The organism is Paenibacillus sp. GM2FR (assembly GCF_002803325.1).
Classification (GTDB): domain Bacteria; phylum Bacillota; class Bacilli; order Paenibacillales; family Paenibacillaceae; genus Paenibacillus_AQ; species Paenibacillus_AQ lautus.
The window spans coordinates 4,377,786-4,492,021 of sequence record NZ_MKZM01000008.1; the positions used below are offsets into that span (position 1 = coordinate 4,377,786).

The 114,236-nt window shown below is 49.8% G+C and carries 117 protein-coding genes, 3 pseudogenes and 1 other annotated feature (2 of these 121 cut by a window edge); of the genes and pseudogenes, 30 read left to right on the forward strand and 90 right to left on the reverse strand.

Going from position 1 to position 114,236, the window contains the following annotated elements; translation table 11 throughout:
* Both PAEVO_RS19855 and PAEVO_RS19860 read right to left on the reverse strand, forming a co-directional pair.
* Window positions 1–906, reverse strand: the 5' portion of a protein-coding gene (locus PAEVO_RS19855; RefSeq protein ID WP_100539089.1) for an alpha/beta hydrolase. It extends 423 nt beyond the left edge of the window; 906 of the gene's 1,329 nt are visible here — the first part of the coding sequence; the start codon lies at window positions 904–906; its stop codon lies off the left edge, out of view.
* A 167-nt stretch (window positions 907–1,073) separates the two neighbouring features.
* Window positions 1,074–1,643: a GbsR/MarR family transcriptional regulator gene (locus PAEVO_RS19860; RefSeq protein ID WP_100539090.1), complete on the reverse strand. Its 570-nt coding sequence runs from the start codon at window positions 1,641–1,643 to the stop codon at window positions 1,074–1,076.
* Window positions 1,644–2,015: 372 nt separating this feature from the next.
* On the opposite strand from PAEVO_RS19860, the gene PAEVO_RS19865 reads away from it, so the two are divergent.
* From PAEVO_RS19865 to PAEVO_RS19875, 3 genes are read left to right on the forward strand one after another with little or no spacing between them, the layout of a single operon-like run.
* Window positions 2,016–3,218 carry a quaternary amine ABC transporter ATP-binding protein gene (locus PAEVO_RS19865; RefSeq protein ID WP_100539091.1) on the forward strand — a complete coding sequence of 401 codons (1,203 nt, stop codon included), beginning with the start codon at window positions 2,016–2,018 and terminating at the stop codon, window positions 3,216–3,218.
* Window positions 3,211–4,044 (forward strand): ABC transporter permease, encoded by an 834-nt coding sequence (locus PAEVO_RS19870; RefSeq protein WP_100539092.1) that lies wholly within the window; start codon window positions 3,211–3,213, stop codon window positions 4,042–4,044. Before PAEVO_RS19865 ends, PAEVO_RS19870 begins: the two co-directional genes overlap by 8 nt.
* A gap of 2 nt (window positions 4,045–4,046) precedes the next feature.
* On the forward strand, window positions 4,047–4,967 hold the full coding sequence (locus PAEVO_RS19875) for a glycine betaine ABC transporter substrate-binding protein (protein ID WP_100539093.1): 921 nt from the start codon (window positions 4,047–4,049) through the stop codon (window positions 4,965–4,967).
* A gap of 43 nt (window positions 4,968–5,010) precedes the next feature.
* Here PAEVO_RS19875 and PAEVO_RS19880 read toward each other — a convergent pair whose 3' ends face one another.
* The 4 genes from PAEVO_RS19880 to PAEVO_RS19895 all read right to left on the reverse strand — a co-directional run bounded on the left by PAEVO_RS19880 (window position 5,011) and on the right by PAEVO_RS19895 (window position 8,721).
* Window positions 5,011–5,190, reverse strand: coding sequence for a hypothetical protein (locus PAEVO_RS19880; RefSeq protein WP_100539094.1), 180 nt, complete (start codon window positions 5,188–5,190; stop codon window positions 5,011–5,013).
* A gap of 729 nt (window positions 5,191–5,919) precedes the next feature.
* On the reverse strand, window positions 5,920–6,651 hold the full coding sequence (locus PAEVO_RS19885; protein WP_100539095.1) for a DUF6081 family protein: 732 nt from the start codon (window positions 6,649–6,651) through the stop codon (window positions 5,920–5,922).
* A gap of 17 nt (window positions 6,652–6,668) precedes the next feature.
* Window positions 6,669–7,595, reverse strand: a complete 927-nt coding sequence (locus PAEVO_RS19890) for a prenyltransferase (protein WP_100539096.1) — start codon at window positions 7,593–7,595, stop codon at window positions 6,669–6,671.
* Window positions 7,596–7,743: 148 nt separating this feature from the next.
* The gene (locus PAEVO_RS19895; RefSeq protein WP_100539097.1) at window positions 7,744–8,721 is read right to left on the reverse strand and encodes a LacI family DNA-binding transcriptional regulator; all 978 of its coding nucleotides are present in this window, start codon (window positions 8,719–8,721) and stop codon (window positions 7,744–7,746) included.
* Window positions 8,722–8,907: 186 nt separating this feature from the next.
* Here PAEVO_RS19895 and PAEVO_RS19900 point away from each other — a divergent pair, with 186 nt between their 5' ends.
* Window positions 8,908–9,147, forward strand: coding sequence for a hypothetical protein (locus tag PAEVO_RS19900; RefSeq protein WP_243390830.1), 240 nt, complete (start codon window positions 8,908–8,910; stop codon window positions 9,145–9,147).
* 182 nt (window positions 9,148–9,329) lie between these two features.
* Window positions 9,330–9,503, forward strand: a complete 174-nt coding sequence (locus PAEVO_RS33895) for a hypothetical protein (RefSeq protein WP_165789689.1) — start codon at window positions 9,330–9,332, stop codon at window positions 9,501–9,503.
* A 175-nt stretch (window positions 9,504–9,678) separates the two neighbouring features.
* Here the strand turns inward: PAEVO_RS33895 and PAEVO_RS19905 are convergent, their stop codons facing one another.
* The 6 genes from PAEVO_RS19905 to PAEVO_RS34435 all read right to left on the reverse strand — a co-directional run bounded on the left by PAEVO_RS19905 (window position 9,679) and on the right by PAEVO_RS34435 (window position 15,169).
* Window positions 9,679–10,509, reverse strand: a complete 831-nt coding sequence (locus tag PAEVO_RS19905) for a phosphoenolpyruvate hydrolase family protein (protein ID WP_100539099.1) — start codon at window positions 10,507–10,509, stop codon at window positions 9,679–9,681.
* A gap of 49 nt (window positions 10,510–10,558) precedes the next feature.
* Window positions 10,559–11,770 carry a Tm-1-like ATP-binding domain-containing protein gene (locus PAEVO_RS19910; protein ID WP_100539100.1) on the reverse strand — a complete coding sequence of 404 codons (1,212 nt, stop codon included), beginning with the start codon at window positions 11,768–11,770 and terminating at the stop codon, window positions 10,559–10,561.
* Window positions 11,771–11,896: 126 nt separating this feature from the next.
* Entirely contained in the window at window positions 11,897–13,138 is a 1,242-nt protein-coding gene (locus PAEVO_RS19915) for a phosphoenolpyruvate hydrolase family protein (protein WP_100539101.1), read from the reverse strand.
* A 44-nt stretch (window positions 13,139–13,182) separates the two neighbouring features.
* Window positions 13,183–13,818, reverse strand: coding sequence for a pyridoxamine 5'-phosphate oxidase family protein (locus PAEVO_RS19920; protein ID WP_100539520.1), 636 nt, complete (start codon window positions 13,816–13,818; stop codon window positions 13,183–13,185).
* 121 nt (window positions 13,819–13,939) lie between these two features.
* On the reverse strand, window positions 13,940–14,752 hold the full coding sequence (locus PAEVO_RS19925) for an undecaprenyl-diphosphate phosphatase (protein WP_100539102.1): 813 nt from the start codon (window positions 14,750–14,752) through the stop codon (window positions 13,940–13,942).
* A gap of 204 nt (window positions 14,753–14,956) precedes the next feature.
* On the reverse strand, window positions 14,957–15,169 hold the full coding sequence (locus PAEVO_RS34435; protein WP_100539103.1) for a sporulation protein Cse60: 213 nt from the start codon (window positions 15,167–15,169) through the stop codon (window positions 14,957–14,959).
* Between the two features lie 446 nt (window positions 15,170–15,615).
* On the opposite strand from PAEVO_RS34435, the gene PAEVO_RS34440 reads away from it, so the two are divergent.
* Window positions 15,616–16,056 carry a hypothetical protein gene (locus PAEVO_RS34440; protein ID WP_243390832.1) on the forward strand — a complete coding sequence of 147 codons (441 nt, stop codon included), beginning with the start codon at window positions 15,616–15,618 and terminating at the stop codon, window positions 16,054–16,056.
* Here PAEVO_RS34440 and PAEVO_RS19940 read toward each other — a convergent pair.
* Window positions 16,045–17,895: a hypothetical protein gene (locus PAEVO_RS19940; protein ID WP_100539105.1), complete on the reverse strand. Its 1,851-nt coding sequence runs from the start codon at window positions 17,893–17,895 to the stop codon at window positions 16,045–16,047. The genes PAEVO_RS34440 and PAEVO_RS19940 overlap by 12 nt on opposite strands.
* A gap of 328 nt (window positions 17,896–18,223) precedes the next feature.
* Here PAEVO_RS19940 and PAEVO_RS19945 point away from each other — a divergent pair, with 328 nt between their 5' ends.
* Both PAEVO_RS19945 and PAEVO_RS19950 read left to right on the forward strand, forming a co-directional pair.
* The gene (locus tag PAEVO_RS19945) at window positions 18,224–18,463 is read left to right on the forward strand and encodes a WGxxGxxG family protein (RefSeq protein WP_100539106.1); all 240 of its coding nucleotides are present in this window, start codon (window positions 18,224–18,226) and stop codon (window positions 18,461–18,463) included.
* Between the two features lie 177 nt (window positions 18,464–18,640).
* Window positions 18,641–19,087 (forward strand): DUF6199 family natural product biosynthesis protein, encoded by a 447-nt coding sequence (locus PAEVO_RS19950; protein WP_100539107.1) that lies wholly within the window; start codon window positions 18,641–18,643, stop codon window positions 19,085–19,087.
* A gap of 892 nt (window positions 19,088–19,979) precedes the next feature.
* Here PAEVO_RS19950 and PAEVO_RS34820 read toward each other — a convergent pair.
* From PAEVO_RS34820 to PAEVO_RS19995, 7 genes are all read right to left on the reverse strand, one after another.
* Window positions 19,980–20,333 (reverse strand): helix-turn-helix domain-containing protein, encoded by a 354-nt coding sequence (locus tag PAEVO_RS34820; RefSeq protein WP_347708122.1) that lies wholly within the window; start codon window positions 20,331–20,333, stop codon window positions 19,980–19,982.
* Window positions 20,330–20,590: a hypothetical protein gene (locus PAEVO_RS19970; RefSeq protein WP_100539109.1), complete on the reverse strand. Its 261-nt coding sequence runs from the start codon at window positions 20,588–20,590 to the stop codon at window positions 20,330–20,332. The genes PAEVO_RS34820 and PAEVO_RS19970 overlap by 4 nt, the downstream gene beginning before the upstream one ends.
* A gap of 367 nt (window positions 20,591–20,957) precedes the next feature.
* Window positions 20,958–21,605 carry a hypothetical protein gene (locus PAEVO_RS19975; RefSeq protein ID WP_100539110.1) on the reverse strand — a complete coding sequence of 216 codons (648 nt, stop codon included), beginning with the start codon at window positions 21,603–21,605 and terminating at the stop codon, window positions 20,958–20,960.
* Window positions 21,606–21,881: 276 nt separating this feature from the next.
* Window positions 21,882–22,079 (reverse strand): hypothetical protein, encoded by a 198-nt coding sequence (locus PAEVO_RS19980; protein ID WP_100539111.1) that lies wholly within the window; start codon window positions 22,077–22,079, stop codon window positions 21,882–21,884.
* Window positions 22,080–22,266: 187 nt separating this feature from the next.
* On the reverse strand, window positions 22,267–23,073 hold the full coding sequence (locus PAEVO_RS19985) for a hypothetical protein (protein WP_100539112.1): 807 nt from the start codon (window positions 23,071–23,073) through the stop codon (window positions 22,267–22,269).
* A 148-nt stretch (window positions 23,074–23,221) separates the two neighbouring features.
* Window positions 23,222–23,773: a hypothetical protein gene (locus PAEVO_RS19990; RefSeq protein WP_133120336.1), complete on the reverse strand. Its 552-nt coding sequence runs from the start codon at window positions 23,771–23,773 to the stop codon at window positions 23,222–23,224.
* 291 nt (window positions 23,774–24,064) lie between these two features.
* Window positions 24,065–24,745 (reverse strand): hypothetical protein, encoded by a 681-nt coding sequence (locus tag PAEVO_RS19995; RefSeq protein ID WP_100539114.1) that lies wholly within the window; start codon window positions 24,743–24,745, stop codon window positions 24,065–24,067.
* Window positions 24,746–24,834: 89 nt separating this feature from the next.
* Here PAEVO_RS19995 and PAEVO_RS20000 point away from each other — a divergent pair.
* Window positions 24,835–25,173 (forward strand): annotated as a pseudogene (locus tag PAEVO_RS20000) (tyrosine-type recombinase/integrase); the annotation flags it as partial.
* Window positions 25,174–25,258: 85 nt separating this feature from the next.
* On the opposite strand, the gene groL reads toward PAEVO_RS20000, so the two are convergent.
* From groL to PAEVO_RS20015, 3 genes are all read right to left on the reverse strand, one after another.
* The gene (gene groL, locus PAEVO_RS20005) at window positions 25,259–26,887 is read right to left on the reverse strand and encodes a chaperonin GroEL (protein ID WP_100539115.1); all 1,629 of its coding nucleotides are present in this window, start codon (window positions 26,885–26,887) and stop codon (window positions 25,259–25,261) included.
* Window positions 26,888–26,949: 62 nt separating this feature from the next.
* Window positions 26,950–27,231, reverse strand: a complete 282-nt coding sequence (groES, locus tag PAEVO_RS20010) for a co-chaperone GroES (RefSeq protein WP_006212454.1) — start codon at window positions 27,229–27,231, stop codon at window positions 26,950–26,952.
* Between the two features lie 278 nt (window positions 27,232–27,509).
* Window positions 27,510–28,328 carry a nucleotidyltransferase domain-containing protein gene (locus PAEVO_RS20015; protein ID WP_100539116.1) on the reverse strand — a complete coding sequence of 273 codons (819 nt, stop codon included), beginning with the start codon at window positions 28,326–28,328 and terminating at the stop codon, window positions 27,510–27,512.
* A gap of 201 nt (window positions 28,329–28,529) precedes the next feature.
* Here PAEVO_RS20015 and PAEVO_RS20020 point away from each other — a divergent pair.
* Together PAEVO_RS20020 and PAEVO_RS20025 are read left to right on the forward strand one after the other, a co-directional pair.
* A pseudogene (locus tag PAEVO_RS20020) lies at window positions 28,530–29,698 on the forward strand (helix-turn-helix transcriptional regulator).
* The gene (locus PAEVO_RS20025) at window positions 29,667–30,482 is read left to right on the forward strand and encodes a WYL domain-containing protein (RefSeq protein ID WP_100539117.1); all 816 of its coding nucleotides are present in this window, start codon (window positions 29,667–29,669) and stop codon (window positions 30,480–30,482) included. Before PAEVO_RS20020 ends, PAEVO_RS20025 begins: the two are co-directional and overlap by 32 nt.
* A gap of 176 nt (window positions 30,483–30,658) precedes the next feature.
* On the opposite strand, the gene tatC is transcribed toward PAEVO_RS20025, so the two are convergent.
* From tatC to PAEVO_RS20050, 5 genes are all read right to left on the reverse strand, one after another.
* A complete protein-coding gene (tatC, locus tag PAEVO_RS20030; RefSeq protein WP_100539118.1) occupies window positions 30,659–31,432 on the reverse strand; it encodes a twin-arginine translocase subunit TatC in 774 nt (257 codons plus the stop codon).
* A gap of 72 nt (window positions 31,433–31,504) precedes the next feature.
* A complete protein-coding gene (locus PAEVO_RS20035; protein WP_076324711.1) occupies window positions 31,505–31,741 on the reverse strand; it encodes a twin-arginine translocase TatA/TatE family subunit in 237 nt (78 codons plus the stop codon).
* A gap of 218 nt (window positions 31,742–31,959) precedes the next feature.
* On the reverse strand, window positions 31,960–32,451 hold the full coding sequence (locus tag PAEVO_RS20040; protein ID WP_076324712.1) for a MogA/MoaB family molybdenum cofactor biosynthesis protein: 492 nt from the start codon (window positions 32,449–32,451) through the stop codon (window positions 31,960–31,962).
* A 49-nt stretch (window positions 32,452–32,500) separates the two neighbouring features.
* Complete coding sequence (gene moaC / locus PAEVO_RS20045; RefSeq protein WP_071222520.1) at window positions 32,501–32,977, reverse strand: cyclic pyranopterin monophosphate synthase MoaC; 477 nt, start codon at window positions 32,975–32,977, stop codon at window positions 32,501–32,503.
* 3 nt (window positions 32,978–32,980) lie between these two features.
* Window positions 32,981–33,631, reverse strand: a complete 651-nt coding sequence (locus tag PAEVO_RS20050; RefSeq protein WP_243390833.1) for a 5-formyltetrahydrofolate cyclo-ligase — start codon at window positions 33,629–33,631, stop codon at window positions 32,981–32,983.
* Between the two features lie 286 nt (window positions 33,632–33,917).
* Here PAEVO_RS20050 and PAEVO_RS20055 point away from each other — a divergent pair, with 286 nt between their 5' ends.
* Entirely contained in the window at window positions 33,918–35,870 is a 1,953-nt protein-coding gene (locus PAEVO_RS20055) for an ABC-F family ATP-binding cassette domain-containing protein (RefSeq protein WP_100539119.1), read from the forward strand.
* Window positions 35,871–36,354: 484 nt separating this feature from the next.
* Here PAEVO_RS20055 and PAEVO_RS20060 read toward each other — a convergent pair whose 3' ends face one another.
* The 5 genes from PAEVO_RS20060 to tsaE all read right to left on the reverse strand — a co-directional run bounded on the left by PAEVO_RS20060 (window position 36,355) and on the right by tsaE (window position 41,732).
* The gene (locus PAEVO_RS20060) at window positions 36,355–37,878 is read right to left on the reverse strand and encodes a 2-isopropylmalate synthase (RefSeq protein WP_100539523.1); all 1,524 of its coding nucleotides are present in this window, start codon (window positions 37,876–37,878) and stop codon (window positions 36,355–36,357) included.
* Between the two features lie 152 nt (window positions 37,879–38,030).
* Window positions 38,031–38,367, reverse strand: a binding site (T-box leader).
* 526 nt (window positions 38,368–38,893) lie between these two features.
* Window positions 38,894–39,943 carry a tRNA (adenosine(37)-N6)-threonylcarbamoyltransferase complex transferase subunit TsaD gene (gene tsaD / locus PAEVO_RS20065; protein ID WP_100539120.1) on the reverse strand — a complete coding sequence of 350 codons (1,050 nt, stop codon included), beginning with the start codon at window positions 39,941–39,943 and terminating at the stop codon, window positions 38,894–38,896.
* Window positions 39,940–40,464: a ribosomal protein S18-alanine N-acetyltransferase gene (rimI, locus tag PAEVO_RS20070; RefSeq protein ID WP_100539121.1), complete on the reverse strand. Its 525-nt coding sequence runs from the start codon at window positions 40,462–40,464 to the stop codon at window positions 39,940–39,942. Before rimI ends, tsaD begins: the two co-directional genes overlap by 4 nt.
* 19 nt (window positions 40,465–40,483) lie before the next feature.
* Window positions 40,484–41,275, reverse strand: coding sequence for a tRNA (adenosine(37)-N6)-threonylcarbamoyltransferase complex dimerization subunit type 1 TsaB (gene tsaB, locus PAEVO_RS20075; protein ID WP_100539122.1), 792 nt, complete (start codon window positions 41,273–41,275; stop codon window positions 40,484–40,486).
* Entirely contained in the window at window positions 41,262–41,732 is a 471-nt protein-coding gene (tsaE, locus tag PAEVO_RS20080; RefSeq protein WP_100539123.1) for a tRNA (adenosine(37)-N6)-threonylcarbamoyltransferase complex ATPase subunit type 1 TsaE, read from the reverse strand. The genes tsaB and tsaE overlap by 14 nt, the downstream gene beginning before the upstream one ends.
* Window positions 41,733–41,983: 251 nt before the next feature.
* Between tsaE and PAEVO_RS20085 the strand changes: the two genes are divergently transcribed.
* Window positions 41,984–43,165: an epoxide hydrolase family protein gene (locus tag PAEVO_RS20085; RefSeq protein ID WP_100539124.1), complete on the forward strand. Its 1,182-nt coding sequence runs from the start codon at window positions 41,984–41,986 to the stop codon at window positions 43,163–43,165.
* Window positions 43,166–43,286: 121 nt separating this feature from the next.
* Here the strand turns inward: PAEVO_RS20085 and PAEVO_RS20090 are convergent, their stop codons facing one another.
* Window positions 43,287–43,469 carry an H-type small acid-soluble spore protein gene (locus PAEVO_RS20090; RefSeq protein ID WP_100539125.1) on the reverse strand — a complete coding sequence of 61 codons (183 nt, stop codon included), beginning with the start codon at window positions 43,467–43,469 and terminating at the stop codon, window positions 43,287–43,289.
* Window positions 43,470–43,473: 4 nt separating this feature from the next.
* A complete protein-coding gene (locus PAEVO_RS20095; RefSeq protein WP_100539126.1) occupies window positions 43,474–43,761 on the reverse strand; it encodes a hypothetical protein in 288 nt (95 codons plus the stop codon).
* Between the two features lie 208 nt (window positions 43,762–43,969).
* On the opposite strand from PAEVO_RS20095, the gene ku reads away from it, so the two are divergent.
* From ku to ligD, 3 genes are read left to right on the forward strand one after another with little or no spacing between them, the layout of a single operon-like run.
* The gene (gene ku, locus PAEVO_RS20100; RefSeq protein WP_100539127.1) at window positions 43,970–44,899 is read left to right on the forward strand and encodes a non-homologous end joining protein Ku; all 930 of its coding nucleotides are present in this window, start codon (window positions 43,970–43,972) and stop codon (window positions 44,897–44,899) included.
* A 5-nt stretch (window positions 44,900–44,904) separates the two neighbouring features.
* Entirely contained in the window at window positions 44,905–45,810 is a 906-nt protein-coding gene (locus tag PAEVO_RS20105; RefSeq protein ID WP_100539128.1) for an ATP-dependent DNA ligase, read from the forward strand.
* 5 nt (window positions 45,811–45,815) lie between these two features.
* The gene (gene ligD / locus PAEVO_RS20110) at window positions 45,816–46,733 is read left to right on the forward strand and encodes a non-homologous end-joining DNA ligase (protein ID WP_100539129.1); all 918 of its coding nucleotides are present in this window, start codon (window positions 45,816–45,818) and stop codon (window positions 46,731–46,733) included.
* Here ligD and PAEVO_RS20115 read toward each other — a convergent pair.
* Window positions 46,716–47,804, reverse strand: coding sequence for an SPL family radical SAM protein (locus tag PAEVO_RS20115; protein WP_100539130.1), 1,089 nt, complete (start codon window positions 47,802–47,804; stop codon window positions 46,716–46,718). The two genes, ligD and PAEVO_RS20115, sit on opposite strands and share 18 nt — an antisense overlap.
* A 231-nt stretch (window positions 47,805–48,035) precedes the next feature.
* Between PAEVO_RS20115 and PAEVO_RS20120 the strand changes: the two genes are divergently transcribed.
* Together PAEVO_RS20120 and PAEVO_RS20125 are read left to right on the forward strand one after the other, a co-directional pair.
* Window positions 48,036–48,611 (forward strand): TetR/AcrR family transcriptional regulator, encoded by a 576-nt coding sequence (locus tag PAEVO_RS20120; RefSeq protein WP_100539131.1) that lies wholly within the window; start codon window positions 48,036–48,038, stop codon window positions 48,609–48,611.
* 50 nt (window positions 48,612–48,661) lie between these two features.
* Window positions 48,662–49,732, forward strand: a complete 1,071-nt coding sequence (locus PAEVO_RS20125) for a serine hydrolase domain-containing protein (protein WP_100539132.1) — start codon at window positions 48,662–48,664, stop codon at window positions 49,730–49,732.
* Window positions 49,733–49,794: 62 nt separating this feature from the next.
* Here PAEVO_RS20125 and PAEVO_RS20130 read toward each other — a convergent pair whose 3' ends face one another.
* Complete coding sequence (locus PAEVO_RS20130) at window positions 49,795–50,712, reverse strand: YitT family protein (RefSeq protein ID WP_100539133.1); 918 nt, start codon at window positions 50,710–50,712, stop codon at window positions 49,795–49,797.
* Window positions 50,713–50,879: 167 nt separating this feature from the next.
* Window positions 50,880–52,310, reverse strand: coding sequence for a cardiolipin synthase (gene cls / locus PAEVO_RS20135; protein WP_100539134.1), 1,431 nt, complete (start codon window positions 52,308–52,310; stop codon window positions 50,880–50,882).
* A gap of 238 nt (window positions 52,311–52,548) precedes the next feature.
* Between cls and PAEVO_RS20140 the strand changes: the two genes are divergently transcribed.
* Together PAEVO_RS20140 and PAEVO_RS20145 are read left to right on the forward strand one after the other, a co-directional pair.
* Complete coding sequence (locus PAEVO_RS20140) at window positions 52,549–53,520, forward strand: M23 family metallopeptidase (RefSeq protein WP_100539135.1); 972 nt, start codon at window positions 52,549–52,551, stop codon at window positions 53,518–53,520.
* A 33-nt stretch (window positions 53,521–53,553) separates the two neighbouring features.
* On the forward strand, window positions 53,554–53,973 hold the full coding sequence (locus PAEVO_RS20145) for a bactofilin family protein (protein WP_100539136.1): 420 nt from the start codon (window positions 53,554–53,556) through the stop codon (window positions 53,971–53,973).
* Window positions 53,974–54,106: 133 nt separating this feature from the next.
* On the opposite strand, the gene PAEVO_RS20150 is transcribed toward PAEVO_RS20145, so the two are convergent.
* Window positions 54,107–54,880, reverse strand: coding sequence for an ABC transporter permease (locus tag PAEVO_RS20150; protein ID WP_394054131.1), 774 nt, complete (start codon window positions 54,878–54,880; stop codon window positions 54,107–54,109).
* The gene (locus PAEVO_RS20155) at window positions 54,873–55,790 is read right to left on the reverse strand and encodes an ABC transporter ATP-binding protein (protein WP_100539138.1); all 918 of its coding nucleotides are present in this window, start codon (window positions 55,788–55,790) and stop codon (window positions 54,873–54,875) included. The genes PAEVO_RS20150 and PAEVO_RS20155 overlap by 8 nt, the downstream gene beginning before the upstream one ends.
* A gap of 586 nt (window positions 55,791–56,376) precedes the next feature.
* On the opposite strand from PAEVO_RS20155, the pseudogene PAEVO_RS20160 reads away from it, so the two are divergent.
* A pseudogene (locus PAEVO_RS20160) lies at window positions 56,377–56,568 on the forward strand (helix-turn-helix domain-containing protein); the annotation flags it as partial.
* Window positions 56,569–56,678: 110 nt separating this feature from the next.
* On the opposite strand, the gene PAEVO_RS20165 reads toward PAEVO_RS20160, so the two are convergent.
* Together PAEVO_RS20165 and PAEVO_RS20170 are read right to left on the reverse strand one after the other, a co-directional pair.
* Complete coding sequence (locus PAEVO_RS20165; RefSeq protein ID WP_100539140.1) at window positions 56,679–57,605, reverse strand: LCP family glycopolymer transferase; 927 nt, start codon at window positions 57,603–57,605, stop codon at window positions 56,679–56,681.
* A gap of 466 nt (window positions 57,606–58,071) precedes the next feature.
* On the reverse strand, window positions 58,072–58,434 hold the full coding sequence (locus tag PAEVO_RS20170) for a hypothetical protein (RefSeq protein WP_100539141.1): 363 nt from the start codon (window positions 58,432–58,434) through the stop codon (window positions 58,072–58,074).
* Window positions 58,435–58,692: 258 nt separating this feature from the next.
* Here PAEVO_RS20170 and PAEVO_RS20175 point away from each other — a divergent pair, with 258 nt between their 5' ends.
* Window positions 58,693–59,061 (forward strand): helix-turn-helix domain-containing protein, encoded by a 369-nt coding sequence (locus PAEVO_RS20175; RefSeq protein WP_076324736.1) that lies wholly within the window; start codon window positions 58,693–58,695, stop codon window positions 59,059–59,061.
* A gap of 91 nt (window positions 59,062–59,152) precedes the next feature.
* Here PAEVO_RS20175 and PAEVO_RS33900 read toward each other — a convergent pair whose 3' ends face one another.
* The 4 genes from PAEVO_RS33900 to PAEVO_RS20190 form a co-directional block, all read right to left on the reverse strand.
* Window positions 59,153–59,296 (reverse strand): hypothetical protein, encoded by a 144-nt coding sequence (locus PAEVO_RS33900; RefSeq protein ID WP_164817460.1) that lies wholly within the window; start codon window positions 59,294–59,296, stop codon window positions 59,153–59,155.
* A gap of 325 nt (window positions 59,297–59,621) precedes the next feature.
* Window positions 59,622–64,217, reverse strand: coding sequence for a glutamate synthase large subunit (gltB, locus tag PAEVO_RS20180; protein WP_100539524.1), 4,596 nt, complete (start codon window positions 64,215–64,217; stop codon window positions 59,622–59,624).
* A 446-nt stretch (window positions 64,218–64,663) separates the two neighbouring features.
* Window positions 64,664–66,931 (reverse strand): YhgE/Pip domain-containing protein, encoded by a 2,268-nt coding sequence (locus PAEVO_RS20185; RefSeq protein WP_100539142.1) that lies wholly within the window; start codon window positions 66,929–66,931, stop codon window positions 64,664–64,666.
* 197 nt (window positions 66,932–67,128) lie between these two features.
* Complete coding sequence (locus tag PAEVO_RS20190; protein ID WP_100539143.1) at window positions 67,129–67,710, reverse strand: TetR/AcrR family transcriptional regulator; 582 nt, start codon at window positions 67,708–67,710, stop codon at window positions 67,129–67,131.
* 330 nt (window positions 67,711–68,040) lie between these two features.
* Here PAEVO_RS20190 and PAEVO_RS20195 point away from each other — a divergent pair, with 330 nt between their 5' ends.
* Complete coding sequence (locus PAEVO_RS20195; protein ID WP_100539144.1) at window positions 68,041–69,216, forward strand: MGDG synthase family glycosyltransferase; 1,176 nt, start codon at window positions 68,041–68,043, stop codon at window positions 69,214–69,216.
* Between the two features lie 99 nt (window positions 69,217–69,315).
* Here PAEVO_RS20195 and PAEVO_RS20200 read toward each other — a convergent pair whose 3' ends face one another.
* The 3 genes from PAEVO_RS20200 to thpR all read right to left on the reverse strand — a co-directional run bounded on the left by PAEVO_RS20200 (window position 69,316) and on the right by thpR (window position 71,596).
* Window positions 69,316–69,999, reverse strand: coding sequence for a metal-dependent hydrolase (locus PAEVO_RS20200; protein ID WP_100539145.1), 684 nt, complete (start codon window positions 69,997–69,999; stop codon window positions 69,316–69,318).
* A gap of 42 nt (window positions 70,000–70,041) precedes the next feature.
* A complete protein-coding gene (locus tag PAEVO_RS20205; protein ID WP_100539146.1) occupies window positions 70,042–70,941 on the reverse strand; it encodes a cell wall hydrolase in 900 nt (299 codons plus the stop codon).
* A 97-nt stretch (window positions 70,942–71,038) separates the two neighbouring features.
* Window positions 71,039–71,596 carry an RNA 2',3'-cyclic phosphodiesterase gene (thpR, locus tag PAEVO_RS20210; RefSeq protein ID WP_100539525.1) on the reverse strand — a complete coding sequence of 186 codons (558 nt, stop codon included), beginning with the start codon at window positions 71,594–71,596 and terminating at the stop codon, window positions 71,039–71,041.
* Window positions 71,597–71,921: 325 nt separating this feature from the next.
* Here thpR and PAEVO_RS20215 point away from each other — a divergent pair, with 325 nt between their 5' ends.
* Window positions 71,922–72,875 carry a D-2-hydroxyacid dehydrogenase gene (locus PAEVO_RS20215; RefSeq protein ID WP_100539147.1) on the forward strand — a complete coding sequence of 318 codons (954 nt, stop codon included), beginning with the start codon at window positions 71,922–71,924 and terminating at the stop codon, window positions 72,873–72,875.
* Between the two features lie 177 nt (window positions 72,876–73,052).
* On the forward strand, window positions 73,053–73,364 hold the full coding sequence (locus tag PAEVO_RS20220; RefSeq protein ID WP_071222479.1) for an MGMT family protein: 312 nt from the start codon (window positions 73,053–73,055) through the stop codon (window positions 73,362–73,364).
* 13 nt (window positions 73,365–73,377) lie between these two features.
* Here the strand turns inward: PAEVO_RS20220 and PAEVO_RS20225 are convergent, their stop codons facing one another.
* From PAEVO_RS20225 to PAEVO_RS20235, 3 genes are read right to left on the reverse strand one after another with little or no spacing between them, the layout of a single operon-like run.
* Window positions 73,378–74,358: a TRM11 family SAM-dependent methyltransferase gene (locus PAEVO_RS20225; protein WP_100539148.1), complete on the reverse strand. Its 981-nt coding sequence runs from the start codon at window positions 74,356–74,358 to the stop codon at window positions 73,378–73,380.
* 39 nt (window positions 74,359–74,397) lie between these two features.
* The gene (locus PAEVO_RS20230; RefSeq protein ID WP_100539149.1) at window positions 74,398–75,339 is read right to left on the reverse strand and encodes an LLM class flavin-dependent oxidoreductase; all 942 of its coding nucleotides are present in this window, start codon (window positions 75,337–75,339) and stop codon (window positions 74,398–74,400) included.
* Window positions 75,340–75,362: 23 nt separating this feature from the next.
* Window positions 75,363–76,778 (reverse strand): deoxyguanosinetriphosphate triphosphohydrolase family protein, encoded by a 1,416-nt coding sequence (locus PAEVO_RS20235; protein WP_100539150.1) that lies wholly within the window; start codon window positions 76,776–76,778, stop codon window positions 75,363–75,365.
* 424 nt (window positions 76,779–77,202) lie between these two features.
* Here PAEVO_RS20235 and PAEVO_RS20240 point away from each other — a divergent pair, with 424 nt between their 5' ends.
* Entirely contained in the window at window positions 77,203–78,522 is a 1,320-nt protein-coding gene (locus tag PAEVO_RS20240) for a polysaccharide lyase family 7 protein (RefSeq protein ID WP_100539151.1), read from the forward strand.
* A 98-nt stretch (window positions 78,523–78,620) separates the two neighbouring features.
* Window positions 78,621–83,585 (forward strand): CBM96 family carbohydrate-binding protein, encoded by a 4,965-nt coding sequence (locus tag PAEVO_RS20245; RefSeq protein ID WP_100539152.1) that lies wholly within the window; start codon window positions 78,621–78,623, stop codon window positions 83,583–83,585.
* A gap of 308 nt (window positions 83,586–83,893) precedes the next feature.
* On the opposite strand, the gene PAEVO_RS20250 is transcribed toward PAEVO_RS20245, so the two are convergent.
* The 36 genes from PAEVO_RS20250 to PAEVO_RS20415 all read right to left on the reverse strand — a co-directional run bounded on the left by PAEVO_RS20250 (window position 83,894) and on the right by PAEVO_RS20415 (window position 111,491).
* Window positions 83,894–84,679, reverse strand: a complete 786-nt coding sequence (locus PAEVO_RS20250) for a glycoside hydrolase family 73 protein (protein WP_100539153.1) — start codon at window positions 84,677–84,679, stop codon at window positions 83,894–83,896.
* Window positions 84,666–85,118: a phage holin family protein gene (locus PAEVO_RS20255; RefSeq protein ID WP_100539154.1), complete on the reverse strand. Its 453-nt coding sequence runs from the start codon at window positions 85,116–85,118 to the stop codon at window positions 84,666–84,668. Before PAEVO_RS20255 ends, PAEVO_RS20250 begins: the two co-directional genes overlap by 14 nt.
* A gap of 287 nt (window positions 85,119–85,405) precedes the next feature.
* Window positions 85,406–85,576: an XkdX family protein gene (locus tag PAEVO_RS20265; protein ID WP_394054123.1), complete on the reverse strand. Its 171-nt coding sequence runs from the start codon at window positions 85,574–85,576 to the stop codon at window positions 85,406–85,408.
* Window positions 85,563–86,144 (reverse strand): hypothetical protein, encoded by a 582-nt coding sequence (locus PAEVO_RS20270; RefSeq protein ID WP_100539157.1) that lies wholly within the window; start codon window positions 86,142–86,144, stop codon window positions 85,563–85,565. Before PAEVO_RS20270 ends, PAEVO_RS20265 begins: the two co-directional genes overlap by 14 nt.
* An 11-nt stretch (window positions 86,145–86,155) precedes the next feature.
* The gene (locus PAEVO_RS20275; protein WP_100539158.1) at window positions 86,156–88,753 is read right to left on the reverse strand and encodes a hypothetical protein; all 2,598 of its coding nucleotides are present in this window, start codon (window positions 88,751–88,753) and stop codon (window positions 86,156–86,158) included.
* On the reverse strand, window positions 88,754–89,299 hold the full coding sequence (locus tag PAEVO_RS20280; RefSeq protein ID WP_100539159.1) for a YmfQ family protein: 546 nt from the start codon (window positions 89,297–89,299) through the stop codon (window positions 88,754–88,756).
* Window positions 89,296–90,354, reverse strand: a complete 1,059-nt coding sequence (locus PAEVO_RS20285; RefSeq protein WP_100539160.1) for a baseplate J/gp47 family protein — start codon at window positions 90,352–90,354, stop codon at window positions 89,296–89,298. Before PAEVO_RS20285 ends, PAEVO_RS20280 begins: the two co-directional genes overlap by 4 nt.
* Window positions 90,347–90,760, reverse strand: a complete 414-nt coding sequence (locus PAEVO_RS20290; protein WP_100539161.1) for a DUF2634 domain-containing protein — start codon at window positions 90,758–90,760, stop codon at window positions 90,347–90,349. The genes PAEVO_RS20285 and PAEVO_RS20290 overlap by 8 nt, the downstream gene beginning before the upstream one ends.
* Window positions 90,757–91,053, reverse strand: a complete 297-nt coding sequence (locus PAEVO_RS20295; protein ID WP_100539162.1) for a DUF2577 domain-containing protein — start codon at window positions 91,051–91,053, stop codon at window positions 90,757–90,759. Before PAEVO_RS20295 ends, PAEVO_RS20290 begins: the two co-directional genes overlap by 4 nt.
* A gap of 6 nt (window positions 91,054–91,059) precedes the next feature.
* Complete coding sequence (locus tag PAEVO_RS20300; RefSeq protein WP_100539163.1) at window positions 91,060–92,025, reverse strand: XkdQ/YqbQ family protein; 966 nt, start codon at window positions 92,023–92,025, stop codon at window positions 91,060–91,062.
* A gap of 12 nt (window positions 92,026–92,037) precedes the next feature.
* Window positions 92,038–92,757 (reverse strand): LysM peptidoglycan-binding domain-containing protein, encoded by a 720-nt coding sequence (locus tag PAEVO_RS20305; protein ID WP_100539164.1) that lies wholly within the window; start codon window positions 92,755–92,757, stop codon window positions 92,038–92,040.
* A 1-nt stretch (window position 92,758) separates the two neighbouring features.
* Complete coding sequence (locus PAEVO_RS20310; protein WP_100539165.1) at window positions 92,759–94,678, reverse strand: phage tail tape measure protein; 1,920 nt, start codon at window positions 94,676–94,678, stop codon at window positions 92,759–92,761.
* A gap of 194 nt (window positions 94,679–94,872) precedes the next feature.
* Window positions 94,873–95,295, reverse strand: coding sequence for a phage tail assembly chaperone (locus tag PAEVO_RS20315; protein ID WP_015737358.1), 423 nt, complete (start codon window positions 95,293–95,295; stop codon window positions 94,873–94,875).
* Between the two features lie 28 nt (window positions 95,296–95,323).
* Complete coding sequence (locus tag PAEVO_RS20320) at window positions 95,324–95,782, reverse strand: phage tail tube protein (RefSeq protein ID WP_100539166.1); 459 nt, start codon at window positions 95,780–95,782, stop codon at window positions 95,324–95,326.
* A gap of 1 nt (window position 95,783) precedes the next feature.
* Window positions 95,784–97,103 (reverse strand): phage tail sheath family protein, encoded by a 1,320-nt coding sequence (locus PAEVO_RS20325; RefSeq protein WP_100539167.1) that lies wholly within the window; start codon window positions 97,101–97,103, stop codon window positions 95,784–95,786.
* On the reverse strand, window positions 97,104–97,277 hold the full coding sequence (locus tag PAEVO_RS33905; protein ID WP_165789691.1) for a hypothetical protein: 174 nt from the start codon (window positions 97,275–97,277) through the stop codon (window positions 97,104–97,106).
* Window positions 97,274–97,711: a phage tail terminator family protein gene (locus PAEVO_RS34825; RefSeq protein ID WP_100539168.1), complete on the reverse strand. Its 438-nt coding sequence runs from the start codon at window positions 97,709–97,711 to the stop codon at window positions 97,274–97,276. The genes PAEVO_RS33905 and PAEVO_RS34825 overlap by 4 nt, the downstream gene beginning before the upstream one ends.
* Window positions 97,712–97,840: 129 nt before the next feature.
* Entirely contained in the window at window positions 97,841–98,017 is a 177-nt protein-coding gene (locus PAEVO_RS33910) for a hypothetical protein (RefSeq protein WP_165789692.1), read from the reverse strand.
* 12 nt (window positions 98,018–98,029) lie between these two features.
* Window positions 98,030–98,272 carry a hypothetical protein gene (locus PAEVO_RS20335; protein ID WP_100539169.1) on the reverse strand — a complete coding sequence of 81 codons (243 nt, stop codon included), beginning with the start codon at window positions 98,270–98,272 and terminating at the stop codon, window positions 98,030–98,032.
* A gap of 20 nt (window positions 98,273–98,292) precedes the next feature.
* Window positions 98,293–98,742, reverse strand: coding sequence for a hypothetical protein (locus tag PAEVO_RS20340; protein WP_100539170.1), 450 nt, complete (start codon window positions 98,740–98,742; stop codon window positions 98,293–98,295).
* A gap of 11 nt (window positions 98,743–98,753) precedes the next feature.
* Entirely contained in the window at window positions 98,754–99,731 is a 978-nt protein-coding gene (locus PAEVO_RS20345; RefSeq protein ID WP_100539171.1) for a Kelch repeat-containing protein, read from the reverse strand.
* Window positions 99,732–99,749: 18 nt separating this feature from the next.
* Entirely contained in the window at window positions 99,750–100,754 is a 1,005-nt protein-coding gene (locus PAEVO_RS20350; RefSeq protein WP_100539172.1) for a hypothetical protein, read from the reverse strand.
* Window positions 100,755–100,757: 3 nt separating this feature from the next.
* On the reverse strand, window positions 100,758–101,324 hold the full coding sequence (locus PAEVO_RS20355) for a YmfQ family protein (RefSeq protein ID WP_100539526.1): 567 nt from the start codon (window positions 101,322–101,324) through the stop codon (window positions 100,758–100,760).
* Window positions 101,325–101,331: 7 nt separating this feature from the next.
* Window positions 101,332–102,486, reverse strand: coding sequence for a baseplate J/gp47 family protein (locus PAEVO_RS20360; RefSeq protein ID WP_100539173.1), 1,155 nt, complete (start codon window positions 102,484–102,486; stop codon window positions 101,332–101,334).
* Complete coding sequence (locus PAEVO_RS20365; RefSeq protein WP_100539174.1) at window positions 102,486–102,944, reverse strand: DUF2634 domain-containing protein; 459 nt, start codon at window positions 102,942–102,944, stop codon at window positions 102,486–102,488. Before PAEVO_RS20365 ends, PAEVO_RS20360 begins: the two co-directional genes overlap by 1 nt.
* The gene (locus tag PAEVO_RS20370; protein ID WP_100539175.1) at window positions 102,937–103,326 is read right to left on the reverse strand and encodes a hypothetical protein; all 390 of its coding nucleotides are present in this window, start codon (window positions 103,324–103,326) and stop codon (window positions 102,937–102,939) included. The genes PAEVO_RS20365 and PAEVO_RS20370 overlap by 8 nt, the downstream gene beginning before the upstream one ends.
* Window positions 103,319–104,296 carry an XkdQ/YqbQ family protein gene (locus PAEVO_RS20375; RefSeq protein ID WP_100539176.1) on the reverse strand — a complete coding sequence of 326 codons (978 nt, stop codon included), beginning with the start codon at window positions 104,294–104,296 and terminating at the stop codon, window positions 103,319–103,321. The genes PAEVO_RS20370 and PAEVO_RS20375 overlap by 8 nt, the downstream gene beginning before the upstream one ends.
* On the reverse strand, window positions 104,293–104,937 hold the full coding sequence (locus tag PAEVO_RS20380; RefSeq protein WP_100539177.1) for a LysM peptidoglycan-binding domain-containing protein: 645 nt from the start codon (window positions 104,935–104,937) through the stop codon (window positions 104,293–104,295). The genes PAEVO_RS20375 and PAEVO_RS20380 overlap by 4 nt, the downstream gene beginning before the upstream one ends.
* 66 nt (window positions 104,938–105,003) lie before the next feature.
* A complete protein-coding gene (locus tag PAEVO_RS20385) occupies window positions 105,004–106,776 on the reverse strand; it encodes a hypothetical protein (RefSeq protein WP_100539178.1) in 1,773 nt (590 codons plus the stop codon).
* A 17-nt stretch (window positions 106,777–106,793) separates the two neighbouring features.
* Window positions 106,794–106,928 carry a hypothetical protein gene (locus PAEVO_RS34680; RefSeq protein ID WP_279300460.1) on the reverse strand — a complete coding sequence of 45 codons (135 nt, stop codon included), beginning with the start codon at window positions 106,926–106,928 and terminating at the stop codon, window positions 106,794–106,796.
* A 23-nt stretch (window positions 106,929–106,951) separates the two neighbouring features.
* A complete protein-coding gene (locus PAEVO_RS20390; protein ID WP_009594601.1) occupies window positions 106,952–107,386 on the reverse strand; it encodes a phage tail assembly chaperone in 435 nt (144 codons plus the stop codon).
* Window positions 107,387–107,516: 130 nt separating this feature from the next.
* A complete protein-coding gene (locus PAEVO_RS20395) occupies window positions 107,517–107,924 on the reverse strand; it encodes a phage tail tube protein (protein WP_009594594.1) in 408 nt (135 codons plus the stop codon).
* A 93-nt stretch (window positions 107,925–108,017) separates the two neighbouring features.
* On the reverse strand, window positions 108,018–109,484 hold the full coding sequence (locus tag PAEVO_RS20400) for a phage tail sheath family protein (RefSeq protein WP_100539179.1): 1,467 nt from the start codon (window positions 109,482–109,484) through the stop codon (window positions 108,018–108,020).
* 2 nt (window positions 109,485–109,486) lie between these two features.
* Window positions 109,487–109,696, reverse strand: a complete 210-nt coding sequence (locus PAEVO_RS20405; protein ID WP_100539180.1) for a YqzN/YkzM domain-containing protein — start codon at window positions 109,694–109,696, stop codon at window positions 109,487–109,489.
* 10 nt (window positions 109,697–109,706) lie between these two features.
* Window positions 109,707–110,546, reverse strand: a complete 840-nt coding sequence (locus tag PAEVO_RS20410) for a hypothetical protein (protein WP_100539181.1) — start codon at window positions 110,544–110,546, stop codon at window positions 109,707–109,709.
* 468 nt (window positions 110,547–111,014) lie between these two features.
* Window positions 111,015–111,491, reverse strand: a complete 477-nt coding sequence (locus PAEVO_RS20415) for an ArpU family phage packaging/lysis transcriptional regulator (RefSeq protein ID WP_100539182.1) — start codon at window positions 111,489–111,491, stop codon at window positions 111,015–111,017.
* Window positions 111,492–111,788: 297 nt separating this feature from the next.
* On the opposite strand from PAEVO_RS20415, the gene PAEVO_RS20420 reads away from it, so the two are divergent.
* Complete coding sequence (locus PAEVO_RS20420) at window positions 111,789–112,208, forward strand: helix-turn-helix domain-containing protein (protein WP_100539183.1); 420 nt, start codon at window positions 111,789–111,791, stop codon at window positions 112,206–112,208.
* Window positions 112,209–112,278: 70 nt separating this feature from the next.
* Window positions 112,279–112,704, forward strand: a complete 426-nt coding sequence (locus tag PAEVO_RS20425; protein ID WP_100539184.1) for an ImmA/IrrE family metallo-endopeptidase — start codon at window positions 112,279–112,281, stop codon at window positions 112,702–112,704.
* Window positions 112,705–112,900: 196 nt separating this feature from the next.
* Here the strand turns inward: PAEVO_RS20425 and PAEVO_RS20430 are convergent, their stop codons facing one another.
* Entirely contained in the window at window positions 112,901–113,632 is a 732-nt protein-coding gene (locus PAEVO_RS20430) for a hypothetical protein (RefSeq protein ID WP_100539185.1), read from the reverse strand.
* Between the two features lie 270 nt (window positions 113,633–113,902).
* On the opposite strand from PAEVO_RS20430, the gene PAEVO_RS34900 reads away from it, so the two are divergent.
* Window positions 113,903–113,986, forward strand: coding sequence for a putative holin-like toxin (locus PAEVO_RS34900; RefSeq protein WP_367398280.1), 84 nt, complete (start codon window positions 113,903–113,905; stop codon window positions 113,984–113,986).
* Between the two features lie 194 nt (window positions 113,987–114,180).
* Here the strand turns inward: PAEVO_RS34900 and PAEVO_RS20435 are convergent, their stop codons facing one another.
* Window positions 114,181–114,236, reverse strand: the end of a protein-coding gene (locus PAEVO_RS20435; RefSeq protein ID WP_100539186.1) for an AraC family transcriptional regulator. It continues 724 nt past the right edge of the window; 56 of the gene's 780 nt are visible here — the last part of the coding sequence; its start codon lies beyond the right edge, outside the window; it ends in the stop codon at window positions 114,181–114,183.

Genomic DNA, 114,236 nt, shown 5'->3' on the forward strand with positions numbered 1-114,236 from the left:
CGTTTGCACAAATCCGCTGTCGTATGTAATGACCGGATTCAGTTGTTTGACGGGCCCGGTTACCCCTACGACGCCATCTCCATACAGCTTAATCGAGGCCGGTTCTCCAATGTCGCCGAAAAAATACAGCAGTGGCGCCTGCGCTCTGCCTGCCCAATCGCTTTGACTGTGAGCCGCCCCCGGATCAAGGAACAGTATGAGATCTTCTCCCGGCACAAAGCCGTCTTGGATCAAGCGTTCCGCTTCCTCCCGTGCATATTTTTCCATGAAGACCCCTTCCGCACCGCCCATATCAAGCCATAACTTAAGATTTGGGTGCGTACCGTATCTTTCATAGAAGGGGTGTTCCTTAAGCTCCCCCTGAGCATCAAAATGGGCTTTGACGAAATAAGGCGACATGATCGCAATGCTTCCGAACACATCCGGCCTGCGGAAGCCGATATTGTAGGTGACGATCCCGCCCGCGGACGAACCCATCATGGCCGTATGCTCCGGGCCCCTTAACGTGCGATAAGTCTGATTGATATATGGCATGACTTCTTCAATAATAAATGATTCGTACCGTTCGCCGGCAAACGGGGGATCGAATACCTGATGCATCCTTGGATTGTCATGGAAGTACTCGTTCAGTCTTTGATGGGGAACCGTAGCGATACCAACGATGATAATCTCTTCCATCCGACCTTCGGAAACCAAGCGATCTGCGGTGACATGCATATCCCACGAGCCGCCTCGCTCATCCGCTGCAAATACATGCTGCCCGTCATGCATATAGAGTACGGCATAATGCTTCTCCGTATTCTCATGATAACTGGGTGGAAGATATACATACAAACTTCGGGTATTGCTTAGGTGAACTGATGGAAAATCTGCAATTTCTACCATTCTTGAGGACATACTGACCATTCTAACCCCTCCTGACTATTTTTGCACCACATGCACTTGCGTGCGGTTATTCATCCAGACAATGCCAGATAACAAAAAAAGGCACAACCCGATAAAATCAGGTTGTACCTCTTGGGTAAGCATTGCCTTACTCCACATTATACTGGGGAATTCCCCCATTTTCAATATCAGGATTCACCTTCCGGCGGTTCTTTCGGCACATACTTAAAGATATCGCCATCCACAAAAGTATCAATTAATCGTTCCAGCCATTTATAGTAAGCAACGGCCTCGCGCATCTTCGCCTGATCCTCTTGCAGCACCGCTGCCAGCTCTTCGTCATCTTCATGCGCTTTACGGAGCTTCTCTGTTTCGTCGAGCGCTTTGCGCAGGACCAGAATGTTGCTCTCCACCGATTTACGCCATTTAATATCGAAGAAATCCAAGAAGGTCTGGTACCAGTCATACTCCACTTCATACAAATCCTTGCGGGAACCCTTCTCCCACACCTTGTTTACCATTTTATAATCTAGCAGCGTCCGCACGCCTGTACTCATGCTGGTCTTGCTCATCTTCATTTCCTGTCCCATTTCATCCAGGTTCATCGGTTTATCCGCAAAATAAAGCAGTCCGTATAAATGTCCCGTTGAGAGTGGAATGCCGTACAAATCCATATTTCGTCCAATATTTTCAATGACACGCTTACGAATCTTATGCACGGCTGCCTGCCGTTCATCATCTAAATGGTACAAGCCCATGCTTGCAGCCTCCTCTATCTGTAGCCATCCAAGAAGTCATGTCAACATAACAAAACTAGGTGGACTCGAAGTGTAGTGTGAACGATCTCAATGAAATCTAAACAAGCAGAATCCACACACATTCTCTGATCTATTGTAGGGAAAGCTATTTTAAAAGTAAAGAAGATCGCTCTGGAGGATATCGGAGCATATGGGAGCATTTCAAAGGATAACTTTGTACAGTTTTTACTGTACGTACTTTACGTACGGATATAACGTTTGATACTTTACGTATCGGTTGTTACAATGGGTGACATGGGTTTACGAGACGACAGGAATAAGAAGACTCGGTCAAATGGACGCGTCTCTATACAATAAAAAGGAGGAGTACTTTTGGCTATTCTGCAAGTTAACAAAGTCAGCAAATTGTTCGGCGCGAACCCGGAACAAGGGCTTCAACTGCTGGAGCAAGGCTGGAGTAAAGCGCGAATTGCAAAAGAAAAGAATATAACGGTTGGCGTTAACCGTGTCAGCTTCGATATTCAGGAAGGCGAGATCTTCGTGATCATGGGGCTGTCAGGCAGCGGGAAGTCTACCTTGGTCCGTTTGCTAAATCGGTTGATTGAACCAACATCGGGCGAAATATTGATTCACGGCAAGGATTTGCGAAAAATGAACAAGGAACAGCTGCGGGAAGTTCGCCGCAAAAAAATCAGCATGGTGTTCCAGAAGTTCGCCTTGTTCCCCCATCGTACGGTTGTAGACAATGTGGAGTACGGGTTAGAAATTCAAAAGGTAGCCAAGGGCAATCGCCGTGAAGCGGCCATGAAGTCACTTGAGCTCGTAGGCTTGAAGGGCTGGGAGGATAAAATGCCCGATCAGCTCAGCGGCGGCATGCAGCAGCGAGTCGGGCTTGCCCGCGCACTCGCCAATGATCCGGAGATTCTGCTGATGGACGAAGCCTTCAGCGCACTGGATCCGCTCATCCGCAGAGACATGCAGGATGAATTGATCGAGCTTCAGGACAAAATGAAGAAAACCATCGTGTTCATCACTCACGATCTGGACGAAGCACTTCGAATCGGCGACCGCATTGCCTTGATGAAGGACGGCTCGATCGTACAGATCGGTACGCCGGAGGAAATCTTGACACAGCCTGCCAATGATTATGTTGAGCGGTTCGTGGAAGATGTCGATCTGTCCAAGGTGCTTACCGCTTCCCGGGTTATGCGCCGTCCGGAGACCATTACGATGGATCGCGGGCCTCGCGTTGCGCTGGAGCTTATGCGTGAACGGGGAATCTCGAACCTGTTCGTCATCGACCGTTCCAAGAAGCTGCTTGGCGTCATTACGGCCGAGGATGCGTCGGATGCCATGAAGAATAACCGCAAGCTTGCGGATATTCTTATTACGGACGGTCCGAGTGTCGGACCCGATACATTGCTGAATGAATTGTTTGAAATTACAAGTATGTCCAAAGTGCCATTGGCCGTTGTGGATGATACCGGCAGATTGATGGGCGTTATCGTCCGCGGTGCTGTTCTTGGTGCCTTGGCCGGAGAAAGCAAGAGCGAGGAGGTGACGCAAGATGCCTAAGATTCCTCTCGCTAGCTGGGTTGATTCCTTGGTTGAATGGATGGGAGACGTCTTTTCCGGATTCTTTGACGCCATCGCCTTCATCATTGAAAACGTCGTGCAATTGTTTACCGATTTGTTCATGCTCCCTCATCCGTATCTGTTCATCGTCATTCTGGCTGTCATTGCCTATTTATTAGGCCGTCTGCCATTGACTTTGTTCACAGCCATCGGTTTTCTGCTTATCGATAACTTGGGCTACTGGTCACAGACGATGAGTACGCTTAGCCTCGTGATCACGGCAGCATTGATCTCCGTTATCCTTGGTGTTCCACTGGGGATATGGGCGGCCTACAGCAAATCGGCATCTCGGGTGATCATACCGGTTCTCGACTTTATGCAAACCATGCCGGCGTTTGTCTATTTGCTCCCTGCCGTCACATTCTTCAGCTTGGGCGTGGTTCCAGGGGTGATCGCCTCGGTTATCTTCGCCATTCCGCCAACGATTCGCCTGACCCGTCTTGGCATTATGCAAGTATCAGGTGAACTCACAGAGGCCGCGGATGCGTTCGGTTCGACTTCTGGACAGAAATTGTTCAAGGTTCAGCTTCCACTGGCGATGCCAACCTTGATGGCCGGCATTAACCAGACTATCATGCTGTCCTTGTCGATGGTCGTCATCGCTTCGATGATCGGTGCCCAAGGTATCGGTGCCGAGGTCTACCGGGCCGTAACTCAGCTGCAAATTGGTAAAGGGTTTGAAGCCGGCTTGGCTGTCGTCATCTTGGCGATTGTCCTCGACCGCTTTACACAAAATATATTTAAATCGAAAAAAAGGGGTGCTTAATTTTGAAGAAACAGAAATTTTGGTTGTTGCTAAGCTTGGCTGCTATTCTGATCCTTTCTGCTTGCGGACAAGGCGGAAACGGCGGTACGGATGGAAAGACGGACAATGGGGCTGACGGCGGTTCCACTGCTTCCCTCGGCGAACAAGTGAAACATGAAATCATCGGTATTGATCCAGGTGCGGGTATTATGAAAGCTACGGCGGCCGCTATTGAGGAATATGGATTGACCGATTGGAAATTGATCGAAGGTTCCGGCGCAGCCATGACGGCAACTCTCGATAAGGCCATCAAGAACGAGGATCCGATCATTATTACCGGTTGGACTCCGCACTGGATGTTTGCCAAGTATGATCTGAAGTATCTGGAAGATCCGAAGAAAGTATATGGTGAAGCGGAAGAGATCCATACCGTTGCCCGTCTTGGACTGAAAGAAGATCATCCGGAAGCTTACAAGTTCCTGAGCAATTTCAAATGGACGTCCGACGATATGGGCCAAATTATGACGGCGATTCAAGAAGGCCAAGACCCTGAAGCTGCCGCTAAGGAATGGGCAGACAGCAATGCGGAGAAAGTGGATGCCTGGCTCGAAGGCGTACAGCCGGTTGACGGCAAAAGCTTCAAATTCAGTTATGTGGCCTGGGATTCCGAGATCGCCAGCACCAATCTGCTGAAAGTGATCATGGAAGACAAGCTCGGATACAAAGTTGACGCGCTTCAAGTCGAAGCAGGCCCGATGTGGACCGGCGTTGCCAATGGCGACGTGGATGCAACTGTAGCCGCTTGGCTGCCATTAACGCATGCCGACTACTGGGATAAGTTCAAGGACCAAGTCGAAGACCTTGGCGCTAACATGGAAGGCGTAAAAACCGGACTGGTGGTTCCATCCTATGTGGAAGCAAATTCGATTGAAGATCTGAAATAAATTGGTTAAAGCCATCCCATGGTATATGGGGTGGCTTTCTTTTTTAGTGATCAAGATTGTCGGCCTCCTGTTCTGAGGAGGATGTATCCGCTCCGGCCGCTGTTGAAACCAGGAAAACAGGATGATATCCTTGCGGTATTTTCCCGGTTTCAAAGGCGAACGCCAGGTCTCCTCCACCGATACATCCTCTTTTCTTGGGCTCGGCCTCCAATCTTTCCCACAAAGAGAGCCATCCCTCTTCTCAGGGATGGCTTTTTGGGGGCTGGGCGGGGAGGGGCTAAGCTGACCCGTTCGACACGGTCAGCTAGCCAGATTTATGGCCGGGCATGCTGTGAATCCCCTTTTGGTCTCACAGGCTTCCCGGCTTGGAGGGACTGCTGGTCCCCGGTGCCGTCCCGCTTAATCAAGATTGTCGGCTCTGTTCTAAGGAGGATGTATCCGCTCCGGTCGCTGTTGAAACCAGGAAAACAGGATGATATTTTTGCGGTATTTTCCCGGTTTCAAAGGCGAACGCCAGGTCTCCTCCACCGATACATCCTCTTTTCTTGGGCTCGGCCTCCAATCTTTCCACCCACTAAAAGAATGCCATCCCTTTCGTCTGGGATGGCTTTTTGGGGGCTGGGCGGGGGAGAGGCTCAGCTGACCCGTTCGACACGGTCAGCGTGCCTGGCCTATGGCCGCACAAGCTGTGAATCCCCCTTGGGACTCACAGGCTTGCCGGCTTGGCTTGAAGGACTGCCCCTGGCTCGACCTCCGAATGGCCAGACATGCTGTGAATCCCTTTTGGACTCACAGGCTTGCCGGCTTGGCTTCTTCGTTTCGGGTTGCAGCTTCTCCTATCATCTCTGACAAATAACGCGCCGCAGGCCCTCTAAAGCGCAGCCGAGCCACTTACACGAAAAAAGATCATGCCCACATCTATGAGCATGATCTTTTTTCTACTATATAAACACTACTCTTTTATCGTAACCGTCACGGGAGAGTATTCGGCAATCACGGTTTGTCCATGCACGGATACGCTGCCCTGCGGCGTAAGGTCTTTTTCGGTCATGATGCCCAAAGCGATGGTGAATTTGTTGAACTTGATCGGGATGTTCTTCTCCCGGCGGATCTCTTCACCGTTCACATAGAAGATGGCTTCGTCATCAGCACGGTTATACGTGATTTTGTACGTGTTGAATTCCCGCGGTGTGAAGTGTGTATCTTCCTCTTTAAAAATGCAGAAGTAACGAGTCTTGTCCGATTCCGGCACCTGCACGCCCGGAAACGGCAGGACGGCATACACGCTGGCGTATTTGTCATTCGAAGCAAAAAAGTCCAGTGCTGCGCCCGTACTGAAATCCAGCAGGTTCAAAGATACGTAGCCGTCATACAGATCGCCGGGAACCGTACCTTGGGTGCGTGCCCGAATTTGAAGCTCGAAGGTCACCTCGCCGGATTCCGGCACTTCCACCTCTTCGTTGGAGTAGTACATATGCTTGGCATTATCAAGAATTTGGATTTGATCATTCTGGCGGGTGAGCGGCGCGCGCACGTACAGGATGCCGTTGCGGACGATTACGACCGCATTCGGCTCGCGATATTCCCAGAATGAACCGTCCGGCAGCGGGAAACCGCCGATCTTCCAAGTCCCGCTCTCGGACAGGATCGAGTGAAAATCACCAAAAACGCGTTGTTGTTCCATCTAATTCCCCTTCTTCCTTACAAAGTCTGAATGATTCCCTGGATAATCAATGATAGGATCAGCACGCCGCCGCAGCGCATAGTGGTCATCGTTGACGCACCCATCAGCGGTAAATACGCTTCGGAACGATTGCTGTCCTTCAGTCTTCCATAGACAAGATACAACGGAATAATCGTAAGCAGTGCAATCAATGCGTAAGGCGGGAGCGCCCCGGCCAACACGCAGGCTATCAAGGATAAGCAGGCCAACAGCAGCAGGACCCGCGAGAAACTCAGCGCTCTTTTTTCACCCCATACCACAACCAAGGTCTTCTTCCCGGCCTGACGGTCTGCCTGCCAATGCAAAAAGTGATGATTGAACAAAATCAGCGTTGTCAGAAGCCCGATAGGCAGTGACAGCAGCAGCGCCCGGACATCCATATGTGAGGTTTGAACGTAGTATGCGCCCATCACCGGCAAAATACCAAAGGATAGCAAAATCGCAATCTCGCTGAAACCTTTGCCGCGATATCCGAATTGAATCGGTGGTGCGACATAGAAATAAGCGATCAACCCGCCAAGTCCGCCGAAGACGAAAGCCCACCAGCCACTGATCAAACTAAGGATAATCCCGCTCAGTGCAGCAATCCCGAACAGCGTCCAGGTAACGATCTCGAATTTACGGAGCGACCAGACGCCCTTCGTCAGAAAACCGGAGTTCGTGGAGATCGCATCCACATGCTCCTGTGCTTCCGTATCCGTTCCATTCTTATAATCCCACAAATCGTTCACCATATTGGAGAACAGATGGGCAGCGCCGCTCCCGATTAAGGTCAATAAAAAAAGGCCTATATGAAATTCACCTGTCCATACATAAGCCCCGAGTGCTCCCAAAGCAACCGGAATCAGCATAACGGGAATCACTTTGATTCGGGAAGCTTTTTTAAACTGTTCAAGGGCATCCACTTTGGTTATGCTCCTTTCTATAATACAGAATAGAACGCCTGCAGACAGCTACAGACGTTAACGTTGTGAAACATGGAACTTGTTTAAATAAGAATATCATAATTGTCGAACTTTGTAATCCATTTGTTAGAACTTGGCTATGCAGCCATTATACCGATGAGCGTTCGATCAGCTCGAAGGCAAGCTCCTTGCGAATCGGCTCTTTCTGCTCCCCTTGAATATGCGCATACAACATCTTGAAGGCCTCGGAACCCATATCAAACAGTCGGTTATCAATCGTGGTGAGACCCAGCATTTTGCCGATCGGCTGGTTATCGAAACCGATGACCGCGAGCTCTTGCGGAATGGAGAGTCCTCTCTTCTCGGCTTCATAGATCAAACCGGCGGCCACATGGTCACCCGTTACCAATAAACTGCTTGGGCGTTCCTCCATAGCAGACAGCCGATCCATAATCGCCGCACCGTCTTCCAGATCGATACAACCATCCAAAATCCATTCCTGGCGGTAAGGCTCTCCAATCTCCTTAAGCACTTCTTCATATGCCACCTGGCGTGCTCTCGTGCTCGGACTGTCCAGTCTTCCCACCGTGAAGCCGATGCGTCGATGTCCCCGCTTTATCAAATATTGCATGGCACTGCGGAATGCCTCCGCATGGTTTATATATATAGAAGAAAATAATCGTTCGCCCGCATCCTGACAGCATACAATCGGTCCATAAGCGCAATAAGCTTCGATCTGTTTCGGAGTCACGGCCGACGATAAAATAATGATGCCGTCAATCTCCCGGTTACGCAGCATCTCCAGCACTTCCACTTCCTTATCCGGCACATAACCGGTTTGGCACAGGATCAGGCGATAGCTAGCGGCAAGCGCTTCTTGGCCGGCTCCCTCCATCAGTAAGGAGAAGTAGGCATGATTAATAAACGGCAGCATGATGGCAATATTCATCGTTTTACCTGTAATCAGATGAACTGCATTCATATTCCGGGCGTATTTCAGCTGTTTCATGGTCTCCAACACGCGTGTCCGCTTATCTTCTCTGACATAAGGGTGGTTATTCAGTACCCGGGATACCGTCGATACCGACACGCCTGCAAGCTTGGCAATCTCTTTAATATTAGCCACAATCCATCAAGCCCCCTTCATCCACTGGTTCCTTCCTGATACTATCATGATTGCTTTCCCTATTCAAAGGGAGGCAACTCGGCAGCAGAAGGCTGATGTCAGCGTGTACGCAATACCTATGTCTTCCTTTTTTTGGTACGATTAATCTATCATCCCTATGGAGGTATCGGCATTGTTCACATCATAATGGAAGGCAATTGGTTAACCGGTATCACTTGGCTGATTAGCGGTGCTATCTCAGGCGCGCTGTTCTATACGGTAGGTGAAATCCATGAAATCGTGTGGGAAAATAATGCCCTGCTCCGGGAAGTACTGCACCGTCTTCCTGAGCAGCCTGGCGACAAAAAACCGCCCCTTGGAAATTCCAGGGCTAATCTCAGCGCACTGAAGAATTATAAGATGAACGCTAAAGATGAACAACGATAAAAAGAGACTTGATCTGGTATGCTTTTCATACTTTACACTGAGGTTGGGTGGAAACCTTCATTCATTGTCAGCGTGACCGTAAGGGCGTGATGGCAAGGGCAAGGCTTCTGCCTTTTTATCATGATTCGCGAAACTTGGACCTTGTCCATTACGTTATCCTTGTCAAAAGGAGCTGATGGATAATGGAGACGTTTGGCAGAGGCTGCCTGTACATTATTATTGGCATGGTTGGATTGTTACTGCTTGCCGTACTATTGGGGACGACGATTACGCTCCCTTGGTTTATCTTCATTCCGCTTATCATTATCGCCTTTGCTGTAGCTGCATCCAAGAGCAAGCACAAGGATGATGATTAAGTGAAACCGCGGGTAAGTCGCCGGATGCTAGAGAGGTTGTTAACGCGTTGTTTTCTGATCCATATGCGAGTTAGACCGATCAGCCCGATGATCTAGCCACTGTACACCAAAAAGACTCCCTTGAAGGGAGTCTTTATCATTCCAGATGATTCCGATCACTCTTTATCTTATCGATTTATTTCGAGATATTCTTAAATGCCTCTGTTTGCTGCTTAATGCCAACCTCCGTGGCAAAACGTTCGATGCTGGATGCTCCGAAGAATCCTTCCACGCCCTTGGTTCTGGACAATACATATGCCGCATCCTCAGGTTCGGCAATGGGACCGCCATGGCACAGTATCATAATGTCCGGGTTGACGGCTTTACCGGCATCACAGATTGCCTGAATCTTTTCAACGCAATCATCAAGTGTCAATGCGGTTTTCGCACCTATGGTGCCTTTCGTGGTAAGACCCATATGAGCAACCAGGACATCGGCTCCGGCTTCGGCCATCTTCTTCGCCTGATCGACGTCAAACACATACGGCGTTGTCACCAAATCCAACTCATGCGCCTTCCGGATCATCTCGACCTCAAGATCATAACCCATCCCCGTCTCTTCCAGATTCGCCCGGAATACGCCGTCAATCAAGCCCACCGTCGGAAAGTTCTGCACACCCGCAAAGCCTTGCTCCTTCAGCTGCTTCAGAAAAATATCCATGATCCGGAACGGATCCGTGCCGCAAACACCTGCCAACACCGGCGTATGCTTCACGACCGGCAATACCTCATTCCCCATATCCACCACAATCTGGTTCGCATCTCCGTACGCCATCAATCCGGCGAGCGAGCCGCGCCCAGCCATCCGGTAACGGCCCGAATTGTATATAATGATCAGATCTACGCCACCGGCTTCGGCGCTCTTGGCCGATATGCCCGTACCTGCTCCCGCGCCCAATAGTACTTTACCGGCTGCTACCTCCGATTTTAATTTCGCCAACACTTCCGCTCTTGTTGTCATTGCCATGATCTTTTCCTCCTTCAGTGTGATGCTTAATGTGTTGCCTGTGCCAAACTCACTGCTGTTTCATCAGTTCCATCAGCTTATCGGCCGCAGCCACGGCAAAGGCTTGATCATTAATGTCCGTATTCATTTCGATCAACTCAACGGTTTTACGGTCTATGCGTTGTCTTAACGTATCAAACAGCTTCTCATCCTCTTCCGGTCCATGGAATGCTTCACCTTCTACATCGAGCATCGATACGCCCTTCAATGGGAGCATAAGCACCGTAGGACCTTGCGAACCATTCAGCTTCTCTGCCATCTTCTCGCCAAGCTGCCGGTTCTCCTCCACCGTGGTCCTCATCAGCGTAACCGAGGGGTTATGCTTGTACAGATTCCGTTCCCGAAAAGCCTCCGGCACGGTATCATAAGGGCCAAAGTTGACCATATCCAGCGCTCCTGTAGATACGACCTGCGGCACCTTGCAGCGACCGGCTGCTTCCAGCCGATGCGGACCAGCTGCCAAAACGCCGCCCACCAGCTCATCGCACCATTCCGTTGTCGTCAAATCCAGCACACCGTCTATATATCCGGCCTCAATGAGGCTTTCCATCGTTTGCCCGCCGGTACCTGTTGCGTGAAATACAAGCACTTCGTACCCGTGCGACTCCAGATGCGCCCTGGCATAATCGATGCAAGGGGTCGTGACCCCAAACATCGTCGCTGCAACCAGCGGCTTCTTATCCATCGGGGGCGCCGATTCGAACTGAACCATACCGGCAATCGCATGCGCCGCGTTCGTAAATATTTTGGTTGAAAACGAGTTCAGTCCGGATACATCCACGATGGACGGGAACATGATGATATCACTTGTCCCCACATAAGGAGCCGTATTGCCGGATGCGACCGTGGACACCATCAGTTTCGGAACGCCGATCGGCAATGCCCTCATGCCGGCTGTGACGATCGAAGTACCTCCAGTACCTCCGAATGACAGCATGGCGTCGAATTTGCCCTCTGCATACAGCTTTGGTACGATTTTTTCCATTCCTTGAGCCAATACCTCAGTCCCTGCGGAACGGTCCTTCCGGGCCGCGATCTCGCGTATATCCACACCAGCTGCCGCTGCAACCTCGATGTTGGATACATCCGGCGTGAACATCGGCTCGAACACACCGCTATGAATCGTAAACGTCTTTAATCCCAAGCCCTCGATAACGGATTTAACGTATGAAAACTCGGCACCCTTCGAATCAAATGTCCCCGCAATAGCTACCGTCTTCACCGTGCAGACCTCCTCCATATCTCATCTCAGGATCGCTTGCACCCGTCCTGACGGTCCGGCATAGGATCCCTACAAGACCATAATACAGCGCTTTCAAATAAAAAGGATCGTATCGATGTACGATCTTTATGTATATTTGTCTTTCATATGCTGACGATAGGATTGGGGGGAAGTTCCCGCGTATTTTTTGAAGGTTTTGCTGAAATGAACATAGTCAGGGTAGCCTACCAGCTCCGCTATTCTGCCCAGTGACAGCTTGCTGCGCTTCATGATTTCCTGCGCTTTGTGAATCCTGTATTTGGCTATATATTCCGGAAAGCTGCATCCCACTTCCCTGTTAAAAAGCGCGCTTAGATGCGTTCGTGAAACATGAATTCGCTCTGCCAGCTCGGTCATTGAAATCGGGCCCGCGTAATTCTCGGCAACATACTCCTTTACAAAAGCAACATAATCCATCGGCTCTTCGAGCCGCGTCAGCTTCTCCATCAGCTGCCGATCCTGCTCCAGATGGCCCGTTGCCTTAAAACGAAACGTTGCATCCACAATGGCTTCTTCCGTCGGCGTTCGTTCAAAGCTCGAGCCACCCACGTAGCCCATGGCTGACGTGTTGTCATACATATACTGAACATCGATCGGCGTATGGACCGGACCGCCATACACCAGCTTGATCGGCCGCCTGCCCGAGTCGTCACATACTTCAAATATGTCTCTTGCGATTTCCGCCCCCTTCTCCAGCGACCATGCTTTCGTGGTGCCCATCAACCCACCTGCCGTGACGCCCAAATGGGCGCAGATGATATCGGCTCCCGCATCCAGCATCCACTTTGTCTGCTCCGGAGTAAAAACAAAAGCCATCGTAAACATATCTTGCTCATGAGCGGCCCGGACGGCCTCCACCTCCTGCAGATAGGTGATGCCTTCTTCCTCCAAGGCTTCACGGAACTGTCCATCAATCAGTCCCACGGTCGGATAGTTGATAATGCCGGCAAAACCGCTGCCGCGGATGATTGCCAAGTAATCGGGATGCTGAATGGTTGGATCTGTCCCGCATATGCCGAAGATTACCGGTATGTCACGGACCACCGACAGAATCTCCCGCGAGCCGAATTCCATCACCATTTCATTGCAGTTCGCATAGGGCATGAAACCCGCCAGGGAGCCGAGCCCCATCTGCCGAAATCGGCCCGAATTCAGGGCCAATATCAGATCGGCACCGCCCCTAACCGCATATTTTGCCGAGATTCCTGCCCCTGCCGCAACGCCAATCAATCGCTCCTGCGTCTGTATTCCTTTATGTAATCGGTCTAAAATTTGTTCTCTGGTCGTTATCAAAGCTATTGGTCCCCTTATCTTCAATCTGACCGTCATGTATCATCGTTTCCTTATATCGCTAAACCTATTATAAATGAATATCAATAGAGACGTTTAGTGTAACTGTCCTGCATTCCTCGGGTAACGGACTCCTCCGTCACGCTACCCTGATTCACATGATCCGCTATGATCTTGGACGGATTCGGCAGCTGTTCGCTTGGTATCCATGAATCGGGATTCCAAGCTTGCGAACGCATGAAAGCTTTTGCGCAGTGGATGTAGCATTCTTCGACCCGTACCCCGATGCCAAGCCATGGCCGTTTGCCCTGTACGCTGAGCTGATCCAAAATGTCTTCGTCCCTAACCAAGACGGCGCTGCCGTTGATACGCAAGGTCTCTTTCAAACCCGGTATGACAAACACGATGCCGACTTTCGGGTTGGACAAGATATTCCGCAGCGAATCAAACCGTCGATTGCCCGGCCGTTCCGGAATGACCAAACAGGATTCCTCCATCACATGCACAAAGCCCGCCGCATCTCCCCTGGGCGAAACATCGCAGTAACCGGATGCGTCCGAAGTAGCCATAAATAGCAACGAACTCTTGGAAATGAAGTCTTTACAGTGATGATCCAATCGATCAATCGCTTTATGTTTGACCACGTGATTGGACTCGCCGAACAGGTCGCGAAGCTCCTCCTCCGATGTAATGACGGACTGAAAAGGACTTTTTGTCATCATAATCACCCTCCTATTAGCTACCTCTTATACCTCTGTTATAACATTCTTTTCCGCTTTTCACTGTACGAAAAGAAGCTCCCCGCAAGTTTAACAAACCTACGAGAAGCTTCCTCCATTCTTATAAGAAGATAAGCAGCAATATGCCAACAATAAAGCAATAATAAGCGAAATATTTCAGATTCCCGCGCGCCATGATATTCATGAACCATTTCATCGCAAAATAGGTACAGATCAGTGTTGCGATAAATGCGATCAGATAGGGAATGAACAGCGATGAAAAATCGGGATCCGATGCGATATCCGACACGCCCAGCACCATGCCTCCGAGGCTTATCGGGATGTACAGCATAAAGGAAAACCGCAGCGCCGTCTCCTGCTTCATCCCCACAGCGATTGACGTAATGACGGTCGAACCGGATCGGCTGATACCCGGGATCAGCGCAACCGCCTGGGCCAAACCTACGATAAGCGCGTCCTTGAATGACAGGTCATTGTCCAGCTTGCGGCCGCGAAGGTTCCGAATCAGCCAAAGGGCTACCCCCGTAAACAGCAGCGCAATGCCAACCGTACGTACGGAAGCGAATATTTCTTCAATCTGATCTTTAAACAACAGACCAATAATGACGGCCGGAATAGTACCTACAATAATATACAGAATGAACATGAAGTCGGACTTATACTCCGGTTTTCGTGTGCGTAAATAACTTAGGCCGTTCACGATCAATCTCTGCAAATCCTTGCGATAGATAAACGCAATCGCAATCAATGAGGCCGCATTAGTCAGCATTTCGAACGACAGCCCATTCTGCTCCATGCCCATAAGTCTCTGGGCGACAATCAAATGACCGCTGGAGGATACCGGAATCGGCTCCGTCACCCCTTGCACAATCCCCAGCAGCAGGTACTTCAACCACAAGATGAAATCTTCCATTACTCTCCTACTCTCTTTACAACATTGGTATGGCTTATAAAAAACACTAGTCTATCATAGCCCAAAAAAATAGCAACAATCAAACCACGCGCGGCCAAAAAAGGTATGTAAACAAGAGAAGCCCCTCTAACCACGGAATTAGAGGGGCTCCTAATCTATTGTTAAGAGGTGATTCCATCATAAGATATGTAGCTTAATGAAACCTTAAAGCTTCATTAGGGGGACATAAAAAGTGGTGAGTACCCCATTGATCACTGTGGTCACACATCGGTGCGGCTTATCCTTCACATCATCAGGATGAAAATGATACAGGAATTCATTCACCTGATCCTGCAAATCGTCCAGATGGGAATCGCTAAAGAGCTCTACCTTCAATGTTTTTAAGCATGTAAACACCCCCATTTCAAACTTCGACATAAAAACGGGAGTTTCCCTGCTGGAGTTAAGTACACGGACATTTCATACCATAACATAAGCTGATCTATTATCTTCTGTTTTCCTCATACACAGCCAAGCGGAACCTGAATTATGGTATATTGTTGGAGTCGACGTTCGATTTTAAAGGAATTATCATATAAACTTTTTGGTGGTGGAACAGAGTTATGCAAGTCCAACGCAAACGAATCATCGGGATGACTGCCATACTGATGTTACTTTCAGCCGTTCTCTTCTACGCCATAATCTATGTGATGGAACGCCCAGGTGGACTATCCGATCGACGCATGTCACGAGCGCTGGAGCTTAACAGTATCCTTCATATCCCCCTCGGGAAGACCCCGGATAACGCGGTTGAACAGTTTAGAGGCCCATCGTCCATGTATATCATTCACCGAGAACCCGTGAGAGGAGGTACTCTGTTATTTATGAAACGGCCTTACCAAGCGGGAAGCCATCATTTGCAAGTCGAATATGTGCGAAAAACATGGATCGGTTGGAAATGGGTTTGGGGCGGCGGTTATGGAATCGGCGAATCTTCACAATCCGTAACGGCGTTAAATTACATGGGCCTTCCTGAATTAGACCCTATCTCTACCCCTTTTCCCATGGTGTTCGGGGATATCCTGGACCCCTCGATAAAAAAAGTAAACGTCAAGATCAGGGGCGAAGGTAGTTTTAACGCTAAACTGACTTCAGCTGAACCTGGAAGAATGATCTGGTTCGTGTTTGTGCCGTCGCCAGCCTCCATACCTTTTGATATTGAGGGTTATAATGAAGAAGGGACTCTCATCGCTCGCAAAACGATAACCGATCCGCGAGACAGCGGCTCGGTCCATTTAGAAATGGATTTGAAGTTAATCCGGTAAAATGAAGGGTGAAAGTTCTACAATTGCACCTTTTGCCGACTCGTCCGAGTCTGACTGCAAATCCTCTTTAGGCACAGATGCACGAACCACCAGCACGTTGGCCGAAATGATGCTTCCCTTATATTGTGCATAGATCTTGGTTATTCCCCTCTTATGTCCGATCAGGTTTCCTTCCTCATCCACCTCGGCTATATCCGGATGATCACTGGTGAATGTGGTTTGCCTTGTGATGTCGATTTCGTTTTGGTTGATATAGTTACGCAATATGACCCTCAAGTCAAGCATCGTGCCTTCCGCAAGCGAATACTCGTAAGAATCGAGTTTGATATAGCCAGAGACAGGATCGAATTCGTCCGTGTCTTCCGGGAACACGGTAACGTTCAATCTGGCCGCGAAACCTTCATATGTTGCTTCGACATAGGTGCTCCCCGGCTCATGCCCCGTAATCCGGCCCAAGGCGTCGATTTCCACGATGGCGCTGTCCGCCGACACATAATCCGCGGCGCTGGACAAATCGCTCTTTGTGCCGTCGGAATAAACCGCTTGAAGCACGGTGGAGACATTTGTACCTGCTTTCAATTTCTTATCCTTTTCCGTAAACGAGATGCCCGTCAGCGTACGTTCGACAGGCGGTATGTTCACTGAAGGCGACAGCTTCATCAGCTGGAACTTAGTCACGTCCCCCCGCTTAACGGTTCCCGGAAAAATAAATCCGCCGTCAGGAGTTACCGCTGCACTTCCGACGTTGTTGATGGGAGGGCCCTTAAATAATTCCCTGCTGATCAACTCGCCTTTCCCATCGACGCTCAGCACATCATATTGATTTTTGTAATCCAGACTGTTTTGAGAAATATGTTGTCCCAGCATGGCATAGCCGTCTTTGGTGCGGACAAGACGTTTGAAGTATTCGGAATTCGTCCTGTCTCGATATGTTTTTTCCCATTGTACCTGTCCGTTCAGGTCCGTCTTGGTCAGTACGTTCACATGATTACGGTTGACCCTTTTTCCACTGCCAATGACATAACCCCCATCTTCCGAAGCCGTAATGGAAAATGCAGACCATCTGCTAGCCTGCTCTTTGAATTGTTTCGACCAGACCTCTTTGCCTTGATCATCGATTTTGACCATCAGCATCGCATCCAGGTCTCCCGATTCATATTCCGCCCGCCCTACGCTGCCAACGGCCATATACCCTCCGTTATTGGCCGGAATAAGGTCGTTAAACTCTACGCTGTCTGTATAATTGTATTTGTTATACCACAACGTCTCACCCTTTATATCAATCTTTAAAATATAGGCTTTTTCATAGGCAACCCAGCCTACGGACCCACTCCCGGCTATAAAAAAATCGCCGTCCTCCGTTTCGACAATTGCAGTCGGGGTACTATGAATTGTATCATCCTGTACCTTCTCCCATAATACATTGCCCGATGAATCCAGTCTGATTATATACAGCTGACCAACAATCGGTACGTCTTCTGAATTCGTGTTACCGGCTACGAGATATCCGCCGTCCTTCGTCTCAATGACCCGGTATGCCATACTATTCGTAGTAGGATACATAGGCTTCTGTTCCCATTCAACCTGGCCCTCTGCATCAAGCTTTAAAATGTAAGCCTTTTGATACTTTCCAGCCTCGAAGATACCTCCAACGGCTATATAGCCGCCATCAGAAGTCGGGATCACTTCATTTCCTGCGGAGTTACTCCCGTAATCCCTGGACCATTCGACAGTTGACTGCACCGAATCGGTAGCCGCGTGGCTAAATCCGGGCATTAACCCAAACATCAGCAGCCCGGCAACACACGCAATCCAAAATCGTAAATATTTTCTAGACATAATTCTACCCCTTTAGTAAATAATATTTGTCAATATTTTCAATCCCTTTTAATTATTCATTCGATCCTCTGGAATTGGAATCCAACAAACTTCATAATTCTCTGATGAAATGGGGCTGTTTTCCAGATATGGATAAACAGAAGAAATCAGGACACTTTCACTATTCGGAAGGCAAAGTAAACCTTTCGGTTTACGAATTGCCCGGGTATCCGACAAGGATTAGCGGTCACTATTCTTAAGTCCTAAAAAAGGATTATTAAGGTTTATTATGGGCACCATAATGTCGGTACCTGCCCATACATTTTAATACTGAAAGGAGGTCAACAACTTGAAGAAAATCTGTATGTCTTTTCTTGCTGCGTTGAGCATTGCTTTAATGCTGGTTGTCCCTGTTTCCGCCGAAAACAATAACATGAATGCAAATGACATGGACACAAACAACGTAAACGCAAGAAGCTATAACACCAACGCAGCAAACAATGATAATGACACAGACTGGGGTTGGCTTGGATTAATAGGCCTAGCTGGTCTTGTTGGTCTAAGACGCCGTACCCCGGAGCGCCATTAATTAAAGCGAAGAACCGAGGAAACGAAGGTAAAGTCCTGCTCAATTAGAGCAGGACTTTTTTTTCTCTGTAGTTCCCTTTATCTCTTATAACATTTACTCCCCATTCTCCATGTTCACTTCTCTTTACTGAAACCTCCATTTTGTCACTGCGTATGTATCATCAAGGGGCTGATTTACATGTTTTGGATGTTTTTTGGCGTCGTTATCATTATACTTTGCCGATATAACTTCAAAAATCCGGATTCCGATTGGGTTCGATGGGGAAAAAAATTACCGGACGACTACGAACAGGATGATCATGATTTATTAAAAACCCAGGTTGGTGCATCAATAGGTGGATTTTTTGGTGGTATATTGATTCTAATGGGGCTATCGACTCTGGTGCAGGGAGGTAACGCTATGCCATGGGGCACACTTTTTCTTTTTGCTATCGTCTTGATAGGCATTGGCATTCTTGCTAGAAAGTATCCGACATTCGGATGGAGAATGAATGAGGGATGGAAAGTCAAAGGAGATTCTGAACCAAGCGATACTTATATTGATTTAGTGAAATTCGGTGGATTAATTTCCATTTGCTTGGGATCGATATTTTTTGTGCTTGGAATGATGACTTTATTGCTTTGATATTTAATGCAGCGATCTTATCCGCCTTTTTCGCTTGGAACCGAGTCATAACGGATTCAAAGTCAGATATACCCTTAAGCGTTGTTTACCCAGATAGAGGAACGCGAGATGGAGGACGTTGTCGGTAAACTGAAGGATAGCATATAGACATGTACTCGTGTTCAAATAAATTATAGTAAGTTTTACCCCCCTTTGATATACTGACATTATTACTTTAGTCATGGGTGCGTGATCAGTCAAATGTGGGATAAAGAACTGAAAATAGCCATACAGAAGAAGCAAAATGTGACGATATACCTTATTGATGGCGCAGTATTACAAGGCATACCTGATGCTTGTACAGATCGCTTAGAGATGCGGAGTGTTTATGGGCCAGTCTGGGTACCATTCGAGGAAATAAAACATGTGAGTCGATTAATACGACTAGACGTAGAAAAGAAACTACTTGGGCATAGCTAGTAGTTTCTTTTTGCTATCTATAAATGAAATGTACTTGGGTACCCCTCCAAATAGTTACCTCCCCAGCTTCCTGCTCCTCGATTGTCAGATGGATATATGACAGGACAGCAGGGATTTTCTTACCGATGCCTTCAGTTATTCTTTTTTAAGGATAGTCAAGTTGGCATATATTTGTAAATCACTTCTCTGTAATTGTCGATACAAGAAAAGAGACCCCGAGAGGTCTCTTTTTCATTGATATGACAGGCTTTTGGGGCCTTACTTACATCATGCCGCCCATGCTTTTGGGTGGTTTTCTGTTTCCCCCCATTGTTAAAAAGTCCGGTGTATCAAGGATTTCGGTCTGTTGATTCCGTCGGATATTACCGAGTAAAAATGACTATGTGGGGAAATGTGTGGGGAATGTGGTAAGCCGAGTTTACTGGATATCTTATCATCCCTTGTTATTACCCTCTAACCAATTAATAAACGCTTTTTTAGGGATAAGGATAGTTCGCCCTACTCGTACATAGTGAAACTGATTAGAATTTATTAGTTCGTACGCTTGTTGTTGACCAATCCCTAGTATTTGTTTAATATCAGTTGGCCTCATCACCTCAGGGAGATCCCTCCAAGAATCATCACATACCCCTGGTAATTTGAAATCACTCATTTGGGTCTTATGATCTTCTTCTTTTCTCTCCAGTCGCTTGATATCATCTATAATCAATTCAATTTCCCGGTTAACATATTGCTGCAGATCAACGAGCCTTCTTTTCAGAAATTCAATTTGTTGTTCAGTGTTCATTTAATTACAAACTCCTTGGGCAGGCAGTCGTCAACTGACAGTTGTTGCTTCCGTACTGCTTCTCTTCTTGCTTGATTAATAACAATTTTAGCAAGAGTTCTATAAAGGTCATCAAGCGCGCTCGTTGGTTCATCACATTTCGGTATGACGATGCCTATAAGCCCATGTTTCCCTGGAATATACTTCGTGACTCTTTCCTTGATATCTTGTACCTCTGATTGCTTTTGTTTTGGTATAGAATTTCGTGTTATTTTCATGGCGTACCTCCAATGAATTTTATAGTTACTCTCAATTAATTCATCGGACAAAAGAAACCCTCTGCGAATCCCTTCCGCTTTCTTTTTGCCTATTATCTCACCTCAACTTCCGAATTTTGATCATTTTTTTCACTTCGCTAGTTCGGCTGCTTAATTTCGAAGCAAAAATTAAAAACGCCCCCAATTCGGACAGACCGAAGCGGAAGCGGAAGTATTTTTTAAAATTAAAATCTAGCGAAAAATCGGGGTCGTCCGCACCCGCAGTGTTCCTGAGGTGCTGGAAGGACCCGAAGAACGTCTGTGCTCCTTGTCTTGCCCTTCAATTATAGTATTTGCTTATTCAAGAAGGTAATAAATCAAATATGATTCATTTATGTAGCTTTAAGACCATACCATCAAATTTTTCCACCTCAATAATATGCGAAATATCCGATATATCCCCAATGTCCAAACAGAATGAGGTATCAGTTTGAACACCAGGCAAAATTACTCGATACTCTCTTTGATAAGCAAACTCTTTACGTTTAAAAAAGAAGTATCTAGGGTCGCTGTTGCGTTGAGCTAAAATTCGCTCACGAGAAGTAACATTGAAATCTTCATATACTACACTTTTTTGAAGTACATTAAGATCGGATTCCTTCGCAGCATTAAAAATTCTCCTTTGAAACTCCCCGATATTTGCTACTATTAGAGCATATCTTCCGAAGTCTTTAATAATGTTCTCGATGTCTTTGCCACCGAAATCTAAAACACAGTCTACCGAATGTTCCTCTTCTTTTACGATACGTAATGAAGTAGAATCAATCTGCGTAAGGCAAAACAAAGGCATTTTCAAATGAGCATTCAGACTAATAGAAGTTGATATAACCCCTTCAATTTCAACCTCTTCATTAGTCTCTGGATCGGTTATAATGACACTCGCACCATTTAGAAGCTGTGTCATTTCGTATTTATCGCCTACACCTGGGTAACCAGTATTTCTTTCTAATTCTTTGAAGAATCCGCCGTTGTTCATATATAGCCGACCTTATTGAATCGACTCAAGGTGATCTAAGTTGACTTTGAATTTAATGAACAAAAAGATTTTATCCTTTGGCAACTCTACATTCACTCTTATCACCCTTCTTATTTTGTAATATCGCAATTATATCTAAGCTTATATTCTTGTACCATTCTTTATTTAATTCGATATATGACGGACAGATGTAAATAGATTGATTTCTTATCACTCGAATCACCTCCTCCCCTCAGAATTTACTTAAAAGAAAAAGCACCCACAGGGGTGCTTTACTTAAAGGATACGCTGTCCTTTTGTTTTTCTTCTATCGACCACATAATTGACATTATCCAAGTTTATAGTACATTCTTTCAATTCAATCCATCCCGTTTTTTGATGCTTAATGCGCTCAAGTACCTCTGATGCATCATCACCAACATCAATCGTCCGGATATTATTAGTTCCGTTAAAACAAAAAACTAATTTGCTCATTGGTAATTTTCACCCCCTCGACATCACAATTCGACATCCAGAAGGGCATTCCTGCATTTCCCAATCAAAGGATAAACTCCACAAACGCCGGCGAACGCAGCATACCTTTCTTAGTCCAGTTGATGACCTTCTGCCAGGGCGGGCATCTGCTGCTCTACGTAATGACCGTTGCATATCACTCAATGAATCACTTACGCTCCGCATATATCATGAGAAGCTCCGAAGAGAATGGATCAGGCTTTGAAGTGAAAAATATTCTTTTAAAATATTTGGCTAGCTTTTTCAGTAATACACTGGCCGCAACATCATCCTCATTCCAACCATAGCAATAAAACATGAAATAATCGGATAGGTTCAATTGTTGCTCAATATAATCAATGAACATTATTTCTTTCTGATTCAAAATAATCGGGTCTATATCGTCGAGGAAAGGCTCATATTGAAAGACAGCACTCCCCATGATTTCCATTTCCCCTACTTTCATTTCGTTTGTAAATGCTACAATAAATGGATTCAACAGAGATTTTTCATATAATTTTTTATATAGATCATAGATTTTTATTTTTGTATCTATATCGGATAGCATCGCAGCAATAATCATCATATTTTTTTTGTAAACCACATTCAAGGAATCAAAGACAGAAAGCAAACTAGATAATAACTCATTACTTACCTTGCTTCCCTCATTGGGATAACGAAGCTCATAAACTAATTTTTCCTTTTTATGTGCTTCTTTATTCTCAACTCCACTGTAATAGACATAAAATTGATACAATGATAATTGAATGTTTATGTTTTCAACGATAACATCTGCTATTACCTTTGGGTCGAATACTGATTCCGTGAACTCTATATCACCATCAACAATTGTTCGGGTTACTATTTTATTGTCTCTGACAGAATGCACTTCCTGTTTAATCGTATCTTGATGCATAGAAGCAACATCATATTGATCGTTAAGTGCCTGCCTATCGATTTTAGAAAAAATCTTCATTTTAATAAAACTCCCTTAAATAGGATTTATCAAACCAGGTCAACGAATGGCTGAATAAAAATGGCGTGCAGTCTTGTGCGCTGCACGCCAATAATACACTTTTGTTCACGCGTCATGATCTCATTACTTTAAGTAGTAACGAAATGGTTTATAAGTACCTTTCGTTATCGAAGAAAATATCTGCGTCAGACCATCCACCTAATAAAGAAACAGTAGCATAACCCTTCCACATTACCAAATCAGTATCATAATCTATGCGTATATCGGTTTCTTCTGTAACATACACCACCTTATTTGGTGGGAAAGGAACGTAATTAATCTCCTCTCGTTGGCCTTCTACATTTGTGGAAAAAGCCGCATAACCCCTGACCCTGTTGATTAAGGTAGCTATGTCACCACCTTCAACCCATACTTCTAAGTGTACGGAAACATGGCCGGTTACACCATTAACTTTGTAAAACCCGTATGTAGGACGTACTTTAACAACAGCAACATCAACGGCTTGAACGCTTGCTCCAGGTGTCGTACTTGGTCTAGTAACCTCAACTTCGATTACCTCAGCAGTTTCATTGAGCTTCTCGATTACTCGATTGGCTTCTTCTTCACTTAGCTCTGAAATTGGGGTGGTAGATCGCCCTTCTGTGATTGCTGTCTGTAAGTGTTTTTCCTCAGGTGAAACCTCGGCTGAAACGACTCCCATAGCCGAAAAAACTAGAGCAAATGCCAACAAGAACGTCCCTAGTTTAAGTGTGTTCTCCTTTCTTTAAGGATGGATATTCATATTAATAAACAACTCCAAACATAAAAAGGTTACGCTTTTTTAAAATATCTTTAGGAATATCAATAAAATAGGCCGGCCCAATGGCCGACCCCGATCACCAGGGCATTCATGCCCCTGTGGTGTCCTCTTCTCGATTTCCTAGTTACAAATATACACGATTATGGAGAGTGGCTAGAATCACTCGAGTTGATCCTCTTTAGCCAGCATTTTCTATGAATAATATCCTATAGCCAATTCGCTTTTTACTGCCTCTGTTAAGTTCTTTATTAGCTTCTTTTGTGGCTGAACTCTTCCCATTACTTCCTGAGTAAAAATAATATTGGCGTATATTTGGTTTAATTCGCTCATTATTTTATGGGTCTCTTCACTCAAAAAAATCCTATTAACAAGGAATGTGTTTTTAGCATTATTCACTGCATCTTTGGTTCGAATATATTCAAATTGTTCAAGGTACTTAATCAGTTCACGTATTGTATCTTCTCGATTTTTATTTTCCCAATCTTCAACAAAACGATTTGCAATATGTACAGGGATATCTGCCTTTGATAAATTATAGGCTAAATCTTGCTTATCATAAAAATCTTGAAGAGTAATATTAGGTTGAGTTAATAACCTTCTAACATATCCATCAGCACGAAGGAATAGATCATATAGTTCTGCGTAAATAGCGTGTTTCCTTGATGTATACAGTGAGAAGTCTTGTACTTTTCTTTGAAAGTCAAATTTGTTGTTTTCCAAGAGAACTTGCAGTTCAAATTTATGATCTTCAAGCCTCTTATTAAAGCGTTGATCCACTAATTTCTTAACAAGATATTGAACCCCAGCCCAAATAGCCCCAATTAATGCAATTGATGAAATTATAATTTCTTTCCACTCTACTTGAATTATCATGATTCACCCTTGATAACAGAAATTCTTTATGTATGAACATTATATACCACATCCTTTTAATTCTCACAATAAAAAGGCAATGGCAAAAGGAAATCATGATGGAGTACCGGACTACCTACCATGACGGTGATTTTGTAATAGCCAAGACCGACCCCTTAAATGCTGGTTATCCAGAATTTATCAAGACAATAGAAAATCGTATGCGCCGGTTACTTAAGCTTGCCGGTTTGAATGAAAAATTAACTCCTCACTCTCTCCGACATACCCACACTTCATTACTTGCCGAGGCTAAAGTCGGACTAACCGAGATTATGGAACGTCTTGGACATAAGGACGATGACACCACTCGTAATGTCTATACGCACGTAACAAAGACCATGAAAAAAGAAGCTTCCCACAAGTTCAGTGAACTCATGAGAAGCCTCTAATCATGTTACTTATGTGGGGAAAATGTGGGGAAATGGCCTTCCCCATATTCATAAACCCTTATAAATCAAGGGATCATACCCCCTCTTACATCATGCCGCCCATTCCACCCATGCCGCCCATGTCAGGCATAGCTGGTTTTTCTGGTTCTGGCTTGTCAGCGATAACCGCTTCAGTTGTCAGGAACATAGCCGCAACGGAAGCTGCGTTTTGAAGAGCGGAACGCGTTACTTTCGCAGGGTCAACGATACCTGCTTCGAACATGTTCACCCAAGTGTCTGTAGCGGCGTTGTAGCCGATACCGATCTCTTCTTTTTTCAGACGCTCAACGATAACAGAACCTTCTTTACCAGCGTTTGCTGCAATTGTGCGGATTGGCTCTTCCAGAGCGCGCAGAACGATGTTCACGCCTGTTTTCTCGTCGCCTTCTACTTGCACACCAGCAACAGCGTTGTATACGTTAACGAGCGCTGTACCACCACCGGATACCATACCTTCTTCAACCGCAGCGCGGGTTGCGTTCAGGGCATCTTCGATGCGCAGTTTGCGTTCTTTCAATTCCGTTTCCGTAGCCGCGCCGACTTTGATAACCGCTACGCCGCCAGCCAATTTAGCCAGACGCTCTTGCAGTTTTTCTTTGTCGAAATCGGAAGTGGTCTCTTCCAATTGGTTGCGGATTTGCTTCACGCGAGCTTCGATGTCTTCTTTGTTGCCAGCACCATCCACGATGATGGTGTTCTCTTTGGTTACGCGCACTTGACGAGCAGTACCCAATTGATCGATGGAAGCTGTTTTCAGGTCGAGACCGAGCTCTTCCGTAATCACTTGGCCGCCAGTCAATGCAGCGATATCTTGCAGCATGGCTTTACGACGGTCACCGAAGCCAGGAGCTTTAACAGCGACAGCGTTAAACGTACCGCGCAGTTTGTTCACGATCAGCATCGCTTGCGCTTCGCCTTCGATGTCTTCCGCAATCAGAACGAGCGGTTTGCCTTGCTGTACGATTTTTTCAAGGATCGGCAGGATCTCTTGCGTGTTGGTTACTTTTTTATCAGTGATCAGGATGTATGGATTCTCAAGAACAGCTTCCATCTTATCCGTATCGGTAATCATGTATGGAGAGATGTAGCCACGGTCGAATTGCATACCTTCTACAACTTCCAGCTCTGTCAAGAAGCCGCGGGATTCTTCAACGGTGATGACGCCGTCTTTGCCCACTTTATCCATAGCTTCTGCAATCAGTTGACCTACTTCTTCGTCAGCTGCGGATACGGAAGCGACTTGAGCGATTTCCTGGTGGTTTTTAACTTCTTTCGCGATGTTTTGAAGCTCAGCCACAGCTGCTTTAACCGCTTTGTCGATACCCTTACGGATGATCATTGGGTTAGCGCCAGCTGTTACGTTCTTCAGACCTTCACGGATCATAGCTTGTGCCAGAACCGTTGCTGTTGTTGTACCGTCACCGGCAACATCGTTGGTTTTGGTAGCTACTTCTTTAACAAGCTGAGCACCCATGTTCTCGAATGCATCTTCCAGCTCGATTTCTTTAGCGATGGTTACACCGTCATTCGTGATGAGCGGGCTTCCGAATTTCTTCTCAAGAACCACGTTACGGCCTTTCGGTCCGAGTGTTACTTTAACTGCATTTGCCAAAGCGTCTACACCGCGAAGCATTGCGCGACGGGCGTCTTCACTGAACTTAATGTCTTTTGCCATGGTATTACATACCTCCCTAGTGGATTATGAAATAGTGAACCAAAGATATATTCAGGCGTTCATTAGCCTAAGATCGCGTGGATGTCGCTTTCTTTCATAATCAAATATTCTTTACCTTCGTATTTGATTTCTGTTCCAGCGTATTTGGAGAAAATGACGCGGTCGCCTTCTTTAACTTCCAAAGGTACACGTGCGCCGTCTTTCAGGGAGCCACTGCCTACAGCAATAACTTTACCTTCTTGCGGCTTTTCTTTAGCAGAGTCAGGAAGTACAATCCCGAATGCCGTAGTTTCTTCTTGTTCGATCGGTTCTACCAATACGCGTTCACCTAAAGGTCTGATCATGAAAAAATAGCCTCCTTTAAATATGTTGTGATGCTTTTTTCAAAGCTTTATGTATTAGCACTCGACAACCCTCAGTGCTAACAACCAATTTTATGATACTCAAGTTGTCTTAAAATTTCAAGTCCTTTGCATGATTTTTTGATCATTTTTTTGCAATTGGGACTCTGATCGGGGTTGTCCCTAAACCCCCTTCTCCATTGTATCCATGGCCAGCCAAAATATGCCTGATTCGTAAGGTACAACTGTACGGCTGAAAACCAACTAACCCTCCCCTTTCGTCAAACCTTGAATAACTGCGGTCCGCCTGTACCCCATACTGCAACCAGTGCGTTCCGAAACAAAGCATCCAGCCTTTGATCCAGATCCATATCTTGATGCTTCTTATCCTTGACCAGCAGCTCATATCCGTTCAATTTCTCTTCGATGAATGCGTTAATAATAGGAAGCTTCGGTTCAACATCCATCTCTTCACCCGAACGTTTGCGAAGAAGCAATTGATTGATCTCCTGTTTCAGTGCACTTCCCTGATCTAATAGGCGATCCGTAAGCAGCTCGAATTCCATGGGAGGCATCTCGTTATAGGTCTGAATCCAGTCGCATGCCAGAATCGGACGCAGTACGTAGAAATACTTTTTGATCTTAACGTCTCCCCCTTGCAAATACATCCGGTAATTGCCCTTGGCCATGTTCAGGTAGTGGTGCATGCAAGATTTAGGCGAGAAGGCAAGCGGTGATATGCTGCGGATTTGCTGGGCGATGCCAAGCGTCTCCTTATACTTGATGGGGGACTCCAACCACTCGAGCAGGGGAGGATTCGACTTACGAAAAAGCCCCAGTGCTTTTTTCAAATCCCAACCGCTCATATCCAGCCTGTCGCTGATCGGCCGCTCAATCACATCTCGCTTGTCGAATATGGATAAATACCAGTCCACGGGTCTGATGTAGATAAACCTTACGTCATAATCGCTGTCCATCGACGGGAAGCCCCAGGCCCTGCTGCCTGACTCGCAGGCATACAGGATAAGAACCCCTTCCTCCCGCTCAATCAGATCAAGTTCTTGCTGAATTGTCGATTTCATTTCCTGCGTTATATTCATATCCGAAATCTCTCCTTTAGTATGTGCCGTGTGATTTCCGATATTCTTATTGTCTTCCAAGCGTTCCTATTTCAACAGGGCGAAAGTATGGCGATAACAAAAGTTGTTACAATATCCTTCCTTTATGCGGTTCCATATCCTTGCTACAATAGTTACAGACAGGATCACGTACGATCTAATATATGATTTGAGGGAGGCGCCATGGCTCGGGAAAGCTTCGATAAAGAAATCCAGTTCCTTCGCATTCTGGCGCTGGCCGGAGGAGCATACAACCGGCAACAACTGGCCGATCGCCTTGGTATTTCGGTACATACCTATGATAAAACGCTCAGAAATTTAAAAAACATGATCGAAACCCTTCAGCCGCAGCTCTCAGACGAACAAAGCGCCACCTTGTCCGAGGGACTGCGCTATTCTTACCACGAAACCGCGGATCCGCTCCTGCTGCTGCTGTTCCGCGGCAAATCGCTTAAGGCCTCGGAAAGCTTAAGGCTGTCCATGATCCTCACCCAGCTGCAGCATCAGCAGTTAACCGCGAAAGAACTGATCGACCTATGCGGCGATCACTTCCCTGACGGGGAATCCCTCCCCGATGAGAAGACCATACGCGGGGATCTCAAATACCTGGAGGAAGTCGGAGTCATCGTGAAGACAGGTGCAGAACGGCCTTACCGGTATAAGGGAGCCCGTGATCTGATCGATTCATTGTCGGATGACGAGCTCCTTGATCTGTACGATTATGTCGACGTCATGTCGAACACGCAACTCCCATCCGTGCAGGGGTATATGCTGCGAGACAACTTAAAAAGGGCCTTGCGCAATCGTGACATCACTGCACACTCGGCCCCGGCCTATATTTATAAATATCATTACCCTTCACGCATATTGGATGAGGCGCATCTGCACACCATTTTTCAGGCCATCACCAAAAGAGCAAAGGCAGGCAAGGTCTCATGAAGTTTCGCATGGAGGGATTGACTCAGATCGAAGAAGGCGAAGCGGTTGAAGAGGAAGTCTTCCAACAGCGATTGGAGGAAGTACTGGCCGAATTCGAACACAGCTGGGTTACCGATACCGGTAGTCCCACCAAGGTCGTGGCCAGATTCTATAACCCGGAGGACAGCAAAGTGAACTTCGTCCTGAATCGAGTCAAGACACAGGGACAATGGGGGACTATTACCATGGAATCCGACGTTTCATTTCTATATGAAATCGAAGTGAACGGCACTAGTGAAATTAAGCCCTGGCTCCGGAGCTTTGGCTCCAGCTGCGAGGTGCTCAAGCCCCGCTCCCTTCGCCTGGAGTTCATCAAGGAATGGAAGGAGATTGCCGCTTATTATGAGCCAGAATCCGTTCGAGAAAATTTTTAATTATCAGATTATGACGCGACTTGAGGAAACCGACTCGATTGCCATAACGGCACAAGAACGGGGATGGCTCAAGATGATGCTGGTGCACCCTGAGGCAGCTAACGCCTTTACACCTAAAACCTTGAAGCGACTCGAACAAATCCTTCACATGGAGCATAGCGGTGCCGAGATGAAGGAGATTATCCTGGAGAAGGCCAAGGGACAAGAACGAAGCGTATACCATCCCCATCTTCGAACACTGCGAAGAATGATCATGCAGGATCAAGGCTTTCGCTTAAGCTACCGCACAAAGCTTGGAGAAACGCGCAGCAATCAGTCCGGCTTCCCGTACAAATTAGAGTATTCCATGATCAAACGGGAATGGATGCTGATCTGGTACAGCAAGAACCGTAGAGGGCTTATGTACACGAAGCTCGAACATATTCTATATATCCAAGGGACTTCACTCCCGTCTTTTCGAATCGACCGCATTAAGGAACGGCTGCAGAAGCTGATAGAAAATCGGGAGAAGCAAGCCCTCATTGAAATCCATCGACGATACCATGCGGAATTGTCACGGATCCTATACGCCTTCTCCTGTTTTGACAAAACCGTGCATTATGATGAAAAGTCCGACACCTACCGCATTAAGGTCTGTTATTTGGAGGATGAGTGCGACTTTCTGCTCTCCCGTATTCGCTTTCTCGGACTGCGGGTGAAAGTCGTGGAAGGAAGCACGCTGCAGGCCCGGATGCAAGAAACCGCAGCGCTGGCTCTGGGGAGATATGTTCAAGATGAAGGTTAAGACGTTATGAAATGTTTCCCTTGAAGAACGAGAACGGATGCAATGATGAAGTTGATTTCTACCCATTCGATCCTTGAACAAAAAAACAACCCGCAAACCATACTCCGTGGAGTGAGGTTATGCGGGTTGTTCTTATTCTCATGCGATCCTATTTTGCAAAACGATTATAATCTCTGTTAATCCTCTTCGTCTACCCGTACGTACCGGTTGTCCCGTTCCATATCCGCCTCTAATTGCTTGCGGTAGATCACGGAAGACAGGAACACGCTGAATTCGTAGAGAAGCAGCAGCGGAATCGTGACCAGGAAATCGGATATGAAGTCCGGCGGCGTAATGACAACCGCAATGAATACAAGAGCGAAATAAGCCACTTTGCGCATCTTACGAAGCCGCAGCGGGTTCAGAATGCGAATTCTCGTTAAGAACATCACCACAAGCGGCAGCTCAAACAGCAAAGCCAGCGGCAATACGAGATTGAACATAAAATTCAAATAATTTGTAATTCCGTACGTTTCCTGGAGCCCCATGCCCTGCGTAATCGCCGTCGTGAACGACAGTGTCATCGGAAACACGATGTAGTATCCGAATGCAATCCCCACGATGAACAGAAGAAATGCATAAGGCACATAACGAATGGCCGCTTTCTGCTCTTCTTTGCGAAGTCCCGGCTTAACGAACGCCCACAACTGATAGAAGATCAGCGGAACGGAAATGACGAGTGAGAAAATGGCAGCGATTTTCATGTAGATCCCGATACCATCCCAGAAGGAGAAGGCATGCAGTTCAAAGTTCTTGGCTTCTTCGGCCGCCGTCAAATAGTGATAGATCGGGTCCGCAACAAACAGCCCCCCGATCAGTCCTGCTACGAATACCACGAGCACGATTATAATTCGTTTGCGAAGCTCGCCCAAATGCTCCACAAGCGCCATATCTTTCACTTGCTCCGACATGTTAACCACCACCCTATATGTGACCCTGACAAAACAAAATCCCTCCCGAAGGAAGGGACTTCAAACCTTGCATTATTCCGGAAGACGCTTGTCTTCAACCTTGGTTGGTTCAGCAGCAACGGCTTGCTGGGGAGCCTCTTCTTTCTTCTTCGCCGGCGCATCGTCAGCAATAATCTCGCGGGCACCGTCCTTAAACTCCCGGAATGTTCTTCCGACCGCGCGTCCCAGTTCAGGAAGCTTGTTCGGTCCGAACAAGAGCAGCGCCAAAATGACGAGTAAAATAATACCCGGCACTCCAATTGTACTCATATCGATTCTCCTCCTCGTCCTGCTCAATGCCTTCAAAAGGACTTCAGGATGATCTAAATCCATCATGCCTTGCACTACAACAGGTGTTAACTAATGACCATAATCCGACTACAGCAGTTGAAACAAGCTCATATATCGCCATCATACCATAATGTAAATCACATATACAGTCTAGAAACGTGACAGATTATTTACATAATTATCTAATAGGATATCACTTAGAGCTGCTCGCGATACTGGCCCGTTACCATCAGCAGTGCCTCCGGAAGCTGATCCATGACCGCAGCCAGATTCTCGTGCACGCCTTTTGGCGAGCCCGGGAGATTGACAATCAAGGTGCGGCCGCGGACGCCGCATACGCCCCGAAACAGCATCGCGCTCCGATTCTTCTGCATGACGGTAGCGCGCATCGCTTCCACAATGCCGGGCACTTCGCGTTCGATGACCCGCTTGGTTGCCTCCGGGGTAACATCCCGGACCGCCAGCTCCGTTCCGCCTGTCGTGAGGACGAGATCCACTTGATAATAATCCGTCAGCTCGATCAATGCCGCGATAATTTCATCCGGCTCGTCCGGTACGATCCGGTATTCAATAATTTCTCCGCTCAGCTCTTCCTCCACCAATTCCCGGATCACTTGAGCGCTCGTATCCTCGCGTTCCCCCCGCGAACCTTTATCGCTCGCCGTCAGGATCGCCGTTTTCCACACCATCTGCCCTCTCTCCTTCCCACTCGTCCGATTCTCCTGTCTCTATTCAATGCTATGTTGTTTCTTGTATGTAATCCCCGCTCTTCCCACCGGTTTTGCTTACCAGGTAGGTAGGGCCGATGACCATGTCTTTTTGCAAGGCTTTGCACATGTCATAGACCGTCAGCGCAGCGGCGGAAGCTGCGGTCAAGGCTTCCATTTCAACGCCGGTTTTGCCTGTGGTCTTCACAGTCGTTTCTATATATAACTCATCTCTAGCATTATCGCTGAACTCCACATTCACGCCGGTCAACGGCAGCGGATGACACATCGGAATCCAGTTCGACGTATTCTTGGCAGCCATAATGGCCGCAACCTGTGCTACGGCGAGCACATCTCCTTTGCCGATCTTCCCCTCCTGGATGCGAATCAGCGTATCCGGATGCATACGGACCGTGGTCTTCGCTACCGCTGTCCGGGCCGTTACATCTTTATCACTAACATCCACCATGCGTGCTCTGCCTTGGCCATTAAAATGACTCAATTCCATCTCTTATCCCTCCGCTGCAGTTCCGGCCTTCACGGTATGTCCCAGTTCCGTAACCAAACCGTCCAGTACCCTATCATGTTCTTCCATGGGAACATGCTCCAAGACCTGAACCTCGTAACCGATTCCCACCCACAAGGGCTTCACGATCTGACGAGAGTTGTCTTGTGCTCCCTGGTTAAGCCTGTCCGACAGCCGGTCATAATAACCGCCTCCGTACCCAAGCCTTCCGCCCTTTCTGTCAAACGCAAGCCCGGGTACCCAGATGATATCAGGTCCAGGGTGATTCCATTTCTCCGACCGCAACGGATCTGGTTCCGGAATGCCGTAGGCTCCGGGGATCAGTTCGTTCCATGCCTGAAGCTTATACAACTCCATCGAACGGTCTTGGGGCAAACTCCGCGGGACGATAACCTGAATCCCCTGCTTCCATGCCCATTCAACAAGCGGCCGGGAATCCAGTTCGGAGCGAAAGGGGACATAGATCATCATGCTCTGAAGTTGAAACCGATTCATGACCTCCGAAGCAAACTCGCAGGCTTGCTGCGACCGCTTTGCCCGCTCTTCCTCAGATAATTCATCCCTTCGCAATGCCATCGCTTTGCGCAGGGCAGCTTTTGCGGATACCCGCTTCAAATCTTCCTCAGGGTTCAACACGTGATCTTTCCTCTCACGCTTATAATTAAGTTTAGTTTACCACTGTTCCTTCCTTTAGCCAAGAATGCCGGAAGTCGCCAATCATGGTCGATTGTTCGGTCATTTTCATGTACACTTAATTTAAGATATCAGATCGTATAGACTTCAAAGCATGACCATCCTGATATCGCAAAAAAAACAGCTTCCAAAAACGGTCTGTCTTCTGAGAGTGTACGTCGGTAGACGTTTTTCTTATAATGAAGAATTAATGGTACAAACATATAGAATGATGGAGGTTTCACATAACATGCTGCTGCAAGCCAATGGCATTACGAAATTATACGGAGTTACGCCCGTGCTTGACGGGATCAATCTGCAGGTGCTTGAACGCGAAAGAATCGGCCTTGTCGGAGTCAATGGAGCCGGGAAATCGACGCTGCTCAAAATATTGGCCAGCGAGATGTCTTATGATGGCGGACAAATCTTCAAGGCTAAGGAAACTACCGTTGGTTATCTTGCCCAGAACAGCGGGCTTCAGTCCGATTCGTCGATATGGAACGAGATGCTGGATGTCTTCACTCCCCTTCTGGAGATGGAGCGCGAGCTGCGTCAGATGGAGGAACAAATTGCCGACCCGAAGTCGAGCGAGGATCCAAAGAAATACCAGGAGCTTCTGGATCGTTATGCGATCCGTTCGGACTGGTTCAAGGATCAAGGCGGTTATGAGATCGAAACACGCATCCGCAGCGTGCTGCACGGCATGGGATTCGGCAGTTTCTCGCCGGATACGTCCATTGCCACATTAAGCGGCGGGCAGAAGACAAGGCTGGCCCTTGCAAAAATATTGCTGCAGGCACCCGATCTGCTCATGCTGGACGAACCGACGAACCATCTGGATATCGCCACCCTCACCTGGCTGGAGGATTATTTGCGCGGATATTCCGGCTCGTTGCTTGTCGTATCCCATGACCGCTATTTCCTGGATCGTCTGGTAACGACCATTGTGGAGATCGAACGCCGCCATTCCAAAAAATATACGGGCAACTACAGTCGGTATATTGAACTGAAGGCAGCGGAATATGAATCCCAGCTGAAGCAATACGAGAAGCAGCAGGATGAGATCTCCCGCATGGAGACCTTCATTCAGCGAAATCTGGTCCGGGCCTCTACGACCAAGCGCGCACAGAGCCGCCGCAAAGCGCTGGATAAAATGGAACGGCTCGACAGACCGCTGGGCGATTTGAAAAAAGCTCATTTTTCTTTTGAAGCCGAGTATATGTCGGGTAAGGATGTCCTTCATGTGCGGGATCTTGCGCTTGCGTTCGAACAGGACAAGCCGCTGTTCCGACAGGTTTCCTTTGATCTCAGCCGCGGGGAAACCGTAGCTTTGATCGGTCCCAACGGGGTTGGCAAATCGACGCTCCTGAAATGCCTGATCGGTACCTTGAAACCAACGGGGGGATCGCTTCAATGGGGGACAAAAGTGAAGATCGGCTACTACGATCAAGAGCAATCCGAGCTGAATCCGAGCAATACCGTTCTGGAAGAGCTATGGGGCACCTATCCGCATATGGAAGAAGCCCGTATCCGCACCGTTCTGGGCAACTTCCTCTTCAGCGGTGAAGATGTGCTCAAGAAGATCAGTTCCTTAAGCGGCGGGGAAAAGGCACGAGTCTCGCTTGCCAAGCTGATGCTCCTGGAAGCCAACATGCTCATCTTGGACGAGCCTACGAACCATTTGGACTTATTTGCAAAAGAGGTTTTGGAATCGGCACTGATGGATTACGAAGGCACTTTATTGTTCATATCCCATGACCGTTACTTCCTTAACAAAATGGCCGAGCGCATCATCGAGCTTCATCCGGACGGCATTCAACATTTCCTGGGTAATTATGACGACTATACCGAGAAAAAGCAGGAAATTCTCGATATGAATGACGAACCTTCCGAGCCGTTTGCTCGTCACACCCTGAAACAGGAAGGGAAAGCTGAAGCTGCCGTCGAGAAACAGGGAGCCGTTTCCTTTGAAGCCGAGAAGCAAGCAAAGCGGGAGGAGCGAAACCGTCAGCGCAGACTTGCAAGCCTGGAGGAGCAAATTCACGCCCTGGAATCGGACATTACTCAATTGGAAACCGAGATGACATTGCCGGAGATCTATCAGGATTATATGGCACTCCAAGAGCGGCAGCAGTCGTTAGAGGAGAAAAAGAGTCAGCTTGAGCAAATTTTTGCCGAATGGGAGTCATTGCTGGAAGATTAAAAAAAATTCACAAAAGTGTTTCAAATGGAGTTTTGCACTTATACACAAACTTATCCCCAGTAATGGTGCATAAGTTTACCATGAAAATGGCCGAAACGGCCATTTTTTTGTTATTATACGCGCATCCTTGGTCCTATATCCAGCTTTATCCACTAAGTTATTCACATTATCCACAGTTTCCACCGGTAAATTTGAAAATCCTGTCCCCTCTTTTCAGCATCTTGCAAAAGACCGATTTATCGACATTTTTCTTGCTTATGCACATTTTTCGGCGAATATGTGGATAACGTTGTTCACAACTTGACAGAATTATATGTCTTATATAATAGGCCTCTATATAGACTTACCTCTTGTTATTTGCAAGTTATGTTGAGCTTAATTTTGAAAAAAGCGACCCTCCTCAATCCGGTTCGGAAGGTCGCTTATGCCAATGCTAAGTAAATACCAGGGGAGACTCTAAGGTTCCCCTTATCAACCTCCCTGTCTATACCGACATCAACGCCGAGTTGCATGCAGCAACATAAGCCAGACCTGCCGCCATGACGATGTCCTGGTGCACCGCTGTGCCGCGGAAGATCTTGCCGGCCTTCTCCACCGTGACCGCTGCTTCGGCATGCGCATCTTCGCCGCTGCTTAATGAGTGAAGCTCCAGATCACCAAAGCGGATGTCGCTGCTGATGCCTTGGCTGATCGCCGAAATAACGGCTTGCACAGGACCGTCCGCCACGCTGGAGTAGGTGGCTTCCGTTTGCTCGCTCAGATGGCGCAGCGTGACGGCCGCAACCCGGCTGCTTCCCGTGCCGGAAATGACCTGCGCCTCGGCCAGCTCATATACCTGTGCCGGCTTGCCCAATGTACTGCTCACCATCTGCAGCAGCTGATCATCGCTGACCACCTTCTGACGGTCAGCCGTCTCCTTGAAGGTGTCGTACAAGGACTCCATCTCGGCTCCTTTGAGCTGAACACCGTACCTGGCAAGACGGTCCTTCAGTGCATGACGACCGGAATGCTTACCCAGCACGATCATGCTCCGTGGGATGCCCAGCTTTTCCGGGTCCATAATCTCGTAGGTGCTTCGATCCTTCAGCAGTCCGTCCTGGTGGATGCCGGATTCATGCTGGAAGGCGTTCCGGCCAACCACAGGCTTATTGTAGGCAATTGGAAAATGCATCGCACCGCTAACGAGACGGGATACTTCATAGAGCTTCTCGGCCGTAATGCCCGTCTCCGCCCGCAGCATGTCACCCCGGGTAGATAGAGCCATGACCAGCTCCTCCAGTGCGCAGTTGCCTGTACGTTCGCCCACTCCATTCACGGTAACCTCGATTTGGCTGGCGCCGTTCTCAATAGCGGCCAGGCTGTTGGCCACAGCCAGACCGAGATCATTGTGGCAGTGGGCGCTGTAGGCGACCGTCTTTCCGCCACGGGCACCTTCCCGCACGCGTCGGAACATCTCGCCGTATTCATTCGGAAGTGCATATCCAACCGTATCGGGCAGATTGATCATCGTTGCACCCTCTTCAATGACGGCCTCCACCATCTCAATTAAGTCGTCAATACCGGTACGCGAGGCATCCATCGCCGTAAATTCCACCACGTCGCTGAACTGCTTCGCATAAGCAGTCATCTCACGTGCCCTTGCCACCACATCCGGACGGCTCATGCGCAGCTGGTGGCGAAGATGAATGTCGGAAGACGAAATAAACAGATGGATTCGCCTTCTGGCCGCGTCCTGGGTGGCCTTAACGGCAGCATCAATATCCCCTTTTACAGCACGCGCGAATCCGCATATTTCCACCTGCTGCAGCTGTCTTGAGATAGCCTGCACTGCGGCAAACTCCCCGGGACTGGACACCGGAAATCCGGGCTCCATGACGTCAACGCCCAGCTCCGCCAGCTTTCCGGCCAGCGCAATCTTCTGTTCAGGCTGCAGGCTTGCTCCTGGCGCCTGTTCCCCGTCCCGCAATGTGGTATCGAATATTTGAATGGTTCTCATGGATTCAATCATCTTCGTATAATCCTCCTTGGTTATGGTAGCCCGATTTCCTACAAGCTTGTTGTCCCATCTGCTCGATATGTTCGCTTTACGTCCGCACGTCGACTTGCGTCCGATCCCACCCTGCTGCTGCCGGCAGCAAAAAAAGCCCGCCATCTCTTCATACAAGAGACGACGGGCTTAGAACCCTCCGTGGTACCACTCTAATTGACGCGCCTCGCTCGCAGCTGTTCTACCGCGACACATACGCATCCACTCAAGTCCATGATCTCTTCATACCGGCCGGACATGAAGAGATGGACATCCTGATGACGGAGGAAACGCCGTAAGAGGATAAAGCCTGCATTCTTGGCAGCCGATCCATGGACCAAACCAGCCGATGCAAGATGTTCCCCTCTTCCGCTCCCGGGCGAGATTCGAAGGTTGCTGCCGCTGCGTCACACCATACCCGCAGCTCTCTGTAGACAGCTCCCTTTTACTGCTCCCGTTCATCGCGTTTACACGATATGCTGTTAGGAAAAACCTCATGATATCCGGCTCCCTTCACCGGGTATCATGCCTCTTTCACACCGTTTCGTTGTCATATGCCTAATTCTGCTTGATCAAATCATTAGCTGCCTAATAAGAATGCAAAAAAGCCTGCCGTCTCTTATTCAAGAGACGACAGGCTATCCTATCGCGGTACCACTCTTGTTGACTCTAAGCTCCCGGGTTCATACCGCTGTCTCCCGGACCTTAAAGCCCCCTCCATCGCCAAATCACAAATGATTTGTGCGCAGCCATTCTCACGGAGGCCATCCCGTAACAAGGTCAAACTCCGCAATTTCAATCCATGCCGGATCGGCATTTTATTGCGCAAGGTTCCCCTGCTCCGCTCCCAGGTGAGTTCAGGTCCCTCTCGTCTGCGTTGCACCGTCCCGCAGCTCTCTTCATCCAAGGTTCACCTTACTGGTCCTGTTCTTTGCGTTTCAATATTCTGGAATTTGATCATGATTATACGTCCTATATAGAGACGTGTCAAGACGCTTTAGCTTAATGGTTCCGCCCAAAGTTCCAGCGACATTTGCGGGTCCGCCTTCATATCGAGCGGCGTAAAGCTCCCCTGCTTCCATTTCAAATGGGCCGCGGCGGCAATCATCGCCCCGTTATCGGTGCAATACTGAAATGGCGGAATCGTTAGCGGAATCCCTTCCTGCTCGCATCGTTCAGCCAAAACTTTACGGAGCCCGCGATTGGCGGCAACGCCACCGCACAGCAGCAGCTGTTTGGCATCGTATGCTTTGACCGCGCGAACCGCCTTCTCCACGAGCACCTCCACAACGGATTCCTGAAAGCCCCGGGCTATCGCTTCCGTCCGAACGTCCTCTCCACGCATTTTGCTCTGATTGACGACATTTAATACAGCCGACTTCAAACCGCTGAAGCTAAAGTCATAAGAATCGGGCTCCAGCCATACGCGGGGAAGATCCACGACCTCCTCGGCTTCCAAGGCCATACGGTCGACATGCGGGCCTCCGGGATACGGGAAGCCAAGCGCCCTGGCCACCTTGTCGTACGCTTCGCCAACCGCATCATCCCGCGTCCTGCCGATTAATTCAAAGCTGCCCTCGTCCTTCATGTAGACCAGCTCGGTATGGCCGCCGGAAACAACCAGCGCCATGCAAGGATAGGCGATATCGCCCACAAAGCGGTTTGCGTAAATATGGCCCGCAATATGATGCGTGCCGATCAGCGGCTTGCCCAGCGCAAAAGCCAGGCTTTTGGCAGCCATGACGCCCACGAGAAGCGCTCCGACCAAACCGGGACCCTGCGTGACGGCGATCGCCGACAAATCCTTCATTTCGATCCCGGCCTCGGCTACGGCCTGCTCAATAATTAACGTAATGCTCTCCACATGCTTGCGGGAGGCCACCTCGGGCACCACCCCGCCAAATGCCTTATGCGTTTCAATCTGGCTGGCAATGACGCTGGACAATACTTCGCAGCCATCCTTTACGACGGCAACCGAGGTTTCATCACAGCTCGTTTCTATCGCCAATATGCAGCTGTGCTGCCGGTCTATTTTTTCATCCTTCATGATAGCCTTTGACTTCCTTCCTCGCCATCGTCCTCCCGATAAGGGGGCAGATCTGCCCACATGATGAGTGCGTCTTCCTGGTTATCGGAATAATACCCCTTCCGGACACCGGCTGGTTTAAACCCTTTTTTGATATATAAACGCTGGGCAACGTCATTGGACACCCGAACCTCGAGCGTCATTTTCTCCATCCCCATATAAGCAGCGGTCTTCATCAGTTCCGTCAGCAGCCGATCGCCCCATTTGCGTCCGCGATACTGCTCCAGCAGGGCAATATTCGTGACGTGCGCTTCATCCACGATCGTCCACATGCCGGCATACCCTACGGTTCGGCCTTCGTACTCCATAATCATATAACGTGCAAAATGATTCAGTTTCAGTTCATTGTGAAAAGCTTCCTCGGTCCAGGGCACGGTAAACGCTTCGCGCTCCACCTCGAGAACCTCCGGAATATCCTCCAAGGTCATCAACCGAAAGGACAAACCGTCTTCACCATCTACCGGCTTCTTCTGCTGATCCATGACGAATCCTACGCTCCCTTCACCGCTTACGCAGCAGGTTCGCTTCCGCTTCGGAAAGCTGTGTATAGTTGGGTATTAGTGTATGCACATCATCCGCTTCCCCCGCGAGCAATCTGGCCGCTCCCAAGTACCCCATCCAGCGGCCTTCAAGCGAATACGGATGAATATGCAGCCGGTCTCCAAACCACGGCTCAAGCCCTCGGGCGGTTTCGGCATGAAGCTCCACTTCCCCAATAAACCAAATGCAAACCGGGCGCTCCTCTTCAGGCAGCTTGCTGATACGTTCCTTTATGGTTTCCACCCAGGTTTGCATCAGTCGAATACCATCTGCTTCCATACGTAGCGGCGCATCCCCTTGGCTCTCTGAATCGGCAGCGAATAATGCCGTGTACACTTGTCCCCGTCTTGCATCCAGCAGCGGAATGACCCAGTGGACTCCCTTCTTTGGCTCGGCTTGATGCCATCCAGACTTCAAGCCCCCCCATGCCAAGGCATGCAGGCTGGATACCCCGACAACCGGGATGTGATTAGCCCATGCCAATGTTTTGGCAGCCGTTACCGCAATCCGAATTCCGGTATAAGAACCCGGACCTACACCTACGGCAATGCCGTCCATCTGGTCCATGCCTAGGCCTGCTTCCTCAAGCGCCTGTGCCATCACCGGGTGCAGATGCACCGAGTGGTTGCGGTCCGCATTCGTGTTAACTTCCGACAGCAGCTTGTCCTGCTCCATCACGGATACCGCCAGCGATGCCGTAGACGTATCCAGCGCCAAAAACCGCTGCTGCGGCTTCGTGTCATTGTTGTTCATTCCAGCTACCCCATTTTTCATTCAAATCCCGGCACCACTCGCCATAGGGCTCGCCCTGGCTTGAAAGTGTGATAATCCGGTGCGTTTCGCCTGTCGTTTCTAGCTGGATATGCAGATACCGCTCAGGCAAGAGCTCGGTGATCAGGCTGCTCCACTCTACGAGACAAACCCCCTCACCAAAAAAATACTCATCCAGCCCGAGCTCATCCGCTTCATCAATCGACAAACGGTACACATCCATATGGTAGAGCGGCAGACGCCCCTCATATTCTTTAATAATCGTAAATGTCGGGCTATTCACAACCCCGTTCACACCAAGGTGCTGTGCAAATTGTTTGGAGAATGCCGTTTTCCCTGCTCCAAGATCCCCGTCCAGACCGATGACAGTCCCTGGCTCCGCCCTCGCGGCCAGCCAGGCAGCAAGCTGCTCCGTCTCCTCCAGACTGCTTGAAATCATTCGAAACTGGCCCTCCGTACGGCCATTGTTCACTGATAACCCACCCTTTACTTAGTTTGCCCATATCTCAAAATACTTGATCTTCATTATATCGGTCCTCCCAACCGGCTGCAAGAACATGAGTTTCGCCTTCATGACTGAGATGAGAATAGAAACGTCAAACCGGGTTGCAAACACTGACACTACGTAGTCAAAGATTAAGCATTATAGTTAAACCATAACAATGATCAAGAGATTTGAGGAGGATTATTATGAACCCCACGAATGAATCGAATACAGCCCCATGTTCAGAAAAAGCCATACTTCCTTTTCGCATTCAAATTCCAGAGTCGGACCTGCTTGACCTTAAGGAACGTTTGGCCCGCACTCGGTGGCCTGATGACCTGGAGGATAATCATTGGGAATATGGAACGCCGCTGTCTTACCTGAAAAAGCTATCAACCTATTGGAAGGATTCCTATGACTGGCGTAAATATGAAGCCATGCTGAATGAATTCCCCCAATTCATGACCACCATCGATGGGCAAAACATTCACTTCCTGCATGTTCGCTCCCCTGAGCCCGATGCGCTTCCTCTAATCATAACCCATGGCTGGCCAGGATCCATTGTGGAGTTCACGCATATGATTGAACCGCTCACCAATCCCGGGAAGTACGGTGGGAATCCGTCCGACGCATTTCATCTCGTAATCCCGTCCCTCCCAGGCTTCGGCTTTTCCGGGCATACAACGGAACGTGGATGGAATATCGAACGTGTCGCTAAAGCGTGGGATGAATTAATGCGCCGCCTGGGCTATGAGCGTTATGGGGCACAAGGGGGAGATACCGGGAGCATGGTTTCAGCAGAACTAGGCCGGATCGCTGCTGAGCGAATCGTAGGCGTTCATTGTAACGGTCTATCGGTGTTTCCCACCGGAGATCCGGCTGAAAGCGAGAACCTTACGGCCGCAGAGAAACTGCGCTATGATGAATTAGCCGGCGGGGGATTTGATGGTTCCGGATATGCTATCCTTCAAGCGACCAGACCCCAGACACTATCCTACGGTTTAACGGATTCCCCTGTCGGGCAGCTTGCATGGATTGTGGAGAAGTTTAAGGAGTGGACCGATCCCACGGCAGATCTTCCTGAGGATGCGGTAGACCTTGAGCTCCTTCTTACGAATGTCTCGATCTATTGGCTGACAGCTACGGCAGGCTCCTCCGCAAGAATTTATAAAGAAAGCTCCAATAATTGGGGAGCGCCGGCACCATATTCCTCGGTCCCCACCGGCGTAGCAGTCTTTCCCAAGGATCTCTCCATTCGCAGTATGGTAGAGAAACAGTATCATGTCGTTCACTGGTCAGAGCTCGACCGAGGCGGCCATTTCGCCGCATTGGAAGCTCCAGATCTGCTGACTGACGATGTTCGACTATTTTTTAGAGAGCTTCGTTAACCACCATCAACGCAAACACACCTTGTCCGGTGTCCGGCGATATGGGACCCGTACAAGGTGTGTTTTTTTCGTGTTTATTAAACGCTTAGACGTAAGCCAAGAGCCTCTCCCCGTTAAGAAGCTATTCGCCTTCTTGCAGCCGGTCTACGTTCACAGTCAGCGTATTAGTCGGACGGGAGCCAACCTGGACGGTGGCCATCCCCTTCTGCTGATCCACATGCTCGATCCAAACCGATTCCCCTTCCAGATTGACTTTGTAAGTATCCTTGGAATTGAAAATTTCCACGGCGCGCTGTATCTCCATACGTTTAATCCTCCTTCTCCATATTTCTTGGCGATTCGTCCACGACGTCCATCGTATCGGTTGTGGAAGGGCCGATCAGCCCATTATCCAATGTGACATTGCCTCCGCCAAGGCCTTCATTGATCATCCGGTCAATATCAAACATCGTAGATTCCCGAGAGATCTCGCTCTCCTCCGAGGTCAGGCTGTTCCAATCCACCATGTCCCCGTTCACCGCTTCTGCAGCGGAATGATCCGAGGCCCTGTCCTTCTGTATCTCCTCCGACGTTTCGGTTTCTCTAGGCTCCATCATGACGAAAAATACCTCCTTATACAGGCAGAGTTCATCGTCAATATGCCACAAACCGGTTCTAATTATGCAATCTCGAGCTATAACTCATACTAGAGTCTTTTTTTGGGCACACTAATAGAGGTAGTACAAAAATTTATAGCAGTCGTTTATTACGTTTACTACACGGTCATACCCAAACATATTAGAATTTGATAGGAGGTTTCATAGAATGCATACGGTATGGAAGGGCGCGATCAGCTTTGGTCTGGTACACGTGCCCGTCAAGATGTTCTCGGCTACGGAAGATAAGGATATTTCGATGCGGTACATTCACAAGGAATGCGGCAGCCCGCTCTCTTACATCCGTAAATGTCCGGTATGTGAAGAGGAAGTTGCCTGGGAGGAAATTACGAAGGGGTACGAGTATGAGAAGGGGAAATTCGTGCTGTTCGAAAAAGAAGAATTGGAGCAGCTGGCAGAGCAGAACAGCAAAAACATTACCATTCTGGACTTTGTGGATCTGACCGAAATTGACCCGATTTATTTTCAAAAGACGTACTACCTTTCTCCGGATCAGGCAGGCGCAAACGCATATCGACTCCTGCTGGAAGCGATGAAGCAGTCCGGCAAAATCGGCATTGCCAAAATCGCCATTCGCTCGAAGAGCAGTCTGGCCGCGATCCGGGTGCTCGATGAATGCTTGTCGATCGAGACGATTTTCTACCCGGATGAGATCCGGCCGATCTCCCAGGTCCCGAATTTGCCTGAAAGAACCGAGGTTAACTCCAAGGAACTCGATATGGCCAAATTGCTGATTGACCAGCTGTCGACTCCCTTTGATCCTGAGAAATATACGGATGATTATCGCGAACGTCTGCTGGATCTGATCAACGCCAAAGTATCCGGCGAAGAAATCAAAATTGCCCCTGCTCGTCAGGAGACCAACGTTGTCGATCTGATGGCTGCTCTCCAGGCGAGCATCGAAGCCGTAAAGCCGATCGGAACGGATCCGGGCACCAAACCGAAGCCGCGTAAAACAACCCGGAAGACGGCTGCCAAAGAACCGGCTGCCAAAGTCAGCGGCGGAGAAGGCGAGCTTGACGCACCGAAGCCGAAGCGCCGGACAACCAAATCCAAGAAAACCGACTCCACATCCTGATCCGTATGGGACAATTGCAGAATCTACTGCCCAAAGAGCCGATGGCACCCATCTCAACAGATCAGATCACGACGGGCGAGGATTGGGGTTATCAACTGAAATGGGACGGGGTGCGCATACTCGCCGGAATTGACCAAAACCGCGTATCGCTATACTCCCGCAAGCTGCTCGATAAAACCTCTCTGTATCCCGAAGTCGTTCAGGCATTATCCGGCCTGCAAGAACGGCGCCTTCTTCTGGATGGCGAGGTTGTCTATTTTCATCCGGAGCTTGGTCGTCCCGTGTTTCAGAAAGTTCTTCAGCGGGAGCGTTCGCGTGCGGTCAGCACGAACGCTCCTCTGTTTACTTATGTTCTCTTTGACATTCTGGTGGACGGCGACCAAGACATGCGCAAGCTGCCATATCTTGAACGACACCACCGCCTGAAGGAGATCGTTTCCGACACGCCGGGCCTCCTGACCGCGGATCTGTTTCTTGAAGGCGAGCATTTATGGAGTTGGGCCGAAGAACGGGGATGGGAGGGCATTGTGATGAAGCGCCTCTCCTCTCCTTATCGTGAAGGCAAGAAACATCGGGATTGGTACAAGAAAAAGATTGCCGTGAACTTGACAGCCACCGCCGTCGCCATGATTATCAGGGAAGGCCGCGTGGCCAGCCTCGTCATTGCCGATGACGACGGCAACTATATCGGCCGGGCTTCCCTGGGGCTTAATGAGCAGACGAAGAAGAGGCTGCTGCAATACGCCGAGAGCCATCGTGCTGACGCGATATGGAATACGCTTCATACCGACCTGAAGAAAGAACAGCTGGCCTGGCTTAGCCAGCCGCTTTCGGTTCAGGTCACATTTCTCGAGTGGAGTCAGGATGGCATGATGCGCCATCCCAAACTCGTATCGATTGAGGGGGTGTAAACAATATGGCTCGTACCGTCAAAGGCACCCTGACGATCGAGGGACAGGAGATTCAAATTACGAATCCCGACAAACCGCTATGGCCTGAAGTCGGCATTACCAAAGCGATGTATCTGCAAAAGCTTGCGGCCATCTCCCCATTCCTGCTCCGATACTGCCGGGGAAGGCTGCTCACGACCATCCGGTATCCGCACGGGGCCGAGGGCGAATCCTTCTATCAGAAAAATGCGCCGGAGCCGCTGCCGCCTTTTGTTCAGACCTATGTCCACGAAAATATTAACTACGTGCTGTTGAACGGACTGCCGGAGCTGCTCTGGCTGGGGAATCTGGCTGCGCTTGAGTTTCACCCTTCCCTGCATCTGGCAGGCAGCACTCTGCCCTGCGAATGGATGATTGATCTGGATCCTACGCTGCCGGAGGAGCCACGGATCATGGAAGCGACCGCGATTGTAGGGGACGTGCTGAGCTCCTTGGGCCTGTCCTCCGTCCCAAAAACCTCAGGCGCTACCGGGGTGCAGATCATCGTTCCGATTCCGGAAGGCGTTACGTTCGATGAACTTCGTACGGTCGGCCAATTCGTGGGGCAATATGTAACCGAGAAGTTCCCTAAGCTGTTCACCATCGAACGGCTTAAAAAAAATCGCGGCGATAAGATCTACTTCGATTATCTTCAGCATTACAGCGGAAGGACACTCGCTGCTCCATATACCCCGCGGGCCCGGCGGCTTGGGACCGTCTCCACACCGCTCACTTGGGACGAGGTCCGTCAGGATGTTTCTCCCACGGAATTTCATCTGTTGAACATTGAAGAACGGCTAAAAGAGAAGGGCGACCTGCTTCAAAGCCTGCCTCCCCAACCGATAGAGAACGTCATCCGACACCTGAAGCCCCAAGGAAAGGGATCGTCAAAAAGGAAAGGATAACTGCTCAATATCCGGCATAAGCTCCTTGCCGGAGACTGGCGCTGCCGGTTGAGGCAGCTTCCTTGGCTGTGCAGGAGCAGCCAGGTCCCGGACTGAACGAAGATGATCGCGAGCGCCTTCCTGCGTCTCGTTCTCTTGAGAAGTCCCGCTTGCAATCGTCCCGGATTCACTCACTATGGCAGTAGATGCCCCCGTGGTCAGTCCATTCAGCTCATATTCGTTCAGCAGCCTGGCCGCCATCGATTTGAAGGAACGTACGTAATGCTCTTCGGCATATGCGCCCTGTCCATATAACTCGCGGTAAGGCTGTACCACTTCGGGAAACTGGTGTTTAAGTGTTTCGATATACCATTTCTTCACGTCACGCGACAGTCTCAGTAACGAGATCATCGCAAAAGAAACACCCCTCACCTTCGCCTGCGACAAAAGATCCCTCAGTTCCGACTCCTTATCCGTCAAAAAGGGCAGCACAGGCGCCACAAACAAGCCCGTTCGTATGCCTGCAGCCGATAATCGGTGGATCGTATCGAGCCTGCCCTCCGGATGAGGCGATGCCGGCTCCAGCTTCCGGATGATGTCCCCATTCAGCGTGTTGAGACTGATGTTAACGGACACATTCTCCATCCGGGTCAATATGTCCAAATCCCTGAGCACGAGCGGAGAACGCGTTGTAATGCTCGTGGAGATGCGGTATTTAGCGAGCAGCTTCAGGCACTCCCGCGTAATCCCCTCCTTGCCCTCGATCGGCTGATACGGATCGGTTGCCGTTCCGATCGTAACCTGTCCAATCGATCTGCGCATCGCTTCAATATCATGATCAAACTTCCTCGCCGCACTCGATAACTGCTTCTCCAGCGCTTCGGCTGCATTCGACTTCATAAAGATATGATGCTGAAACTCATCTTCCGCCCCCATACCGATAAAGGATTGAAAAGCGCGGGCATAGCAAAAGCTGCATCCATGCCCGCATCCGCGGTACGGATTAATGGACCAATCGAAGGGCATCCTCTCTTCCTTTACTCTGTTTAAAGTCTGTTTGGTCGTTACCCGTTCATATAACGTACGAGCCACTCCTCTTCCTCCCCTCTGATCCTGTATTATTACTGTATTTTGAACTATTATTATTTTAACAAACATATGTTCTTATTATAAGTGGGTTTTATTGGATTTTCAAATTAACCTCCAGCAACGCTTCATCATAATATGTTGAACTTGGTCCAATTCCGCTTTATAATTAATATATATCATGTGATATATATCGATTGTTCTACATATAATTAATCCAAGGAGTTGCAGACAGCCATGGCACCGAAAACGAAGTTCACCAAACAAGATATCGTGCTAGCCGCATTTGACATTGCCAAGACCGATGGAATCGAGTCCATTACGATTCGTAAAGTAGCTGAACGTCTGGGCAGCTCCATCGCGCCGATCTATGTCAATTTCAACGATGCTGAAGAACTGGTTCAACAGGTCGTCGAAAAGGCCTTCCAGGTGGCCAGAGGATTGATTACAGAGCAGCAATCCGGGCAGCCGTTCCGGGATATCGGCATGGCAAGTCTCCGGTTCGCCAAGGAATACCCTGTGCTCTACCGGGATTTGATTATGAAGAACAATCCCCATATGAAGAATACCCCGGAACAAATTCGTGAGGTTATCGTGTTGATGAAGCAGGACCCGGAGCTTTCGGGATTTTCTGATCAGGAGCTGCAATCTATTTTATTGAAAATGCAAACCTTTCAGACAGGTCTCTGTGTCATGCTAGCCAATGATTTATTCACGGAGAGTATGGATGACATCAAGATGATCCATATGATGGACGAAGCCGCTGAAGATTTCATACGTGCCGCTCGTTTGCGGAAACAGCAGGAGAAGTGAAGCTGTAATAAGGCATCGATAAATAACAATCTGTGGGAGGTATATGGAGAATGGGAAGATACCTGGAGCAGTCGCTTCTGGATGAATGCTTGGCTCGGCTCGCTAATAAAAGGAATGTGTTTAGCACGGTTTTATGCGTTGAGGACCAGATGCAATCCCTGTCCCTTGTCAGCAGCGGCGGGGAGATGCAGACCGAGGACCGCTATTTCATTGCCAGCGTGACCAAATTGTACGTGACAGCTGTACTTTTGAAATTACGGGCGGAGCAGCGGATTGGGCTCGATGATCCAATCGGCAGGTACCTTTCAAAAGAGATCATGGCGGGACTCCATATGATGGAGAACAGGGATTACACCGAAGAAATCACGGTCAAACAGTTAATGTCCAATACGTCAGGCATCCCGGACTATTTTTCCGGGGACGTCTTCTCGGATCTCATTGCCGGGCATGATCAGGCTTGGAGTCTGGACAAAACATTGGATGCAGCCAGACGGCTAAAGCCCAAATTCAAACCTGGCCAAAGAAATAGAGCCCAATATTCCGACACCAACTACAGGCTGCTTGGACAAATAATCGAGAATATCAAGGGCGAATCCATTCAGAACGTATTCAAGGAGTACATCTTCGACAAGCTGAATCTGACACAAACGTATTTTTTCGATGATCCCGAGGATACCAGCCCCATTCCTTTCTATTATAAGAAAAAGCGTTTGGACCTTCCTTTGTACATGGCGTCCATCGGAGCGGAAGGCGGCATTGTCTCAACGGCAAGGGAAACGATGATGTTCCTGCGCTCCTTTTTTAACGGGGATTTGTTTCCGATCAGCGATTTGGATGAGCTCCAGAGGCAATGGAATTTTCTATGGGCACCTGGACCCTTTTTCTATGGCATCGGCATTTCAAGACAGCCGCTCTCTCCATTCGGCCTAGGGCGAGGACTTATCGGTCACTGGGGGCAATCCGGCGCATTTGCCTTCCATCACCCCGAATCAGGACTCTATTTCACCGGAACCGTGAACCAGGCCGTGGGTCAATCCGCGGCAGTGCAGGCGATGACAAGAATCATTCGTCAATATGGGCGAGAGAAGAAGGCGCTTCGCCTGCACGCAGATGCCCCTTAAACAAAAAAATGTTCCACCCGTGTTAACTCTCAACATGGGTGGAACATAACACTTCATGGTTATTAGTGAATGGCTTTCTTCTTAAAGCGGCCGCCCTTCACATCATGGATGTTCCCGATGGCGACAAAAGCCTGGGAGTCCCAATCTTCCACGATCGATTTGAGTTTCGCTTCTTCCAGACGGGTAATGACAACAAAGATAACCTTCTTGCTGTCCCCGGAATAAGCGCCCTCACCATCCAGATAGGTTACGCCGCGTCCCAAACGTTGGGTCAGCGCATCACCGATCTCCTTATGCTTATCACTGATAATCCAAACCGATTTGGATTGATCAATGCCTTCGATTGTAATGTCAATCAGTTTAAACGCCAGGTAATAAGCAATCAACGAGTACATGGCATGATCCCAACCGAAAATAAATCCTGCGCTGCCAAGAATAAATACGTTAATGAACATCACGATTTCGCCGACGGAGAACGGTGTCTTCTTGTTGATCAAAATGGCTACGATTTCCGTTCCGTCCAAGGAGCCGCCGGACCGGATAACAAGACCAACCCCGATACCAAGCAGAACGCCGCCGAACACGGCCGCAAGCAGCGGATCGATAGTGATCGGATCGACGGGATGCAGAAAATAAGTTCCAATGGACATGATCACTACGGCGAACAGCGTAGATAATGCAAAGGTTTTCCCGATTTGTTTATACCCCATAAACAAAAACGGAAGGTTGAACAATGTCAGGAATATACCTAGCGGAACATTGGTGATATGGGAAACCATAATGGATACGCCGGTAATGCCTCCGTCAATAATTTTGTTGGGTACCAGAAAGATCTCCAGCCCTACTGCCATCAGTACCGCACCGAAAGTTAAGAACACCAGACGACGGAGAAGCTTCAAGGTGGTTGAGCCTGCCTTGGGATTCTCCGGCTTCTGCTGCTCCGCTTTCACTGGCGCAAGAATCTTCACATCACTTGACATAAATCTCCCCCGTTCAACTTATGAAAGCTAAGCTAATTTATATTTATAAGTGAAACCCTTATAAATATTCTATCATATAAACAAAAGCTGGACATAATCTTTTCGCAGTTTATCCTGCTTTTTACTCGGATTTCCGTCATTCCCACATCTCATGTAAGTTATTCCTTTTATAATAAGGGTGACAGCATCCTGCATAAAATTTCGGCTGCTCTCTGCCATCTTCCGCGCTGACGAAATACCTCCGCGTCAATCAGTCGGCTCTGTTTGAGATCCTCCTTAAAATCCGAAACCAACCGTTCTATCGGGGCCTGATCAAACAGTACGGCTGTCAGCTCGAAATTACAGAAGAAACTCCGCATATCCATATTCGCCGTACCGACCGAGCCTAGAAGCTCGTCCACAATGAGCACCTTGGCATGGATGAACCCTTTTTCATACTCGTAGAAGGTAACTCCCGCTGCCAGCAGTTCTTCCACGTAGGACAAGCTCGCCATTTTCACAAAACGGGAATCGGCACGATCCGGAATAATGATCCGTACATCCACACCGCTCACCGCTGCCGTCTTCAGCGCCTCATATATCCCTTCATCGGGAATGAAATACGGCGTTGTGATCCATATCCGTTCCTTGGCCACGGAAATCGCCCCGAAGCACATCTCCTGGATGGCATTCCAGTTCAGATCCGGTCCGCTGCTCAATATTTGCACTTGCTCATCCCCCGTGCATTGATGCTTCGGGAACAGCCCGAAATCCACGATGCGTTCTCCGGATGCAAGCTTCCAATCGTGCAGAAACACATTTTGCAGGAAGTACACCGCATCTCCCTTTACTTCCAGATGCGTATCGCGCCAGTAGCCCATTTTCGGGTATTCGCCCAGATAGTCGTCCCCGACGTTAATCCCGCCAAGAAAACCGATTATGCCGTCCACCACGACGATTTTACGGTGATTCCGGTAATTGATTCTGCGGCTGAACATCGAAACCATGGCGGGCAGGAAGAAATAGAACTCCACTCCCGATTCCTTGAACCGCTGAATGAACGTTTTCTTAAGTTTATAACTGCCCAGCCCGTCACAAACCAGGCGTACCTTCACGCCTTCTTGCGCCTTTCGAATCATGACATCCTGAAACTTCGTGCCGATCCGGTCATGACGAAAGATATAGAACTCCACATGGATGTGGTGTTTGGCCTGTTCCATAGCGCTCAACATAGCAGCATAAGTCTCTTCCCCGTCCGTCAACACGCGGCTCTGATTACACCCCGTGATCGGACTCTCCGACAAGTGATTGAGCAGATTGAACAAACGGTCATTATGATGAAATCCGGCATTGTTCATACCTTCCTTGTGCCGGACAACAGCGGCCCGATCCCAGAGGTGCCCCCTGAGCTCCTGAAACAGTCTGGAGCCCCGCTTGCGAATCTTCAACCGCTTCTGATAGTCCCTCGCCACAAAGAAATATAGTACAAACCCGATCAATGGGAGGCAAAATAAAATAAACAGCCAGGCCACGGCCTTGGACGGATTCCGAAATTCCAGCAGCAGCACTGCAACCATCTGCAAAATAAAAATAATAAGTGCAACCAGAAGCCACACCATACCGGCAGCCTCCTCACCATGAAGAATAGTGGTATTTTGAACCGAATAACTACACTACATCATTGACCAATTTCATATGTATTTATTCAATTACCCAATGACGCACCATACTGAATAAGTTCTCTTATCTAATAATTTTTGACATGTTCTTCGAAAGAATAGAATACATACTAGATAAGGAGCTGGCCAAGTCTAGCGGGTACCATGATCCACAAACGATGTATGGAAGGGAGATGCCATGAAAACCACACACCGTAAACAACGCTTAACCCTGCTGGTGCTTCGGGATGCCCAGCATTCAGTCAAACAGATCCATCTGTCCAAGCCTCTCATGATAGCGGTGCCCGCGGCCGCTATTTTGTCCATCGCCGGACTAATCGTTTCCCTGCAAATCCAGTCGGCTCAAACGATCTCGGGACTGGAGCAGCAGCTGATGCTGAAAAGCCTGGAAGCTTTAAAGATGGAAGTGACAGTTACCGACAAGGAAGAAGCCATAGAACGCCTAAACAAAGCTATCATTCAGCTGTCGGGTGAAGCAGAGCAAACGAAGGTCCAGATGGAGCGCGTTCAGCAGCTGGAGCAGGAGCTTCAGCAGTTTATTCAGAAGCACGGCAGCTTGTCAGGACAGACCTCCTCCATCACAGCGGAGGATAAGCAGCATGTCGGAGGGGAATTCATTGCCGTTCATGAGAATGAAATGTTAAGTCTCGCAAGGGAGACCCATGATGATTTCGAGGAGATTCAGCAGTTGATTTCACGCATGGAGCGTCATATTCCGCGCACGCTGGATCAAGCCCAGGAGACCCAAGAGAAACGTGAAGGCACGCCCTCTCTATGGCCAACCACCTCTAAACGGCTGACATCGAATTTCGGTTATCGGAGCGATCCTTTTACCGGGCGTTCGGCCTATCATGCCGGCATCGATATTGCCGGTAAAACTGGGGATCCCATCTATGCTGCAGGTGCCGGTGAGGTGACGGCAGCGGAACGCAGCGGAGCCCGGGGGCTTTATATCGTGGTCAAACATCCGAATGGTCTGGAGACCTGGTACATGCATCTGGACAGTCTGGACGTGTCGGTAGGCGATCATGTCGATCAAGGTGAAGCCATTGGCAAGCTGGGATCCTCCGGGCGAAGCACAGGCCCTCATCTTCATTTCCAGGTCGTCAAAAACAACCAGACGATTGACCCGTTGCCTTATCTGCAGTAAACACCATCCATTTATGATGAGGAGGAATGTAATATGAAAAAGAAAAACAAGAACAAGCGGGCTTCCCAGCGAACGGATACGCTAATTGGACCAGGAAGCGAAGTTGAGGGCGTGCTGCAATGCGAGGAAAACCTGCGGGTTGACGGCCGCTTTAACGGCTCCATTGAAAGCCAAGGCTGTGTCACCATCGGCGAAGAAGCGATTGCCCGCTCCAATATTTCCGCTCGGGAAGTCATCGTCGCCGGCAAGGTGTACGGCGATGTGACGGCGGAAAACAAACTGACTATTACGCCTACCGGGCAAATGTATGGGGATGTTTACGCCGCTTCCCTAATCGTTATGGAAGGCGGACTCCTAAATGGAGCTAGCCGAATGGAGCATCAAACCTCCAGTCAAGAAACTGCGGAGTCAACGGACACCACACTGCCGCTCCAGCGCTCGGAAGCAGGTTAACCCAGCATATGGACGGCGACCACCCGAACCCGGCAGTTTTATATCGATCGGCCAGTTCTTTCAGCCGATATAATGAAAGAGCCCCTTCCCATCCCTGTGATTCACACGGACAGAAGGAGCTCTTTTCTTATCATTAGGCTGCCACGTCTCTCTTCGTAAAGACCAACCAAGAGATGAGCATGAACAACAAGCAATAAACACCCAGAATCGTGATGGAAAAACCTAATCCTACTCCCCCCGGTCCGACAGGCGACTGGATATAGCCGCTCAGGTCGGTGTGGAGAAAGAGTAAATACTTCGCCCATTCAAACCGCTCCGGATTAAAGATAAAACCGAAAATATCCTTGGTGAACAGGACCAGCAGCGATAATCCAATCGCCAGACCGCCAGAACGAAATACCGTAGAGAGCATAAACGCAATCAGCGAGATGACCAGTGCCTGGATCGTATCCGTCAGCAGGAGAAGCAGGGAGTTGTTCATCGACGATCCCTCGAATCCACCCGATAATCCGGTGTTGCCGGAGAACAAGAGCAGCGACATGGCGATCCCCACCACGGCCGTGATTCCTGCACAGAGCAGACCGAATAGGATCAGGGAGGTGAATTTGGACAACAGAATCTTCCCTCGGCTCCACGGCCGAATCAGCAGCAATTTGATGGTGCCTCCGGCAAACTCCCCGGCCACGATGTCCGACGCGACGATCACCGTGAATATGGTACTTAGGTAGATGGTGAAACTCTCCGTCCATGTAAATACGGTCCAGACATCCATCGGCGCATTCGTAAAGTACAGCATGGTAGGCATGGCCGCATTAAACAATAGAAGAATCCCCAGCATGACCCATGTCCGTACGCGATAGTAAATTTTCATATTCTCATTGGCAACAAGACGGGTAAAGTTATTCAACAACGGATCCCCCTCCCGTCATTTCCAAAAATTGATCCTCTAGCGACCGGGTCACCGGCTGTATGGCATACACGCGTATGCCCGCCCCGACCAATACCGCGTTGATATCCGCAATCATGTTCTCGTCGCCGCGGACAATGATTCGGTGATCGCGGGTTGACACTTGGAATTCTTGGAGCAGTACTGCCGCTGCATCCGCGTCATTGACGGTAAAAGCCGTCTCTTCAAACACCCGCTCTCCCTCGGCCGTCCGCAGCTGCCGGATATCAATCAGCTTGCCGTGACGTATAATGCCAACGGTATCACACATCAGCTCCATTTCAGACAACAAATGACTGGAGACGAATACGGTCGTCCCTTCCTCCTGCGTCAATCGGCGCAAATAATCACGCAGCTCCCGAATGCCCTGCGGGTCCAAGCCATTCGTAGGCTCGTCCAGGATCAGAAGCTTCGGTCGATGCAGTAGTGCCTGTGCCACGCCGAGCCGTTGGCGCATCCCCAGCGAATAGGTCTGCACTTTCTCATGAATCCGATTCCCGAGCCCGACAAGTTCCACTACCTCATCGATTCGCTCCTTGGTAATGCCCTGCATCATGCGCGCAAAGTGCTTCAGATTGTTATATCCAGATAAAAATTTATACATCTCAGGGTTCTCGACGATCGCCCCAATTTGCGCGGCTGCCTGTTCATAATTCTTCCGTATGCTGTAGCCCCCGATGGTAATATCCCCCTGGGTGATGGACATCAGCCCGACCATCATGCGAATGGTCGTTGTCTTGCCTGCCCCGTTCGGCCCAAGAAACCCGAAGATTTGTCCAGGTGGGATATCTAAAGTCACATGATCTACCAAAACCTTGGACGAGATTTTCTTCGTAACCCCGAGCAGTCTTACCAGCGGTTCCTGCTTCATGTAATCTATTCTCCTTTGCCCTTGTATCATGTCAATCTCCACAATTATACAATACTAGAGCAAAGGACAAAATTGTTGAAATGCATGACCCCTATACTGCTTTTTAATGGAGCCGTCTACTTCCGATGCACCAACAAAGCCGATTGACACTCCTTGCAGACCCCCGCCGGAACATTATGCTTATAGAAGCCGGTTTTATACAAGCTGTGGCTTTGGGCAATGGGAAGCATCCGACAGCAACTGACGCAATACATCATCACTTCTTTCATCCCGTCATCTCCTCTCCGGGATTGATGCTTCTATTCTATGTACAGGATGATACAAAATGTATCCACTACAAAAATTCTATATAAATTGTTACTCTTTGTCAAACGTAAATAAATCAAATCCCGACGAGACTACAGAATCCGAAATATCCTTAAAACGGAGTGATGAAGAAGGATACATTTTTTTCTAATTTTTTAATAATTGCTACAATATGTATTGACGATCAACGGAATTTAGGATACATTTTGTATCATATTAGTTGTTTTATGTTATGTATGTTTGCTCTAAATTAATGGAACTTGTAGAGAGGTGAGTATGGATGTCATATGGATCTCGCATTGCAAAATTGCGGGAGCAAAAAGGTTGGACCCAAGAAGAGCTATCCGAGCTTATTGGTATCAGTCGGGCTTCTTTATCACATTATGAAAAGGACCGCAGAGAACCAAATCTGGAAACGCTAACAAGATTAGCGGACGTATTTCAAACCACGATTGATCAAATCATTGGAAGATAGTCTGTTTAGTCCCCCCACTCCAATATAATCAAAATAACCGAAAGCTTCGTTATTCTACTTCACACACAAAACCCCCTCTACTCAAAAAGGGGGTTTTGTGTTACGAGTCATTCCATATACGCTCTTAAAGTAGACGTTATCTTTTCTCTTTCTTGATCAGCGACGATATAATACCAAATTCCATTCATTTTTTGACCGTGGCCAGCAATTTCAACCTGCTCCAGCTTGTTTAGTTGTTGACGGTACTCCGTTACAAACATCTTCATCTCTTCAAACGAAATATCCGTTTTGACACTGTTTCCAATGTTGTCCAGAAGCGATTCCAGTTTAAAGACAGTCGAAATCCTTATTAACTTATTTAAGATCCCTTTCAGAACCTCCCGTTGCCTTGCATTTCTACCTAAGTCTCCCTTAGGATCTTCAAACCGCATACGCGAGAATGCCAGTGCTTCATCACCGTTTAAGTTCAGCTTCCCCTGATCAAAGTCATAGCCAGCATATTCGAACCGCATATGGTTATTTACGGTGACTCCACCCAATGAATCCACAATGCTGGAGAATCCCTCCATGTCCACTTTAATGTAGTAATCGATAGGGAATTGCAAAAAATTCTCGACACTGCTGACCGACATCTCAACGCCTCCAAAGGCATAGGCATGGTTGATTTTATCCACCGTTCCATGTCCTACAATATCAGTTCTAGTATCACGTGGAATATTAAAAATCAGTACTGACCCCTTTGCAGGGTTTACTGCCATTAATATCATGACGTCGGATCGCCCACGATCGTAGGGCCTTTGGTCTACGCCCAAAACCAGAACAGTAAATGGATCAGCGTCCTTCATATTCTTTTCTCCGACCCGAATGGTCGTCCGATCCTGTACGAAGGTTGGAATAACTGGCGAAGGCTCCCGTTCTTCGTAAATCCGATTTGCTGTCGTTTTAATGGATTGATACGTATACAGAAGATAAGCTGAAGGCAGCAGTATAAGCATAGCCAGCAGCCACAGGACCCATTTCCTTGTCATTTTCATCCAGTGATGCCCTCCATTGCGTTGACCTTATCACGTTCCGTTATAGGTCGACGTTAAATCACGACTTAAAGAATCTCCTTCATCATCGGTATGGTGAGCGAAAGTCTTGTTTTATCGCTTTTTTATCATTCGCTTATCAATAAATACATTGAATTCGTAGTGAATAAGGGTCAGGAGAAAGGGAACTCGCAGAAATATGTATCGAGGATGTTTCATGATTACATTGAACTAGATATACAACTCCAATTATAAGTTTAAATAAAAATCTACATATGAAATCATATAATGAAGTTTCATTAATCGCAGGAAAAAACAACGTTATTCTAGATCTATCCCTCATCATGCACAAGGATTTAAGGTAAAAGAACTAATGACCAAGCAACATAAATATAGTAGAATATCAATAAACCATGATAATGATTCATCGTGAATACCTGTTCGCTGCAGGCTATCCATGAATTACGTTTCAGTTATAGAGACTCATTTTATTCGACTCGTTGTGACCGAACATCATTCGGTTCAACATACCCACGATACGCGTCTTTTTATCGACGTCTGTATGGAATTCCGTATGATACAATTGGCGTCCGTAAAAGAGTCCCCTTGATTCAATGCGGCCCGAAAGCAAAATATGATCCACATTATCATCAATTTCGTAACCCAATATAACATTAGAATGAATCGGTATTTCCCAAGGACATAGGAATACAAGACCACTTGGCAGCAGCTCTAGCGGCGTAACGGAATGACTTTTCCCATGAATGGTTAATTCCCCGATCTGCATGACTCTAATCCTTACTGTAATTTGGTGTTGCCGTTCTCGTAACATTGGAGGTAACCCATCCGCTCCTTATTATAATTTTTTTGGTATGGGACATTTCTGCAATGGATAAAATGATACTAACTGTACCCAAACCTTTACATTGTAGATACAATATGTATCTTATTAATGTTTATAATACGATACATATTGTATCTAGTCAATAAAAAGTAGTCTTTTTATGTATATAATAATCGGCAATTTTAACTTTTAGATCTATTCAACTAACTTCTATAGATACAAGCCATTCGAAAGGGGGATCAATGCGTGAACTACGGAGAACGAATATCTGAATTACGTGAACAGCATGGGTGGACTCAGGAAGAGCTCGCTACCTCTGTCGGTATTACACGTGCTGCACTATCCCATTATGAAAAAAATCGGCGCAAGCCCGATTTCGAAACATTGACCCGCCTGGCAGATCTGTTTGACGTATCCATAGATTATCTGATCGGGAGAACGACACAGGAAAAAACGGTGCTTGATGCGGAGGTTCGATCGTTTGTGGACGGACTTGAACTATCCGATGAGGATTTATTGGAACGCTTTAACCTTACAGTGGACGGCCGTAAACTAACTGAAGATGAAGCCAAGCGATTTATTGCATTTGTCCGCATGGAACGGGCCATGAAATAACGGCTCCATGCCCAAGAACTACAAATCCCCGACGTGTAGGATACGACTATCCCAACATGTCGGGGATTTTCTTGTCACCATGAGATCATATCTAATCTTTTCGTTCCTCCAATTGCAGCCATTTATCAGGATGGATTCCCAATTGAGTCATGAGCTTATTGATGTCGATGTTCGTTTTCTGCTGGTCAAGCCGCTGCTCGGTGCTTCCGGAGCCTCTCTCCTTGTCCACACTCATTTCCACAACTACCTCGCTTATCTATAATTTCCTCTCCATCCCAGCTGCTAATACGTGTTGAAATTACCATATATACAGCAACAAACCTATTAAACAACTTACTTACCAATATTATAACGAACGAATCCACATGATGCTGTCGTCTTGTGGAGCCTTTGTCCTATGCTTCGGGTTCTAATTTTGTCGAATTTTCTTTTGGAATATTTTGTTGAAAAATATAAATTTCTTAATAACACTCATCACAGCTTATTTTATATATGAAAAAAAACCACATTGCATTCATTAAAGAACACAATGTGGTTTCTGATTAACATAACAACAGATGCTAGTTCCCTGTACGAGCCAGCTCTCTCATATTCGCCTCAAATGCGGCGAGGAGCGCAGCTTCACCCGCCAGGCCTTGGTCTTGAGCCTTTTCGATATGCAGCAGCATACGTTTGTAATCCTTCGGAATGATACGGACAAAGCGGCTGAGCGCCTGATCCCAGTCTCCTAGAATTTGCTGTGCCGGCACACTGCCGGTGTACTGCTCATGCTGCTGGACAAGATGACGGAGTTCTTCCGCTTCTGCAGCATCCTCCACGCGCTCAAGGAGCACCATCTCCAGATTACAGCGATCCATAAAAGTTCCTTCAGGATCATAGACATAGGCTACACCACCGGACATCCCGGCTGCGAAGTTGCGTCCGGTTTCCCCGAGAACGACTACCCGGCCGCCGGTCATATATTCACAGCCATGATCGCCGACACCTTCAACGACAATGCTCGCACCCGAGTTACGAACGGCAAAGCGCTCGCCGGCAATGCCTCTTACGTAGGCTTCACCGCCTGTAGCACCATAGAACGCGGTATTACCGGCAATGATGTTCTCCTCCGCTTTGAAGGTTGCTTTCGGTGAAGGCTTCACGATCAGCTTGCCGCCGGAAAGACCTTTACCGATATAGTCATTCGCATCCCCTTCAACCGTCAGCGTCATCCCTTTCGGCACAAAGGCACCAAAGCTCTGGCCTGCGGAACCCACGAAGTTAAATTGAATCGTGTCTTCCGGCAGTCCGGCAGCACCGTATTTGCGGGTGACTTCACTGCCCAGAATGGTACCCACTGCACGATCCACGTTTGTGATTGGGAAGGTACCTTCCACCGCTGCTCCCGATTCCAATGCAGGCGCAGCGCTGGCGAGCAGTGAACGCATATCCAGCGTTTCTTCCAGGCCATGATTCTGTCTTTGCGTACGATAGCGAGTGCTGCCTTCGGGAAGCTCCGGCGTATACAGCAATGCGGAAATATCCACGCCTTTCTTCTTCCAGTGATGATCCGCTTTGACGGCATCCAAGCAGTCGGTACGTCCAATCATCTCATTAACGTTGCGGAAACCAAGCTCTGCCATCAGCTCGCGCATGTCTTGAGCGACAAATCGCATAAAGTTGGCAACATGCTCCGGATCTCCTGTAAAGTTCTTACGCAGCTCCGGATTCTGAGTGGCTACGCCAACCGGACAGGTGTCCATTTGGCAGACACGCATCATGATACATCCGATGGCAACCAATGGTGCAGTAGAGAACCCATACTCTTCGGCTCCAAGCAGAGCCGCTACCACCAAGTCGCGTCCGTTCAGCATTTTGCCATCTGTCTCGAGCACAACGCGGTCACGCAGATTGTTCATGATAAGCGTCTGATGGGTCTCGGCAAGGCCAAGCTCCCAAGGCATACCCGCATGACGGATCGAGCCTTGCGGCGAAGCACCCGTACCGCCATCGTAACCACTGACCAGAATGATATCCGCCCGGCCCTTCGCAACACCCGCAGCAATCGTACCCACTCCCACCTCGGATACGAGCTTCACGTTGATATCCGCACGCGGGTTGGAGTTCTTCAGGTCGTAAATAAGCTCTGCCAAATCCTCAATGGAGTAGATATCATGATGCGGCGGCGGCGAGATCAGGCCAACACCCGGCGTCGAACCGCGAACCTCAGCTACCCAAGGATATACTTTACGGCCCGGCAGCTGTCCGCCTTCGCCCGGCTTCGCGCCCTGGGCCATCTTAATCTGGATTTCGTCCGCATTCACCAGGTAGTTGGAGGTTACGCCGAAACGTCCCGAAGCCACCTGCTTGATGGCGCTGCGGCGGGAATCGCCATTAGCATCCGGGATGAAACGGGCCGGATCCTCTCCGCCTTCGCCCGTATTGCTCTTGCCTCCGATGCGGTTCATCCCGATCGCTAGGCTCTCATGCGCTTCCTTGCTGATCGAGCCGAATGACATTGCGCCCGTTTTGAATCGGCGCATGATGGATTCTACGGATTCAACCTCATCGAGTGGTATCGGTTCGCCGACCGGCTTGATTTCGAGCAGTGAGCGCAGCGTAAGGTGCTGCTCATTCTCGCCTTTCACAAGCTCTGCGTATTTCTTGTAAGTTGCATAGTCATTGGTACGGACAGCCTGCTGCAGCAAATGGATGGTTCTCGGGTTGAACAAATGCTCTTCCCCGTCAGCTCTCCATTGATATTCACCGGCTGAATCCAGCGCTTTATCGTTCCCATCCTTATCGGTAAAGGCACGCTCGTGATGGGCCAGGGTTTCCTCCGCCACTTCTTCCAGACCGATACCTCCGATACGGGATGGTGTCCGCGTGAAATAGCTTTCTACGAAATCTTCTTTGAGGCCGACAGCCTCAAAGATTTGGGCCCCGCGATAAGATTGGATCGTGGAGATCCCCATTTTCGATAAAACTTTGACGACGCTCTTGCTTGCCGCTTTAATGTAATTTTTCACGGCTTTCTCATGCGAGATCCCGCGAAGCATCCCCTCGGAAATCATGTCATCCAGTGTTTCGAACGCCAGATACGGATTGACCGCGCTCACGCCGTAACCAAGCAGCAAGGCGTAATGATGCACTTCGCGAGGCTCCCCGGATTCAAGCAGAATTGCCACCTTGGTTCGGGTTCCCTGACGGATCAGGTGATGATGGAGAGATGATACGGCAAGCAGCGATGGAATCGCAGCATTGTCTTTATCCACGCCGCGGTCCGACAAGATCAAGATGTTATGGCCCTTGGCAATAACCCGGTCCGCCGCCTCGCAGAGGGTATCGATCGCCTGGCGAAGCCCTTGTGCACCTTCGGCTGCCGGGAAGAAGATCGGAATGGTCATGGATTTGAAGCCGGGACGACGAACGTGGCGCAGCTTCGCAAAATCTTCATTAGAGAGCACCGGCGAGTCCAGACGGATGTGACGGCAGCTTTCCGGCTCCGGCTTCAGCAGATTGCGCTCCGGACCGATCGTTGTTGCCGTTGAAGTGACCAGTTCTTCACGAATCGCATCAATCGGCGGGTTCGTCACCTGGGCGAACATCTGCTTGAAGTAGTTGAACAGCCGCTGCGGACGGTCGGACAACACTGCAAGCGGTGCATCGTATCCCATGGATGCGACAGCTTCCGCACCCGTGATCGCCATCGGCTCGATGACTTTGCGCAGCTCCTCATACGTATAACCGAACGCCTGTTGCAGCTGACGTACATTTTCATGCTTCGGATCCGGCAGTTCCGGCGCTTCAGGAAGATCATGAAGCTCTACCAGATGCTCATCGAGCCATTCAGAGTATGGAAGTTCCGCGGCGATGCTTGCTTTGACTTCTTCGTCCGAGATGATCCGGCCTTCCTTCGTGTCAACGAGCAGCATCCGGCCAGGACGCAAGCGGTCCTTGTACAGCACGTTTTCCGGCGGAATATCCAGTACGCCCGCTTCGGAGGACAGAATGATCAGATCATCCTTCGTTACATAATAACGGGATGGACGCAATCCGTTCCGGTCCAGGGTAGCCCCGATCTGAACACCGTCCGTGAACGCCATCGCAGCCGGGCCGTCCCATGGCTCCATCAGCGTGCTGTGGTATTCATAGAATGCTTTTTTGCTCTTATCCATGCTCTCATGGTTGCTCCACGGCTCAGGGACCATCATCATGGCCACATGCGGTAGGGAACGACCGCTGAGATACAGGAACTCAAATGTATTATCGAACATACCGGTATCGGATCCGTCCGGGTTGATGACAGGTTTCACCTTCTCCAGATCGCTTCCGAACAGTTCATGCTCGAACAGCGATTGACGGGCGTGCATCCAGTTTACATTTCCGCGCAGCGTGTTGATCTCGCCGTTGTGGATCATGAAGCGGTACGGATGCGCGCGTTCCCAGCTTGGGAACGTGTTCGTACTGAAACGGGAGTGAATCAGCGCGATAGCGGATTCCAATCCCTCTTCCTGCAGGTCCAAGTAAAATTCCCCTACCTGCTCCGTCGTTAACATGCCCTTATATACGATTTTCCGGCAGGACAGGCTGGATACATAGAAGCTGTCGCCTTCGGGCTTGCCGCTGTAACGGATCGCCAGCTCGGCACGGCGGCGGATGACATACAGCTTGCGCTCGAACGAGAGATCATCCTGAATGTCGGCGCTGCGTCCGATGAACACTTGGCGGACATACGGCTTTGCCGCTTTTGCGGATTTACCCAGCATTTCATCATGGGTTGGTACATCACGGAATCCAAGCAGGGTTTGACCTTCTTCAGCAATAATCGAAGCCAACTGGTCCTCATGGGCCAAGCGGACAGCAGGATCATGGGATAGGAACAGCATGCCGGCACCGTAATGCCCGGCTTCCGGAAGCTCAAAGCCCAGTTTCGCGGCTTCGGCGGAGAAGAAGGAGTGAGGAATTTGCAACATAATCCCAGCGCCGTCACCGGAGTTCGGCTCGCTGCCCTGTCCGCCGCGATGCTCCATATTGGCAAGCATGGTCAGCGCGCTGCTAACGATTTCATGGGATGGCTTACCCTTGATATGGGCAACAAAACCCATACCGCAAGCATCTTTTTCAAACTGCGGATCATAGAGGCCCTGTTTCTGGGGAAAATCAGTATGTTTCATAAGATGCAACCTTTCTTTGTATAGAATAAAATGCTGCTGATCAATAACAGAAATCATAAAGGTTGGACATCAATCCTCTCCTGCAGTGGACACACTGTCTTGAGGTGATGCAGTATTGTGCAAAAGCGGCAAGGGGTAACATTTACCTGACACGTAAGATTTATTAGTTCTATATATTTTATCACCGTCATACAGTGCAGGCAATTCAAAGTTTTTATGAATTTGATAAGAATTGTTTTTATGAGAGTTATCACAATACAAAGTTAAAACTTATGTAGAATAGTGCAAAAAAACATGCAAATAAAACATTCCGAACAGGTGGTTTTGTTCACCTTATCTCATTTCCTCGCCATCCCGCTCCAAACATCTCTTCATAAAAAAGGACTTCCCCGAGATCTGATCGACCTTCGGGGAAGTCCTCTTCCTTCATATAATAGATATCTTGCTTATGCAGTCACCGCTGTATCGGTGTCCGCTGCCTTCTTGCTGTTTCGGGTAGCCAGGAAGTACACGGCGGTCAGTGCCAGGAATACCAGACCGAATCCGGCCAGTACACCCACATTGGCCCACATGCCGTCGAAACTTCCAGTGGAAATGACGTCCTTGTAGCCTTTTACGCTGTAAGTCATCGGCAGCAGCGGATTCAATGCCTTCATCCAGTTCGGAATCAGCTCTACCGGGAAGGTGCCTGCGCTTGTTGTCAATTGGAGGATCAGAATAACGATGACGACGAAGCGTCCAGGCTGATCCAGCCATGTCACGAACATTTGCACCAGGAACATGAACGACAAACTCGTAACAATAGAGAAGAGATAGAAGAGCGGAACGCTCTGTACATCAAGCTTCAATCCGTACAGCATGACGACCGCTGCCAGCAAGGCTTGAATCAATCCCATACCGGCAAAGGACAGCGTACGGCTGACAAACCGGTTCCAGCCCGATGCATTCGGTACCGATGCACTGCGGATCGGCAAGATAATCGTACAGAGCAGTGCTCCGACAAACAAACCGAGCGACAGGAAGTATGGTGCGAATCCCGTACCGTAGTTCGGCACTTCGTTCACCTTGTGCTCTTCAACCTGTACCGGTCCGGCAAACATGGTGACCGTTTCGTCGGTTGTTTTGATATCGCCTGTCTTGTCGGCAGCCTCGTTCAGCTTGCCTGCAAGCTCTCCGCTGCCTTCCTTCAATTCACTCATCCCGTTTACCAGCTCACCGGCTCCGGAATCCAGCTTTTTCGAGCCGTCGGCAAGCGTGGTAACGCCGCTTCCGAGCTTGCCCGCTCCACCTGCAAGCTGCTCCGTTCCTTGCGAAAGGGTGGCTGCGCCGCTTGCGAGCTCCTTGCCGCCAGCTGCCGCTTCGCTCAGCTTCGTGCCGAACAGCTTCATGCCGTCAGCCAATTGGCTTTGACCGGCGCTCAGCTGTTTGGCACCAGCCAGCAGCTCTTGGCCGCCAGCTGCGAGCTGTTTGCCGCCTTCAGCCAGCTGGTTCGCTCCGGCGCTCAGCTTGCCGGCGCCTTCCTGCAGCTGCTGCGTGCCTTGATTCAGCTCGGCTGCGCCTTGTGCCAGCTGTTTCTGGCCGGCATTCAGCCCGCTTGTGCCGGAGGCAACGGATTGGCTCGCAGCCAGCAGCTGCTGAACCTCCGGACTTTGCGCCAGCTCCGGATTGCTTTCAGCCAGCTTCTTCAATCCGTCTGCAACGGCTTTGGCGCCTTGCTCCAGGGAAGCCGTAGCCTCCAGCGATTGATTCAGCCCGGCTTTCAGGCTGCTGCTGCCTTCATGAGCGCTTTTCGCGCCTGCCGCAAGCTGGGAAGCCCCTGCCTGGTTGGCTTGCAGGCCTTCATTCAGAGCGGTGCTGCCGGCTGCGGCAGATTCAATCCCCGCTTGCAGCTTGGCACCACCCTTGCTTGCTTCCTCAGCTCCGGCCTGCAGCTTGCTGTGACCCGCTTTCAGCTGATCCAAGCCGGAAGCAAGAGTGCCAGCTCCTGTGTTCAGCTTGCCTGCACCGTTATTCAGTTCCTGCACACCTTGTGTTAAAGGTGCGATTCCATCCTGAAGCTCCTGTGTGCCGCTGACGAGTTTAGCCAGATTTTCCTTCAGCTTCACGGCGCCGTCATCCAGTTTTACGGCACCTTCGGATATCTTGGTTGCGCCGTCTCCCGCTTCGCTCAAGCCATCGGACACTTTGGCTACTTGATCGAACAAAGTTTCCGTATAGGCTTCCGTCACCTTCGCGGACACCTTGGACTGAATCTGCTTCACCGCAGATCCGCCGATTTGGGCCGCCAGAAAATTGTAGCCTTCATTCGGTTCAAATACGATTTGCGCAGGCTGCGGATGGTCATCCATTAAAGTTGTCGCCTGCTGTGAGAAATTCTCGGGGATGCTGATGGTCATGTAGTATTTGTTATCCTTCATGCCCTGCTCAGCTTCCTGCCGATCAACGAATTGCCAATTAAAATCTTTTCCCTTCTTCAGCTCGGCAACCAAATCCTCGCCAGCGTGAAGCGTCTTTTCTTCAAAAACAGCGCCCTGGTCGTTATTGACGACCGCAACGGGCAAATCCTCCATCTTTCCATACGGGTCCCAAAAGGCCCCGAGGAACATACCACTGTACATGACCGGTATGAACAGCACGGCGATGATCGGAATCAATATTTTTTTATTCCGAACGGCAGCGCCAAGATCTTTTGCAAATACAGATAATGACTTCATCCAGTCTCTCTCCTTTTTTTCTCTAAATAACCAGCCGACATGAATCTGCCTCATGGCAGATCACATTCCAGTACAGAATGACCGATATCCTCAATTGGTCAGTTTGGGCCAAAAAAAACGATCCCTGCCAAGGAAGACGATCCCTCAAGCCTAGAGAGTCCGCCTTCCTCATCACGAAGGAGGTTCCTACATCCTTCTTACGTAGTGGCCTTCAACCCGTCAGCCAAGAACACCATCATATATTCCTTGATCTGTTCCTTGCTCAGCGGCTTGTGAAGCTGATTGAAGTCGGTCGTGAGCGCAACATACAGCTTCAGCATCACGAAGGATACCACTTGAGCATCCAGCGGCTTGAGCTCGCCGATCGATATGGCCTGCTCCACAATTCCCTCCAGATACCCGACGATTCCATTCTCCACCTTCGTCAACCCTTCATGCGCCTTCGGCGTGCCAATATCCCGAACCTCTTGCGATAGCTTAATGAACAGCTCATGCTCGCTTCGGAATTCAAGCAGCGCATCCAGCACCCGATACAGATTGTCGAAGAAATCTCTGTCCTTCCGAATCTCCCGCTCGGCAATACGCTTCATCTCCATAATGGCCGACAGCAAAATCTCGTCAAACAGTTCATCCTTATTCGTGAAAAACGTGTAGATCGTACCTTTCCCTACATTCGCAATCTTTGCCACCTGTTCCATCGTCGTCGCTTTATATCCGAACAAAGCAAACGACTTGGAGGCAGCACCCAGCACCTGCTTCCGACGGTCCACAGCTGACATGCTTACCCCTCCTTCTTGATCTTTTTAAAATGGCCTTCATTTCAAAACTGACCAAAATACTTTTTCGGTCATTCGGTCAAAAATCACTTTACCAGATTATCGGATTCATTGCAATATCTTTTCGTTAAATTTTTTAATATTTTGAATGCAGGGTTCAAATCTCATCATGACGTCTAATGTAGGGTACACTCTGACTCCCAGACGTAAAATAATTGAAATGCTTTTCCCTTTTGCGCGTATACTTATGATGCATACTCTTTTTTTTCGCGCCGCTCTTCAAAAAATGATTCCTGTTTTGTAAGATAGAGGGAGAAAGAAGTAGGTGAAACCATGCGATATACAAGAGTGCTCCTCTTTTCCGAGGGTTTCGGCACAGGACATACGCAAGCAGCGTATGCGCTGGCTGAAGGTATACAACGGATGAATCCCGGCATCCACTGCCGTGTCATTGAGCTTGGCAATTTTTTGAATCCAACCGTGGGGCCGTTAATCTTATCCGCTTATCGAAAAACCGTCAGCACCCGGCCTCGCCTTGTCGGCATGCTGTACCGTTCGCAATATAAGAAATCGTTAAACCGTCTGACGCGGCTCGCGCTGCACCGCATATTCTATGCGCAGGCCCAGCGGGTCATCGAGCAGCTGAAACCGGATCTCATCATATGTACCCACCCCTTTCCTAATGCCGTGGTCTCCCGCCTGAAGCGTCAAGGGCTTGAGGTTCCGCTCTATACGCTGATTACCGACTATGATGCCCATGGCACCTGGGTCAATCCGGAAGTGGATGAATATCTCGTATCAACGCATCATGTGAAACAAATGCTGCTGCTGCGGGACATTCAGCCCGAATACATTCATGTGACCGGCATTCCGGTCCATCCCAAGTTCTGGGAAAGAAGCAATCGAGAGGCGCTTCAAGCCGAGCTTCGATTAAAGAACATGCCAACCGTGCTGATTATGGGGGGCGGATGGGGCCTCGTGTTCAACAAGGAGCTGCTCAGCAAGCTGGCCAGCAGGGCCGATGATATCCAGCTGGTCTTCTGTATGGGACAGAACGAGAAGCTGGTTGCCAGCATGCGCGAAGACCCGATCTTTCAGCATCCCAACATTCATGTTCTCGGTTATCGCGACGATATACATAAACTCATGGAAGTGTCGGATTTGCTCATTACGAAGCCAGGCGGTATGACATGTACGGAGGGAGCTGCCAAGGGAATTCCTATGCTGTTCTATGAGCCTATCCCGGGACAGGAAGAAGTGAATTCCCATTTCTTTGTCAGCGAAGGCTATGCGGAAATTTTGGACTCTCCTTCCGTCATCGACAAATGGCTGAACCTGCTGTCCGATCATTATGATCAGGTGACAAAGAAACGTAACGGAGCAGGCCGGCGGCGCATCCCGCATCTGGAGCCCGACCACTGTGCCAGCCAGGTGATGGGATTGCTGACCGAAGGGCGCATGCCCGGTTATCATGAAGATGCCGTCAAACTGTTAGCGGACCAGCCCTAATATCTGCAGCATGTTCTATGTTTCCCGCTTTTGCACTTTTACCCCAAAAAAAGCTTCCCTGTCACGAAGACAGGGAAGCTTTTTTCATGAAAAACCCATCTATATCTCCAGCGTTTCTCCAGCCTTCAATGGATGACCCTGAATGCCTGTTTTGGCTAGTTCGTCGCAGAAGGCCCCTGCATCCTGTTTAATGCCCGGGAACGTGTCGTAATGTACTGGGATGACATGCTTCGCACGAATCCACTGTGCGGCCAGCAGGGCGTCCTGTGGACCCATCGTCAATAAATCCCCAATCGGCAGCGCAGCTGCATCAATGTGATTCATCTCTCCGATCAAGCGCATATCCCCAAACAAACTCGTATCGCCTGCATGATAGAATGTTTTGCCGCCCATCGTCAGAATGACGCCACCAGGCTGCCCTGCATAGATCCAAGTGTCCCCTACCGAAATGGATGAAGAATGAAAGGCCGGGGTAAACTTCACCTTAAAGCCATCGAATTGCGCGCTTCCGCCGATGTTCATTCCATGGGATTTGGCTCCCAGGCTGCCGCAATACACGGCGAGTTCATAGACCGCGATAATCGGGCAATCATTCTGTTTCGCAATCTCGATGCAATCGCCAAAATGATCGGAGTGCCCATGCGTCAGCACAACCGCATCCACCTTTACGTCTTTGGGCTCGATGCCGGAGCCTGGATTCCCTGATAGCAGCGGGTCGATGATCACACGAACTCCGCCTTCTTCCACCAAAATGCTAGAATGGCCGTAATACGTAATATTCATGCTTAAACACACCTCCTACATCCTAGTTTACCCATACGGGCACTACTTGTAAAAAGAGTGATTTCCTATTTTTTTAACGAACGTTCTTGAATGATGTACCGTCAGATCCTGAGCCAGCTTCAAAGACAGGAAAAAGTACGTATCGTCCTTTACCTCTTTTTGGCCATGAAGTGCCGCATTCACGGATTTAATCGTCTCTTTGTTCGGATTGACACGTTTAAGACGCCCGTTCGCTACAGGACTAAATTGGTGCTTTTGATAGATGACATCGGTAATGGTATCGGGAAAATTAGCTGACCGCAGCCGGTTTAAGACAACGTTAGCAACTGCTACTTTGCCTTCGTACGGTTCGCCTTCCGCTTCTGCCATAACAATCTTCTGGAGCAGAAGCAGTTCTTCAGCTGACAAATCATAGGTCCAGGTCGCTTTGTCTTTCTGATCCTGGGTTAACGTATTTGTTCTTGTGAAGAATAAAGTTGTGGGGGGTGATAAGCTTTCAGTCTGAGATTTGACGACATGCGTCCCCTTTTGTTTTGCCGGTTTCCCGTCTGCAGTCTGAGATTTCGATGGTTTCTTTTTCTCATCTGCAGTCTTCAATGCTTGTTGCGAGTTCCAATATCCGTTTTCAGCCAAACCGATGCCTTTTGCGCTTGAAAAAGCATGGCTCTTGCTCCCCGGCTTATTCCACTCCTGGAAAACAATTGAAGACAAAATATTGACAGGTTCCCTATCCTGCTTGGTACTCGCCTCTTTTACGAATCGATCCGGGTCAGGCTCAGTAGCCGGTGCAGCCGTCACGAACTTCGGCATATCCTGCTGCTGTTCTTCCCCTTCCGTTGTCTTTGTCTGCATTCCAAGTAAACTTATAAGAGACAAACTCACAAAGAGCGCTCCAATGAGCAGCGCAACCCAGCGATTTTGCCGTAGCACGTTCATAACCATATTTTTCCTCCTATGATGTCGGCACATTCCTACACTATGTAACCACATTTTTAGGCTTTGAAAACATGGTAATTTTATGAACATTCTATCCTCAATTTCAGAAAAATGTTGAAAGCCGCGCCACACCTACTGTTTCGTACATCGGACTTGCATGCAAATTTGTTCGAAAAAGAACGAGCTGCTGCACTTCCCACTGGATGGGGTTGGGTCCTGTTCCGATAACATCCAATGAAAATTTTTGATTTCCTTGAAATTTCCGGCCAACCGTAATATGCGGACGAAACGGTCGCTCCTCCGGCACAAATCCGAAAGACTCCATCCTTGATACCACCGATTGCTGAAGCTGAGACAGAGCATTCAAGTCCCCGCCGACTCCCGCCCATAAAATTCTTGGCGAGGCGCTTGCCCCGAACACGCCGGCATCATAAAGGCCAAGCCTGAAGGGTTTATGCTCCTTGGCGACTTCCTGCAGCGCCGCCGTGAACTCCGCTATCCGATTTGACGGCGTATCGCCCAGAAACTGTAAGGTGATGTGGTAATCCTGCGGATGAACCCATTTTTTGAAAGTCACTTGCTCCACCAATGTTTCCGTCCAATCCTGAATCCGGGAAGATACCTCCGAAGGCAGATGTACGGCAACAAATAAACGATCCATAGCTCCCTCAGCCGAATGGCTCAACTAAGACACTTCCTTCCAATCTCTTTATCCTAAGCAGCCACCGGCTGCAATAAGGCACCATGTTTTCGTGGTTCGTTTATAGTTTGAGCAATATGACATGAAAATAGTATGAGGGGTACATCAAATTCGCCTAAAAATATGATGAAGCTTCAATTTACCATAAAACGGACAATAATTCATGTACAATTTTTCCAATCTGGACAGTTCGTCCATGCGCAACGTTATGATTTCTGATAATATGTTCCCAAAGAGCGTTACGCTTTTATTCTGGTTTATATCACATTCCTTAGGAGGTAGCACCATGCCGAAAATCGTTGCCATACACGACTTAACCACGGAACAACAGCAAAAAATCAAGGATATCGCCCAGGACTATGAGCTGTTGGTTACCAAAGCGAAAGAGCTTACGCCAAGCATCGTTCGGGATGCCGAAATCATGATCGGCTGGTCACGCTCCATCCAGGAAGATATATTGTCTGCGGACAGTAAACTAAAATGGATTCAGGCATGGTCAGCCGGCGTGGATAAAATGCCGCTCAAAGAGCTCGAAGAAAAGGGCATTCAGCTTACCAATGCCAGCGGCGTACATAGCGTTCCGATCACGGAGCATATTTTTGCGATGATACTGGCCTTCAACCGCAACCTTCATCTCGCCATTCGACAGCAATCGAACAACCAATGGGACACGTCCGGCACGTTCACGGAATTGGCAGGCAAAACCATCGTCATCGTTGGCGTCGGCCAGATCGGCAGTCATACGGCGAGCGTGGCCCAGGCGTTCGGTATGCGGACCGTCGGGGTCCGCCATTCCGGGAAGTCCGATCCTTACGTGGAAGCGATGTATAAGGTCGATCAGCTCGATGAAGCGCTGGCTGAAGGCGATTATATCGTGAACATCCTGCCGCTCACCGATGATACCCGTGGGTTGTTCAATAAGGCAAGATTCTCGGCGATGAAGAACTCCGCCTTCTTCGTTAACGTTGGCCGGGGTCAAACCGTAGTAACCGAAGACATGATTCAGGCACTTCAATCCGGGTCATTGGCGGGTGCGGGACTTGATGTGTTCGAGGAAGAGCCGCTTCCGTCAGACCATCCGCTGTGGACCATGGACAACGTCATCATGACCCCTCATATGGCGGGTGATACGGATCGCTACGGCGAGCGTGCCGTGGATATTTTCCTGGAAAATTTACAGAGCTATGTAAGCGGTAAGCCGCTGTCCCGAAATGTGATAGACTATAGCAAGTCGTACTAAGACCAGGTAACAAGTTCTTAAGTACAGCTTTAATCCTGCTCTTTAAGGAGCCGGGGATCGATCTTGCAACAAAGACCACAAGATCCATCCAACAAAAGGAACGTCCCGAGGTTTTCATGCCTTCCGGGACGCCCTTCTTTTTTTTACTACTTTTAAACGCAATGGGAGAGAGAATCGATGCAGCCGTATACGGAACGTGTAATTGAAGTGATCCGGAGCATTCCGGAAGGATATGTCATGACGTATGGACAAGTGGCCAGACTGGCCGGCAGCCCAAGGGGCGCACGACAAGTCGTCAGAATACTTCACACCCTCAGTCACATTCACAAGCTGCCGTGGCATCGGGTCGTCAACGCAAAAGGAGAAATCGCCATCAAGGATGATGAGTCCAGACTCATGCAGGAGCTGTACCTTCAGGACGAAGGCGTTGCCGTCAATCCCAAAGGCATCATTGATTTAGAGAAATATCGTTATGATCCTGGGGAATAGATCATATACCCCATTATTCGCACAGCCAAATCTCCCTCACAAAACTCCCCTTCCGGGTCGTGCAATGACGCAGGACCTTCCAGCCCGAACTCAGCAGCAACTCGCGTAATGGCTCTATGCTGACGATGACAGCTCGATCTGACAACCGGCGTAAGCTTTGGAGCATCTGCAATTTCTCTTCCTCCGGGAAAACGGAACACAGATTATACGGCAGGTCCAGGATAGCCGCATCATAATGACCTTGCATTGTATTCATATCCTGAATGGCAACTTTGTTGTCATCATAACCGTAGTGCCTCAGATTCACCCTCGCTCCCCGAATGGCAAGCGGATTGATGTCACGGCCCTCGGCCGTGATTCCCATCGACAACGCCTCAATCAATACATTTCCCATGCCGCAGCAGGGATCCAGGAGCGCGACCCCGCCTAACCGAGGAACAGCCAGGTTGACCAGTGCCCTCGCGATGCGCGAGCTGAGACCTGTGGAGTAATTTTGCGGCTTCTGTTTATGATTCAGCCATGCACGTTCAGGTTCAAGAAGTATTCCCAATCTCCACATGCCGCCTGTGGACACCATACCGAGCGTGACATCCGGAGCTTTCATCTGTGCAGTTCCTGTTATTTGGCAGCCTACCATCCGTTCATACCCGCGTGATTGTTCATAACCGAACCGATCTCCCGCCTTGAGGCAGACAACTTTGAAGGTCGCATGGTTAAGGTCAATCCGGCCTGCTTGCTCGGCCATTCGTTCGATGGATTCCCCAGTCATTCTGACATCGATGCAGGCCGATAAGAACGGGCTCCGATCCGGATCAACCCATAACTCGCTTACCAGCCAATCCTCACCGTCAGGCTCATGACCGAACAGCTCCGTCAGCTCCATCAAGCACAGCTCCCGCTCCGTTTCATGACAGGTATAAGTATACAGATAAGAGGACTTGCCACTCATGGAAGACGGACCAAAGGTCATGTCATCGTCGTTTGAATTCATCATTTATTTCGTCTCTCTTCTATTATATATGTGCAGCAGTCACTACTGCTCCATTAACAGCCGATAGGATTCCAGCCGCGCATTATAATCGCTCACCGGCGTGACGATCAAGAACTCGTTACACCGATACTGTTCTGCCATATGCTGCAGTCTGTTTCGTACACTTGCAGACGTGCCGATGATAAGCCGCCGGGATGGGTCTGACGAATCGGAACCAGACGGGTTTGTGGGCATCGCGTGCTGCCCTGGTCGGGAAATTTGTGCTGCAAGCTTCTTTGCCTGTTCCTCCGTCTCCGCGCAAACCACGCTTACCGCCACCATCGCGCACGGTTCTTGCAAATGAGCGCTTGGCTCAAAAGCTTCCCTATAAGCTTGGAGAACTTCCGCCCCGTCCGTATCGCTCATAAACTGTCCGAATACATAGCCCGTCCCGAATTCGGCCGCATACCCCGCACTCTTCGTGTTCGTGCCGAGCATCCACATCACGGGCGGAGTTACGGGCACCGGTTTCGCTGCTACCAGCACGTCTTCATAGCGATACCGATCCTCTAGCAGCTCGGTCAAAGCCCGAATCCGCTGCGGCAAATCCGCCACATGACCCAGGAAATTTCCGCTAAGCGCCATGCTCGTATGGGCTGAACCTCCCGGTGCCCGCCCGATCCCGAGATCGATGCGTCCGGGATACAGCGATGCCAGCATACGGAAATTCTCCGCCACCTTCAGCGGGCTGTAGTGGGGCAGCAGCACGGCCCCGGAGCCGAGCCGGATGCGCGTTGTCCTGGCGCCGATATGAGCCAGCAAAATCTCGGGCGATGCACAGGACAGATGCTCCAGATCATGGTGCTCCGCAGCCCAGTAGCGCCCGTAGCCCCATGCTTCCACTTTTTGGGCAAGTGTCACGGCTTGCTGCAAGGCTTCTTCGAACGAGCTCTCTCCAAAACGCGGAACCAGATCAAGCACGCTTAGTTTCAATTGGCTACTCATGCCATCCCCCTTGTTCGCTCTTACTAATCCAAATCATAGATCGAACCTACCTTGAGTCCATATAACTCGTTATAGATTTTCTCGGCAAAAGCGTCCGTCATCCCTGCGATATAATCAATCACCATATGCTCCCACGTCCAGATCGGCTGATCCCGCTTCTGATCTGCCTCATAACGCTGCAGCCAGTCGGACGGAATGATCGCCGTGGAGGCGACAGGATCCAGAAAAGCATCCCACAAGCGCTTGATGATCCATTCGCTGCGTTTTTGCAGGCGCTGAACCCGCAGGTCGCGAATCATGGTCACCCAAGCGAAACTCTTCAGGACGCTGACCGTACGCAGCATATCCTCATCTTCCACACCGTCTTTGACAAACGTCACCTTTTTCCAATCCCCGTTCGTAATTACGCCCAAGCTGCCTACAAACAGGCTGACCCAGTAGGCTTTGACCTCCCGCCGGGTACGGGAATAGTCATTCTCGCAGGTCGGCATTTTCTCGTTCCAGATTTTCAGAAACTCGTCCAGCACCGTATCCACCTTCGGATGAATCTGCTCCTTGGTCCATCCCTTCCATACCTCGTCTTCCAGCGTCATGATCTTCTCCACGATCAGTTTGTTCAGGTGACTGTCCCGCAAAAAGTGTTCGTGCACCTCGATCTTCCCGGCTTTGATGCCATCCTCCAGATCATGCGCGGAATAGGCGATGTCATCGCAAAGATCCATCAGCTGCGCTTCGAGCGTTCGGTGCGTGCCGGGAATTTGCCACTCCTTCCGAATATGGGAGATGTATTCCCATTCATGCCGGTACATCCCCTTGGGGTTATCCAACCCGGAGAACGGATATTTATTGATGCCAAGCAGCACCGCATCCGACAGATTGAGTCCGTTGACGTTCTCTCTTTTCTCCAAAAACATGATCAGCCGAAAATTGTGCGCATTCCCTTCAAAATGCTCATATTTACGCCGCATCGCCTGCTGCACCTCGGCTGCCTGCTCCGGTGTCGGCGTACCCGGCTGACGCGTCAGCTCCTTCTCGGTTCTCCGGTCAATGTGCTTCTGCAGAATGCCCTGCAGCACTTCTTCGCCCTTATGGCCGAACGGAGGATGCCCAAAATCATGGGCGATCGCCGCGCACTCCACCACCTCGGGATCAATCATCAGCCCGGCGTTGTCCGCCTGCTCCGGCATCACTTCGGGATAATTGCGGGTCAGGCTCCGTGCCGCTTCGCGCGCAATCTGCGCCACCTCAAGCGAATGCGTTAAGCGCGTCCGGTAGTAATCGCCGGTGCCGGCACCGAATACCTGTGATTTTCCTTGCAGCCTGCGGAACGTCGGCGAATGAATCAGGCGCGAATAATCCCGTTCGTATACCGCGCGTGAAGCATCGGACTTCGTTTGCTCCGGATATTGGCGATGCTCTCTAAGCTCCTTCAGTGTCATTTATCCCACTCCTGTTTTTATCTATTTATGGTCGATTCGGAATCGTTCGTTCTTATGATTATATGCCATACGGGATCCGAAAGAAAAATGTTATTCGAAGGTAAGCCATTCACTCTTTGTATACCCGTATTGTCACGTCGGCTATCCGCTAAGCACGATATTCCCGTCAGGGTGATGGATGGGGCAAATCATTAACAAGATGATTGCATCTCTACTGCGCTATCTCGCACCCTCAGGGAGCAGAGGCCTCAATAATTCCTCCATTATGCAAAAACGCCAAGCGCTTATAGGATTAACACAAGACCTGTGCGCGCATTCTTGCTACGTTGTTAGGTAAGCGCTGTCATTCCTGTATTAAAGCGCACCACGGAAAGGAGGGAAATGATATCCATAAGGGTTGCACCATTATACGGGAGGGATTGCTGTGAAACGAAGGCATGCTTTTTCGAAAAGAATAACGTTCTGCCTGATCAGTGCAGCCATGCTGTTAGCTCCAATGTTTGAAGGACACGGATTTGCCGCTGGAGAGAGCAAGTACTCGGCTTCCGCATCGGCCAGCAGCTATGACACCCGCTGCGCTTGCGATGCATCGAAAGCGGTGGACGGCAGTCTCAGCACACGCTGGTCCGGCGAAGGCGACGGCACTTGGCTGAGGCTGGATCTAGGGTCCGCCAAACCGGTTGCACTGGTCAAGATCGCGTTTTACAACGGAGATACGCGTACATTCACCTTCGATATTCAAACCTCAACCGATGGCTCCAACTGGCTTCAAGCACGAAACGCTGTCCATAGCGTTCAAAACAACCAGCTGCAATCCTTCACCATCCCCGCCGTGGAAGCCCGATATGTACGCATTGTGGGCTACGGCAACACCTCCAACCAATGGAATAGTTATACGGAGGTTGAGCTATGGGGAGGCACTGCGGATGGAGGAGGCGGGGACCTTGACCCTGCCAAGCCTCCTTCGGGCAATTTTGACCTAAGCAAGTGGAAAATCACCCTGCCTGACGCGTCCGAGGTCCAGGCCGGAGCACTCGCCAGCGGGTATGTGCATCCGGATTGGTTCTTTACCGATCCCGTCACCGGCGGCATGGTGTTCACATCGCCTAATATCGGTGAGACCACCACGAACAGCACTTACACCCGCTCCGAGCTTCGGGAAATGCTGAATCCGTCGACGAACAGCGCCTCCTCATGGGCCAACAACTGGGTAACCTCTACCTCCTCCCCATCCATAAAATCTCAGGCCGGCGGCGTGGATGGAACGATGAAGGCTACCTTACGCGTGGATCGTGTATCCGTCAGCGGGAACGAAGCCGATAAAATCGGCCGCGTCGTGGTCGGGCAAATCCATGGCCCAAGCACCGAACCGATACGGCTCTATTACCACAAGCGTCCTTCGGACAGCAAAGGTGCCGTTTATTTTGGAACCGATGATCTGGACAACAACAACACCTGGGTGAACATTCTCGGCGGACCAAGCCAGCTTAATCCTGCAAACGGCATCGCCCTCGGCCAGAAATGGAGCTATGAAATCAAAGTGACCGGGCTTCTCATGACGGTGAAAGTAACCCCAGAGGGCGGATCGGCCAGCACCGTGACGCATACCCTCCCTAGCGGTTATAACGATAAGTATCTGTACTTCAAAGCAGGCGTCTATAACCAAAACAAATCCGATACCACCCCGGATCAATCCGACCATGTGAAAGCTACTTTCTTCTCTCTAACGCACCTGCATCCTTAACATCCACTTGTCAATCCCATGCCCGGGGCAGTCACGCGCCTGCTTCCGGGTTTTCTTACACACGCTTTAACTACAAATTAAAAGCGAGGGATGGAACGTTGAAGAAGACATTGAACCGAATCTCATGCCTGATCCTCTGCCTGCTGATCACCATAAGCGTTATGGCATCCCCGGGGCAGCTTCGTGCCGTATCCGCACAATCGGTTTCAGAATTCGATCTTGCGGATGAATCTGTTGCCTCGGATTCCGAGCCCCTACCGGAACCAGAAGGACCGGATATTCTGTTCTTCTCCGATAACTTTGATTCAGAGCGCTACGGTACCACGGGCGGCGTCGTTATTCCGCTGCCTTGGGTTCAGACCGGTGATGGAGGCAGCAAAGCCAAAACCTCCGTATCCGGCAGCGCTCCTTCTACGCCGAACCTTATGAAGATCGACGTGACCGATTCCGTCTATTTGCCCGTCAATACGACGGGTTACGGCAACATTAAGCTGAGTTATTATACAAGAGCCTCATCCTATGTCAGCGGCAGCATTGTGGCCGAGTGGTCGGGCGACGGCGGCGCGACCTGGAACATGCTGGAGGATTTCAAGCTGACCCCGGGAACGCCCGAAGCACCGCGCAGCGAATCCAACACGCTGAAAATCTGGACGCTGCCGCCGGAAGCAAGCAGCAATCCGAACGTACGAATCCAGTTCCGGGTAGGTGATCCGATGAACGCCAACATGTACATCGACAGCGTCTCGCTGTCCGGTCAGGCCATACCGGGCATTCCGCCTGCGGTCGATCCTGTGCCTGAACCCCCGCCGACCGAAACCGGTCCATACCCTGCGCCGGAAGGCGTAACCCTCTATGAGGACGTTTTGATCGGCAAAGCAGGGGATCGCGAGCTCTATACGTCGATTGCCGTTCCGAGCACCCCGCCAGCCGAGCCTATGCCGGTCATGATCTACATTCATGGCGGGGGCTGGAATAAAGGCGACCGCAAAAACGCTCTCGGCAGCATCTGCAACTATGTCCTTAAACGCGGGTATATCGGCGTTTCCTTAAGCTACCGGCTAACCCCCGAAGCGCCTTACCCGGCCCAGATTCAAGACGTGAAGCTGGCCATCCGTTATTTGCGCGCCCATGCCGAGCAATACCACATCGATCCGAGTCGTATCGGCGTTTGGGGAACTTCGGCGGGAGGGCATCTCGCTTCCCTGCTTGGAACGACGGGAGACCTGACCAAGGAGGATACGGTCACCCTGGATACCGGAGATACGGTGCATCTTCCCGATATCGAAGGCGCCGGAGGCTGGCCGGAATACTCCACCAAGGTGCAGGCTGTGGTGGACTGGTACGGACCGGCCGATTTCACGACCGATTTTGCTGACCGATACAGTTCGGTCACGAAGCTGCTCGGCGGGCATAACGCCTTATCCGTCCCGATTGAGGCACGGCTTGCCATGCCCGGAACGTACGCCACTCCCGATGATCCGCCGTTCTGGATCCGGCATGGTGACGCGGACGCCACCATCCCATATACCGACAGCGTCACCTTCGCCAATCAATTGACGGCCGCCGGTGTTCCTGTAGTCGATTTCGCAATCGTTCCCGGCCAGGGCCATGGCTTTACCGGGGAAGCCAAAACAACCGCGGATGCGGAAGCTTGGGCCTTCATGGAGCAGCATGTGAAGAATCTGGAGGTCACCACGCCGATCCTCTACAAAGACGGCTACACGCCTCCTGATCCGACGGACCCGACCGACCCCACCGACCCAACCGATCCTTCCACGGGCATTCCCGTTGAGGTTGGCCGTTTGGTGCCCTCGGACGATGCCCTGATCGACAGCTCCAAACCCGACACCAATATCAATTCAGCTACCGGCACAAGCATCGGCCTTTTTAGCGTATCGTCCGGTACAACCAACAAAAAATATGCCTATTTCAAATTCGATGCTTCCACCCTGAGCGATCCTGATTACCGCTACGAATTCCAGGTCGCCGCGAAAAAAGGCACCAGCAATACGGAGCTTGAGCTCTCCCTCTACGGGATCCAGAATACAGCCTGGAGCGAAAGCGATCTGACCTGGAACAATGCGCCCGTGAACAGCCTCGATTCGGCCGCTTATGTGGGGTCGTTTACGGTGAAGGCCGAGAATAGCGGCCGGCCGGAGGTGTACAGCGTCGATGTGACGGACTATGTCCGCAGTCATCTAGCAGATGGCAGCGTATCGTTTCTCCTTGCGGATGCAGCCCATACCGGTGTCAGCGTCAATATCTATACCAAGGAAGCCAACGGCTCCAGTAATCCAAGACCTGCGCTGGTCGTTAGCGAGTTGGTGGATTCCAGTCAGGATACGACGCCACCGTCCTGGACGGACGGAAGCCGCCTGTCCATTCGCAGCATTGGCGAAGATTATGTGCATTTGGCATGGCCTGCGGCGGAGGACAACAAGATCGTCGCGAAGTATAACGTTTATCAAAACGATGTCAAAGTCATGGAACTGGGCTCCGACATCACCCGCTATGAAATAGAAGGACTGTCTCCGCACACGGAGTACAGCTATAAGGTCGAGGCCGTGGATGCCGCCGGAAACGTCAGTCCGGTTCCGCTGACGCTGTCGGTTACAACGCTTAGCGCTCCCTTAGCGCCTTGGCCTGTGACCTCGGTCACGGCAAGCGGCAGCGACGGCAACATCGAGGATAATACCTTGGATCAAAATTTGTACACCCGCTGGTCTGCCGCCGGCGACGGTCCGTGGATCATGTATGATCTCGGCGAGGCCCGAGAAATCGGTTATCTGGGCATTGCCTTCTATAAAGGGGACGTTCGCGCGACGGAGATCGATATCGAAACCTCCGATGACGGAGTAACCTGGACCCCCCTGTTCAACGGTTCGAGCAGCGGTACCACCACCGCAATGCAGCCATTTAACGTTCCGGACACGAGCGCACGTTACGTGAGGCTGATCGGGCGCGGAAATTCGGACGGCAGTGCCTACACGAGTCTAACGGAAGTCCATATCTACCCTCCTTTTGCTAACGGGGATACGCCTGTGGCCATTATTCCGGATTTTGTGCCGCAGCCTCCGGAAGGAACCGTTCCTTTTACCGCTCCCGGCATGAAGAATGCAGACGGCAGCGACCATCCGGTACATCAGGCTTTTGCTGCTACCGGAAGGACGCTGAACGTTATCGATTACGGAGCAGATCCTGCAGACAACGGCTCGGACGATCGACCGGCGATTCAACGAGCAATGGATGAGGCACTCCCGGGAGACGAAGTGTTTTTCCCGAATGGCATATACAACTTAAACAGTACACCTGATGGACTGACCAATCTGATGCTGAAATCGGAGGTCAATTTACGGGGGGAGAGCCAGAACGGTGCGATCCTGAAGACCTCGTTGAACAAGATTCGGAACAGTACGATGATGAGATCCGCGAAGCAGCATGATCTGACCATCTCCAATCTGACGCTGACCTCCGCATGGGAAGGCCAATATTCGACCGATCACAGAATCAACAACCCGGATGTCGGCGGTCCGGACATGATGATCATTGCCGCCAATTATGGCGAGGCGCCTTCATACAACATCACGATCGACAGCGTGACGATCGAGAAATTCAGCCGCATGGGCGTCCGCATCGAGAACAGCCATGATATCGTCGTCCGCAATACCACGTTCCGAAATGCCACGGACCTTGGGCCGGGCGGTGCCGGGTACGGCGTATCCATTCAGGGCGTACCGAAGGTCGACCGTAACGGTTTTGCCAATGATACAAGGTGGAATCTGGTCGAGGACTCTTCCTTCGAGGGGCCTTATCTTCGTCACGGCGCACTCATCCAATATGTGGCCCATAACAACGTGATCCGGCATAATGAATTCCACCAAGTCCGGCTGGATGCGATTGATCTGCATGGGGAGCTGGAGTATTTTAACGAGATCCACGATAACCTGATTACCGACATGCCGTATGGTGGCGGCATCGGCATCGGCAATACCGGAGGAACCGCCCCGACCAACCACAGCAAATCCGGTCCACAAAACTATATCCACGACAACACGATCCGCAATGCGCGGGAAGGCATCGTTGTATCGATGGGCTCACCGGATACCATCATTGAAAATAACCGAATCGAGAACACCGTCAACATTCCGGACGCCGCCGGCATCAACATTTTGAACGGACCAGGCACGATCATCAAGGGCAACACGATCCGCCAGAACACCGCCGAGCATTATTGGGGCATTCTCCTCGAACACGACAACGGGGACACCAACGCGGGCGGCATTGGAGCCGGAGACCCGGAGAACGTGCAGATTCTGAACAATACCATTACCGGGAACAGCAACGGGATTCAGCTCAAGGCGGGCCAGAATATCAAACTAAGCGGTAACACACTGGACAATATCGGCGAGAACTTTACGGCAGCCCCTGGCGTCACGTATACCGATTTCACCGTGAGCCTGGAGTACAGCACGATGGCCCCGACGAATAAGGACGTTATAGCAGCCCTGGTCTCGAATCGTCCGTTTACCGTTACCAATAACGGCGGCTCTCCTACTTACAGGTTTACGGAGAATGGTTCATTTACCTTCGAATATGTGGATGAGGACGGCAACGAAGGCACCATGACGGCCACCGTATCGAACATCGATAAAATCGCCCCGGTGCTGAAGGTTACACTCTCGCCTTCCGTACTGAAGGCGCCGAACCACAAAATGGTCGATATTCACGCTGACCTCGAATCTAGCGATGAAGGCTCTGGCGTTGCATCCATTGTGTTGACCTCCATCACCACGGAAAGTGCAGAGGGCAAGGGGCATAGCGGAGATATCCAGGAGATCTTGAACGGGAAAGATAAGGACACGGGTAACAACGAAAGTAAAGACAATCGAGGCGATCGGGGACCGGATATTCAGGATGCCGAATTCGGTACCCATGATACCCATTTCCGGCTGCGTGCGGAAAAATCGGCACGCGGTCAAAGCCGGATCTACACGGTAATCTATACCGTTACGGACCATGCGGGGAATCAAGCGCAGGCAGTGGGGACGGTGAGGGTGAAGTAAGGTAATTTACGTAGTGAATTATTATTAATGTGAATGCATGGACAGGGATTTATCGAACAATTCGACCGGCATGAAATGCGCCGAGAAAAAAAGACGACTCGGACACACAATAACAGCACATTTTGGAAATGAATAACCGAGCATAAAGATGCTAGTGGAGCACCAACGGATATATATCTACCCATACAACAAAAGCTGCCCATACCGTCCTATTACGGTTGGGCAGCTTTATTGTTCAACATCACTCAAAAAACGCTTCATTATATAGATGAAACTTGCGAAAGCATCTGCCATTGATAATTTCTGGATCACTTGCTCGGTCTATCGAAAATTCCCAGACGATGCAGCACGGTCATGATTCGATAAAAATCAAAACTGCCCTCAGGATCATGTAATACTTCTGCCTGCTGTGCAGCTTGTACTGCCGGTTCCGCCCAAGCTGGAACTTTAGCCGGTTTCTCCGTCTCTACAACCTTGAGCCTTTTGTTCATCTGCTTCATGTCATTGCTCTGCTCGGCTAGCAGTTTCATCGCAGAAGCATATTGCTTACTAAGCTGCTGCATCTGCTCTTGTGTTTTTTGCAGCTCGGCCGTTAATTGTTCGATTTTCATGCGTTCCTCCTCCTCTGGATTAGGCACATCATATTGATAGAGCGAGTTCTGCTCCATAATGGAAATGAGCTTTTTGGGATAATTGGGGTCTGTGGCATAGCCCCCTCTCCAAATCTCGGTCGCCGCCGTTTTATAATCCGCCCACAATACGCCATGGTAGCGCTGTGGCTTGTCGCGCGTGCCATTCAGGACCAGCCTAGTATGATCGGCAACCGATTCACTCCAGCTGTTATACTTGCGAAACTGGGCATGGGTCGTATAGGGTGTCTGCCCCCGGTATTCGGTTGTCTTCATGGTGACGCTTCCCGCCGGACCGGTTCCTTTGATGCCAAACAGATTGTTTGCTTTTTGCGTTAGACCGCTCATTCCCCAATTGGATTCCAGGATCGCCTGGGCAAGCGTAAGCGAGGCAGGTACCCCGTACTGACGCATGTCCTGAGTAGCAATAGGTGCCAGCTTGGCTATAAATTCAGAGGGCTTCATCCTTTTTCTCCTCCTTTTGGGCGGTTGTCTTTTCCCCTTCTTCGGATTTAATCTGGAAAACCTGTACCACATTACGCAGGGACTGAGGGATCGGTACCCCCATTCTACCGACGTTCTCAATAATAGACAGCAGCTCATTCGCAAGATAGAAGAAGATCACCGTATTCTGAAAATAATTCATCTCCCCCAGCACCCGATCCACCAGATGCATCAGGGCGATGATGAGAAAAATGGTCATTTTGCGTGCAATCCCAGTATATCCAATTCGGCTGCGCAGCTCGCCGTTCATCCAGGCCGCGCCCCATCCGGTCAACCAATCGATCATCACGAACCACAACAACAGATGCAGCGGCAGCGACCATCCGCCCCAGACGTACCCTGTCACGGCCCCCGTCCCCGCCACCAGCATCTTAAACAGCTGACCGATCTGCTCATACATAATACTTCCTCCTTTATAATGGTTTTGAAGGTGTGAAAAAGCCCTCGGGGAGCCGAGGGCTTGGGTTAAAGTTATTCATAGGTGCTTTAAGCGAGAGATAAACCCTTTTAGCATGTACATCACTTCGTCTGCGGATCATTCTTCCGATCGCTGTTGCCCCCGGATTTTCCTGAAAACTAATGGATAGGGTTAAAATCCGTGGACAAAGGCGACCGCTTCGCTTCTCCAGCATGATTCCGCCTTCTCCGTTGAAGCTTTTTCTCATGTGAGGCCATTCAAAGCAGCGTTTAGTATGCCTCGCCAGTGATGACTTCATATTCTTCCGAAGTGATCACGCCAAATGCAACATATTGTCTCAATTGAGAATTTTGCGCCCACTTCTTTTCATAGTAGTACTTCAAACGCTCAAAATCGTTCTCGAACATCGTCCTCCGCTCCTTTCGATCAGCTATTTTCAAGTGATAACAACCGTAATTCAAGCCCCACAATTTGAGCACCCTGTGCCTCGTTCTGCTGACGCAGCTCCAAGGCCTCCAATTCCCGCGTTACCATCTCGCTACCTAAGCGATCCATTTCATTAGGCTCTACTGGTTGAGGTCTGGTTAACTCCTCGATTTCTTCTGGGGTTAGACCTTCGATCCATAGTATCGGCTGAGGCGGAGACACCAGAACTGGCATGTCGCCGCGCTGCTCTTCCGGGAATGCCTGCCACTTAGATAAGGCTTGTTGGAATGAATCTTGTGCTGCGCTTACGGCAGACTCATATGCCTTCCAGGCTCCTAAATCAAAGCGCGGGCGGAACAAGCCCGGAGTTACTGAAATGCCGATGATGTAGCCGGAGATGTTGGATTCTGATTCGTTGGGTGCCTCACCATCTGCCTTCGTAACGCCTTCTGTTGTGGTTAGAACATCTGGTGGTCCTTGTTCCATGTTGGAATAAAAAGGGACGACACCGGAAAAGGTATCGTCCACAAGCGTGTCCTCTAAATAGAGGCCGTCTATATTTACTTTAGGTACGGCTTTCATGTGATACCTCCTTATTGTTCGGCTAGGAAGGAAATTCCATCGAGATTGATATCGGTGTTTCCACCAGCTTCTATGTTAACATTGCCTCCTGGATTTATAGCAATATACCTGGAGTTAGATGTTGCATCATTGACTGTGGGGTACATTGTTTTCAAAGGTCTAAATCCCACCGGTAAAATAAAAACTGAATGTTCCGTAGTAAATCCGACTGCCCCATTTGAGATTCGACCAAAAATATAAACTATTCCATTTTGCTTTTTATATCTAATAGGGAGTTCTAAATTAGGGCATGACCAACCATTTAATAATGTAGGTGTAATCCATCCTGGTTGATCCTTGTCCACCTTCTTGTTCATCAACACGGATACAACGGTCGCACTCTGCTGCACGGCATCGGTCACTTCTTGGAGCATGGCCTTTTCGCTGACAGCGTACGATCCAATGAATGGTACAATAGGCGACTTGTCGAGCATATGGTAAGTAGCGGAATAGGCGACGGTTTGGTCAAAGTCTGACGGTAAAAATCGGATATGCTTTTTGCCGTTTGCGTTAGCATCATTTTCGATCTTTGCTGAATTATCAATCCTACCGTCACAGTAAACCTGGACTATGCTAGAAACCCTATTTTTCAATAGACCGCCGCGCAATGCAATATTGTTAGCGTAGTAGTTCCCGTTAGGCGAATATAGTAAAGGATTCACCCGTTCGCGTAGCACAAGCCCCGTTCCTACCTCAATCTGGTTATCGCCCTCATTAAAAGTCAGCATACCTTCGGATACGATAGGCTCGACCGTTGGCATTGCGAGCTGGTAAACAAGTTGGTATGACGATATTGTTTTATCGTTAACAGAGGGGGAAACCTCGTTTACTGGTACTGACTTTCGTAAATGTTCCCAAGTGCTATTCCAGTGCGCAGGAGGTACGTATCCTATCGGTGTCCATGTTTTTTGAGCCGCACCTGTTGAGTCGTTGTAGGGTCCGGCGCTTAAATCACGCATTACCCAACCCATAAAATACCCTTTAATCTCGTCGGCTGTTGGCAAGTAGTTATCGCCCCACCCACTTTCAGAGTTAAAGATTGATGTATATACCAGTTTATTAACTGCATCATAATCTATCTGATCGGGTAAAGTTCCCACACCTAAGGAACCGGGTATGTGCCTAACATCCCTTCCATCAAATTTAGTCATATGAAAAGTATTATCTTTATTTTGTTTTGGTCCATTAGTTATAGCGAAATTAATCCATTTAAACCCTGTCTTAGACGATTGAAAAGTGTATAATTGTGCACCATCTAACGTAATGTTCTTCCATTTCGCCAACTTGAAATATTGTCCGTCCTTTTCGAACACTTCGTCAGCATTCGTGCCTGTCAGTGGATCGGCGTGTAAGTCCGTTTGCAGCGCAAGTATGGAATCTTCACGCAGTTTGAATGGTTTAGGCGTGGAGCCGAGTGTAATCATAGGATTTCTCAGCCTAGCGGGATTACCAGATACGGACGCTCTTACTAAATAGTTAAGTGACGTATTATTACCGCTATTAAAGGTGAATGATGTCTCGGAATTCCACTTCTTCGGAGGGTCAGGAACGTTAAGATCCAATGGGTATACAGCATGATCAATATTAGAAGCTACATCCGCACTTAATGTGTAAGTTGTTTTAGGAGTAACACTAAATTGAACATAAGAGTACCCAGCAACGGCATCTGCCCCTGTTGGGTTGTACCATTCATATTGCGAAATTGCGAAAGAGGTAGTGTTTGTAAATTGCGCACTCATGAGGGATGGCAACAAATTTTCCCCGTACCGAATCACGAACGGATTTCGTACAGGCTGAACGCTATCGACGTATGGATACTCGGCAGCGACTTGTTCAGGTCTCATATCGTCTAGTGCAGCGTATTCGGCCTCGCTAATCTCGTATAGTCGAATTGCATCAGCATACCCATATTGACCTTGAGCGCCATAAACTAAAACGGCAATAGTATCATCACTACTGAAATAAGCTGGTTGAATTTTTACCGCTACTGTTGAAAACTTTGTATTATCCGTTACTTCCATAAATGGAGCTGATCCGCCAATACCTACATTCTGTTTTTGTAATACGATTCTAGTTGCATTGCCGTTCTTAAGATCTGCTAGTAAAACATAGTGCTTGGTTTTATCGATATTGTTGATCCTACGAAAGATGTTACCAGCGTTACCACTGCTCGCTGTAGTGGTGATTTTGAATCCATTGACTCCAGTTGTTTTATTCACATTATCTAGAGCATGAGTGCTCCGGCTGTCACTCCACGGGCTGACATCCTCACATCCCCCATCCCGCCCCAACAAATTCACCAAAGTACGCCCTTTAATCCCGCTCAACTTAAAAGGCGCGCTCCGCTCTGCGTTCACGATCTGAAGCCCCGGCTGCAGTACGACTTCCCTACGTTCTTCTGTATCCAAACGCTTTTCCAGTGCATTGATGGCCTCATTGCTTTCACCCGCGAACCGATCTACAGCATCCGCGTTCTGATCAACATACTTCTCCAGATCGAAATACGTCGTGGACGGCGAGGTTCGATCGATTTTGTTCAATCCGATATTCGGCGTAACCGGATTCGTCATTTAGGCTCCTCCTCCCAACAATCTGTCTTGTGTTGTTGCTGATATTTCCTCAAAGGTCATGCCCTCCACCTCGGCTATGGTGAGATAACGCAGAGCGTAATCGACCGCCATATGTGCTGGCTTGATCTCCTCAATGGCTGATTTCAAATCACTTAAATTCGGCGGGATGCCCAACGTATCTCTAAAATGAATCGTCACTTTATACTCCGCTGGCTGGACGGATACCTCGATGCTGCCCCGCTCATAGGCTTGTGCCACATTTTTGAGCATGCTAGCAGACACCTTGCCGCTCCCCCGCATCTTCGAAATGATGACCGAACGACGTTGCTCGATCGGCTTGGCGTGGTTCACCGGAATGTTCAAGTCCTGCTCGAACCGGGATAGCGCCCACGTAGCGGTTTCGGGATAATACTGGTCCAACTGATCCTCCAGTTCCTGCGCCAGCTTGTCCAACTCAGCCCCTTCAGCTCCGGCAATGGCTTTCATTTCTCGAACATCGTGATAAAAGGACGGCAGGTAACCCAGCCAGGCTTCGGCTTTACTCATCGGACCGTCACCGTCCCCAGGACAGCTACCGCCTCCGGTTCGATCGGAATGCTGTCCGTTCCTCCGTTCACGGTCAATATCTCGTAGTCGATGACAGCCGGAATATCCAAAATCACGTTGGCGATCCGGTTATACCGGACCAACGGGTCGGACATGGCGAGGTCTTTCAGATACTGGCGCACCCCCTGCTCAATCGCTTCCTGCACACCATCCAAGCCGGCCCCATTGAGCAGCGTAACCTGCACTTCGATATGGACAGGCACTTCAGCCGCCCCTACAACGGTGACCACCGAACCGACGGGAGCTGCCCCTTCGCCCATACCATCCATGGTCGGATCGATATGCTGCTGCACTGATTCCACAACGGAAGGCGTAGGTGATCGCATCTCGTTATCCAGCAGCACCACCTTGACGGTGCCCGGACCGTCCCATAACGGAAAAGCCTTGGCCTTGCCGACCCCGGCTTTCTCCCTCGCCCACAGCTCGTACTGATTCCGGTTCGCGCTGGTCACGGGACGGGAGATTTTTTCGCGGTATCGGTCATATAACGCTTCGTCCGACTCGGTATCTTCGCCAGGTACCCAGAGCTCCATCAGCTCCGCCTTCACCAAGCCTTCTACGTATTCCAGCGGAAGCAGCGAGCCGAATCGGCGGTTGCCTTCCTTCCCGCTCGTCTCGCATTCCAGCACGTACTGCCCTGCACCCAGCCGGGTCATGACTTTGTAATTCAGAGGATCCAATGAAAAACGGCTCCCTATAGCCACATCCACCGGGGCGCCGTTACTGCCCGAAAATTGCCCCAGCAGCTGTGCTTTTGTAGCCTGCTTTCGTGTCAGTCCCGACCAGGCAATGCTCCGATCCAAAAATTCACCCGAGGCCGTCGCGGCAAATTTCAGGTTCATGGAGTACCCCAATTCCACGTACATCTGGGCAAGCTCAGTCGCAGAAGGTGCCAACGCATCGTAGATGATGCTGCCCTCCCTTTTATCCATACCATCCGGGATTCGATCCATCATCCGTTCCAGAATGGCTTCGTACGTCTGTTCCTCAACCATCCTCTCTCACCTCCTTGGTCATATTGAAAGCCCCATACACGCTTCGGACCGTAAATTCCGCCACCGCCTGCTCGCCCGTAAAGGTAATATTCATATCATCCACCGACAACACGCGGTCATCCTGCAGCAGCGCTTCCTTGATGTGCCGTTCAATCTCGGCATAGGCCCACAACGGGTCACGGCCAATGACGGAGTCCAGCTCCTGCCCATAGTTGCTGCTGTAGATCAGATGCTCAAAACGGCGAGTCTGAAGGATTTTGACGACAGCCTGTTTAACGGCCTCAAGACCGTCAATGTGACCAGATATCATCCCTCTCTCTAAGTTCAAGTCATACGTCAGACTAGGCTGCTCCAAGGTTTCCACGATCTCGCTACCCGGTTGCAGCGTTCCTCCTTGCGGGATCATGACGGCTTCACCAACCGATCCAGCACGAGATACGTTTGCCCGCCCTGGTAACGAATGAGCAGCACCGTGTCTCCCGTTTCCAGCCCTTTTCGAATCACATACTCCGCGCCGCCAAGGTTCAGCTTATACTCGGTCATCGACTCTCCGATAACTAAAAAATCCTCCGTCAGGCTGAAACGCTGATCCACGTTCACCTCGAGAGGATGTGTTGATGTGACTGTGCCGTACAGCACCGCCATCGGGTTTGTGCTTCCCACGGCGCTGAGACTGGCTTTTTTGATAATATCCAGCATCCCTGCTTACACCACCTTCATATTCAGCGACATTGTATGCGTACCGTCTGAGAATTTATGCGTACATTCATCGATGAGATACGGCTTCAAGCCTTCTTCCGGAAGGTTTACATAGATCGTGTTTCCCGCACGGACCCGCAAATCTCCAATAGCCTCGATCGATAACGTCTGCTGCTCCCTGTTCTTCAGCTCCAGCAAATTTTGCGCTAACTGCTTCAATTGAGCGGGGTTCATGTTCTCATCAGCAACCTCGTATAGCTGGAGCAAACCCCATTGTGCAATGTTTTGTCCGTGCTGGTAAAGGTACACGTCCCTCTTCCCCGTTTCCTTGTTATCACGCACGACTTTGATGCGGTTGTACGTCTCGTTGTCGATGCTTTTTTTATATGAAAAATCCGTCATGAGGCTGTCTTCCCCCACCGCAAGCATAAGCAGCATGTCGTTGATGTTGGTTAACGTCAGTTCGCCATACCGGTCGTAAAACATATAGTACTGCTTGGTCGCGATCAATGTGGAATCCAGGGCCTTGCAGATGATATCAATCAGTTTCTTATCCGCTTCCAGCATTGCAGGGATCGTATGGCCGGTATCGGCCAGCGTGCCTGTCTTCAGATTAAAATCCTTGGCGATCTTCCGGATGATATCCTCCACCTTGGCATTCGTGAACCGGTAGGTGTCGTTGCTGGACAGGTAGCGCAGCTGATCGTAAGCCATTACCTTAACCTGGGCGTCCATGCCCCACTCTTTGGAAAAAACGTACCCATAAAACAGATCCTTGTTATCCTTTCGGAAGCGCACAATGTCGCCGTTCTCCACTTCGAATGCCTTGCTCTGCGCCAGGCCATCGTTCACATAGTTGATATCCAGACTTGCCGGCTTCGCCTGACGGCTTGTTTTCCATGTGATGTCGGTTACGATCTGCCCCAAATCCCACACGCTTCCGTTCTTGCGGTCAATCATCAGTTCGATCACGATGCCACCTCTTTAAGGAATTTTCAGAACCCGGCCGACGGCCAGCTTCCGGACCTCATGGTCCTTGATTCCGTTCAGTTTTTGGATGTCGGTATGACGGGAACCGCTGCCGAGCAGCTTTTGGGCAATGCTCCACAAGGTATCGCCTTTGGCAACCGTATAGGAGGTTGGTTTTTTGCGGTCATCCGGCCGGTCTTTTTTCTTCACAGCTGCCGCTTTTTTGTCTTTTACCGGTACCACCTTCCGAGCCCCATAAAACACATAGCGTTTGAGCGTAATTGAGAACTCAATATCCTCCGGCGATCCGGACATCGTATTCCAGTTGAAGCTTTCAATGGAGGCCGCCATGTTGATGCCAAAAGACTTCATCGCCCGTACCACATTCTTGCCATCCGTACCGCTCAGCGGATCGGGAACAAGCCCCGTCATGACAAAGCGAACAGGCCTTCGAGACTCCATCCAGCCTTTAATGGTATTTACGTATTCAATCGGAAGCTTCAGCTTCTTATCAGACCCTATATGGACAAAGGGATACACTCTCCCCGGAAAAAAGCTTTCAAATGAGATCTCCGTCAGCTTTGGATGCAGAATCGCATTCACTTCGCCAAGCCCCGCGACCGTATAGGATTTGCCTTCACCGCTATCTTTGACATCAATCCGCTCCGGATTCACCGGAAATCGGAAAACTTCCTCCTGGTTATTGAAGCTCAGAAAAAATCCGTAATCGCTCATGTTACAAATACACCCCCTCGGCACTGGACACAAACTGCTCCTCCAGCGTTCGGTTAATTCTCGACATGATCGTATCCAGATCGGCCCCGGAATTAATATCTCCCGTCGTCATCTGCACGGTCGGCGTCAGGGTGATCATATTGCTGATCGCATTCACTTCCGCCAAATCGCGCATCACCTTTAGATCCTCGCTTGCCACGTCCACCGAGTTATCCACTTTACCAATGGAATCGATGCTGCCGCCCGCAGGGGCTACCGGGATTGGGGCTGTTGGCATGGCGGGCATAGCAGGCATGGACGGGGTCGGGGTTGTTTTTGGAACGGTAACATCGTATCCGGTTTTGCCGTTGTTGTATTGTTTTAAAAGATCCTCGTTGTCTTTACCTATCTTCTTATCGGGCATGAATGAATCCTTGAATGTATCCATCGAAAAATCTTCTATGGCTTTCTGTCCAGTATCCTTGAAGTTCGTAAAGTCTGCCTTATATTCAATCTCGGCGATTTGCTTGGTATCCACACCAAGAACCTTTCCGAAGAAGCCCGCTACCGCGTTAACACCTTTGATGATCCCGTTAATGACGGAAATGACAGTGTTAACCGTATTTTGCGCCAGATCTACAATGAAGCCGAAGACGTTGCTAAATATCTGCTTAAGGCCCAGTGTCACCACTTTCCAAGCCCCGAACGCGGCCATAGCAGCGATAACTAAAGAGATTAATAGCATAAGAGGATTAGCTTTAACCACCATATTAAATATTCTCATCGCTCCTGCAGCTATGTTCGTAATCGTGGCCATCACGGATTGAGCTGCCGCAAACGCGTAAGCCGATATTCTACCCATGATTAAACCTGCATTTAACATTGCGAAAAAAACTCCCACTAAAGCAATAACAGGAAGTAACCCCATAAATATAGTGATCAGATTCCAAATGGTGTTACCGACTCCAGCGATCGTTGCTTTAATGAATTCCCAGGCTGGAGGGATCATTTCAGCAATCCATAAGAACCCTTGAGCTAATAAAGATAGTCCTGAATTCAATATGCTAAAAAACGGTTCAAATGCCCCTGATTCAAACGCAGAGTTAATGATATCTAGAATAGGTATTATAGATTCAAGCGCCCCGCTCCCTATTTGAATAAAGGAATTGTTCACATATCCCAACATCTTTTGCCACTGGCTCACAGGAGAGTCCATCATTTTTTGAAGAGCTTCTTCCGTCATGCCCGATTTCTGTAGGAGTTGATCCATTGACGCTAAAAATGCTCCGAAATTGCCCTTGGATGATGCCACTTCCTTGGAAAATTGTTTGATGTTGGTTTCAGGTATCTTAAACTCTTTCGCAAGTGAACTAGTGTCACCTTGCATCGCACTCATTATGGCAGCAGCGGCATCTCCCGAACTCTTCCCTGTAGATGAAAGCTTGCTTAAACGCTCAGCAAAACCATTTAACGTAGAAATTTCATCCGAGTTTTTGGTCATGTTCATAAAAGATATTGAATTTCCGAGAGTTTTATTGACATCGGCCCCCGATTTCAATGCATCTTGCTTAAATTTTTCAAACATAGCCGAGCCAACCTCTGGATCTCCTATTTTGCTCTGGATAACATTCTCTAAATTTTGTTGTTTTGCCGCTGGTATGATGGAAACATCCGCTATGAATTTCATTCCATTATACGCAGCTTTAATTGCACCAAGCGCACTGCTAAATTTACTTGATGCCTTCTCTCCCTTTTTCACTTCTGCATTCAGATTTTGTTGAGCTGCTGCCGCTTCATTTACTTTCGTTTCAGCTTCTTTTATTTTTTTGGTCGCATGATCAAAACTCAAACCGAATATAAACGACTGCTCAAAAACGAGTTTATCCCAGTTGCTTAATGCCTTCAGAATCTTTGGTGGAACAAGCATTTGAGTATTCGCCATTCCTTCACCCCCTTCTTCTACAACCTATCTCCGCTTCCGGACTCGCTCGAGCTTCTCCTTCTCCACCCGCATCGAGATCATGGCATAGATGGCGGCCCGTTCCCGGACCGACATCGCCATGAGCTGGTGAGGAAGGATGTGCAGTTCATGGAGGGCGTAGTACGCATAGTTCGCGTCACCGTCACCCTCTTTAATCAGTTTTTTACGTCGTCTACCAGATCGTTCATATCGCGGTCAAAACCATTCAGAGCTTGGACCCGCTCGCCAAGCGCGGCGAACTCGCCGGGCAGCAGCATTTTGCGGAGTAGGGATTCTGCACCAAGCACGCCGTAAGATTTTTGCAGCTCGCTGTTTTTCAAATCCGGGTAAATGACGCTCGATACCATCAGTTTCGCCATATAGTCGTTCGGGTCAATTTCCGGCGTGAAGACGCCATTCTTACCCTTGACCTTACGCGTAGCCGCTTTGCGGCACTCCTGGTTTTCTTCCTCCGTGATACTCCGCAGCTTCCAAGGCACAGGGCTCCCTTCCGCGTTCTTAAAACGAACAGAGACCACGAATTCCTCCGTGATCTCCGCAGACGACTGCCCAGCAAAAAACATACTAAAATCGCTCATATTCCTTCCTCCTCATTCAGGTTAAGTATTAGGCCAATGGGTTAAACGGCGTCTCAATTCGCACATTCTCAAACGTGAAAGCCACTTCTTCCTCCAGCGCCTCTGCTTCAGTATCCAGGGAAGCCATAATCACGCTGTCGAGGTTGACCCCTTCCAAAATCACCGTCTGACGCCCCGTCGACGAACCCGGATCCTCATTGCGCACTTCAATCATGAAGTAGGCGTCTTTCCCTGTCTGGATGTATTCCATCATCAGCTCGCGGAACAGTGAGGTCACATAATAAATGGTCATCGTGCCGCTGCCCTTCCAGCCAATGGCTTTATGCTGTACGGCGCGTTGGCCCATCGTTTTCAGCTCGGCTTTTTCCTTCTCCACCGTGGCTTCCAGTGTTTTAATGTAGAACATTTCCTCCATACGATCGCCAATTTTGACGAATGCCTTACCCTCTTGCCCCGAAATCGTGTCGCTTGCCCGCAAAAATGCCATCTTAGACCACCTTCACTTTCATGTATACTTTTTCAATCGCATCTACCGGCTGTACCTTGATATCCACAAACAGCACATCGCCTTCTGTACCCGGCGTCACCACTATATCTTCGTTCGCATCAAAATTTTGGATAGCCCCAATATTCTGCAAAGACGCAAAATACGCCGCACATTCCGCCCAGAACAGAGTCCGGCCATCCACATTATTGTCTACCTTCCCGATGTAGGACTTCTCAAAAATCAGCTTCAAATCATTCGCAATACCATCCAGCACGCGAACCACCCGGTTTTTGGAAAAATGTCGCGCTTTGGCCGGCTCAATCGATGTAAAGCTGTTAATATCCTGCTCGACCACGGCCTTACCGCCGCTGTAGCTAAACAGAAACTCACCATTCGTGAGCGCTGCTTCAATCTCCGTATGGCTTAAACGAACATCGGTATCCACCGCTTCATCGTAAGCCGCGTATGTTAGGGATTCGTTAACAGCTGCCGCAGCCGTGGCGCCAGTGACCCAAGCAACTGCCTTGACCTTGTCCACGAAGGAGCCGTCAGTGAGAACAACGCCATTTTTCACGGAGATGATTCCTTCATAATCCGCAGCCGGATAGTCGGACAATACAGCTTGGACCTTCTTGCCTTCCTGCTCGCGAAGCCGCTTGATGAATGCGGTATACAGTGACTTGAGAGCTGGATCTGCGGACAACAGGCCAACGGTCTGGAAGTCTTGGACCTCAAGCGCGGCTAGGAAGTCCACATGCTCTTGGTTCGTCACGGTGCCGTTCGCGCCACCTGTCAGAGCGAATCCTGCCGTTGCCGCCAAATCGCCCGTATCCGGTGCAAAGGTTACATACAGGTTCGGCTGCAGTTCGGCCGCACTGGCTACAAGTTGCTTGTCAACCGCTTTGCCGCTCAACAGCGTGTTGACCACAAACTTACCAGGATCATCCATCGCGTTCTCAACAACGATCTGGATATCATTCCCACGTTCTCCGCCGTAAAGTGCGATTGCTTTGAGACCGGCAACGGAACCTGTAGCTTGGGTGCCGCTATTTAAGCGATACAACAGGAGTGTACCTGCTCGCTTGAGCACTTCTTTTACTCCGAGCAACTGTGGTGCTGTGATATCATAACCTAACACCTCAACCAGATTGGTGCCTGGTTTAATGGTTAAGATTTTTTGCGGCTCTCCCCATGGAAGGGACAAGCCCAGTGCCGCAAGCCCCCTTTCACCTACGCGCCCGATCGGCTGCTCCTGCGATGAGATTTGGGTATATACGCCTGGTCTTACTTTGTTGGGTGTTGTCCATGTTCCTCCGGCCATTTAGATGACCTCCTTTTTCAAAAATGTGGTGAGTTGCTCTTTCGCTTCCTGAACGGTGTACGTTTTGCCCTCTTCGAGAATGGCGCTCAGCACATCCTTCTCGCGATTACTGAATTGTTTGGATTGTGTCAGCTGTTGCTTGTTGAACGCTTTTGCTGTTTCTTTTTTACTCATTTCAATACGCCTCCCTGTTTCAATGTTTGCATCTTCATGTCGTTCTCTTCCTGATCCGTTGACATCTGAATGACATACTCTGCGCGAAAATATCCTTCTCCCGCTGCCCCATCATTCCCCGTTGGCCGCTCCCACGCAACTGATGAGGCGCGGCATGGTCGACCCTCAACTTCCAGGGATGTTAGGCTCTCCAGCATCTCGTCCATGATCGTTGCCACTGATTTTCCTTCCACTGGTACGTAAGAGATTCGGAAACGAAAACGAGCCGTATATCGACTTGTCGATATCGGCTCGAGCTCGGCTAGTGCTAGCTCGGTTTGGAAATATGGGGCTGGTGGTAGTTGTGCGTTGTCCTCTCTCAAAAACGTTGTGATATCTGAAAACTTCGCCTGCAAAACTCTTTTCAAAGAACCTTGTATTTCCTGCGAGATCATACTAGATTACCTCCCCTTCCAGGTTGAATGCCGATGGTGTAATAATCTTAAGTTTTTAACAAAATCCATTTTCCCACGGGTAAGTACCTTGAATTATGTTAAGAGAAGTAAAGCGAGCGCCAATGGTTACTATTCAAAATGTTTCATCTGAATGTCAGTCTGATTAGTATTGGTTTCCTCTTGATCTCTCAGAGTAAGAAAACCATTAATAATTCTGGCTTCTTCGCTCAGTACGTACATTTGCGCGTGAATTTCCTGCAGACGCAGCTTTGCAAGCTGCCGGATATCCTGCGTGTTTTCCTCCATACCTTTTCCTCCTTAAATACCAGACCATTCATTTGCCTGGTCAGTTCCAATTAGCGATAACGTTTCCTGGTATTCATTTTCAGTAATTCTTTCAGTAGAAAGTGCACCGTCGATCTTGTCCTTTCCAAAATTAGCGGCTGCATATGCCTTAATGTCCTCGTGATAGCTATGTCCTACGGAATTGAATCTTCGAGTACCATCTTCAAAGATTGCGAATCCATAACCTCGTACCATGCGTTGTCTTGCTGTCAACAAAAAAATCACCTCCCAGATATTTAAATAATGCCTGCGGTTGCGAGTGCTTCGAGTATAAAAAGTTGGTCGTCTTGCATTGCTGCATTGCGTTGTTTTAACTCGTCAGCTATGATTTGCAATTCAGAGTTTTTCTTTTTTAGAACTTCTAGGGAATCTTCTGGTTGAACAGCGAATTTTTCAAATATAACCATATCGGTTAACTCGTCAGCGTGACGCTCAATGTATTCAAGCGCATTCTCCTCCGTGATCGGAACAATCCCCATTTCAAATGGTGCATGAGGTTGAAGAAACGTCCTGTCTCCGACCTGTAATACATAATAACGTGCGTTCTCATTTCCAGTCGGGTTATGAATAAACTGTCCATTGAACTTGTCAGTGAACTTATACACTTGATGCATAATGGTTAACCCATCGATAAACTGTTGAAGCTCCTCTTCTGTACAGATTAATTCTCTACCTTTGTATTCCATTTGGTACCTCCCTACCCCATTGTGTATTCCAACGTTTGATATGAAAACGTGCCATTATTGGCGTTCACACCTCCTGGAATGTAAGCCTTATTCCCGACAACTGCTGCTTTTGTTCCGTAGATGGACTGTCCACTTGGTGAAACATCCGGCAAAGTTACCCATGAATTTGTTACTGGATCATACACATCAAGTTGATTCCATAGTCGATATACATAAATTTTATTGTTATATGTCCATGCGCATGGCCGCTCATTTGCAAACAATGCGTTGGCCTTTTGCATCCAGGTATTGGTGCTTGGTGTAAACTGATATACGTTGTTCGTCCAACGGTTCCCAGACGTCATACCACCGATAGTGTAGAGACTATTGTTTACTACGGCAGAGGCTCCATATGCCATGGCATTGGGCATATTTGCCATCCTCGTAGAGCTATTTGTTGCTGGATTGTACTGAAAGGTATATGTGTAGAGAGCACCATCAAGACCACCTGCTGTATATCCAAATGAACCGATAGTGCCGGAGAATTGTGATTCTCCAGATACCGTTGCTTGATAATTTCTGTACGTATTCGTAGTTGGACTATAGACAACCCCTACGTAGTAATCAGCGTTGCCACCCTGCATATAAATCTCATTGTTAATAACGAAAGATGCCCCATTTACCTTTCTATAAGGCATATCCGCCATAAACGACCACGTGTTCGTTAATGGATCGTACCTCTCATTACGTTTTGATTCATATCCATCCGCAATAGCTCCAGCGAATCCACCAATTGTATAAACATAGTTTCCTACAGAATTTACATAGCCCCAGACGTGAGTTGTATTCATATTAGCCAATACTTTAAATCCTTGACCTGTCCAAACTTGTTTCCAAACACCTCCTACCCTTACCCATACTTGAGTTGCTTTCCGCCATGTTCCGCCTACACGAGTATGAACGTTGGAAACGTTCCGAAATGTGCCTCCGACGTATACACTTAGCGCCATGAAATAGCCCCCCTCTCCTTATGAGTATTGAATCCATATTTGACCGTCGAACCCACCTGATGGAGTGGCTGTTGATTTGATGACATGCGACTCCGTCATAATATCGCCGCCGCCTTTATTCCAATTTAACTTTATATCAATTAAGGCGTTATCACTTGGTCGAGTAGCTCGAAAAATAAGACCTGCCCCCCCATAAGCGTCATTAACACTATTAATAATCGCCTTATTACGCCATCCATTTAAAGGTATATTTCCAGCATTTAAGAAAACATAAGCATCTTGGGACGTCGAGACGCCCATGGCTCCGGTAGTTACTGTAAAGGATCCGTCTGTACCGAAAACTGCGCGCCGAGTTTTACCAACAACAAAAGAAAGTTCCTGGGCCGTTGCAGTCCCGATAATAAGACCCGGATTACATCCGTAGAATCCTGAATCATGAACGGCAAGGACCCCCTGCGATTGATCCGTCCGAAGCGTGAGGTTTAGGTTACCGGTTCGATAAATATCAACTACCTTGGACCATCCTTCGGTATTCCATGCCTCTGTTTGGCTCCCTATCATGATGTGTCCAGATGTATCGATTCCAAACATTCGTGTACCGGTACCGTAATTGCCGTTATAGATTCGTAAGGCAGGCTTTGTGGACACATCATCTGAAACAAGGTGGAAGTTTTTCGCTGCCATTGAATCCTGTCCGATCTGCATCCCGGCACGGCTGGTCAAAATACGATCCAGCCATACAAAAGAACCGGACGCTGTAACTCGACCGCGCACTTGATTATTCGTGATAAATCGAAAATCATGATTCGTTGGCGTACCGATCCATGGATCATTTGTATCGGAACCGAGTCGAAGAATACGTGTTCCGTCGGTTACATCTATCATTCCCGCATCTAGTACCCCTCCCTTCTTTGGCATTACTTTGCTATCGATATCTTCCGCTAGAGCGTTCAGATCTCTAACAACGTTCGCCGTCATTGTGTCGTCAATGAGCGGCAGTCCTAAAACTGCTGTTAGTGCCATATGTTACTTCAACCCCCTATTATAAATTGCCCCATATGTTTTTCCCGTTGCCGCCACGTCTCCGTATGTCAGGCCACTCGCAGCAAGTTCAACATAAGTATAGAAACGGAACGCATACGCCACCGCCAGATGCGCCGGCTTGATCTCCTCGATCGCCGCCTTCAAATCCTCCAGATTCGGCGGGATGCCGAGCGTATCCACGAATTTAACCGTGAAGCCCCATTCCTCAGGCTGAAAAGATACCTCAACCGTGCCGCCGTCATAAGCCTCCGCCACATTTTTCACGAGCGCTCCCGAAAAGGTTCCCGCACCACGCAGCTTGGACTCCAGCACTGCCCGTCGCTGCTCGATCGGCTTGTTCCGATCGGTGGGAATGCCGAGCTCCATCTCCCAGCGCTCTAAGCCCCAGGTGGCTGTGCGGACAAAAAACTGATCTGCAGCCGAGTTCAGCGCTTGGTAAAGCGCGTCCAGCTCGCTGCCCTTGGCATCCATATCGGATAACATGACGCGGGAGGTCTCATAATAGACCGGAAGATAAGAAAACAGCTCGCGACCCCGCAAGCTGTTCATTCGGGTATTATTCACTCACGCTCACCGTCCCGAGCACCGCCACCTGACCGGAGCCAATTTCGATGTTTTGCTGCTCGGTGTGGCCGTTAATCGTCAAATCCGAGTAGTCGACGATAATCGGAATATCCAGCAGTACGGCGGCAATACGCGTGTACCTTACCAAAGGATCCTTCCGGTTAAAAGCGATCTGCTGTAAATACGTGCGAACGCCGTCCTCGATCAGCTTCCGGATTTCTTCCATCGTTGAAGGCTGCTCCTGCGTACGCTGCACTTTGACGGAGATATCAATCGCCACTTCCGCGGCAGGCATCACCGTGATAACCGGACCCGCCGGGGCAACGCCTTCGCCCTGTCCATCCTGAGACGGGTCAATGTACTGCTGAACGGCATCCACGATATCCCGGCTAGCCGCACGCTTGTCCGTATCGATGAGATACAGCCCGACGGTACCGGGTCCTTTCCACAACGGTGCCACTTCCACGCCGCCAACGCCGGCAATCTCATTGGCCCACTGCATGTACTGCGCTTTGTTGCCGCTCGTTCCCTGACTTCGGACTTTGGCATAAAAACGCTCCAGAAGCGACTGATCGCTTTCGGTATCCGTCCCGCTTCGTGTATGCTCCGGGTTCGTAACCGATGTTACGCCGCTGACCGACGTCATCATGAGCTGGATGACGCCTGCGGGAACATTGCCGTTACTGCCCGGCGTGACGGCTCGGATCGGGGCCGTACCGGTACCCAAGTCACTCAGCGTCACGCCTGACGTGGTCACATACTCCACGGAGGATTCCCCGGAGCCCTCATCGGCTGGCGTAGCTACGTAGGTTCCGGCAGGCACTGTCGTCCCCGGCTTCCCCGTAAACAGAACGCTGCCGGACGAAGCGACCGCTTCCCTCCGGGTAATCCCATGTTCTGCCGTCCTCAGATCGAGTTCGGCGGAACGGATATCCGGATGATCGCTTGCTACCGTGCTCGCAAAGCCTCGACGCAGCAGCTCCTGCGCCCACAAGGCGGCCTCAGACAGCATAAACGCAACCGGCGCCTGCGCATCCCAAATAAAAGAGCCCTCCGACTTGTCGATGTCCGAAGGCACTTTGTTCAGCATTCGGTTCATAATGTTCTCTTCCGTCTGATCCAACAAATATAACGGCAAATCTGCCATCAGATCACCACGCTTTCTATAATTTCCGTCTCATCCCGGACACTCGTAATGCGGCAGCTGAAACGGCAAGCTTCTCCTTCCCATTCAAAAAGAAACTGATCCACGCTCTCCGTCCGCGCGTCCGCAAGCAGTGTCTCGGTGACCATGCGCTGAATCTCGCTCTCTTGCAGAGATTGGTCATAGCCTTTTCCGACCAGCTCCTCCAGCTCACTGCCGTAGTCGCGCGTATAGATCAAATGGCGGTATCGCGGCGTACGGATCGCTTTTTCGCACCAGATGACCCAGGCTTCCTTCTCGTCCGCAACCGGAATCTTCCGGGTCGGGGACATCACGAACTCGCCGGCTTCAAAATCATACCGCCAGCTCCGTCCAAAAACAGCCCCGTCTCCTTCCAGCACCTCCGGATCGGTCGCATCCGTCCAGATCATGTCATCGCCTTCCGGGAATAAATTAGCCACCACTGCTCACCACCTTGCATACAACAACAACGTCATTACCGCTGTTGACCCGAACGGCGAGCACGCGGTCTCCCGGTTTCAGGCCTTTTCCCAATTCCAAAAGAGTATCTTCAACTTCGTTCTCTTCGGCTTCAAACGTCATATCCTGCTGCTGGCCCCCCAAAGTCACGGTGCCCTTTGCCGTATAACGGGGCAAGGACAGCATTCCAGGCAGCTCCGCCACCATATAGTCCTGCAGCTCGTGCTTGAAATCATCGAGCTTGAGTCCCGTCGAGGTTATCGTGCCGAGCACGGCCCCTACACCGCCCATGGCTTGACGGGTTTGCTTATTCATTGAGGCATATAAGGAGGACGCCAATTGTCCATAGGGGTCTTTATTCAAGGTAAAACCTCCTTTTTACATCGTCATAACTCCCCAGCTCCAGCATCATGCTTCCGGGACTACCGAGCTCACGGCTGACGGAAATCACGAGCAGTTTCATTGAGCCCAGCATGACCGCATCTCCGGCGCGGATCGTATTGACATCAGGTGCATTCAGGGAGATGGTCTCCCGAATCCCCCTCAGTTTGCTCCGGGCCAGCTGGCGGGCAGCCGCAGGCGACTTCACTTCATCATCCTGAATAATAGCCTGGAGTTGGCCGTATTTGGCGATATCCTTCTCCTCGATGGCCATCACCTTGGAAGGAACTTCTTTTCCGGACTCGCTTGCGGCTGTCGCCAGCACTTTGACCTTGGTCGCCGCGCCCTCCAACGTCCGCGATTGCGTCGTATCCGTGATAGCCTCCAGGATGTAGACGTCTTTGTTCGTTCCCAACTCATACAGCTCAAGCCCTGAAGAGATCATCCGCGGATGATACAGCTTGCCGCCGGCTTTTGCCGTCTCCCGCAGATCAGCGAACATGCTCGCATAAATCGACTGCGTCCGGTAAACGGAACGCCCCAGCTGCTTCTCGGTATCCGGCAGTACCGCAATTTTCAGGTTCCAGTCGGCCGCGTACTTTTTGAATCGCTGGGTAGCGGTCTGCTTTGCCGGGAACAGATATTCATCCTCCGATTTGTCCAGATATACCGTCCGATCGTACAGTGTGAGGGTCATCCGCTTCACGCCGTTATTCGAGGTTTCCACTTCCCACACGACAGCCGGGTGCAGCAGAGGGACATAGTCCTTTTTACCGTATGGAATTCCGCTGATTCGGATCGCCATTCCCGGCGAGATCGGCGGCATATCCGGCGTTACGACCAGATTGACGGTTCCCTGGTAAGCGACTTGTTCAAGCGAATCCCTCAGGTTGATAGCTTCCACCAAAGGGGACAGATCGTATTGATCCTGCAAAATGACTTTGTAACTCATGACAGCACCAGCTTCTGCCCGGGCTTGATGGCGTTCGGATCTTTACCGATCGTCTTCTGATTCAGCTTGTAGATCTGGTTCCATTTCGAGCTGTCCCCGAGCTCAAGCTTGGCGATTTTGGAAAGCGAATCCCCTGACTTCACGGTGTACGTCTTATTCTTTTCCTTCATGTCGGCCCGGGGCTTTTTATTCGTTCCGGCAGCCCCGCTGCTGCCTGCTGTTTTGGCCACCTTCATGTCGCTCCATGTCCGGAGCGTGATGTCAAAATACACATCCCCGAGCTCCCCGCCCCGGAACGTGGACTGATGGGAAGCGACATACACCAGCACATTCACCGCCGTCTTGGTAATGACGAATTGCAACGGCGTTTTATATGCCAGAAACTCGTTAAGTTTATTCATCGCGGTTTGCGGTTTAATATGATCCGTCTCTTTACCTTTGCAATAAGCTGCATCATACTCTTGTGGGAAAAATGAAGAGAATGATATCTCCTTGATCCGATTCCCTTGCGGAAAATCAAACTCTCCATAGTTGAGAATCGTGGCCGTTTCCAATCCCTTTTGGCGTGAAATGGTCACCTCTTCGGGATTGACCGGGAATCGGAATGTCATGCCTTTTCCGTTCTTCAAAAGAAACTCCACCTTGGCCCCCTCCTTTCTGTATGGATGCCTTCGAACCGACTTCATGCCTGCTGTTAACCATCATCTTCAATAGGCCATCGGAGTCGGTTTCCGGTTCTGGGCCGCTTTGCTGAATTCGGCTCTCAGCCGCTGCCCGATCAGAAGAATCAATCCTTCTACATCGATCGGGTGCTCCTCATGCACCGTTACCTGCACCGCGCCAGAAGGTAGATTGTAATTCACGGTTGTCTCTGTTTTGAAATCCATCAGCAAGCCGGATATCGTGCTCATCTGTTCCGGACTGATCTGAACAGATTGCGGGGACGTTGGCTTCCCTGCAAAAGCTTGGTTTTGCGCTGCACTCGCGGGTGGACCAAAAGTACTCATGCTTGCAGCATGGCTAGGCGGCACGTACGGACCGTATGTCGGGTTCAATGCTGGATTCGGCAGCAGCGGCTTGCTGAAATCAACCGGCGCTGGTTTCGGGATGATGGGAGCCGGAAGGGCAGCTGCACTCGAAGGGGTTTCCTTCGGTTGAGCAGCTTCCTTGTCTTTTTTCCCGAAGGAAAACGTCTTGGAGAACCATTTCGACACCATCTCCTTACCTTCATTGAACTTGTCACCAATCCCGGAAATGGCGCCGCCCACCTTCTCGCCAATATAGCTTCCTACGGTGCCGCCGAGCGTTGAGCCGATCATCGTACCTGCAACCGGGATCACGGATCCGACGATGCCGCCGATCGTGCTTCCGATGCCGCCGCCGACGGTAGATCCTATCGCTTGGTTTCGTTCCTTCCCAGGCTTTGCGGTAGCGATTGCGGTCGCATCGGCTATATAACTTAATGGGCCAAGGGCGCGTTTGCCAAGCCCTTTCATCAAGCCGGAGCCTAGGCCGCTTTTGCCGGCATTTTTTACTGCACTAGCTCCTTTACCGCCATCTGCTGCCTGTTTTATTGCATCTGACCCTGCAGCGGTCTTGGCAGCGCTTGCCGCACCTCCGGAAACGATGCCGCTGCCTCCGCCGCCTCCAAACATTCCTTTCGTCATACCCACGGCATCCTTGAGTAATGTCACAGCTCCCTTTCCTGTGTTGCCTGCAGTTTCTATGAAATCTCCCAGTGTTTCAGCTTTGTTAAAACGCTTACCCCATTTGGTTAGTGGCTTATCCCCTTGGCTATTCGGGGTCGGGGCAGCCTGGCTTTGATTGGAATTGGATCCACGGCCGCCCCCCCTTCTAACCCCATTGGGCCTAGGTGCCGTCCTAGGGGCTGGTGTAGGAGCTGGTGTATCTTTACTCCATGCTTCGCGCATCTTTTTTCCTTTACCATATAGTTGGCCACCATTTTTCATAGTGGAACCCACGGTGATAACACCGCCTAATATGCCTAGAGCCGTATCCCATCCAGATTTTTTACCGCTCCCACCGCCTCCAAGCTGAAGCGATCCAAGCGCATCCGTAAGCTTATCCACAGCAGTCGTATTCGCCGTCAACGCATCGGTCAACGGAGAAAAATCCAGCCCTGCCGCCCGTAAATCCACCTGAACGCTCGCCTCGATCTGCTTCTGCACGCTCAGGTTTAGATTCGTATCAACCTGCTTCTGCACATTCAGCTTCACATTCGCCGAGGCTTGGATGACTTGCGACTTCACCCGCTGCATTTTGGCCAGCAGGTTGTCCAGCCCCTTCGAGGCGCTGTCCTTCAGCACGATTTCTGGCGCCATGCGGGTACGTCCGATTCGCATGACGCGTCCCTGGATCCGCTCAAAATAACGCTCCATCGCCCGCAGCTCGCGGTTGGCCTTGATCACGTTTTTCGGATCGATGACCAGATTCATGCGATAGTTCATGGCTTCAGCCATTTCGTTTCACCTCCTGTTCACTTCACACTCTGACCGGCCATGCCCTCGATCTCCTCCTGGGAGAAAGCAAGCAGCAGCAGGCGCTCGCCTCGCGGGAGCCGCCAAAAATCTCCGGGACGAAGGTGATGCCGGACCCACAGATGATACAGCATCGTCGTCATTCCCCCGGAGCCGATCAGTTTTTTAGGTCAGCAATCTCGACCCCGAAGCCGGACAGCTCCAGCACTTTATCGCCTACGGCATCCAGTTCTCCGGCCAGCAGCATGCGGCGGACCGCCTGCTCTCCCCCCGACAGCTTCAAGCGGCTCGTAATCCGGGGATCGCCCCAGCCGCTGAGCGTCAAGCCCTTCACCGACAGACTGCTCGTCGCTTCGGAGATGAGCAGCGCATTAAAGGTTTCGGTATCCACCTTCTCGTCCACCGCGCCCTTCACCGTACGGCGAACCGTGCAGCGCTCGCGGATGCTGTCCACCTTGCTTGAAGTCAAGCCCTGCAGCACCATCTGCATATCCAAGCGCTTAATGCGTACCGTTTCCTCCGGCAGCTTCTCTGCCGCTTCAAACAGACTGTCCAAAATTTGCTCTTCGCTCATGTTCTCGTGCAAGCTCATACGTATATCTCCTTTACTCATAAAATAGTAGCCCTAAACTTAGCGGGCGACGTTCGCCCGAACCAGACACGCCATGCCGGGCGAACCCCCACTTTTTGACTCGCTCAAGACGTGCTTAAGCAAACAGCCCTTAATCCCCCTGAATCGGATCCAACAGCTCGTACCCCTCAAAGGTAAACGAGGTTTCCTCCTGCACTTCCTCGCCGGCCGTCCAGTTGGCCAGCTGGATTTTGTCCGGCATGCAGCGGATCAGGCGAACGCGCTCATGGCCATAAGACTCGGGATCATCCAGCTTGGAGATGATATCGAATTTGGTGAAGCCGCGGGAAATCATATCGGAAGTGACCTTGTAACCGCTCATCGTGCCGGTTCCTTTTTTGCTGCCGTTTTTGTGTACCGTCCAGTCGTTGCCGACCAGCTTCAGCTCGCGCTTCTCCAATTCCACGCTGGCTTCCAGCTTGTTAATATGCGTCTGCCAAACCCCGTCAATATACGCCTGGCCGTATGTCCCCATAATGACTCTTGAAGCATCCAACATGTTAAGTTCCTCCTCGATTTCGTTAAGTTTATTCTTAAAAAAGCCCTCTCCGGGCAGTCCGTCTCATCTTAAATATGCTGATCGACGTACTCGTTATTGCACGTAAAATGTACCGAACAGCTGCTCCATCACATCGGTCAGCTTCACATTCCACTGCAGGAAGACCTGATCCGGCTCCGGCGTGTTCACGGCGGAATCGCCATAGTACGCCGGATCGAGAATGACGTCATAGCCATCCGGCTCGATGACATTGCTCAGCGACAACGAAGCGAGGTATTCCTTCACGGCGCCGATCAGTGCCAGACGACCTTCCTCCGTATTGTTCACCTTGCCGATGTAGGTCTGTTCTGCGGCCAGCTGCAAATCCCCATGAATCGCATCCATCACGCGGATGGAACGGATTTTTTTCCAGGCATTGTTTTGGCCTTCCGCCGGATTCACCAGCGTGTTGATGCCGCGCAGCGCCTTCACCTGGCGTCCGTCATAGAACAGGACGAACACGCCGTTGCGTACGGCTTGTTCCTGCTCGGAGCGCGTCCAGCGGCGTGTCACGTCCTCGAATGGCGTTACCGCATATGTAGCGGATTGGTTCAAGCGCTGACCGGCAATCAGCCCGGCCACATAAGCAGCCGTCTGGGCAGAACTGTAGTTCACGCCGGACAGACGCACCCCCGTGCCTACATTGATAATCCCCTCATGGTTCAATGCAAGCGAGCGGGCTGCCGCCAGTTTGGCTGCATCCTTGGAGGTATCGTCCGCTGCGCTTCCGCCGAATACGGCCATCACGCCGCGTCCTTCTTGACGGAGACGTTTCACCCACGCCGCAAAGCTCTGCAGCAGAGCCATATCCGCAGCATAATCCAGGGCAAGCACATTGAATTCCTGGCCTTCGACCGCATCCTGCATCTCGATATAATCTGCATTCGTCAGGCCGCCGTTGCCGCTTTTGCCCCCGGACAACACGGCTCCGTTCACATCAGCGGGAATGCCGTCTCCTTCCAATGCGGTAGCCGTTACCCAGAGGTTCTCATCGTCTTCATTGATCTGCGTTGCAATCGACGCTGCTGTCCCGTCCAAGCTTGTATAAGTGCCAAGCAGCTTGGCTCCTTCATAGAGACGAAGCTCACGTGCCCCTGAATTAATCAGCGACGGCTGCACGGTTACGGAGAAGCCGTTGCCCCGGCTGCCCGGATATTTGGCCTGCAGCTTCAACACGTCGGAAGGTGTGGCTTCCGCATTTTGCAGCGTAACGTTAGCCGCTGCCGCCGTATTGTCCGCCAAACGATAAGCCAGCAGCTTCTTTGGACCCCCAAGCAAGGCCAAATAGAGCGTTTCATAAGCCGTAGCCCCATCTTGGCTGTCCGCAGAATACATTTCGGAAATCGCGAACTCGCTGCCGATCTCCACGAACTCGTGCACCGGTCCCCAATTGGCTTTAACCGGCACGACAACCGTACCGCGGGATCCGCCTTGAATAGCCGACGCGGCGGCTGCCTTGAAATTCATATACAAACCCGGAAGTACCGGTTTATTTGTGCTTTCCCATGTTCCACCTGCCATGTTTAGTCCACCTTCGCTTTCATAAATTGTTGGATTCTTTCTTTGACTTCGGTTACCGTGAACAGCTCTCCGTCTGCCCCATACATGGCACCTGCGAGCACTTCCGCCCGAACCTCGAACAGTTCCTTGGCGTGTGTTTCGAGTTCATCTAGCGCATATCGCGGAGCGCTGATACTGCGAGCTTCAGTCTTGAGTGTTTTTTTCACAGCCATTGTCACCACCTCACTTTAAAATTGGATGAACGTTAACGCGCCTGATCAAAGCGGCTTCCTCCGGTGAACGCATCTTCCGCTGCGCCAGGGTCAGCTTCAGCTGCCCGTCCAGAATGGGATCGGCCTGCATATCGGAGGTAATCTCCGCAACGGATACATAGCGGCGATCCTGTGAATCCAGCTTCAGCTGGACCTGGGCACCGAGCTCCTCCACCAGCCTTGCAGCTGTCAGCTGCTCTTCCGCGGAATCAAGAGATGCAATATGCCCGGTAAAGGTTTTGCGAACCTCGAACATCGAGGCTCCCGCCATCTTGGTCTCGCAGCCCGTCATCCGCCATAGTACGGCGTGACCTTCCCGTCCCGCCGGCCATGCCGTATGATAGGTGCGCCAAGGATCGCCCAGCACATCTCCTGTCCAGGCTGTCAGCGTATGCAGCCACTCGTCGGGTTGTCCGGTGGAACCAGCCCCGGATGCCTGCGGCATATAGACGCCGAATCGCATGATCCGGATCATTTTGCCTGAATCAGAATCGAACTTGTCGGCTTCCGGCACACCCAAATAATGCAGCTTGAATGCTTTTCCATCGGCTCCGATAACCCGCTTGCGATGAAGTCCCGGGATAAGAAGTTCCGCCCAGCGATCCAACTGAAGCAATTCGGAACGATCCGCATACAGCTTCAATCGCACCACCTGCCGGTACCCTGCCCATGAGGATTTCCAAACGTCCTCTCCCAGCGTCATGACGCCATAAAAAGGCTCGCTTACCCCATCCGGCGGATATACGTCATATATTTGGCCTTCAAGCTCCGGAACGATATCTAGAACGGCCTGCTTGACCGCCCCTCTCATTCCGCAGATGGCCGAGTGACTTCCGGTCGGTGATGGGATAGCCAGCTTCTTACGACGGTCGCATGCTTGTGCAACACGGCCCCCTCCTTTCTTTTCATATAGGGATCGGAAATGAAGAAATCAAAGCCTAAAGCCGCAGCAAAAAACCGGTCCTTCTTAAGGCCGGCTCACATCTACACGGTGTGTGTTCGGTATGCTCTGTTTAACTTCATTTCCGATAATACAATCTTACACCCCTAAATCGGATGCGCTGACGTCTTATGGGACGGATAATGCGGAACTTTAAGTGGAATGTCGGCGGAAAATAGTACGAACTTATGTTCGTATTGTTTGATTATATACCAGTTCTCTTGGGTCTCTTCCTCAACAACGTTGCCCTCCATTTGAAACAAAAAAACCGGAGCGCCTCCATTCTGAGGTCCTCCGGTTTTGGCTCGATTTGATGATCCATGCTCGCTCGGCGCTTATTCAGCTCATTTTGCTCTTTGCGGCTTTCTCCAACTCCTGCAGCTTCAACAGCCCCCTGTCTGCTAGAGCCAGTGCCAGTTTGTAGAAGGCCCGCGTACGGATTTTGGTATACGTATCCTTGCTGACCGGCGGCTCAAGGATATGGTTGTACACTTTGTAATCGAATACGTCGTCCTGCTTCATATACCGTTCCCGAATCAGCGTCTGCTCCCGCTCGCCAAGCCGTTCTACGATTGACTCGATCGTCTCGCAATACTGCTTCCTGGCCGCAGGCATATCTACATTATATATAGCAACCGCTGCTGTTTGGTCCGAGGTGACGTTGGTCGGTCCGTGGAATCGTTCCGCGTAGGATGCGGTCACGCTCGTCTCCCTGACTTCGAATGTAATGGTTTTATAGATACGATATTTCTCGAATATCGCTTCAACAGCACTTTGGGTCTTTCTGCGATCCAATTCCGGTAAAAATGGATTCATTAGGAAACACTCCCCTTTGGATTGTCATTGTCGAGGTTTGATTTGCCATTTGGCAGAAGGTTGTCTCATCTCACATGTTCGTATTTTGTTCGTATTTTTCATTAATATACCACTATTTGGAGACCGGCGTAAACCTTCAAAAGAGCGAACTATTCACGGGAATATGAGTCATACCTTTCATATTCTTGCCTTTTGGCAATGATGCTCTCTTTTATTTTACCTGTTGGCAAAGGAAGGGGATGTGTTTATACTATAAGTAGATGTTTCAGATGGACTATGGTGAGGAGTGGCCGGAACGTGGAACGCATATTTGGATCATACTTGAAAGAGATGAGGGAGAACAAAGGCTGGAGCATCAATCAGCTGGCCCAAGCCGCCGACATCAGCGGATCGCAAATCTCCCGAATCGAGAATGGGCTGCGGGGCATACCCAAGCCGCAAACGCTTCGTAAAATGGCGGAGGCACTCGAAATACCCTATGAGGAGCTGATGAATAAAGCAGGTTATCTGCAGCAGGATGCTGCCAAGCACGAAGATATCTCGGCTCCCGCTTGGGCAACCTCCAGGGATAAACGGGATTTCAAGAAAATGCTTGAGGATGACGGTGAGCTCATGTTTGATGGCGTCCCTCTGAACGAGGAGGACAAGCAGCGCATCAAGGACGTCCTGACCGGACTGTTCTGGGAAGCCAAGCAGATGAACAAGCGCAAGAAATAAATCTACGTGATAAGGAGATACATAAAGATTACAACGATTCAACCAAAACCAATATTGCAGGTGAACCGGCATGGATGATTTTTTACAACCCTTAATCCGTCAGCTGATCAAAAAACATCATACCAGCTGCCCTTTTGAAATTGCGACATCCTTGGGCATACATATTCGATTTGCAGATTTAGGCCAAACGACCAAAGGGCTGTATTTCCGTAAACTAAGGCGGAGATTCATCGTCATCCACAATCAGCTGCCACCGCCATGGCAGCGCTTCGTATGCGCGCATGAGCTCGGGCATGACCGTCTCCATAAGGGAATCAGCCGCTTTTTTCTGGAGGAGCACTCCTATTTCAGTCCGGGCAAGCTGGAGCGGCAAGCGAACCGCTTTGCCATTGCCCTATTGACGGCGGATCTGGCTCCCGGACCGGGTGAGTCCTTACATGAGTTCTATCTACGAGCTGGCATTCCACAAGAAATGCTATATTTTTTTAGATTTTAAGCGAACGTATGTTCCCGATTTACAGTGGAAGATTCCCGCATTATTAATTCCCTCTTACGACCAAAAAGAACAACCCGCTCCTGACATGACATCAAAAGCGGGTTGTTGTTGAAGCCTCTTATGGAGAATAGTTCATATAAGTGGTTAACTGCAGGGACGGATGGAATGTTCTTTAGTTCGGTCCGCCATACTCCGTTCAAAGCGGTTCAAAGATGGCTACCTGTCGTTTGCCCACCTTCATATGATGAATCCTTTGAAACCGGTCATGCTTTAATTTTTGCCCTTTGTCGGATATGACCGCAACCACGGATCGGCCAGGATCCAGGATGGAATGAATGCCGTTAAAGAAATCCTTCACCGGCTCATCGCTTCCGCCGCCCCAGCTAACCAGGTCACCATAAGGGAGATCGGTCATGACGATATGGGTTCCCTTGCAGGAGGCCAAGTTTTCCTCCGGTTGGGTGATATCAGCTTGAAAACAAGCCGTCTCTTCCACACGCGAGGACCTTAACAGCTCCCTCAATCGGCCAGCGCTTTGCAGCGCATCCTGGTGAGACGGCTTCTGATACAACGCCAATAGTTCTTTCAGCTGTTCGGTGCGTTGTTCCAGCCCCTCTTCGCGGAGCAGCGACAGGTTTTTCTCGGCTATTCCGAGCACCTCTGCGTTAATGTCGGAACCGATGACGCGATGAATGCGCTGCCCGTGCAGCAGGCCCACCACCGTCAACAGATACGCCCCGCCGCAGCAGGGATCGAACAAGGTATAAGGCCCCTGTACCCCTTTTTTCTCCAATAGTTGAAAGCACCGCTGCGCAATCTCACTGGCTAGTCTAACAGGAAACGAAGTCGTTCCCTGCGCATTATACAGAACCCGGCCGCTGGCGAAATCCTCGTAGCTGCGCTGGGCTGACTCATAGATATATTCCATTCGAATGATTCCTTCCATCCGGCTAAAGCCTGAGTTAGTTTCAAATAATCCAAATACAGATTAACATCCCTGAGCCATATATCAAAATCCGCATGCTATACGTAACAGCCGCTGAAGTGGATTGAAGTCACATAGAAAAGCTCTAAATCTTCTCTCGACCAGACCATAATAAGCCCCTAAACGCAGGGCTTGTATGCTATAATTTGGGAAGTACAATATATCGGCTAATAAGGGCGGTCGGCTAATCTCCCCAGGATGGGAGGTGATGCCATGGAAGTATACCAAACATTGACGCTAATGATTTCGTTCGCGACGCTGGTGGTGTTAATACTTTCGTTCCATAAAAAGAAATAGACCGCCCTTGGTCAGGATCACGGTCTATTTCTGATCGGATTTCCTATAGCCGACCGCTCTTATAGCGGTACGTTGTACGCCGGGATCGTGTTCGCGCACGGTCCCTTTTACATTCTATACACATTATAACGGAGTTTATTCACAAATGCCAAGCCTGATTTGAAAAATCGCGCGAATGATCGGCGCCTGCCGCCTCACTTATCCAGATGGGACATATAATCAAATGCCGTCGTGCCGTACACATTCTTGA

What these genes read in the sequence shown, in the direction of transcription:
- PAEVO_RS20325 (WP_100539167.1), bottom strand. Translation starts at nt 97,103, where the DNA reads ATGGCCGGAGGAACATGGACAACACCCAACAAAGTAAGACCAGGCGTA.
- PAEVO_RS20170 (WP_100539141.1), bottom strand. Translation starts at nt 58,434, where the DNA reads ATGTTACGAGAACGGCAACACCAAATTACAGTAAGGATTAGAGTCATG.
- PAEVO_RS20220 (WP_071222479.1), top strand. Translation starts at nt 73,053, where the DNA reads ATGCAGCCGTATACGGAACGTGTAATTGAAGTGATCCGGAGCATTCCG.
- PAEVO_RS20055 (WP_100539119.1), top strand. Translation starts at nt 33,918, where the DNA reads ATGCTGCTGCAAGCCAATGGCATTACGAAATTATACGGAGTTACGCCC.
- PAEVO_RS20195 (WP_100539144.1), top strand. Translation starts at nt 68,041, where the DNA reads ATGCGATATACAAGAGTGCTCCTCTTTTCCGAGGGTTTCGGCACAGGA.
- PAEVO_RS20225 (WP_100539148.1), bottom strand. Translation starts at nt 74,358, where the DNA reads ATGATGAATTCAAACGACGATGACATGACCTTTGGTCCGTCTTCCATG.
- PAEVO_RS20190 (WP_100539143.1), bottom strand. Translation starts at nt 67,710, where the DNA reads ATGTCAGCTGTGGACCGTCGGAAGCAGGTGCTGGGTGCTGCCTCCAAG.
- PAEVO_RS20200 (WP_100539145.1), bottom strand. Translation starts at nt 69,999, where the DNA reads ATGAATATTACGTATTACGGCCATTCTAGCATTTTGGTGGAAGAAGGC.
- ligD (WP_100539129.1), top strand. Translation starts at nt 45,816, where the DNA reads ATGGCTCGTACCGTCAAAGGCACCCTGACGATCGAGGGACAGGAGATT.
- PAEVO_RS20275 (WP_100539158.1), bottom strand. Translation starts at nt 88,753, where the DNA reads ATGACGAATCCGGTTACGCCGAATATCGGATTGAACAAAATCGATCGA.
- groL (WP_100539115.1), bottom strand. Translation starts at nt 26,887, where the DNA reads ATGGCAAAAGACATTAAGTTCAGTGAAGACGCCCGTCGCGCAATGCTT.
- PAEVO_RS20205 (WP_100539146.1), bottom strand. Translation starts at nt 70,941, where the DNA reads ATGGTTATGAACGTGCTACGGCAAAATCGCTGGGTTGCGCTGCTCATT.
- PAEVO_RS20085 (WP_100539124.1), top strand. Translation starts at nt 41,984, where the DNA reads ATGAACCCCACGAATGAATCGAATACAGCCCCATGTTCAGAAAAAGCC.
- PAEVO_RS20395 (WP_009594594.1), bottom strand. Translation starts at nt 107,924, where the DNA reads ATGTTGGATGCTTCAAGAGTCATTATGGGGACATACGGCCAGGCGTAT.
- PAEVO_RS20145 (WP_100539136.1), top strand. Translation starts at nt 53,554, where the DNA reads ATGAAAAAGAAAAACAAGAACAAGCGGGCTTCCCAGCGAACGGATACG.
- PAEVO_RS19905 (WP_100539099.1), bottom strand. Translation starts at nt 10,509, where the DNA reads ATGGCAATGACAACAAGAGCGGAAGTGTTGGCGAAATTAAAATCGGAG.
- PAEVO_RS20415 (WP_100539182.1), bottom strand. Translation starts at nt 111,491, where the DNA reads ATGAATCCATTTTTACCGGAATTGGATCGCAGAAAGACCCAAAGTGCT.
- tsaD (WP_100539120.1), bottom strand. Translation starts at nt 39,943, where the DNA reads ATGAAGGATGAAAAAATAGACCGGCAGCACAGCTGCATATTGGCGATA.
- tsaE (WP_100539123.1), bottom strand. Translation starts at nt 41,732, where the DNA reads ATGATTTCAAGCAGTCTGGAGGAGACGGAGCAGCTTGCTGCCTGGCTG.
- PAEVO_RS20215 (WP_100539147.1), top strand. Translation starts at nt 71,922, where the DNA reads ATGCCGAAAATCGTTGCCATACACGACTTAACCACGGAACAACAGCAA.
- PAEVO_RS34825 (WP_100539168.1), bottom strand. Translation starts at nt 97,711, where the DNA reads ATGATCTCGCAGGAAATACAAGGTTCTTTGAAAAGAGTTTTGCAGGCG.
- PAEVO_RS20385 (WP_100539178.1), bottom strand. Translation starts at nt 106,776, where the DNA reads ATGGCTGAAGCCATGAACTATCGCATGAATCTGGTCATCGATCCGAAA.
- PAEVO_RS20400 (WP_100539179.1), bottom strand. Translation starts at nt 109,484, where the DNA reads ATGGCAGGTGGAACATGGGAAAGCACAAATAAACCGGTACTTCCGGGT.
- PAEVO_RS19915 (WP_100539101.1), bottom strand. Translation starts at nt 13,138, where the DNA reads ATGACGGTCAGATTGAAGATAAGGGGACCAATAGCTTTGATAACGACC.
- PAEVO_RS20235 (WP_100539150.1), bottom strand. Translation starts at nt 76,778, where the DNA reads ATGACACTGAAGGAGCTTAGAGAGCATCGCCAATATCCGGAGCAAACG.
- PAEVO_RS19975 (WP_100539110.1), bottom strand. Translation starts at nt 21,605, where the DNA reads ATGAACAACGGCGGATTCTTCAAAGAATTAGAAAGAAATACTGGTTAC.
- PAEVO_RS20060 (WP_100539523.1), bottom strand. Translation starts at nt 37,878, where the DNA reads ATGATTGAATCCATGAGAACCATTCAAATATTCGATACCACATTGCGG.
- PAEVO_RS20025 (WP_100539117.1), top strand. Translation starts at nt 29,667, where the DNA reads ATGAGCCAGAATCCGTTCGAGAAAATTTTTAATTATCAGATTATGACG.
- PAEVO_RS34440 (WP_243390832.1), top strand. Translation starts at nt 15,616, where the DNA reads ATGAAACGGCCTTACCAAGCGGGAAGCCATCATTTGCAAGTCGAATAT.
- PAEVO_RS19940 (WP_100539105.1), bottom strand. Translation starts at nt 17,895, where the DNA reads ATGTCTAGAAAATATTTACGATTTTGGATTGCGTGTGTTGCCGGGCTG.
- PAEVO_RS20405 (WP_100539180.1), bottom strand. Translation starts at nt 109,696, where the DNA reads ATGGCTGTGAAAAAAACACTCAAGACTGAAGCTCGCAGTATCAGCGCT.
- PAEVO_RS20345 (WP_100539171.1), bottom strand. Translation starts at nt 99,731, where the DNA reads ATGGCGCTAAGTGTATACGTCGGAGGCACATTTCGGAACGTTTCCAAC.
- cls (WP_100539134.1), bottom strand. Translation starts at nt 52,310, where the DNA reads ATGGTGTGGCTTCTGGTTGCACTTATTATTTTTATTTTGCAGATGGTT.
- PAEVO_RS20230 (WP_100539149.1), bottom strand. Translation starts at nt 75,339, where the DNA reads ATGAGTAGCCAATTGAAACTAAGCGTGCTTGATCTGGTTCCGCGTTTT.
- PAEVO_RS20425 (WP_100539184.1), top strand. Translation starts at nt 112,279, where the DNA reads ATGGATGATTTTTTACAACCCTTAATCCGTCAGCTGATCAAAAAACAT.
- PAEVO_RS20140 (WP_100539135.1), top strand. Translation starts at nt 52,549, where the DNA reads ATGAAAACCACACACCGTAAACAACGCTTAACCCTGCTGGTGCTTCGG.
- PAEVO_RS20120 (WP_100539131.1), top strand. Translation starts at nt 48,036, where the DNA reads ATGGCACCGAAAACGAAGTTCACCAAACAAGATATCGTGCTAGCCGCA.
- PAEVO_RS20315 (WP_015737358.1), bottom strand. Translation starts at nt 95,295, where the DNA reads ATGAGCGATTTTAGTATGTTTTTTGCTGGGCAGTCGTCTGCGGAGATC.
- PAEVO_RS19885 (WP_100539095.1), bottom strand. Translation starts at nt 6,651, where the DNA reads ATGGAACAACAACGCGTTTTTGGTGATTTTCACTCGATCCTGTCCGAG.
- PAEVO_RS34680 (WP_279300460.1), bottom strand. Translation starts at nt 106,928, where the DNA reads ATGCTGTATCATCTGTGGGTCCGGCATCACCTTCGTCCCGGAGATTTT.
- groES (WP_006212454.1), bottom strand. Translation starts at nt 27,231, where the DNA reads ATGATCAGACCTTTAGGTGAACGCGTATTGGTAGAACCGATCGAACAA.
- PAEVO_RS20320 (WP_100539166.1), bottom strand. Translation starts at nt 95,782, where the DNA reads ATGGCATTTTTGCGGGCAAGCGACACGATTTCGGGGCAAGAGGGTAAG.
- rimI (WP_100539121.1), bottom strand. Translation starts at nt 40,464, where the DNA reads ATGGATCAGCAGAAGAAGCCGGTAGATGGTGAAGACGGTTTGTCCTTT.
- PAEVO_RS34820 (WP_347708122.1), bottom strand. Translation starts at nt 20,333, where the DNA reads ATGAACACTGAACAACAAATTGAATTTCTGAAAAGAAGGCTCGTTGAT.
- PAEVO_RS33900 (WP_164817460.1), bottom strand. Translation starts at nt 59,296, where the DNA reads ATGAGTGTGGACAAGGAGAGAGGCTCCGGAAGCACCGAGCAGCGGCTT.
- PAEVO_RS20105 (WP_100539128.1), top strand. Translation starts at nt 44,905, where the DNA reads ATGGGACAATTGCAGAATCTACTGCCCAAAGAGCCGATGGCACCCATC.
- PAEVO_RS20130 (WP_100539133.1), bottom strand. Translation starts at nt 50,712, where the DNA reads ATGTCAAGTGATGTGAAGATTCTTGCGCCAGTGAAAGCGGAGCAGCAG.
- thpR (WP_100539525.1), bottom strand. Translation starts at nt 71,596, where the DNA reads ATGGATCGTTTATTTGTTGCCGTACATCTGCCTTCGGAGGTATCTTCC.
- PAEVO_RS20350 (WP_100539172.1), bottom strand. Translation starts at nt 100,754, where the DNA reads ATGGCACTAACAGCAGTTTTAGGACTGCCGCTCATTGACGACACAATG.
- PAEVO_RS20185 (WP_100539142.1), bottom strand. Translation starts at nt 66,931, where the DNA reads ATGAAGTCATTATCTGTATTTGCAAAAGATCTTGGCGCTGCCGTTCGG.
- PAEVO_RS19980 (WP_100539111.1), bottom strand. Translation starts at nt 22,079, where the DNA reads ATGAGCAAATTAGTTTTTTGTTTTAACGGAACTAATAATATCCGGACG.
- PAEVO_RS20430 (WP_100539185.1), bottom strand. Translation starts at nt 113,632, where the DNA reads ATGGAATATATCTATGAGTCAGCCCAGCGCAGCTACGAGGATTTCGCC.
- PAEVO_RS20285 (WP_100539160.1), bottom strand. Translation starts at nt 90,354, where the DNA reads ATGGTTGAGGAACAGACGTACGAAGCCATTCTGGAACGGATGATGGAT.
- PAEVO_RS33905 (WP_165789691.1), bottom strand. Translation starts at nt 97,277, where the DNA reads ATGAGTAAAAAAGAAACAGCAAAAGCGTTCAACAAGCAACAGCTGACA.
- PAEVO_RS20280 (WP_100539159.1), bottom strand. Translation starts at nt 89,299, where the DNA reads ATGAGTAAAGCCGAAGCCTGGCTGGGTTACCTGCCGTCCTTTTATCAC.
- PAEVO_RS19925 (WP_100539102.1), bottom strand. Translation starts at nt 14,752, where the DNA reads ATGGAAGATTTCATCTTGTGGTTGAAGTACCTGCTGCTGGGGATTGTG.
- gltB (WP_100539524.1), bottom strand. Translation starts at nt 64,217, where the DNA reads ATGAAACATACTGATTTTCCCCAGAAACAGGGCCTCTATGATCCGCAG.
- PAEVO_RS19900 (WP_243390830.1), top strand. Translation starts at nt 8,908, where the DNA reads ATGGAAGGCAATTGGTTAACCGGTATCACTTGGCTGATTAGCGGTGCT.
- ku (WP_100539127.1), top strand. Translation starts at nt 43,970, where the DNA reads ATGCATACGGTATGGAAGGGCGCGATCAGCTTTGGTCTGGTACACGTG.
- PAEVO_RS20040 (WP_076324712.1), bottom strand. Translation starts at nt 32,451, where the DNA reads ATGGTGTGGAAAACGGCGATCCTGACGGCGAGCGATAAAGGTTCGCGG.
- PAEVO_RS20095 (WP_100539126.1), bottom strand. Translation starts at nt 43,761, where the DNA reads ATGATGGAGCCTAGAGAAACCGAAACGTCGGAGGAGATACAGAAGGAC.
- PAEVO_RS20125 (WP_100539132.1), top strand. Translation starts at nt 48,662, where the DNA reads ATGGGAAGATACCTGGAGCAGTCGCTTCTGGATGAATGCTTGGCTCGG.
- PAEVO_RS20090 (WP_100539125.1), bottom strand. Translation starts at nt 43,469, where the DNA reads ATGGAGATACAGCGCGCCGTGGAAATTTTCAATTCCAAGGATACTTAC.
- PAEVO_RS20165 (WP_100539140.1), bottom strand. Translation starts at nt 57,605, where the DNA reads ATGAAAATGACAAGGAAATGGGTCCTGTGGCTGCTGGCTATGCTTATA.
- PAEVO_RS19985 (WP_100539112.1), bottom strand. Translation starts at nt 23,073, where the DNA reads ATGAAGATTTTTTCTAAAATCGATAGGCAGGCACTTAACGATCAATAT.
- PAEVO_RS20355 (WP_100539526.1), bottom strand. Translation starts at nt 101,324, where the DNA reads ATGAACAGCTTGCGGGGTCGCGAGCTGTTTTCTTATCTTCCGGTCTAT.
- PAEVO_RS19920 (WP_100539520.1), bottom strand. Translation starts at nt 13,818, where the DNA reads ATGACAAAAAGTCCTTTTCAGTCCGTCATTACATCGGAGGAGGAGCTT.
- PAEVO_RS20295 (WP_100539162.1), bottom strand. Translation starts at nt 91,053, where the DNA reads ATGCTGGATATTATCAAAAAAGCCAGTCTCAGCGCCGTGGGAAGCACA.
- PAEVO_RS20310 (WP_100539165.1), bottom strand. Translation starts at nt 94,678, where the DNA reads ATGGCGAATACTCAAATGCTTGTTCCACCAAAGATTCTGAAGGCATTA.
- PAEVO_RS19995 (WP_100539114.1), bottom strand. Translation starts at nt 24,745, where the DNA reads ATGATAATTCAAGTAGAGTGGAAAGAAATTATAATTTCATCAATTGCA.
- PAEVO_RS20390 (WP_009594601.1), bottom strand. Translation starts at nt 107,386, where the DNA reads ATGAGCTTGCACGAGAACATGAGCGAAGAGCAAATTTTGGACAGTCTG.
- PAEVO_RS19990 (WP_133120336.1), bottom strand. Translation starts at nt 23,773, where the DNA reads ATGGGAGTCGTTTCAGCCGAGGTTTCACCTGAGGAAAAACACTTACAG.
- PAEVO_RS20290 (WP_100539161.1), bottom strand. Translation starts at nt 90,760, where the DNA reads ATGATCCCGCAAGGAGGAACGCTGCAACCGGGTAGCGAGATCGTGGAA.
- PAEVO_RS20375 (WP_100539176.1), bottom strand. Translation starts at nt 104,296, where the DNA reads ATGAGTTACAAAGTCATTTTGCAGGATCAATACGATCTGTCCCCTTTG.
- PAEVO_RS20270 (WP_100539157.1), bottom strand. Translation starts at nt 86,144, where the DNA reads ATGAAAGCCGTACCTAAAGTAAATATAGACGGCCTCTATTTAGAGGAC.
- tatC (WP_100539118.1), bottom strand. Translation starts at nt 31,432, where the DNA reads ATGTCGGAGCAAGTGAAAGATATGGCGCTTGTGGAGCATTTGGGCGAG.
- PAEVO_RS20305 (WP_100539164.1), bottom strand. Translation starts at nt 92,757, where the DNA reads ATGAGCGATTACGGATTTTTTCTGAGCTTCAATAACCAGGAGGAAGTT.
- tsaB (WP_100539122.1), bottom strand. Translation starts at nt 41,275, where the DNA reads ATGAACAACAATGACACGAAGCCGCAGCAGCGGTTTTTGGCGCTGGAT.
- PAEVO_RS20340 (WP_100539170.1), bottom strand. Translation starts at nt 98,742, where the DNA reads ATGGAATACAAAGGTAGAGAATTAATCTGTACAGAAGAGGAGCTTCAA.
- PAEVO_RS19950 (WP_100539107.1), top strand. Translation starts at nt 18,641, where the DNA reads ATGTTTTGGATGTTTTTTGGCGTCGTTATCATTATACTTTGCCGATAT.
- PAEVO_RS20360 (WP_100539173.1), bottom strand. Translation starts at nt 102,486, where the DNA reads ATGGCAGATTTGCCGTTATATTTGTTGGATCAGACGGAAGAGAACATT.
- PAEVO_RS33895 (WP_165789689.1), top strand. Translation starts at nt 9,330, where the DNA reads ATGGAGACGTTTGGCAGAGGCTGCCTGTACATTATTATTGGCATGGTT.
- PAEVO_RS20155 (WP_100539138.1), bottom strand. Translation starts at nt 55,790, where the DNA reads ATGAAGCAGGAACCGCTGGTAAGACTGCTCGGGGTTACGAAGAAAATC.
- PAEVO_RS20015 (WP_100539116.1), bottom strand. Translation starts at nt 28,328, where the DNA reads ATGAATATAACGCAGGAAATGAAATCGACAATTCAGCAAGAACTTGAT.
- PAEVO_RS20035 (WP_076324711.1), bottom strand. Translation starts at nt 31,741, where the DNA reads ATGAGTACAATTGGAGTGCCGGGTATTATTTTACTCGTCATTTTGGCG.
- PAEVO_RS19970 (WP_100539109.1), bottom strand. Translation starts at nt 20,590, where the DNA reads ATGAAAATAACACGAAATTCTATACCAAAACAAAAGCAATCAGAGGTA.
- moaC (WP_071222520.1), bottom strand. Translation starts at nt 32,977, where the DNA reads ATGGAATTGAGTCATTTTAATGGCCAAGGCAGAGCACGCATGGTGGAT.
- PAEVO_RS19870 (WP_100539092.1), top strand. Translation starts at nt 3,211, where the DNA reads ATGCCTAAGATTCCTCTCGCTAGCTGGGTTGATTCCTTGGTTGAATGG.
- PAEVO_RS34435 (WP_100539103.1), bottom strand. Translation starts at nt 15,169, where the DNA reads ATGTCGAAGTTTGAAATGGGGGTGTTTACATGCTTAAAAACATTGAAG.
- PAEVO_RS20410 (WP_100539181.1), bottom strand. Translation starts at nt 110,546, where the DNA reads ATGAGAGGGGCGGTCAAGCAGGCCGTTCTAGATATCGTTCCGGAGCTT.
- PAEVO_RS20250 (WP_100539153.1), bottom strand. Translation starts at nt 84,679, where the DNA reads ATGAAGCCCTCTGAATTTATAGCCAAGCTGGCACCTATTGCTACTCAG.
- PAEVO_RS19860 (WP_100539090.1), bottom strand. Translation starts at nt 1,643, where the DNA reads ATGGGCTTGTACCATTTAGATGATGAACGGCAGGCAGCCGTGCATAAG.
- PAEVO_RS20255 (WP_100539154.1), bottom strand. Translation starts at nt 85,118, where the DNA reads ATGTATGAGCAGATCGGTCAGCTGTTTAAGATGCTGGTGGCGGGGACG.
- PAEVO_RS34900 (WP_367398280.1), top strand. Translation starts at nt 113,903, where the DNA reads ATGGAAGTATACCAAACATTGACGCTAATGATTTCGTTCGCGACGCTG.
- PAEVO_RS33910 (WP_165789692.1), bottom strand. Translation starts at nt 98,017, where the DNA reads ATGGAGGAAAACACGCAGGATATCCGGCAGCTTGCAAAGCTGCGTCTG.